94 protein-coding genes and 6 pseudogenes (1 of these 100 running past the window's edge) are annotated in these 115343 nt (G+C 47.0%); 58 read left to right on the forward strand and 42 right to left on the reverse strand.

The window, feature by feature from the left end; all coding sequences use genetic code 11:
* Positions 1-488: 488 nt before the first annotated feature.
* The 3 genes from tyrS to ACYVGR_RS05090 all read right to left on the reverse strand — a co-directional run bounded on the left by tyrS (position 489) and on the right by ACYVGR_RS05090 (position 3610).
* Positions 489-1775, reverse strand: a complete 1287-nt coding sequence (tyrS, locus tag ACYVGR_RS05080; protein WP_460954218.1) for a tyrosine--tRNA ligase — start codon at positions 1773-1775, stop codon at positions 489-491.
* 118 nt (positions 1776-1893) lie between these two features.
* The gene (locus tag ACYVGR_RS05085; protein ID WP_460954220.1) at positions 1894-3108 is read right to left on the reverse strand and encodes an S-adenosylmethionine:tRNA ribosyltransferase-isomerase; all 1215 of its coding nucleotides are present in this window, start codon (positions 3106-3108) and stop codon (positions 1894-1896) included.
* Positions 3101-3610: a hypothetical protein gene (locus tag ACYVGR_RS05090; protein ID WP_460954222.1), complete on the reverse strand. Its 510-nt coding sequence runs from the start codon at positions 3608-3610 to the stop codon at positions 3101-3103. Before ACYVGR_RS05090 ends, ACYVGR_RS05085 begins: the two co-directional genes overlap by 8 nt.
* A 174-nt stretch (positions 3611-3784) precedes the next feature.
* On the opposite strand from ACYVGR_RS05090, the gene ACYVGR_RS05095 reads away from it, so the two are divergent.
* From ACYVGR_RS05095 to ACYVGR_RS05135, 9 genes are all read left to right on the forward strand, one after another.
* The gene (locus ACYVGR_RS05095; RefSeq protein ID WP_460954224.1) at positions 3785-4336 is read left to right on the forward strand and encodes a cob(I)yrinic acid a,c-diamide adenosyltransferase; all 552 of its coding nucleotides are present in this window, start codon (positions 3785-3787) and stop codon (positions 4334-4336) included.
* A gap of 194 nt (positions 4337-4530) precedes the next feature.
* Positions 4531-5601 carry a branched-chain amino acid aminotransferase gene (locus ACYVGR_RS05100; protein WP_460954226.1) on the forward strand — a complete coding sequence of 357 codons (1071 nt, stop codon included), beginning with the start codon at positions 4531-4533 and terminating at the stop codon, positions 5599-5601.
* 200 nt (positions 5602-5801) lie between these two features.
* Positions 5802-6410, forward strand: coding sequence for a hypothetical protein (locus tag ACYVGR_RS05105; RefSeq protein ID WP_460954228.1), 609 nt, complete (start codon positions 5802-5804; stop codon positions 6408-6410).
* A 59-nt stretch (positions 6411-6469) separates the two neighbouring features.
* Positions 6470-7816 carry an erythromycin esterase family protein gene (locus tag ACYVGR_RS05110; RefSeq protein WP_460954230.1) on the forward strand — a complete coding sequence of 449 codons (1347 nt, stop codon included), beginning with the start codon at positions 6470-6472 and terminating at the stop codon, positions 7814-7816.
* A 69-nt stretch (positions 7817-7885) separates the two neighbouring features.
* Positions 7886-9034 (forward strand): hypothetical protein, encoded by a 1149-nt coding sequence (locus tag ACYVGR_RS05115; protein ID WP_460954232.1) that lies wholly within the window; start codon positions 7886-7888, stop codon positions 9032-9034.
* A 177-nt stretch (positions 9035-9211) separates the two neighbouring features.
* On the forward strand, positions 9212-9940 hold the full coding sequence (locus ACYVGR_RS05120; RefSeq protein WP_460954234.1) for an OmpA family protein: 729 nt from the start codon (positions 9212-9214) through the stop codon (positions 9938-9940).
* Between the two features lie 103 nt (positions 9941-10043).
* Complete coding sequence (locus tag ACYVGR_RS05125) at positions 10044-10802, forward strand: oxygenase MpaB family protein (protein WP_460954236.1); 759 nt, start codon at positions 10044-10046, stop codon at positions 10800-10802.
* Positions 10803-10889: 87 nt separating this feature from the next.
* Positions 10890-12272, forward strand: coding sequence for an L-serine ammonia-lyase (locus ACYVGR_RS05130; RefSeq protein ID WP_460954238.1), 1383 nt, complete (start codon positions 10890-10892; stop codon positions 12270-12272).
* Between the two features lie 188 nt (positions 12273-12460).
* Positions 12461-13528, forward strand: coding sequence for an AI-2E family transporter (locus ACYVGR_RS05135; protein ID WP_460954240.1), 1068 nt, complete (start codon positions 12461-12463; stop codon positions 13526-13528).
* A gap of 59 nt (positions 13529-13587) precedes the next feature.
* Here ACYVGR_RS05135 and ACYVGR_RS05140 read toward each other — a convergent pair whose 3' ends face one another.
* Together ACYVGR_RS05140 and ACYVGR_RS05145 are read right to left on the reverse strand one after the other, a co-directional pair.
* Positions 13588-16101: a PspC domain-containing protein gene (locus ACYVGR_RS05140; protein WP_460954242.1), complete on the reverse strand. Its 2514-nt coding sequence runs from the start codon at positions 16099-16101 to the stop codon at positions 13588-13590.
* A 36-nt stretch (positions 16102-16137) separates the two neighbouring features.
* The gene (locus tag ACYVGR_RS05145; RefSeq protein ID WP_182462377.1) at positions 16138-16545 is read right to left on the reverse strand and encodes a PadR family transcriptional regulator; all 408 of its coding nucleotides are present in this window, start codon (positions 16543-16545) and stop codon (positions 16138-16140) included.
* Between the two features lie 352 nt (positions 16546-16897).
* On the opposite strand from ACYVGR_RS05145, the gene ACYVGR_RS05150 reads away from it, so the two are divergent.
* The 4 genes and pseudogenes from ACYVGR_RS05150 (at position 16898) to ACYVGR_RS05165 (ending at position 21636) form a co-directional block, all read left to right on the forward strand.
* A complete protein-coding gene (locus ACYVGR_RS05150; RefSeq protein WP_460954530.1) occupies positions 16898-17056 on the forward strand; it encodes a transposase in 159 nt (52 codons plus the stop codon).
* A 100-nt stretch (positions 17057-17156) separates the two neighbouring features.
* Positions 17157-17453: pseudogene (locus ACYVGR_RS05155) on the forward strand (alkaline phosphatase family protein); the annotation flags it as partial.
* Positions 17454-17700: 247 nt separating this feature from the next.
* Positions 17701-18102 (forward strand): annotated as a pseudogene (locus ACYVGR_RS05160) (phospholipase domain-containing protein); the annotation flags it as partial.
* Positions 18103-18510: 408 nt separating this feature from the next.
* On the forward strand, positions 18511-21636 hold the full coding sequence (locus ACYVGR_RS05165) for a TonB-dependent receptor (protein WP_460954244.1): 3126 nt from the start codon (positions 18511-18513) through the stop codon (positions 21634-21636).
* A gap of 417 nt (positions 21637-22053) precedes the next feature.
* On the opposite strand, the gene ACYVGR_RS05170 is transcribed toward ACYVGR_RS05165, so the two are convergent.
* The 6 genes and pseudogenes from ACYVGR_RS05170 to ACYVGR_RS05195 all read right to left on the reverse strand — a co-directional run bounded on the left by ACYVGR_RS05170 (position 22054) and on the right by ACYVGR_RS05195 (position 25327).
* On the reverse strand, positions 22054-22506 hold the full coding sequence (locus tag ACYVGR_RS05170) for a DUF3299 domain-containing protein (protein WP_460954246.1): 453 nt from the start codon (positions 22504-22506) through the stop codon (positions 22054-22056).
* A 225-nt stretch (positions 22507-22731) separates the two neighbouring features.
* Positions 22732-23169, reverse strand: coding sequence for a hypothetical protein (locus ACYVGR_RS05175; RefSeq protein WP_460954248.1), 438 nt, complete (start codon positions 23167-23169; stop codon positions 22732-22734).
* A gap of 168 nt (positions 23170-23337) precedes the next feature.
* A pseudogene (locus ACYVGR_RS05180) lies at positions 23338-24326 on the reverse strand (CobW family GTP-binding protein); the annotation flags it as partial.
* A gap of 19 nt (positions 24327-24345) precedes the next feature.
* Positions 24346-24723 (reverse strand): MerC domain-containing protein, encoded by a 378-nt coding sequence (locus tag ACYVGR_RS05185; protein ID WP_460954532.1) that lies wholly within the window; start codon positions 24721-24723, stop codon positions 24346-24348.
* 73 nt (positions 24724-24796) lie between these two features.
* Positions 24797-25024 carry a hypothetical protein gene (locus ACYVGR_RS05190; RefSeq protein ID WP_460954249.1) on the reverse strand — a complete coding sequence of 76 codons (228 nt, stop codon included), beginning with the start codon at positions 25022-25024 and terminating at the stop codon, positions 24797-24799.
* A 108-nt stretch (positions 25025-25132) separates the two neighbouring features.
* Complete coding sequence (locus tag ACYVGR_RS05195) at positions 25133-25327, reverse strand: phosphotransferase (protein WP_460954251.1); 195 nt, start codon at positions 25325-25327, stop codon at positions 25133-25135.
* 365 nt (positions 25328-25692) lie between these two features.
* On the opposite strand from ACYVGR_RS05195, the gene ACYVGR_RS05200 reads away from it, so the two are divergent.
* The 10 genes and pseudogenes from ACYVGR_RS05200 to ACYVGR_RS05245 all read left to right on the forward strand — a co-directional run bounded on the left by ACYVGR_RS05200 (position 25693) and on the right by ACYVGR_RS05245 (position 36013).
* Positions 25693-27126, forward strand: a complete 1434-nt coding sequence (locus ACYVGR_RS05200; protein ID WP_460954253.1) for an FG-GAP repeat protein — start codon at positions 25693-25695, stop codon at positions 27124-27126.
* A gap of 439 nt (positions 27127-27565) precedes the next feature.
* Positions 27566-28027 (forward strand): MarR family winged helix-turn-helix transcriptional regulator, encoded by a 462-nt coding sequence (locus ACYVGR_RS05205; protein ID WP_460954255.1) that lies wholly within the window; start codon positions 27566-27568, stop codon positions 28025-28027.
* Between the two features lie 94 nt (positions 28028-28121).
* Positions 28122-28577: a MarR family winged helix-turn-helix transcriptional regulator gene (locus ACYVGR_RS05210; protein WP_460954257.1), complete on the forward strand. Its 456-nt coding sequence runs from the start codon at positions 28122-28124 to the stop codon at positions 28575-28577.
* 2 nt (positions 28578-28579) lie between these two features.
* Positions 28580-29914, forward strand: a complete 1335-nt coding sequence (locus ACYVGR_RS05215) for a TolC family protein (protein ID WP_460954259.1) — start codon at positions 28580-28582, stop codon at positions 29912-29914.
* An 82-nt stretch (positions 29915-29996) separates the two neighbouring features.
* Positions 29997-31145: an HlyD family secretion protein gene (locus ACYVGR_RS05220; protein WP_460954261.1), complete on the forward strand. Its 1149-nt coding sequence runs from the start codon at positions 29997-29999 to the stop codon at positions 31143-31145.
* Positions 31146-31152: 7 nt separating this feature from the next.
* Positions 31153-32769, forward strand: a complete 1617-nt coding sequence (locus ACYVGR_RS05225; RefSeq protein ID WP_460954263.1) for a hypothetical protein — start codon at positions 31153-31155, stop codon at positions 32767-32769.
* 25 nt (positions 32770-32794) lie between these two features.
* Positions 32795-33298 carry a MarR family winged helix-turn-helix transcriptional regulator gene (locus ACYVGR_RS05230; protein WP_460954265.1) on the forward strand — a complete coding sequence of 168 codons (504 nt, stop codon included), beginning with the start codon at positions 32795-32797 and terminating at the stop codon, positions 33296-33298.
* Positions 33299-33346: 48 nt separating this feature from the next.
* The gene (locus tag ACYVGR_RS05235) at positions 33347-33529 is read left to right on the forward strand and encodes a helix-turn-helix domain-containing protein (RefSeq protein ID WP_460954267.1); all 183 of its coding nucleotides are present in this window, start codon (positions 33347-33349) and stop codon (positions 33527-33529) included.
* A 282-nt stretch (positions 33530-33811) separates the two neighbouring features.
* Positions 33812-34597, forward strand: a pseudogene (locus tag ACYVGR_RS05240) (PAS domain-containing protein); the annotation flags it as partial.
* Between the two features lie 267 nt (positions 34598-34864).
* A pseudogene (locus ACYVGR_RS05245) lies at positions 34865-36013 on the forward strand (sensor histidine kinase).
* Positions 36014-36260: 247 nt separating this feature from the next.
* Here the strand turns inward: ACYVGR_RS05245 and ACYVGR_RS05250 are convergent.
* Positions 36261-36959 (reverse strand): carbon-nitrogen hydrolase family protein, encoded by a 699-nt coding sequence (locus ACYVGR_RS05250; RefSeq protein ID WP_460954269.1) that lies wholly within the window; start codon positions 36957-36959, stop codon positions 36261-36263.
* Between the two features lie 311 nt (positions 36960-37270).
* Positions 37271-38839 (reverse strand): alpha/beta hydrolase-fold protein, encoded by a 1569-nt coding sequence (locus ACYVGR_RS05255; protein ID WP_460954271.1) that lies wholly within the window; start codon positions 38837-38839, stop codon positions 37271-37273.
* Between the two features lie 369 nt (positions 38840-39208).
* Between ACYVGR_RS05255 and ACYVGR_RS05260 the strand changes: the two genes are divergently transcribed.
* From ACYVGR_RS05260 to ACYVGR_RS05305, 10 genes are all read left to right on the forward strand, one after another.
* Positions 39209-39856 (forward strand): RNA polymerase sigma-70 factor, encoded by a 648-nt coding sequence (locus ACYVGR_RS05260; RefSeq protein ID WP_460954273.1) that lies wholly within the window; start codon positions 39209-39211, stop codon positions 39854-39856.
* Between the two features lie 37 nt (positions 39857-39893).
* A complete protein-coding gene (locus ACYVGR_RS05265) occupies positions 39894-40907 on the forward strand; it encodes a FecR family protein (RefSeq protein ID WP_460954277.1) in 1014 nt (337 codons plus the stop codon).
* A gap of 27 nt (positions 40908-40934) precedes the next feature.
* On the forward strand, positions 40935-44420 hold the full coding sequence (locus ACYVGR_RS05270) for a SusC/RagA family TonB-linked outer membrane protein (protein WP_460954279.1): 3486 nt from the start codon (positions 40935-40937) through the stop codon (positions 44418-44420).
* A gap of 28 nt (positions 44421-44448) precedes the next feature.
* Positions 44449-45888, forward strand: a complete 1440-nt coding sequence (locus tag ACYVGR_RS05275) for a RagB/SusD family nutrient uptake outer membrane protein (protein ID WP_460954281.1) — start codon at positions 44449-44451, stop codon at positions 45886-45888.
* Positions 45889-46023: 135 nt separating this feature from the next.
* The gene (locus ACYVGR_RS05280) at positions 46024-48330 is read left to right on the forward strand and encodes a GH92 family glycosyl hydrolase (protein ID WP_460954283.1); all 2307 of its coding nucleotides are present in this window, start codon (positions 46024-46026) and stop codon (positions 48328-48330) included.
* A gap of 107 nt (positions 48331-48437) precedes the next feature.
* Positions 48438-50741, forward strand: coding sequence for a GH92 family glycosyl hydrolase (locus ACYVGR_RS05285; RefSeq protein ID WP_460954285.1), 2304 nt, complete (start codon positions 48438-48440; stop codon positions 50739-50741).
* 76 nt (positions 50742-50817) lie between these two features.
* Positions 50818-52587, forward strand: a complete 1770-nt coding sequence (locus ACYVGR_RS05290; RefSeq protein WP_460954287.1) for an L-lactate permease — start codon at positions 50818-50820, stop codon at positions 52585-52587.
* Positions 52588-52626: 39 nt separating this feature from the next.
* Positions 52627-54261 (forward strand): hypothetical protein, encoded by a 1635-nt coding sequence (locus tag ACYVGR_RS05295; protein ID WP_460954289.1) that lies wholly within the window; start codon positions 52627-52629, stop codon positions 54259-54261.
* A 125-nt stretch (positions 54262-54386) separates the two neighbouring features.
* A complete protein-coding gene (locus ACYVGR_RS05300; RefSeq protein ID WP_460954291.1) occupies positions 54387-55280 on the forward strand; it encodes an NAD(P)-dependent oxidoreductase in 894 nt (297 codons plus the stop codon).
* Positions 55281-55312: 32 nt separating this feature from the next.
* Positions 55313-56455 carry a glycerate kinase gene (locus ACYVGR_RS05305; RefSeq protein ID WP_460954293.1) on the forward strand — a complete coding sequence of 381 codons (1143 nt, stop codon included), beginning with the start codon at positions 55313-55315 and terminating at the stop codon, positions 56453-56455.
* Between the two features lie 150 nt (positions 56456-56605).
* On the opposite strand, the gene ACYVGR_RS05310 is transcribed toward ACYVGR_RS05305, so the two are convergent.
* Together ACYVGR_RS05310 and ACYVGR_RS05315 are read right to left on the reverse strand one after the other, a co-directional pair.
* Entirely contained in the window at positions 56606-59410 is a 2805-nt protein-coding gene (locus ACYVGR_RS05310; RefSeq protein ID WP_460954295.1) for a sensor histidine kinase, read from the reverse strand.
* A gap of 68 nt (positions 59411-59478) precedes the next feature.
* A complete protein-coding gene (locus tag ACYVGR_RS05315) occupies positions 59479-60600 on the reverse strand; it encodes a hybrid sensor histidine kinase/response regulator (RefSeq protein WP_460954297.1) in 1122 nt (373 codons plus the stop codon).
* 277 nt (positions 60601-60877) lie between these two features.
* Here ACYVGR_RS05315 and ACYVGR_RS05320 point away from each other — a divergent pair, with 277 nt between their 5' ends.
* Entirely contained in the window at positions 60878-61216 is a 339-nt protein-coding gene (locus ACYVGR_RS05320) for a hypothetical protein (protein ID WP_460954299.1), read from the forward strand.
* Positions 61217-61283: 67 nt separating this feature from the next.
* On the opposite strand, the gene ACYVGR_RS05325 is transcribed toward ACYVGR_RS05320, so the two are convergent.
* On the reverse strand, positions 61284-62048 hold the full coding sequence (locus ACYVGR_RS05325) for a response regulator transcription factor (RefSeq protein ID WP_460954301.1): 765 nt from the start codon (positions 62046-62048) through the stop codon (positions 61284-61286).
* Positions 62049-62284: 236 nt separating this feature from the next.
* Positions 62285-64753 carry a glycoside hydrolase family 9 protein gene (locus ACYVGR_RS05330; protein ID WP_460954303.1) on the reverse strand — a complete coding sequence of 823 codons (2469 nt, stop codon included), beginning with the start codon at positions 64751-64753 and terminating at the stop codon, positions 62285-62287.
* Positions 64754-65705: 952 nt separating this feature from the next.
* Between ACYVGR_RS05330 and ACYVGR_RS05335 the strand changes: the two genes are divergently transcribed.
* On the forward strand, positions 65706-67973 hold the full coding sequence (locus ACYVGR_RS05335) for a VWD domain-containing protein (protein WP_460954305.1): 2268 nt from the start codon (positions 65706-65708) through the stop codon (positions 67971-67973).
* Positions 67974-68392: 419 nt separating this feature from the next.
* Here the strand turns inward: ACYVGR_RS05335 and ACYVGR_RS05340 are convergent, their stop codons facing one another.
* The 3 genes from ACYVGR_RS05340 to ACYVGR_RS05350 all read right to left on the reverse strand — a co-directional run bounded on the left by ACYVGR_RS05340 (position 68393) and on the right by ACYVGR_RS05350 (position 71256).
* Positions 68393-69145: an SDR family NAD(P)-dependent oxidoreductase gene (locus tag ACYVGR_RS05340; RefSeq protein ID WP_460954307.1), complete on the reverse strand. Its 753-nt coding sequence runs from the start codon at positions 69143-69145 to the stop codon at positions 68393-68395.
* A 77-nt stretch (positions 69146-69222) separates the two neighbouring features.
* On the reverse strand, positions 69223-70173 hold the full coding sequence (locus ACYVGR_RS05345; protein WP_460954309.1) for a helix-turn-helix domain-containing protein: 951 nt from the start codon (positions 70171-70173) through the stop codon (positions 69223-69225).
* Positions 70174-70380: 207 nt separating this feature from the next.
* Entirely contained in the window at positions 70381-71256 is an 876-nt protein-coding gene (locus ACYVGR_RS05350) for a pirin family protein (RefSeq protein WP_460954311.1), read from the reverse strand.
* 162 nt (positions 71257-71418) lie between these two features.
* Between ACYVGR_RS05350 and ACYVGR_RS05355 the strand changes: the two genes are divergently transcribed.
* The 8 genes from ACYVGR_RS05355 to arsB all read left to right on the forward strand — a co-directional run bounded on the left by ACYVGR_RS05355 (position 71419) and on the right by arsB (position 78372).
* Positions 71419-71775 (forward strand): winged helix-turn-helix transcriptional regulator, encoded by a 357-nt coding sequence (locus ACYVGR_RS05355; RefSeq protein WP_460954313.1) that lies wholly within the window; start codon positions 71419-71421, stop codon positions 71773-71775.
* Between the two features lie 311 nt (positions 71776-72086).
* On the forward strand, positions 72087-72413 hold the full coding sequence (locus ACYVGR_RS05360) for a hypothetical protein (protein WP_460954315.1): 327 nt from the start codon (positions 72087-72089) through the stop codon (positions 72411-72413).
* Positions 72414-73172: 759 nt separating this feature from the next.
* The gene (locus tag ACYVGR_RS05365) at positions 73173-74495 is read left to right on the forward strand and encodes an ELWxxDGT repeat protein (protein WP_460954317.1); all 1323 of its coding nucleotides are present in this window, start codon (positions 73173-73175) and stop codon (positions 74493-74495) included.
* Positions 74496-75098: 603 nt separating this feature from the next.
* Positions 75099-75431 (forward strand): ArsR/SmtB family transcription factor, encoded by a 333-nt coding sequence (locus ACYVGR_RS05370; RefSeq protein WP_460954319.1) that lies wholly within the window; start codon positions 75099-75101, stop codon positions 75429-75431.
* A 64-nt stretch (positions 75432-75495) separates the two neighbouring features.
* A complete protein-coding gene (locus ACYVGR_RS05375; protein WP_460954321.1) occupies positions 75496-76398 on the forward strand; it encodes an arsenite methyltransferase in 903 nt (300 codons plus the stop codon).
* 20 nt (positions 76399-76418) lie between these two features.
* Positions 76419-76859 (forward strand): arsenate reductase ArsC, encoded by a 441-nt coding sequence (locus ACYVGR_RS05380; protein ID WP_460954323.1) that lies wholly within the window; start codon positions 76419-76421, stop codon positions 76857-76859.
* A 2-nt stretch (positions 76860-76861) separates the two neighbouring features.
* Positions 76862-77311 (forward strand): arsenic resistance N-acetyltransferase ArsN2, encoded by a 450-nt coding sequence (gene arsN2 / locus ACYVGR_RS05385; protein WP_460954325.1) that lies wholly within the window; start codon positions 76862-76864, stop codon positions 77309-77311.
* Positions 77308-78372 (forward strand): ACR3 family arsenite efflux transporter, encoded by a 1065-nt coding sequence (gene arsB / locus ACYVGR_RS05390; protein ID WP_460954327.1) that lies wholly within the window; start codon positions 77308-77310, stop codon positions 78370-78372. Before arsN2 ends, arsB begins: the two co-directional genes overlap by 4 nt.
* A 91-nt stretch (positions 78373-78463) precedes the next feature.
* Here arsB and ACYVGR_RS05395 read toward each other — a convergent pair whose 3' ends face one another.
* Together ACYVGR_RS05395 and ACYVGR_RS05400 are read right to left on the reverse strand one after the other, a co-directional pair.
* Positions 78464-78595: a hypothetical protein gene (locus ACYVGR_RS05395; protein WP_460954329.1), complete on the reverse strand. Its 132-nt coding sequence runs from the start codon at positions 78593-78595 to the stop codon at positions 78464-78466.
* 66 nt (positions 78596-78661) lie between these two features.
* Positions 78662-81199: a TonB-dependent receptor gene (locus tag ACYVGR_RS05400; protein ID WP_460954331.1), complete on the reverse strand. Its 2538-nt coding sequence runs from the start codon at positions 81197-81199 to the stop codon at positions 78662-78664.
* Positions 81200-82002: 803 nt separating this feature from the next.
* Between ACYVGR_RS05400 and ACYVGR_RS05405 the strand changes: the two genes are divergently transcribed.
* From ACYVGR_RS05405 to ACYVGR_RS05430, 6 genes are all read left to right on the forward strand, one after another.
* Positions 82003-82740 carry a phosphatase PAP2 family protein gene (locus ACYVGR_RS05405; RefSeq protein ID WP_460954333.1) on the forward strand — a complete coding sequence of 246 codons (738 nt, stop codon included), beginning with the start codon at positions 82003-82005 and terminating at the stop codon, positions 82738-82740.
* A 193-nt stretch (positions 82741-82933) separates the two neighbouring features.
* Positions 82934-83056, forward strand: coding sequence for a hypothetical protein (locus ACYVGR_RS05410; protein ID WP_460954335.1), 123 nt, complete (start codon positions 82934-82936; stop codon positions 83054-83056).
* 465 nt (positions 83057-83521) lie between these two features.
* Positions 83522-83821, forward strand: a complete 300-nt coding sequence (locus ACYVGR_RS05415; RefSeq protein ID WP_460954336.1) for an acyl carrier protein — start codon at positions 83522-83524, stop codon at positions 83819-83821.
* A gap of 49 nt (positions 83822-83870) precedes the next feature.
* The gene (locus tag ACYVGR_RS05420) at positions 83871-84248 is read left to right on the forward strand and encodes a hypothetical protein (protein ID WP_460954338.1); all 378 of its coding nucleotides are present in this window, start codon (positions 83871-83873) and stop codon (positions 84246-84248) included.
* Positions 84249-84349: 101 nt separating this feature from the next.
* On the forward strand, positions 84350-84616 hold the full coding sequence (locus ACYVGR_RS05425; RefSeq protein ID WP_460954340.1) for an EamA family transporter: 267 nt from the start codon (positions 84350-84352) through the stop codon (positions 84614-84616).
* Between the two features lie 10 nt (positions 84617-84626).
* Complete coding sequence (locus ACYVGR_RS05430; RefSeq protein WP_460954534.1) at positions 84627-84779, forward strand: EamA family transporter; 153 nt, start codon at positions 84627-84629, stop codon at positions 84777-84779.
* 36 nt (positions 84780-84815) lie between these two features.
* On the opposite strand, the gene ACYVGR_RS05435 is transcribed toward ACYVGR_RS05430, so the two are convergent.
* Positions 84816-85775 carry a hypothetical protein gene (locus ACYVGR_RS05435; protein WP_460954342.1) on the reverse strand — a complete coding sequence of 320 codons (960 nt, stop codon included), beginning with the start codon at positions 85773-85775 and terminating at the stop codon, positions 84816-84818.
* Between the two features lie 227 nt (positions 85776-86002).
* Here ACYVGR_RS05435 and ACYVGR_RS05440 point away from each other — a divergent pair, with 227 nt between their 5' ends.
* On the forward strand, positions 86003-88807 hold the full coding sequence (locus ACYVGR_RS05440; RefSeq protein WP_460954344.1) for a bifunctional aconitate hydratase 2/2-methylisocitrate dehydratase: 2805 nt from the start codon (positions 86003-86005) through the stop codon (positions 88805-88807).
* Between the two features lie 126 nt (positions 88808-88933).
* On the opposite strand, the gene ACYVGR_RS05445 is transcribed toward ACYVGR_RS05440, so the two are convergent.
* A complete protein-coding gene (locus tag ACYVGR_RS05445; RefSeq protein ID WP_460954346.1) occupies positions 88934-89839 on the reverse strand; it encodes a LysR family transcriptional regulator in 906 nt (301 codons plus the stop codon).
* Positions 89840-89941: 102 nt separating this feature from the next.
* Here ACYVGR_RS05445 and ACYVGR_RS05450 point away from each other — a divergent pair, with 102 nt between their 5' ends.
* Positions 89942-90367, forward strand: coding sequence for a hypothetical protein (locus ACYVGR_RS05450; protein WP_460954348.1), 426 nt, complete (start codon positions 89942-89944; stop codon positions 90365-90367).
* Positions 90368-90420: 53 nt separating this feature from the next.
* Positions 90421-91434, forward strand: coding sequence for an EamA family transporter (locus tag ACYVGR_RS05455; protein WP_460954350.1), 1014 nt, complete (start codon positions 90421-90423; stop codon positions 91432-91434).
* A gap of 86 nt (positions 91435-91520) precedes the next feature.
* Here ACYVGR_RS05455 and ACYVGR_RS05460 read toward each other — a convergent pair whose 3' ends face one another.
* From ACYVGR_RS05460 to ACYVGR_RS05485, 6 genes and pseudogenes are all read right to left on the reverse strand, one after another.
* Positions 91521-93233, reverse strand: coding sequence for a tetratricopeptide repeat protein (locus ACYVGR_RS05460; RefSeq protein WP_460954352.1), 1713 nt, complete (start codon positions 93231-93233; stop codon positions 91521-91523).
* Between the two features lie 61 nt (positions 93234-93294).
* A pseudogene (locus tag ACYVGR_RS05465) lies at positions 93295-93591 on the reverse strand (peroxiredoxin family protein); the annotation flags it as partial.
* 12 nt (positions 93592-93603) lie between these two features.
* On the reverse strand, positions 93604-94392 hold the full coding sequence (locus tag ACYVGR_RS05470; protein ID WP_460954354.1) for a TlpA family protein disulfide reductase: 789 nt from the start codon (positions 94390-94392) through the stop codon (positions 93604-93606).
* A 494-nt stretch (positions 94393-94886) separates the two neighbouring features.
* Positions 94887-96263: a DUF3748 domain-containing protein gene (locus ACYVGR_RS05475; protein ID WP_460954356.1), complete on the reverse strand. Its 1377-nt coding sequence runs from the start codon at positions 96261-96263 to the stop codon at positions 94887-94889.
* Between the two features lie 22 nt (positions 96264-96285).
* On the reverse strand, positions 96286-96933 hold the full coding sequence (locus tag ACYVGR_RS05480; protein ID WP_460954358.1) for a gluconate 2-dehydrogenase subunit 3 family protein: 648 nt from the start codon (positions 96931-96933) through the stop codon (positions 96286-96288).
* Positions 96930-98675 (reverse strand): GMC family oxidoreductase, encoded by a 1746-nt coding sequence (locus ACYVGR_RS05485; protein ID WP_460954360.1) that lies wholly within the window; start codon positions 98673-98675, stop codon positions 96930-96932. Before ACYVGR_RS05485 ends, ACYVGR_RS05480 begins: the two co-directional genes overlap by 4 nt.
* Before the next feature lie 222 nt (positions 98676-98897).
* On the opposite strand from ACYVGR_RS05485, the gene ACYVGR_RS05490 reads away from it, so the two are divergent.
* From ACYVGR_RS05490 to ACYVGR_RS05500, 3 genes are all read left to right on the forward strand, one after another.
* On the forward strand, positions 98898-99779 hold the full coding sequence (locus tag ACYVGR_RS05490; RefSeq protein ID WP_460954362.1) for an SDR family NAD(P)-dependent oxidoreductase: 882 nt from the start codon (positions 98898-98900) through the stop codon (positions 99777-99779).
* 90 nt (positions 99780-99869) lie between these two features.
* Entirely contained in the window at positions 99870-100790 is a 921-nt protein-coding gene (locus ACYVGR_RS05495; RefSeq protein ID WP_460954364.1) for a helix-turn-helix domain-containing protein, read from the forward strand.
* 301 nt (positions 100791-101091) lie between these two features.
* Entirely contained in the window at positions 101092-102069 is a 978-nt protein-coding gene (locus ACYVGR_RS05500; protein ID WP_460954366.1) for a T9SS type A sorting domain-containing protein, read from the forward strand.
* Positions 102070-102123: 54 nt separating this feature from the next.
* On the opposite strand, the gene ACYVGR_RS05505 is transcribed toward ACYVGR_RS05500, so the two are convergent.
* The 9 genes from ACYVGR_RS05505 to ACYVGR_RS05545 form a co-directional block, all read right to left on the reverse strand.
* Positions 102124-103707 carry a TolC family protein gene (locus tag ACYVGR_RS05505; RefSeq protein ID WP_460954368.1) on the reverse strand — a complete coding sequence of 528 codons (1584 nt, stop codon included), beginning with the start codon at positions 103705-103707 and terminating at the stop codon, positions 102124-102126.
* A complete protein-coding gene (locus tag ACYVGR_RS05510) occupies positions 103704-105056 on the reverse strand; it encodes an HlyD family secretion protein (RefSeq protein WP_460954370.1) in 1353 nt (450 codons plus the stop codon). The genes ACYVGR_RS05505 and ACYVGR_RS05510 overlap by 4 nt, the downstream gene beginning before the upstream one ends.
* On the reverse strand, positions 105049-106053 hold the full coding sequence (locus tag ACYVGR_RS05515) for an ABC transporter transmembrane domain-containing protein (protein WP_460954372.1): 1005 nt from the start codon (positions 106051-106053) through the stop codon (positions 105049-105051). Before ACYVGR_RS05515 ends, ACYVGR_RS05510 begins: the two co-directional genes overlap by 8 nt.
* A gap of 713 nt (positions 106054-106766) precedes the next feature.
* Positions 106767-107123: a dihydrofolate reductase family protein gene (locus ACYVGR_RS05520; RefSeq protein WP_460954374.1), complete on the reverse strand. Its 357-nt coding sequence runs from the start codon at positions 107121-107123 to the stop codon at positions 106767-106769.
* Between the two features lie 73 nt (positions 107124-107196).
* Positions 107197-107340 (reverse strand): hypothetical protein, encoded by a 144-nt coding sequence (locus ACYVGR_RS05525; RefSeq protein ID WP_460954376.1) that lies wholly within the window; start codon positions 107338-107340, stop codon positions 107197-107199.
* A 154-nt stretch (positions 107341-107494) separates the two neighbouring features.
* Positions 107495-108130 carry a DNA-3-methyladenine glycosylase family protein gene (locus ACYVGR_RS05530; RefSeq protein WP_460954378.1) on the reverse strand — a complete coding sequence of 212 codons (636 nt, stop codon included), beginning with the start codon at positions 108128-108130 and terminating at the stop codon, positions 107495-107497.
* A 62-nt stretch (positions 108131-108192) separates the two neighbouring features.
* Positions 108193-108705 carry a methylated-DNA--[protein]-cysteine S-methyltransferase gene (locus tag ACYVGR_RS05535; RefSeq protein ID WP_460954380.1) on the reverse strand — a complete coding sequence of 171 codons (513 nt, stop codon included), beginning with the start codon at positions 108703-108705 and terminating at the stop codon, positions 108193-108195.
* 36 nt (positions 108706-108741) lie between these two features.
* The gene (locus ACYVGR_RS05540) at positions 108742-110199 is read right to left on the reverse strand and encodes an MFS transporter (RefSeq protein ID WP_460954382.1); all 1458 of its coding nucleotides are present in this window, start codon (positions 110197-110199) and stop codon (positions 108742-108744) included.
* A 1-nt stretch (position 110200) separates the two neighbouring features.
* Positions 110201-110764, reverse strand: a complete 564-nt coding sequence (locus ACYVGR_RS05545) for a TetR/AcrR family transcriptional regulator (RefSeq protein ID WP_460954384.1) — start codon at positions 110762-110764, stop codon at positions 110201-110203.
* A gap of 387 nt (positions 110765-111151) precedes the next feature.
* On the opposite strand from ACYVGR_RS05545, the gene ACYVGR_RS05550 reads away from it, so the two are divergent.
* From ACYVGR_RS05550 to ACYVGR_RS05560, 3 genes are read left to right on the forward strand one after another with little or no spacing between them, the layout of a single operon-like run.
* Positions 111152-112198 (forward strand): SDR family oxidoreductase, encoded by a 1047-nt coding sequence (locus ACYVGR_RS05550; RefSeq protein ID WP_460954386.1) that lies wholly within the window; start codon positions 111152-111154, stop codon positions 112196-112198.
* Between the two features lie 22 nt (positions 112199-112220).
* Complete coding sequence (locus tag ACYVGR_RS05555) at positions 112221-113039, forward strand: helix-turn-helix domain-containing protein (RefSeq protein ID WP_460954388.1); 819 nt, start codon at positions 112221-112223, stop codon at positions 113037-113039.
* 8 nt (positions 113040-113047) lie between these two features.
* Positions 113048-113530: a GNAT family N-acetyltransferase gene (locus tag ACYVGR_RS05560; protein ID WP_460954390.1), complete on the forward strand. Its 483-nt coding sequence runs from the start codon at positions 113048-113050 to the stop codon at positions 113528-113530.
* 151 nt (positions 113531-113681) lie between these two features.
* Here ACYVGR_RS05560 and ACYVGR_RS05565 read toward each other — a convergent pair whose 3' ends face one another.
* From ACYVGR_RS05565 to ACYVGR_RS05575, 3 genes are all read right to left on the reverse strand, one after another.
* Entirely contained in the window at positions 113682-114293 is a 612-nt protein-coding gene (locus ACYVGR_RS05565) for an HAD family hydrolase (protein ID WP_460954392.1), read from the reverse strand.
* A 171-nt stretch (positions 114294-114464) separates the two neighbouring features.
* A complete protein-coding gene (locus ACYVGR_RS05570) occupies positions 114465-115274 on the reverse strand; it encodes a helix-turn-helix domain-containing protein (RefSeq protein WP_460954394.1) in 810 nt (269 codons plus the stop codon).
* Positions 115275-115313: 39 nt separating this feature from the next.
* Positions 115314-115343, reverse strand: the final stretch of a protein-coding gene (locus tag ACYVGR_RS05575; RefSeq protein WP_460954396.1) for an aldo/keto reductase. Its footprint extends 942 nt past the window's final position; the window shows 30 of its 972 coding nt (coding positions 943-972); its start codon lies beyond the right edge, outside the window; it ends in the stop codon at positions 115314-115316.

The raw sequence follows: 115343 nt of genomic DNA on the forward strand, positions 1-115343 counted from the left end.
GTCAAAGAACTGTGCGCCTGGCCCGTTGGCCGAAGCGTGGTTGAGAAGTGATTTAAAAACTCTTAAATCGTGTCTCGTTGTTTGGGAGTGCAAAGGTACGCCTTATTTCCCATTTGTCAAGTAAAATCGAAATTATTTTTTAACTTATTTTTTCGATCTTTTTCACTTAACTGATTGACTTCAAAAGACTTAACCCTCTTTTCATCAATCGTTCCCGTCATTTGGGAGTGCAAAGGTACGAGACTTATTTTTGTTTGTCAAGTAAATCTGAAAATAAATTTTTGCGATTGATTTTCAGCGAGTTGCACTTAATGAGTTGATTTCGAGTAGCTTGTGCTATTGTTCTCAACTCATTTCCCTGATTTGGGACTGCAAAGGTAGGGTGATTTTACCCCTTTGTCAAGCCCCTATCCCAAAATAAATGGGAGCCCCACCAAACATTATTTGGTAAGGCCCCCAGCCTCAATCACTTACACACTACAAAATTTCTATATTTTTTTCAGTAAGTGATTTTTCTTGCCTTTTGAAATCAATACATAGCGATCCTGTAGCCATTCTAAGTCCACAGAAGCACCGGGATCGGCTACTTTTGTTTTGTTAATACTAACCGCGTTTTGTGTTATTGCCCGTCGGGCTTCGCCTTTCGAGGCATACACTTCTCCCCTACTAGCTACAGATAATAAGTCTGTAATATCCTTACTATTGGCCAATTCTTCAGCCGACACTTCCGTTTGGGGTACGCCATCAAATATTACATCAAACTCATCTACCTGAATTGACCGTAGGGTTTCAAGCGTAGCTTTTCCGAATAAAACCTCAGATGCCTTTACGGCCAGGTCATAGCCCGCTTGCGAATGAATACGGATCGTGACATCCTTAGCGATTGCTTTTTGCAGAATCCGTAAATGAGGGGCCTCGTTATGCTGGCGCTCCAACTCCTCAATTTCTTCACGCGATAGGAGCGTGAATACTCGTATCAGGCGGGGGCAATCGGCATCAGCTGCGTTCAGCCAAAACTGATAGAACTGGTACGGTGAGGTCAGACTTGGGTCGAGCCAAACGTTACCGCTCTCCGATTTACCGAATTTGGTACCATCTGCTTTAGTTACCAGAGGTGTGGTCAGCGCGAAAGCCTGGTATTCTTCACGGCCTTCTTTACGTCTGATTAATTCAGTGCCAGTCGTGATGTTACCCCATTGATCGGAGCCGCCCATCTGTAATCGGACATTCTTATTCTTATAGAGCCAGTAAAAATCATAGCCCTGCAATAACTGGTAAGAGAATTCGGTGAAGGAAATCCCGGTCTCGAGCCGCTTCTTGACCGAATCTTTCGCCATCATATAATTGACGCTGATATGTTTGCCTGCTTCACGAAGGAAACCCAGAAACGAAATCTCCTTAAACCAATCGTAATTATTGACCATTTCGGCAGAATTGGCCCCACTATCAAAGTCGAGGAATTTGGTTAGCTGCTGCCGGACTCCCTCCTGATTACGTCGTAAGGTCTCTTCGGACAGAAACTCTCGCTCAGCGGCTTTACCCGACGGGTCACCAATCATACCGGTTGCTCCTCCAACCAGTGCAAACGGTTTGTGGCCAGCTCGCTGTAAATGCACTAGCAACATGACGGTTGCTAAGTTACCGATATGGAGCGACGCGGCTGTAGGATCGAATCCAATATAGCCCGCCGTCAGTTCTTTCTGGAGTTGTTCTTCAGTACCGGGGGTCATGTCGTTCAACATGCCTCGCCAGCGGAGTTCTTCAATAAAATTCATAAAGAGCGAAAGAGTGCAAGAGCGAAAGAGCGATTTGAGGGGGCGTTTCTTGTTCGCTCTTGCACTCTTTCGCTCTTTCGCTCTTTAAATTCTAAATATTCGATTGCAAAATTAATAATTACGGTAAAAGCAATGACGAATCGCCATAACTCAGGAAGCGATAATCGTTTTCGAGCGCTTCCTTATAGATACGCTTCCAATCATCGCCAATAAGCGCAGAGATCAAAAGAATCAGCGTCGAGCCGGGTTGGTGGAAATTGGTAACAATACCTTTACACAATTTGAATTGATAGCCTGGTGTAATGTAGATGCCCGTATACGCTACGATCGACTCTTTATTGTCTTCAATTAGGTATTGTAAGACTGCCTTTAACGAATCCTCTGCTTTGGGTTGTTCCTGAATGGGAACCTGATAGGCATAATGCTGATCAAGTTGGAACGGGTCGGCATCCTCACGTATTAATTTAACGCCCATCCAATACAAACTTTCCAAGGCACGCATAGAGGTTGTCCCAACAGCTACTATAGTATCAATATGTGCGAGCAGGTTGCGGAGATTCTGCTGCGTGTACACAACCTCCTCCGTATGCATATGATGCTGTCGAACATCTTCCGTTTTAATAGGTTGAAATGTTCCAGCCCCTACATGCAGCGTTAAATAGTCATGATCAATGCCTCGGCTGGCCAATGCGTCGAATACAGCCGGAGTGAAATGTAGACCAGCTGTGGGTGCAGCTACCGCTCCTTCCTGCTTCGAGTAAACCGTTTGGTATGTTTCCCGATCCGTCTCTGTAGCATCACGTTTGAGATAGGGCGGCAACGGAATTTCGCCCGCATATTGTATGAGCTGGGCGAACGTCAATTCGGCAGGTTGCCAACTTAATTCAACGGCCGATTGCTCATACGTATGCCACCGTACCGACAACTTGACCTCTCCGTTTGGCGTTGGCAACGTTGTTTCCAGCGTTTCGTCTGGTTTCCAACGTTTACGATTGCCAATCATTCCCTGCCAGACGGTCGAGCCTGTGGCTTCCATTGCCTGGCTAATAGGCTGAGAATTCGGGAAGGGATTAAGCAGAAACAGTTCGATAACTGCTCCTGTTGGCTTGGTAAAATGTAGCCTTGCCGGAATGACCTTTGTATTATTAAAGACCAGAAAGCTGGTTGCAGGCAATAAATCCGGCAAACTAGTGAATCGTTCGTGACGAACCTGGCCCTGCTGATACACAAGCAGCTTCGACGAATCGCGCTGAGGGAGCGGAAATCTGGCGATACGCTCATCGGGCAAATCGTACTGAAACTGACTCAATAACAATTCATTTGTTTCAGTCATCGTCACCGGGTTTCATGAACAAACGAATAGGCAACCAAGCCAATACTGCAATCAGGATAACAGTAGTTAGCGGTAAAAGCCAAGCATACTCAATGTATCGAATCGGACGGTCAGATCGATTGAGGAATGAAAGTACCAATAGGCCCAGGCCTAGTATCGTATTAATAGATGCGATAATCATGCTAAACCATTCCTTAAAGAGCACGTTGAGCTTGGGTCGGTGATTCGCCCAGACAGCCTGATTAGGCACCATAAGCTGGGGAGTTGGTACACGCAGAAAAAGTCGGGCTACGGCATTAACCAGTGTATTGTTAATCAGGAAAATGGCAATGGCGATGTAAAAAATTGTTTCGCGATTGATCGTTTGAATGGGGTGATTCTGATCGTCGAACCGAACATTAACGTAATCGGGATACGAGATATAACTGCTAAACAGCGCGAACAAGAATCCGGCAATGGACAGAACACGCCACACGCGGACAAAAAAAGTACCTGCTTTCATTTAAAAGAGTGAAAGAGCGAAAGAGTGAAAGAGCAAGCTTAGGTTCCAGCAAAACTCATCCTCTTTAATCAGCTCGTTAAAATTAGGGTGCAAAGGTACGGCTGGAACAGTTGAAATCCGTTAGTTTCGTCCCTTCACTCTTTCACACTTTCAGTCATTCGCTCTTTTATTACCATGAAGATTTACACAAAAACAGGCGATAATGGCCAAACTGCATTGATTGGTGGGCGTCGGATAAGCAAAGCCGATTTACGAATTGATGCCTATGGAACGGTTGATGAACTTAATTCATGGATCGGACTGGTACGCGACCAGCCAGTTAATGAGAGTCGGAAAGGGTTGTTAAAAGAAATTCAGGATCGGTTATTTACCGTCGGAGCCGAACTGGCCACTGATCCCGAAAAGGCTCCTACACGGGCAATTCCTGTCATTACTCCAGACGATGTACTTCAGCTCGAACAGGCAATGGACACTATGGATGCCGAGTTACCAGAATTGCGCGCTTTTGTTCTACCCGGCGGTAATCAGTCAGTATCGTTTTGTCACCTCGCTCGAACCGTTTGCCGCCGAGCCGAACGACTGACAATTGCCTTAACGGAAGAATCACCAGTCGATGCATTAGTCCTTCAATACCTGAATCGATTATCCGATTACCTATTTGTTCTTGGCCGAAAAATGGCACAGGAATTGAATGCGGAAGAGGTAGCCTGGAAGCCCAGAACGTAACCTGATTTTTGTCACGCTGACGAAGGAAGCATCTTAAATTCTCCTGACAATTTGATATGGAAATGGTAAGATGCTTCCTTCGTCAGCATGACAAAGAAAAAAAAGTTGTCAAGACAACTAAACTTACTCAATCTAATTTTTTAGCTTTGCCGCAGCCTGACCATCAGCAGGCTAACTCATTAACCACAGCTGTTATGACGACGGACGTATTGCAAATTGAATTGCGGAAAGCGGAACGCTCCCGCCTTCAGGAGGTAGATTTTAATCATCTGCCTTTCGGAAAACATTTCTCGGACCACATGTTTGTGGCCGATTTCGTAGATGGTGAATGGCAAAATCAAATGATTGTGCCATTCGACAATTTCACGCTAAGCCCCGCTCTGTCGTCGCTACATTATGGCCAGTCAATTTTTGAAGGCATGAAAGCGTTCAAGAACGAAGCTGGTGAAGTATTGATGTTCCGTCCGCAAGCCAACTTTGAGCGGATGAACGAGTCCGCAAAGCGGATGTGCATGGCTACCCTACCCGAAGAAGTATTCATGGGTGGTCTGGAAACGCTGCTTCGTATCGATGCAGATTGGGTGCCTGATACACCTGATAGCTCGTTGTATATCCGTCCGTATATGTTTGCAACCGATACATATCTTGGCGTAGCTCCCTCGAAAACGTACCGTTTCTGCATTTTCACCTGTCCGGTAGGCGCTTACTATTCAAACCCACCCAAACTGAAAGTGGAAACCGAATTTATTCGCTCGGCTCCCGGTGGTGTGGGGTACGCTAAATGTGCTGGTAACTACGGCGGTTCGCTGTACCCAACGTTAATGGCGCAACAACAAGGATACGATCAGTTGATCTGGACCGATGCTCGCGAACATAAATACATCGAGGAATCGGGTACAATGAACATCATCTTCGTTATTGATGGCAAAATTGTAACACCAGCCACCTCCGATTCAATTTTGAAAGGTGTTACCCGCGATTCGATTTTGAAAATTGCCCGAAGCTGGGGTATGGACGTCGAAGAGCGCCTGGTTTCTATCGAAGAAGTAATCAGTGGTATCGAAACCGGTCGATTAACTGAGGCTTTTGGTGCTGGCACGGCCGTAGGTTCATCGCCTTATTCGCTCATTGGCTACAATGGTAAAGACTATATGCTGCCTGAATTTGCTCCCGAAGATTCGGTTGCGGTTCGGGTGAGAAATTATCTGAGCGATTTACGCACAGGTAAGATTGCTGATAGCTTTGGCTGGATGCATCGCGTTTAATTTCACTATCCTTCAACTAAAAAAGCCCTGGCCGTTTGGTCGGGGCTTTTCTGTTTGATAGCTATTGCCCATCCAATTATATGTCGATTTAGAAACGCAGGAGCCTTAAAATAAAATTTAACACAGGTTTAATTGTCTTTTTTCAATTAAAGTAGTTATTGGAGCAACTTTCCTTCCCTACGTATTTATCTACATCTCTTATGAAAGCGGCCCCAGTACTTCTGTCTCTACTCATTAGTAGTTTCTTGTTCAATTCCTGCAAAAAGGACGAAGCTCAACCTGTGCAAATTGCGAATGTACTTACGGGTGGAGATTTTGAAACATCGCCTTACTCGACCTGGAGGACAGACGTTCTCAAAAATTCTACGACTCGTCCCACAAGTTATACTGTCGATTATTCGACCGAAGCCTCCTCCTCGCCCACTCACTCTATAAAAGTTAGTTGCAATCTGGCCCAGACTGATTCGACCTATCAACTTTTTCAGCAAGATCTGTTAACGTCTACTACGCCCATTCCTACGGGTGCCAAGCTAACCTTAAAGGTCAAAATTAAAACCGTTAACATACAGGGTAACGGAATTTCGATTGCTATAGGAGGCAACCTGGGCGTCAACGATAACTATGCCCCTGCTTTTTATACATCGACTGAGGGGAAAACATCGATTACCGGGACCAATGATTTTAAAGAATATTCCATAACCTTCGATTCGTTTCCTGCGAAAACCTATAGCTATTATGCGTTAATCTTTTTCCTGCCCAAAACTACGGGTACTGCTTATTACGATGATGTCTCGTTATCGGTAAATTAAGGAAACGGCAAACGTTGATAGTTATCAGGTTGGTTTCTCTTCATTATTCGGTTATGTTAATGCCCCATCAAGCTTTTCGCCTTTTGCTCTTTCTTGGGTTTAGTCTGGTTGTGGTAAGTTGCAAAAAGACTGACCCTGACCCACTTGCAGACTTATCTTCTGACAAAGTCAGCGTTGTTCAGGCATTCAACAAAGTCATCCTGCCACTACAGGATGCTGACCCTACGCGTGATTTTACCGAGTTGGCTCCCCTTGATACCATCCTGGCAAAAGCGCAGGTGGTGGGTCTGGGCGAAGGCACGCACGGTACGCGAGAATTTTTCCGCATGAAAGATCGATTGTTTCGCTATCTGGTTCAAAAACATGGCCATCAGACCATCGCTTTTGAAGCTAATTTCGGACGCGCAGTTATTGTAAATCGGTTTATTCATGGCCAAAGTACGGGTCTGTCGGCCGCAACCTCAGCGGCTAAAAGCATGTATTTCTGGACGTGGTCGACCGACGAAGTACGCGAATTACTCCAATGGATGAAAGACTACAATGCTGGTAAATCGGCCGACAAACAACTATCCTTTTACGGTTTTGATTGCCAGTATGCTGATGATGAATTTCCATTAATCACCGAGTTTCTAACTAAAGTTGACCCAGCTTCTGTACCACGCGTTGATTCGTTAGTCACTCAATTGGCACTCCTTGGTCAATCATCAGCAACAGATCAACTCCGGCAGCAGTATGCAAACCAGTTGACTGCGTTATCTAATCTTTTTATCTCAAATGAAAGTCAATGGGTTGCTTTAGGGGGGCGGCAGGAGTACGAAATTGCCAGGCAAGCGGCTCGCGTTCTTTTCCAGCAACAGGATTTAGGTGATGCAAGCTCCTGCAATTATAGTGTCAAACGAGATCGGTACATGGCTGAAAATGTTCAATGGATGTTAACGAGGGCGAACATTGGCAAATTAACCTTATGGGCCCACAACTATCATATTGCCAATATTCCTTATGCGTTCTGTAACTTTCCATCAATGGGCGCTATCCTGAAAGAGCAATTGGCCAATAAGTACCTGATGGTCGGTCAATTGCTCACGAACGGTTCGTTTACCGTAGTTGATGCCTCTCAGAGCAGTCGTAATTTAAAGGCTCTATCAGTTCGTACCGAAGGGGTAACTAACTCATTTAACTATTTACTTGGAAAAGGGCAATACGCCAACTTTGCTCTGAATCTTCACGATGCCAAATTAAGCTCAACCTTAACAGATTGGCTGAGCACCAAGTACCCGCTCTTCGAAGTCGGTGCCCTGTTTGATGAAAGTAAACCCGAGCAGTACTATAGCATAACGGCATTGACAGGGCGCTACGATCTGTTGATTCATTTTCGGGACACTACCCCTAGCCAGCTACTTCCCTAAAAAACACCTTTACCGAAACGCCTTACCGCTAGTTTACGCATCTATTCATTTTTTCCACCATCAACTATTATGATTCGGCTCGTTCTATTGCTTTGCACTTTATCTGTTTTAAAGACTTATGGCCAAATCGTCGTTTATAAAGACGACAAAGGGCAGATCTTAACAAAATCGGATAGCTATGCCTCAGGCCGACAAACGGCCACAACAGCGACCTACACACAGGTAACGTTTCTGGAAAGCCCTTTCTACACCTTTCCCGTTTGGCAAGAGGGCAAAGTTCAACTAGATAAATCAGGAAAAGAGCTGGACTGCGAACTGGCTTATAATCTGGTTACTAGTGAAGTCCTGTGCAAGTTTGCCGGTGATTCTGCTGTGAAAGTGATTACGCCCGAATTGTTTACCATCAACACTACCAAGTTTGTACGTTTGCAAAACAGCATAGCTGGTCTGGACTATCGAACGTATTTTTCAATTGTCCATAACGGACCAACTAAGCTTTGGACGAGTTTGAGCAGTCAACTAGAGCCGCGCAACAGTGCCGAAGAAGTAAAAACCCGGTATTATAAAGATCTGAATATTCAGGGCATCTATCGCGTCAAAACAAAGTACTACATCCAAAAAGGAGACCGTGAACCTAAGCTCATCAACTTATCCAAAAAATTGCTGTTAGAGGCTTTTGCCGATCAAGCCCAGGCCCTGGAATCGAGAATTCCTAACCGGCAACTGACCACGAACGATGTCATCGATATCATCAATATCTATGATTCGCTGGTCGTTGCCAATCAAAAAAACCTTGCTCATTTAAGTAAAGAAGAATTATTCAAGCGCAATCTCGAATCCCAGATCACGTATCCTGGCTGGGTTGGGAAACAAGGAATTTACGGGCGTGTTTATGCGGGATTCGATGTCGATGCACAGGGAGGCATTCAAAATGTAGTCATTCTTAGCCCGGAAAATATTGGGTTTGGCTTCACGGCTGAAGTGAAAAAGGCACTGGAAAATCTAACAAATGTAAGTCCCGACTTTAAAGGCAGATACGCAGTACCTATTGCATTCATCTATACAAACAAAAAGGAAAAATCAGGCCCACACATACCCATAAATCGCTTACCCGAAGACCGTGTAGGAGATCGTCAGATGCTGGACGAAATTGCTGTACCCTATGTGGTGACAACGCCCGTAATTGCCAGCAGAGAGGTTTGGGGCTATTATAAATAGACAGTAAGTAGTACACAGCACGGGGTAGTTACAGCAGGTAGAATCAAAAGTGATCTGGCTACCAGAAGAATAACTACGGCCTCAAGTAGAGATTTATTGCCGTGGCGCACCGGTTTTGGTATGAGTTTTGCCGCTAGCATTTACTGTAGCAATTTTCAGTCTTGAACCAGTACGCTAATGACTCTAGTCCGTTACTTGTGGCTATGTTGCTTTCCTCTTTTTTGTTTAGGTCAGCAACCAGGCGTTATTAAAACGCAGAAAACGGTATTTACTATTTCGGCGGTAGATGATAAAACATCGGCAGAAGTAGCCGCACAGTTTACCATTGAGGCAAAGCAGTCCAAGAAAAAATTTGTTGGCAAAAGCCAGCTTGATGGCAAATCCTTTGCCTTTATACTAACGCGTACCGACACGCTGAATGTAATAACCAGTGCTCCTGGCTATTATGAAGCCGAAGAATTGATGGTGGTTACGTGCGATACCTGCACCGATTACGGTTACGTTGTGCGGCTTGAGAAAGAAGAACCAAAGCCCGATAGCATTTTTCGAAACCTGCAGGTTAATCAAGCTTTCAGGCTCGATAATCTGTATTTCGATCAAAGCAGCTATTTACTTCGTCCAGAATCATTTCCTCAGTTGGACAAACTCGTAAAAACATTAGCCACCACGCCAAATCTGGAAATCGAAATAGCCGGACATACCGATAATGTTGGCGATCGACGGCTAAATAAGGCCCTCTCAGAGAACCGGGCTAAAGTAATTGCCAGCTATATCTCTCGGAAAGGAATTGACGAGAAACGGATTCACTACAATGGCTATGGCGATACGAAACCGGTTGCGCCCAACGATTCAGAAGAAAATAAAAAAAAGAACCGACGCGTTGAATTTGTTGTCTTAGCGATGTAAGATTGGTCAGACAATCGTCAAGTTTTGTCAGAAGTAGTCAGAGAAGTCAAAAAAGCCTGGCCCTGATAATGTTTTGACTATATCTGACCATTTTTGACCATCAATGACAACCTATTTCGTAAAACCCGGATCCATTGTACGCCAGATTTGGGGCGATGCCGATGTGATTCTGCTTGTTTTCGCTGGATCGGCTGCCGAATTTGCGCTCAACAAAGCCGTTGACTGGCTTTTTTATACAGGCAAGCTACCTGCCGACCCCATCGGTCGTTTGTTCTCAACAGTTCGTTACGCTCAGGAAATTGTATTCTTTCCTGAAGATAAGGCCCGACAATCGATTAGCCGGATGGGTGCTATTCATACCGGCATTGAGCATAAACGAGGCTACCAAATTCCCGACTGGGCCTATCGGGATGTGCTTTACATGCTCATTGATTATTCCGAGCGAGCCTATGAAACCTTAAAACGACCCCTCTCCAACCCTGAACGCGAGGAACTGTTCAGTGTATTTCAACAGGTTGGGGTCGGCATGGGCGTACCCAGTTTACCCACCACTTATGCCGATTGGAAAATTGATCGGGAGGCTCACCTCAATCGGGATTTGGTTCATAGTGAGTTTACCGATAAATTGTTCCGGCGATATCAGGAAGAACTGGGTAACTGGCGGTACAAGTTGCTTCTCCAGGTACAGGGTATACTCGTGCCCGAGCAAGTACGGCAGTTGCTGAATCTTTCAAATAAATCGCTGCTGAATTATTCGCTGGGTTTGTATAGTCTGCTGAATGCCCTTGGTCTCCGATCGGTTGTGCAGCGGATACTATTACCAACCCAATACCTGGACCAGATTCGAAGTTTGGACCAGTAATTTTTTAGTTTCAAGTTTCAGGTTCAATGTTACAGCAAATACATCATAAACTTGGAACCTTAAGCCTGGAACTCAACTCTCATCAACATGCCTACTAACCCTATTACAACCTCCATTTTCGATCTGTTTAAGGTCGGACCGGGACCATCGAGTTCGCACACAATCGGCCCGATGAAGGCAGCTTTCGATTTTCGGCAACGACTAGCCCAGCTCCCCCCTGTAACTCAGCAGCAGGCTACTGCCATTCATGTGCATCTGTATGGTTCGCTGAGCGCGACGGGCAAAGGACACGGCACCGACCGGGCTATTGTTGCTGGCTTATTGGGCTGGCAACCCGAAACTACTGACCCCGATGCGCTACTTAAACTGCTACGTGATAACTCTGTAACCTATCCAATTTCTGTTGGCGATCAGCTTATTGAGCTTGGCCCCCAACAGATTCATTTTGAGCGCATTCGGTACGACTCACCCTACCATAATACGATGGTACTGAGGCTCGCCAACGGAGAACAGACTCTCTATTCGGAAGAATACTATTCTATTGGAGGTGGCTTTATTATTCGTAAAGGAGAACCCGAAATAGACCCCAGTAGTCTGTCGGTACCCTATCCATATGCAACGATGGCGGAGCTGAAAAACCAGCTCAAAATCAATAAGATTTCGCTGGACGAGTTGCTGATGGCCAATGAAATGGCGCTAACCCATCGTACCAAAGCGGAAGTAAACCAGCGGCTCGATCAGATTCTGGACTTTATGCACAAAGCCGTTCGGCGCGGGCTTCGACATAAAGGCATTCTACCTGGTTCTATTAAACTGACCCGAAAAGCACCGATTCTGTTCCATCAGGCCAAAGGCATGAGCCAATCGTCGGATAGTTTTTTGATCTTCCTGAATGCGTATTGCCTCGCGGCTTCGGAAGAAAATGCGGCTGGTGGCATTGTTGTAACAGCCCCAACTTCGGGCGCTTCAGGTGTCATACCGGGTCTTACGTATTTGGCCAAACACCACTTTCATTACGATCGACCAACGTTGCGGGCTGGTATGCTGGCGGCTGCGGCTATTGGCTTCTTAGTAAAACACAATGCCAGTATCTCAGGTGCCGAAATGGGCTGCATGGGCGAAATTGGGACAGCCTCGGCTATGGGAGCGGCTTTTTTGACCCGTTGCGCGCAACCGATTGGCGATATTGCCCCCATCGAAGCTGCCGCCGAAATTGGCATTGAACACCACCTCGGCATGACCTGCGACCCCATTGGTGGTTACGTCCAGATCCCATGTATCGAACGCAACGCGATGGGTGCCGTAAAAGCGTATAATGCCTTTCTACTAGCAACTTCCGGGGCTGCTTCGTTCCAGAAAATCTCACTCGATGCGGTCGTCAAAGTAATGAAAGCCACTGGTCGCGACATGTCGACAAAATATAAGGAAACCTCCGAAGCCGGACTGGCGCTGAGTGCTACTGAATGTTAAAAATTTAAGGAGAAGGGGGAAGAAAGGGACAAGAGGGAGGAAGGGAAAGTCAGGGATAGGCGTTCTTCATTTTTTATCCTTTCTCCCCCCTCGTCCCTTTCCTCCCCCTTCTCCTTTTTTAAACAATTCAGGCTGTTTAATGCGTTTTTAATAAAATGCGTACATTCAACGCAGCACTTAGTTGACTTATGTCCAATATTTACACACCCCAGCAGCAACGAGTTTTACTAATTACGAGCCTGATTGTCATTGCAGGCTTTATCATTTATGGCCTCAGCGGCTACATATCGGCTTTTCTGGGGGCAGGTATTCTCTACGTTGTCTTTCAACCCTGGTTTATTGCGCTAGCCATCAAACGAAATTGGAACCGATCGCTGGTGACGTCTATCTTGATCGTCTTCTCAGTGGTTGTGATTATTATGCCGTTTCTAACGCTGAGTTTGCTACTCATCGACCGAATTCAATATTATTCGCAGCATACCCAGGATATTTTAAACTTAGTCAAGAAAGCAGAGGAATTGACAGGTTATAAGATTACCAATCAACAAAACATTCAGTCTCTTCTCCGTCAGGGTGGCACCTATGCCAGTCGATTACTGCCATCGTTGGCCGGTAGTACACTCGACTTTATTGTCATACTGGGTCTTATGCTGTTCACCATGTATTTCATGTTTGTGCAACAGGAAGCCTTTCAGAAAGGGCTTCAGAAATACCTGCCGTTCAAACGAGATACGCAAAAGGAGCTTGGGGAATCACTCAAAAACAATGTAAATGCCAATGTGTTGGGTCAGGCATTGGTTAGTTTGGTACAGGGTGTGCTAACCGGATTAACTCTGTGGATTTTTGGTGTACCCGATTCATTATTCTGGGGGACCGTGGCCTTTTTCATGGCATTTATCCCCGTCCTTGGAACTCCAATTATTTGGGCTCCAGCCGGATTAATTCAGATCTCGCAGGGTAACACGGCGCAGGGGGTGGGTATTCTGGTTGTCGGAGCGGTGGTGATCATCAATATCGATAACTTACTCCGCATTATGCTAGCCAGACGTATGGGCGATATTCACCCACTCATTACGCTGGCGGGTATTGTGTTAGGCGTACCTATTTTTGGGATTCTGGGCCTGGTTGTCGGTCCATTACTCCTCTCCTACTTCATCGTTCTCATTCAGGTTTTTGAACGCGAAAACAAAAAGCAGGAAAAAGAAGTAGCAGTGGCCGAGGAGAAAGTGGAATCTGCTGCGGAAAAGAAAAAATGATGAATGATGAATGATGAATGATTGTGTTGTAAAATCATTCATCATTCATCATTCCTTTTTTACTGGTGCGTTACCTTACTGGCGCCTGAGGTTTCGGAATCAATCGTACCAACATGGCCAAGGTTAGCATGACTGGCTCCGCTGGCATCAACATGGGCTCTATCGACATCCATGCTGTTAGCTTCGATTTTACTCGCGCCACTCAGGTCAGCCTCTAATTGGTTCGCATGACCACGCAAGACTACGTTCGAGGCACCCGATAGTTCGAGATTAAGCTTCTCAACAGAGCCATCAAAGACGGTCCGACAGGCACCGCTCATGTCGATATTCAGTGTCTTGAAGTTTCCAAATTCGACCAAGCTAGCCTTTGAAGCACCTGATAGTTTTAACTCGTCGATGGATGGAACAGTGATTGTCAGGCCAATGCGTTTACGATTGCTCCAGTCGAACAAACCATTCCGTTCAATGGAAACTTCTAATCGATTACCACTCACTTTCACGTTTATATCATCCAAATCCTTTTCGCGTCCATCAGCAACAACTTTATAGGTTGTTCCTTTACGGAAACGCACCACAAATGCCCCGCCAATATCTACTTTCGAGAACTCGCTGACATTAAATTGCCGGGTATGGTCGCCAATGTGATCGAAATCATCACCTAATTCGCTGGCAACTGCATTCTGGACATCGTCGGTAAGATCAGTTACGTCATTATCCTCGCTATCGTCTTCCTGATCTTTTTCTCGTGGATAGTTGATACAAACTAGGCCATCATTTTTAGTAAATTTCCATATACTCGACTCCATTCGGTCAAACTCTTTCTCTCCAAATTCATTGCGAATAAAGCGAGCGAAATCGCGGGTCATTCGGAATGGTTTTTCATAGGGAACTAACAGATCCATGTCCAAATCCTGCCCCCGGAAACGAGCATTCGGAGCCAATTCGATCGTTTCGTTGAAACGTATCGTTGAGTCTTTAATCGAATAGGCATACTTAATTTGGCGCGCATTTGACTGAGCATCCGCCCGCGTACGACCCTGCGACCGGAAATACTGGACCAGATTCAAGGTTGTTCCCTCGTATCCTTTCACATCAATAGATGGGCGCCAGTTGTCGTCGTTTTCTACCTGATTCATGGCAAAGGTTGGAATGGCTGCGGGCACACTCAGTACCTTCGTTTCCTCAACTGTTCCCCGACGTTGGAAGCTGGATAATACAGGTGTAGCGGTACCCGCAAATACCACCAGGCTAGCGAGCCAAACCCCAGCCAGCGTAAGGGCAGTACGGCTACTCAACACACTCTTCATCGTGATAAGCATAATCCCCAGAATCGCTAAACCAAACGCAGGAAGTAGACCAACTAAAACCCCGGAAAACACCATCGGAACCGAAATATCATGTCGGAACATTTCAATTGGTAAATCGCTGCTTGTAAAAGAGTTACCCGTACTGATACCAATAGCAGCTCCTAGAAATGCCAGGCAAACAATCATTCCAGCGAAAGCCAGAATCAGCATCATAACACCAGCAAATACGCGAATCAGCGAAACAACGCCATTTAACAAGGGCCCAAGAGCGCTACCCAATCCGCCAATGATCGTTGCAATGGCCCGGAAAGGGAACAACAGTAAACGGGTCAGTGTGCTTTCATTATGAACCGTTTCGTTGATATTCAGATTTTGCTTGATGCTGTGCTCAATGTTGGAAAGCGTAATGGGCTGCCCCTGCATTTCCATCTTTTCGGTAAGTGTATTTGCCTGAGGAGCAATCATCCAAAGTACGATGTACAAAAGAAATCCAACGCCAAAGAACACAATACCCAATACAAACAGCAGCCGGATAATACCTGTATCGACTCCGAAATAGGCCGCAATCCCTGACGCAACGCCCCCAAGTACTTTATCTTCAGGATTTCGGAAGAACTTTTTAACCGTTTTATCATCCTCAATCGTCGTGACGCCTGGTAGGGCAATCCACATCGCGATGTACACAATAAAAACGAAGCTCGACACGCCCGCACCAAACTCATGTCCCAACGGGGGCAATGCTAAAAACAGGGTCAGGAAGATTAAGCGCACCCACACTACATCAATATTAAAATAGTGTGCTAAGCCCGCACATACACCACCAAGGGTTTTTCGCCGTACATCACGCACGAGTCGACGTGGTTCGAACGACGATTGTGAAGCCTGAGATGAGGCACTAGAGGCAGGGTTTGGATTTGACGTAGATGTGCTCCGGGCACCCTGCCCCGTACTCTGTGCGGAATTTCGGCCACCGCTGGTTACCAGCACTTCTTCTTCCTCAACGGCTTCAAAGTCGGCAACGGTACCCATTGCGGCAACCAGCTCATTGACATCTTCTAAAGAAACAGCCTGTTTATCAGCCGCTTTCAATTTAGCCAGAAGTTTTTCAGCGATCCGGTTCTCAATATCGGTTACAATTTCCTGACTGTCTTCGTAGGTCGAAAAGTATTGTTGTACGGTAGTCAGGTAATTTTTCAGTTTGTCGTAGCCATCCTCTTCTATGTGAAAGATGACGCCACTTATATTAATACTTATTGTCTTTTTCATGACGGTCCGACGATTCGGTTTATAGAAGAGAATAGGTTAAGCGTTGGCTGGTGGGCTAGTTGGATCGGGCGAAGGCGAAACAGACACTGCCCCGTTGGTAAGTTTTTTATGTTGCTCAACTTTCCCGACAATCGCATTAACGGACTCGGCAAGTTCCTGCCAGGTTTCGTTCAGGGCATCTAACGAATTGCGACCAAGGTCGGTCAGAATGTAGTATTTGCGTGGTGGCCCGGATGTGGACTCGACCCATTTATAATCGAGCAGACCGGCATTTTTCAAACGGGTTAGCAGTGGGTACAAGGTACCCTCCACAACCATGATTCGGGCGGAGGTCAGCTCGTCGAGCATATCGGAGGCATAGATTTCGCCCCGCGATATGATGTGCAGAATGCAGAATTCCAGGATGCCCTTCCGCATTTGCACTTGAGCGTTTTCAATATTCATTCGTATCTACTGGTTTCGTGAATTTCATGAATCAAAGGTACAGAAAGGTACTATGCGATGCAAGGTACTTTGCCACTTTCCCCTTATACCTATGATAAAAGGTCTAAAAGATGGTTGAATGGCATATTGTGATGTGAGCCACGATAGTAAATGCGACACTTTCATGAGTTCACTACATAAACAGTTAAAGATTACTGTCTAGAAGTTAGATCAACGTTTAACTATTAATATAGAAAAAGAAGTTGACTTGTAGACAGTTGCCTAGGTAAAGCTGGTCTTAAAAAAAAGATATTTTTACAGTATCACAGGACGACCATCCATTGATCCGGTAGTGTTCGTTAAACTGCTGTTGGTGAGTCATTTTGAAAAAATTACCTCAGATCGTAAGCTACTGGAACTGGCCAACCTGCATTTGGGCATCCGCGCCTTTTTAGACTATGACATCGAGCAGACTTTACCCTGGCACAGCACCCTCTCCCGCTCGCCAGCGCATCCCGGTTTCTGTTTTTGAAACGTGCTTCACCCATATTGTGGGTTTGGGCATCCACAAGGGACTCGTCAGTGGCCACACTCAGGTGAATGATTCAGCGTATATCAAAGCGAATGCATCGATGAGTCGGTTGAAGCCTAAGCCCTCAATCTGGTCATCTGAGCCTATCGGTGCGTTGCTTCCAGTTATTCAGAAGGCACTGGCCATAGCTCCCGAACCCGGTAGCACCTATCTCAATGCCGATCATATTGTGTTTCTGATGCAGGAAAACCGTTCATTCGATCATCAGTCGGGCATGTTGCAGGGGGTACGCGGATTCAACGATCCACGGGCCATTCAGCTACCAGATAAAAATACTGTTTGGTTGCAAACCAACGAGAAGGGCGATACCTATGGGCCGTTTCACCTAAATGTGAAAATACTGGTAAAGTCTCGAAAGGGTCGGTGTTCCGTCCTTATCACGGCGAACCGATTACACAACCCAAGTTCTTGGAGCGTGAGGCCTTTCTGGAAGTGCCCAGACAGTCGCCCCTTTTCCCGAAGCGCCAGTTGGCCTGCGCCTTGCCCTACGTACTATACGTTGATCGACCTATCGGTACTGACAAACAGCAATTGGGACTGGCATTTGAAGCGGGGACCAGTTTTTTGGTAATCAGGCAACCGGGGCACCGTTCCGCGTTTACGCCGTTCGACCATATCAGCAGGAAACCATGCGGGCATGGGATTATTCAGTTGCTCTCGGCGACCGCCTGCAGGACGAATGGGCGATTGGGGATTTTGAGACGAATCAGTATCATCTGCGCGTGTATGGCCCGAACGGTTTTTACCGGGAGTTCAGGGGGAACGCAGCCAATTCGGCAGTGCAGGTTGAATGCCGTGACGAAACACAACGGCTAAACCTCAACAAGTTGACGGGTAACTTACTCCTATCGCTACACAACCACGACAGAAAGCCACACACGCTGACTCTGCTCGACAATAGTTACAAAGCCAAACCACAGACCGTAAAAACTCCGGCGGCTGGCCAAACTAGCGTAGTGGTGGACTTAAGCAAACAGCATGGCTGATACGACCTGAGTGTTCGCGTTGATGGGCACGATGGTTTTGACGATCACTTTGCCGGGCACGTCGATACGGGCGCCCCATCCCAAACCGACCCTCTAATGGGTGGCGTAGCTTAGTAAGTATAAGTACTCAGGATATCTAACAAAAAAAACGGACCACGTGCGGTCCATTTTTTTGTTAGATATAGACTATCTTCACGATGCTGGAATACTTACTTAAATTCAATCCAAAATTTTATCAAAAATTAACAATCAGCAAGTTATCTTATTATGAAACAAAGAAATTTACAACTTTTTTATTCAAGATATGATAATGAATACGTAAAACCTGAGCCATAGTTTCTGGGGATATTTGCGGCCATGAAAACGTGTAAAAATATGGTCAAATTTCTCCAACTTACTTGTGCTTTTATGCTACTGATTAGCTATGTATCAAAAGCGCAAACCAACCTGGCTGGTATTTATGGACAGGTAACCGATGCAAACGGGAAACCGCTAGAAATGGCTACCGTTCAGGTCAAAAATGAATCGACTGGCTTCAAGGCCAATACGGTGTCTAACGAGAAAGGGGAGTTCCGGTTAAAGGAATTACCGCTAGGTTCCCCTTATTCCATTACGGTGCAGTTTGTAGGAATGGCTACGCAGTCTCAAACTGGGTTTGCGCTTAACCAGGGCGACCTGCTGCGAGTGACGTTCAAACTGGTTGACCACTCAAAGGAACTGGAAGCCATTACAGTTTCGGCTAATTCATTGACAAACAAGATCGAAAACATTGGCACCTCAACGGCCATTACGGCAAAAGACATTAATCGGCTGCCGGTAAATGGACGGAACTTTTCTACTCTGGCCGACCTCTCGCCATTAAGCACAGGGAACAGCCTGGGTGGGCAGTTAGGATCGGCCACTAATTTTACCATCGATGGTATGGCCGCCCGAAGTACCATAGCTGGTGGGCAACCCACCGGTGCGTATTCGATCACGATGGAAGCCGTTCGGGAATTTCAGGTGGTCACTAACCAGTACGACGTTACCTATGGCAATGCCGGTGGGGGTACCATCAGTACCGTAACCAAGTCGGGAACAAACAAGCTGAGCGGCAGCGCATTCACATTCCTGAGAACGAATTGGCTCTCCAGTCCTTACGGACTAAACCAACAAAAGCGGGACCTCCCCTTTAGCACAACCCAATATGGCTTTTCGCTGGGCGGGCCAATTATTAAAGACAAACTCCACTTTTTTGTCGCCTGGGACCGGCAGGCCAGTACGCAACCGTTGCTGATCGCCCCGATTCAATCGACAGCCGATGCGCTGCGCTACAACATTACCCAAGCCACCGAAGATAAGTTTCTGAGTATTGCCCGCAGCAAGTATGGTGTTGGCAACGAACCTCAGTTTGGCCAGTTTACCCGGTTCAAGAGTACACACGCGCTATTCGGGCGTATTGATTGGCAGCTCAATGCCAAAAACCTGCTGACGATCCGGGATAACTACATCTATGACCTGGATAACCAGTCGGATGGTGATAATACGACCATCAATATGTATGAGGTGTATAGTACCCGTAAGAGTCAGAACAACAGTTTGCTGGCCTCGTTACGGACCACCATCAGCCCGAAGGTAACCAACGAATTAAAGCTTCAACACTATTGGGAGTACAATTTAATGTATGCCAATCCGCAATTGCCTGCCGCCAACATTCCGCGGGCAACGGTGGCGAACGTAGCATCCGTCAATCCAACCGATTCGACCAAGACGCTGTACACGAGTATTCAATTGGGTGGCCAACGCTATGGCGGAGATTATTTCAATAATAACCTGGTGCAACTGGTCGATAATTTGTATGTGAATACCAACCAGTTCAACTTCACGTTTGGTGCCGGATTGACGTTTAGCAATCAGAATTCCATTTATGGCAGTGAAACCAACGGACGTTTCTGGTATACGGGGCTGGCCGCGTTTGAGAGTCTGGCTCCCTATCGGTTCACACGGGACGTTTATCTGAGCAGTACGCCTAATGTGAAATTTAACCTTCTGGTTCCCACCGTTTATGCCCAGGCACAGACCACCCTGGCACCGGGTTTAAACGTTACAGGAGGTATCCGAATCGATTATACCGACTATTTGACCAAGCCTACGTTTAACCAAACCGTGTTTAACACACTCGGGTTGAGAACGGATAATAAATTGGCGACCCTACAGGTACAACCGCGTATCCAAGCAACCTGGGATATTCATCAGAATGGTCAGGATATCATTCGCCTGGGGGCCGGTATACTAGGTTCGGCACTGAACCCCTACTCCATGATCAACAACATGGTGTTCGATGGCAGCCGTATTGCCAGTATCGATGTAACCGGCAACCTGGTTCCTACGCCGAACTTCCCAGCTTATCGGACCAACCCAGCTTCGGCACCGGGAATGGATTTGATCAACAATCCGAATGTACCGAAGCTATATACGATCAATATGAATGGCAAAGACGCGAAAGTGCCTACAGTTTACAAAATAAACGGTTCGTACAGCCACTTCTTTAGTCCTAATTTTAGAATGAGCATTGCTGGGTATTTGTCGTTTGGTCGCAACAACTATACCTACATCGATAAGAATATGGTCGATCAGCCCTATTTCAACTTATCGCAGGAGGCTAACAGGCCGGTGTATGTTCCGGCGTCGACCATTACCGTATCCAACGGGTCGCAGAACTGGACGCTAGGTCGCAAAACAACCGACGTAGGTCGTGTGCTGGAGCTGGAAAGTTTGGGTAAAATAAATCAAGCGGCCGTGGTTGTTGATGGAAACTACCGCTACTTTAAGGATGGCGAGATTGCTTTTTCATACACCTGGAACGACACCAAAGACAATACCTCCTACAACGGGAACGTAGCCAATACCGCAACGCTGGTTCAATACACGGCTGGCGATCCGCGCACATTGAACCAGATGAATTACTCCGACAATCAGTTCCGAACCAAGATTGTTGTGTATGGCAATACTCCTACGTTCCACGGCTTTAACCTGGGCTTCCGCTTTTCGGGGTTGAGTGGTACCCGCTATTCGATGATTGTGAACGGCAACATCAACGGGGACTTTGTGGAAACCAACGATCTGGCTTTTGTCTATGACCCTAACAAAGCCGAAACTCCTCAGTATTTAAAAGATGGTATTAACGCGATTCTGAATAACCCAAACGTGGAAAATAGTGCCAAAGACTACATCCGAAATAGCTTTGGCAAAATTGCCGAACGAAACGGGGGCGTGAATCCATTTTACGGAACGGTTGATTTGCGACTGACCTACAAAGTCAAAACATTCAACAAACAATACCTCGAACTGTCGGGCGATCTGTTCAACACGGCCAACCTGCTCAACAAAGCATGGGGCGTTAACCATGCGCTGGGGGCCACTGCTTTGCTATCCAGAGCTGGCTTCGACCCGGCTACCAACAATTATAAATATGCAGTGAATACCAATGCGGGCGTATCAGGCTTAAGTGGTAACCCTTACCAATTCCAACTGGGTGCCCGGTATGGATTTTAGCCTCATGGTGTAGCATTGCAGGGTACTTCGCAAACATGCGTTATCCTGAATTTCAAGAGATTGCCTTTAAAATAAAAACCTTCCGGGCTTAGTGGAACAAACTACGAACCGGAAGGTTTTTTATGACTTACACAAGGCTATTCGAATTTTACTCAATGCCCTATGAATAGGCTGGCAAACGATCGTTTCGCATTGCGAACATTGACCTGAGAATATCTATCTGCGGACGTTACTTCTGAAAAAGAACGAACTGTTGCCCTCTGAATGGATAAACTTCTGAATGATACCGGCTTCAGTCAGCGTCAGCAAACAATGATACAAGCCGACCCTGTGCAATTGATTGTCAAACGCCCGTTCGGATTGGTGTAGGTCGAACGTTCCGGGACCGAAGAAACTCTTCGATGGTGAGCATATCGTCTAATGCGATTCAGACAGCAGTTCGGCCCCGTCCAGGACGTAGTTCAACTCATAGATATTATCGGCATTCAGCCGGAGCGTGCCCGAAAAAGTTTGTCGTTCATCGGTTCTGAACTTGCGAGGTAATCGTTTGAATTTCAGGGCAACGATTGACTCGGGTCCAGCAGCTCCGCAGAAAAAGCAGGCAGCCATCGGAAACCGTGACACCACGTATATCCCGCTTTCCAGATCAATAGGAATAACATATCCGGTAACTGAAATAACTTTCCCGCTGAGGGCCTTCACCGACGGGCCGAACTTGGGATATAGCAACACAACGCCTTCCTGGGGATACCACTTTTTCTTGAACTGCACATCTCGCAGTTGTTCCCAGCTAATAGCCTGCGGTCCCGAGACTATAATTAGACTACTCAGTAACAACCAACCTATTAGGCCACCTAAGATTTGTCTCATCGCTAAAGAGTGATTTATACCGGTTACTCAACGAGCAAAATGGAGATTATGCAACGGAGATTCTTACGAGTTGTTTCTACGGCTCAACAGTATATTTGCAGCGATTTTTTCGAATTCACAGGCCGAATAATCGCCCGCACCGGTTGTGAAGGTTGGCTAGCCGAACGTAAAATTCTTATCGATGGTGATTGCATCATGAATTGAGATTATCTGGTTATCAATAACTTACTTCATCATGACCGTTAGCCGGGTGTCGATCTGGCGGATGTTGTTGAGGGTTTCGCGTTGTAAATCCCGCATCTGGTCGGCAGGCAGGTCTTTTAGCGTCGCATCGTGGTGGTGGTGATGCTCTCCTTTGTCATGATAGTGGTGCTCGTGTGGCATACCCGGCACTTCGACCAGGTTTTCTTCCCATTCTTCAAAAGCCGTTTTCAGGCTATCGAGCGTAGCAGCCCGAGCCGAGGCATTGGGGAGTTTCTGGGCTATAATTACTGCTTTCAGCGAATCAATCCGCTCAATTTTAGGCTCTATTAGTTCCTGAATCTCGGTAGCCTGCTGGTGGTAGCCTTCGGCTTCGTCCAGAAGTGGATTCTTCTTATCCGACGACGAACAGGCTGACAGACAGATGGTCAGCCCAAAAAGAGGAGTAAGGAGTAACTTCATCTTATTTGCCTGGACTGGGATTTACAGCAAACTAGTACTTTTGCAACCATGATGCAAAAGTAAAAAAACGGGAGGCTAGTACCGGCGCAACTTAAAAGTACCCAATCGCACGGGCGACCCCGCATCATAAGGGCACCCCTGAAGACTAGATCTCCCGTAGCACTGCATTTACTCCCAAACTGGAAACGGATCTATGAAAGCACTCCGGTTTCTATGTGCTTGAGTTCAAGATCCGTACACAGGCATTCCTGTAACTCGGCCGTACTCTGCGCTTGGTTTACATCCTGCCCAACAATAACCAGCTCGTTCTGCCGGTCGCCAAAGCGTTTGTGCCAGCGGGCTTCAATCGATTGCTGATTTTCCAGAAAAGCACCGTATTGAACCCACCTGGCGAAAGGTATTAATGCCCACCATACCCCGGCAAACTCAGTCCGAAGACTACCGCCAGCCTGGCTAAAATTCAGCGCATCGTTCGGACGCGAGGCCAGGCACAACAGCCCTTTGCTACGGATGATACCCGCCGGAAAGTTTTCGCTCAGGTACTGCCAGAATCGGGCTGAATGAAAGGGCCGATGGTCTCTAAAAACAAATGAAGCAATACCGTACTCTTCGGTTTCAGGCGTGTGACCTTTGCCCGATTTATGATTCTGTGACTCCTGAATCCAGCCTGCCGACTGCGAAACCTCCTCAGAATCGAACAGATGAGTATTTAAAATCTGGGCCGGATCAATCTTCGAGAACTGACTTTCGATCAGTTTAGCCTTTGGGTTAAGCTTGTGCAGAATAGCCTTTAATTCACTTACCTGTTCACGGCTGGGCAGATTCGTTTTGTTGAGAATAATGATGTTGGCAAACTCAATCAGGTCAGTCATGAAGTTAACGATGGTGCGAGTGTCTGAGACATCATTGTTGAGTTGTCGTTGATAAACTGTATTGGTGGAGCCGAAATGGCGGCTAAAGTTAAACGTATTCACCACCGTGACTAAGGTATCAAGTCGGGAAAAGCGGAAGAGATCAATACCTTGTTGCTCATCAGCAAACGAAAACGTTTGGGCCACGGGCAATGGCTCGGAAATACCACAGGATTCGATCAGCAGATAATCAAAGCGGTTTTCGCGGGCCAGTTTCTCTACCTCCAGCATCAGGTCCTCCCGAAGTTTTCACCATAATAGCGCATTAATGAGCGTGATGGGTGCGGCACTGTTGAATGTTGGCCACGTGCGTAATGACCAGCCCCAACGAGGCTGCGTAGGCAACGTACTCAAATCCTACGTTGACATTTTCCAGCAGTAGACCCATAGCGAACAGGCTCAGAAGTGCCCAGAGCGCCACCCGAATAGGGGCGGAAGCCTGTCGTGACGCCGACCAGACGGCCCCGATGTTGACCAGAATAAACACGTAGTCAAGGCTCAAAAAACCAACCCGTAATGTATCGTGGGTTAGCAGAGTAGAGGTCATGACCAGTATAGGCGTTATCAGACAGTGAATAATACAAAGAACGGAACCGGTAATGCCGAGATAGTCGGCGCGGGATTGGCGTATGGCTTGCTTCATGGCAACGATAGAAATAACTGCTTCAAAGGTAGTATTAATTTTCATAAACGCAACATTGTTGCATTTGTGAAAATTAGCGAAAAGAACTTTCCAACGCCCCACTATACTGTTGCAAGTCCAAGAACCCCGATGTGTTTACCTCCGCTATCTTGGTCTCGACTTGTCGGGCAGCTTGCTGCAACCAGAGATAACTTTCTGGATCGGCAACAAAGGCGTATGTTAACCGGTCCAATAGCTTGAAAAGAGTGGTATCCAGATCAAATATCCAGCGTTCTCCAGGTAATGCGATGGTGGATGACACTTGGTGAAAGCACGCCATTTCCTGGCCGAACGTGCGTAGCTGGCTGTTGCTCAGTATTCTTGAGGGCTGGCCAGGGGTGTAACTAAAGAGTACTGCATAGCGTGATCCTTACACGGCGTCCAGTTGCTGGATAGGCTCCTCCATCCGATCCACAATGGGATAAGACACCGAGATGCCCGTTTGCTTAAGGGCCAGCAGCAAGGCTACTTCCGCCTGGACATGGGACAGGCTTCGGTGAGTGGTGCGGTAGATACGAAGAATAAATCGCCCCTGAGCAGAGTCGACTAAATAGGTATCTCCCACCCCTCGCACCAGAAAGGTGCATTGAATAGAGTGCAGTGGATAGCGTTCAGCGAGTAAAGTCGCCAGGGCATGCGGGGAAAATCGATTTCATGGCTGCAAGATAAACCTTGATTAGCTAGGCTTGCTAGAACTAGCCATTCATCAAGCGGCTACTTATCGCTTCGACAAAAGAGCCTTATTTGAGAATATCAGAAAGCCGCTTGCTTGATGACAGGCTGCTGCTACGTTGGTCGAATCAGCCCTTCGGCCACCTTCCGTCGGTATGGCCCGCCCCATTTACCTTTTACAAAAATTAACCGCCTATTAATAGAGCCCAAAAGGGTCAATCCTTATCTTGGGGAAGGACGAACTAAAACCAACCTTCGATGATGCGTACCCTCTACCGTTTACTGACTTTGCTGCTCCTGCTCCCAGCTACGGTCTGGGCCCAGATTGGCATTAGTGGGCCGCCCAATGCCTCCGCAATATTAGATCTCAGCAGCCCCAATAACAATAAGGTGTTTCTGCCCCCGCGCCTGACCACCGCCCAAAGGCTGGCAATAGCTAGTCCACCCCTTGGTGGGCTCGTCTATGACCTGGATAAAAACACGCTCTTTCTCTATGATGGACAGAACTGGTTTCCCCTGCTGCCCACTAGCCTCAGCTTACTACCCACTACCAGCCGGACGGCCAGCGATGGGGTGGCTCCTGACCGCTTTGGCGTTAGCGTGGCCATCTCGGGGGATTATGCCCTGGTGGGGGCGTTTCAAAAAACCATTGGTAGTAATACGAATCAGGGAGCGGCCTATGTGTTTATGCGGTCGGGTAGTAGCTGGACCCAGCAACAGCGGCTGGTAGCCAGCGATGGGGCGGCTAATGACAACTTCGGCATTAGCGTAGCCATCTCGGGGGATTATGCCATTGTGGGGGCGTCTAACAAAACCATTGGCAGTAACTCGTCTCAGGGAGCGGCCTATGTGTTTATGCGATCGGGTAGTAGCTGGACCCAGCAGTCCCGGCTGGTGGCCAGCGATGGGGAGCTTGGTGACCGCTTCGGCGTTAGCGTAGCCATCTCGGGGGATTATGCCCTGGTGGGAGCGTATACCAAAACCCTTGGCAGTAATTCGAATCAGGGAGCGGCCTATGTATTTATGCGGTCGGGTAGTAGCTGGACCCAGCAGTCCCGGCTGGTGGCCAGCGATGGGGTGAATCCTGACCACTTTGGCTATAGCGTAGCCATCTCAGGGGACTATGCCATCGTGGGGGCGTATACTAAAGCCATTGGCAGTAATACGAATCAGGGGGCAGCCTATGTGTTTGTGCGGTCAGGTATTAACTGGACCCAGCAACAGCGGCTGGTGGCCAGCGATGGGGTGCCTTTTGACAACTTTGGCGTTAGCGTGGCCATCTCGGGGGATTATGCCATCGTGGGGGCGTCTAACAAAACCCTTGGTAGTAATACGAATCAGGGAGCGGCCTATGTGTTTATGCGGTCGGGTAGTAGCTGGACCCAGCAACAGCGGCTGGTAGCCAGCGATGGGGCAGCTTCTGACTACTTTGGCACTAGCGTAGCCATCTCGGGGGATTATGCTCTGGTAGGGGCGCCTAACAAAACCATTGGCAGTAACTCGTCTCAGGGAGCGGCCTATGTGTTTATGCGGTCGGGCAGTAGTTGGCCCCAGCAGCAACGGGTTACCGACAACAGCCCAGCTAGTACCGCTAATGGCGTTTCAGTTGGGCTGTCCAACGGGACGTATATTATTGGCGGCTCTGGGTATCAAAACTTTCAGGGCAAGGTTAGTTTTGGAACGGTTAACTGATGGTTGGGAAGCCGATGTTCAGCGAAGGCGAACGTTGATGAAGAAATAGGCGCTGGTTTGCCTACCTCCGAACGGTTGTAGGCTTTATCATTTCGTACTCTTCTGCTTACCGTACGAAAATCAAGACGCGTTTAGGCTTCCAAACCTCTTTGAAACTGACTATTTGGGCGTTTTGCCATGGATTTATTTTCGTACATCCTAGACTAGTACGAAAGGTAGGCTATTCCGCATTAAACCCCCGAATTAGTGATAAACAAATCACTCCTCGTCTCACTTTAGAGCGTTTAAAGAGGCATGGATTCATGTGATCCGTACGGAAGCGTGTTGACAGCAATAAGCGGTTAAACCGATTATTTTTTGAAAATTACGCACCACAATAGTAAAACCTTTAACTATTTGCCGTACCTTTGTGTTGTTAAGTCAACAGCTTTCCTTACTTATGCATCAGGACACCCAAACGGCTAGTATAGAATCCACCGAGCTTCAGCGGGCCCTTTTCTTGTCGGTGAATAAGGTGTATCTGGCCTTTCGGCAATTTGTTCAGCAAAAACTCAAACAGCATGAATATGACTTAACCTTTGAGATGCTGCAGGTTTTAGGACAGCTCTGGGAACAGGATGGTGTAAACCAGCAGGAATTGGCCAACGCTATTTTAAAAGACAAGGCTAGTTTGGTTTATCTGATTGATAACCTCACCCGCCGGGAATTAGTTAGCCGACAAGAAGATCCCACTGACCGACGAAATAAACTCATTTTTCTGACAGTTAAGGGGCATCAATTGCGAACAGAAATCAGGCCCTGGGTGGAAGAGATGTACAGTAATTCAGATAAGGGGATTACCACTGAAGAAATGGAGTCGACGATCAGCTATCTGCAAAAAATCATTGTGAATCTGAGTTGATTTTTTTAGCCATTTAGTTAAATATTTAACTATAGTGTAATTAACTGTAAAGTTAATTACTATAAAAGGTTTTATCATTAAATCGCAAACCGTCATGGCTGTTGTTTCTACTAAGCTGGGTAATGAGCGGACGAGGCTGCTACAAAATCTGTTCTCGACCTATGCCTGTCTATACGCTCAGCTCCAGCATCGATTAGATAAGACAGGGCTGACCATTCCCCAATACAATGCCTTAATCCAGCTATTTAGGGCCTATCCCGAACCCTTGACCGCTGGTCAGTTGAAAGAGCGAATGCTCTTCCCTAACACCGACCTGACGCGTTTAGGCGACCGGCTACTTCAAAAAAGATTGATCAGCCGGGAAGTCAATCCGCAGAATCGGCGACAGATCTACCTGCGCTTAACCCCACAAGCGTTTAACGACCTTCAACTAATTGTGGCCCAATGGCCTAATTACGAATCCATTCTTGATGGACTATCACCGGCCGAAATCGCCATTGGGAATCAGCTATTTCAAAAAATTAAAGACTGTATTTCATCCCAACAATAACTATGACGTATTACTCCTTATCGGTAGGACTCCTGCTTTGTGTAGCCCTACCCAAGGCAATGGCCCAGGAAGCACAACTCATCCGACTGGATAAAGCCATCGACCTGGCGATGGCAAACAACTCCACCCTCCAGCTCTCCCGGGATCGAATTACGCTTGCCGATGCCCGTTTTCAACAGGCCAGGGATCGGGCACTTCCCCATCTGGGGGCGTCGCTGCAAGGGTCACGTTTATCGATCGTAGCTCCTTTCAATCTGTACATGGGCGAGTCGGCAAAACCGGCATTTAGCCTGCCCACCACAACGTTTTACTCTACCATTGGCGTATTGTCGGCCAGTAAGGAAATCTTTACCGGACTGGCCGAAAAATCAGCGCATAAATCAGCCGAACTCCTCAAGGAAGCCAGTCATTTCGATGTCGAAAAAGATCAGAAAGAAATCGCCTATACCGTCGTAGCGGCCTATTACAATCTCTACAAAATCATGAAATCGGCTCAGATTCTGGACTACAATATGAATCTGTTGAACCGGAAGGAAGTGGAAGTACAGAACCTGAAGAAAGAAGGCGTTGTCACTTCCAATGAGGTGTTAAAAATTCAGCTTCAGAAGAGCAATCTGGAACTTTCGCGCGTGGACGTCGAAAACGCCCGCCAAACCGCGCTGTATCATTTTTCGATCCTGCTAGGTATACCCGACGGTCAATCGATTGCCATCGATACCACCGAACTCTCGATTGCCTCGCCTACGCTGGCTCCAGCTACCGAATACCTGCAACAGGCGCAGGGAGCAAGGGCGGAACTGAAAGCGGGCGAATTACGCATTAAGGTAGCCGAATCGAATCTGGTTGGGACCAAAAGCGGCTTTTATCCGCATGTGAGTGCGTCGGCTATGTACATTTACCTCAATCCGAACAAGAACGTCATTCCAGAAAGTCAGACGTTTCTACAGGCCGCTAGTCTGGGGTTATCCATCAGCTATAATATCGGTTCGATTTATGGGATGAAGGGTCGGCTTCAGGAAGCCAAAACGGCCATTACGCAGGCCGTGCATCAAAATACACTTCAACAGGATCAGATCCGTTCCGAGGTTTTCAGTCAGTACAAGGCTTGTCAGTCGGCTACGGAGAAAATAAGCGTGACCCAGACGGCTTTAGCCCAGGCTACTCGTAGTTTCCAGTTGACCGACTCCAAGTTCCGCAATGGGCTGCTGTTATCAAGTGATCTGCTGGAATCGCAATCCTTGCTCTTACAGGCGCAACTGAACGTGCTCAATGCACAGGTCGATGCCCAGCTTGCTTTTTATCGGCTGCAAAAAGCCGTTGGTCAAGACGTAAAATAGCCTGACAATCAACCTGCACGCTCTATCGACTTTTTCTGTCAACACAAGATTTTAGTTCAATCACGGATTCAATACAACCTTTATGGAAGCTAAATCAACCCCTCAAGTCGCCCCGGAAACGACTGAGCCAACCGGCCAGCCATCGACCCAAACCTCGCCATCCCCGCATCCTAAACACCCCCATAAACACGAGAAAAAAGCCAGCCGCTTTAGCGGTAAAGCCCTGATAAACACCTTGTCGCTGGTGGCAATTGGGGGCGGGCTGGTCTGGGGTTATCAACTCTTTCAGCACTATACGGATAGCCAGGTGACCAACGATGCCCAGGTGGAAGCCTTCATTACACCCATTAATACCCGGATTGGTGGCTACATCAAAAGCATTCGCTTCACCGAACATCAGCCTGTTCACAAAGGGGATACGCTGGTCGTCATTGACGGTCGGGAACTGTCCATTCAACTGGCGCAGGCCGAAGCGGCCTATCTGGAAGCACAGGCGGGTCAGGGGGTTACCTCATCAAGTATCAATACCGTGCGCAATAATACCGCTGTTGCGGATGCGAATCTGGAAGAAATGACCGTACGCCTGGCGAATGCGGAGCAGAATTACAAACGTTACCAGAACCTGCTGAAAGACGAATCGGTCAGTCAACAGCAGTTTGACGGGGTAAAGACTGAGTACGACGCCATGAAAGCCAAGTACCAGGCGATGCTCACCCAGCGGCAAAGTACCCAACTGGCGACGTTTGAAGTGGCCAAGCGGCTTAGTGTGAATCAGGCGGGCATTAAACGTGCCAAAGCTGCCCTGGATATGGCCCGATTAAATCTGAGTTACACGGTCATTACGGCCCCTTATGATGGAGTTGTGGGCCGCAGGACCATTCAGGAAGGCCAACTCGTCAGCCCCGGCCAGGCGCTGGTTTCCATCGTTCGGGGGGATCAAAAATGGGTGGTAGCCAACTACAAAGAAACCCAGGCAACCCGGCTACGGATGGGCCAGCCCGTCACCATTACGGTCGATGCCCTGCCCGGTAAAACGTTCCAGGGTAGGGTTGCCGCTATTTCCGAAGCGACGGGCTCGAAGTATTCCCTGGTGCCAACGGATAATTCGGCGGGGAATTTCGTCAAGATCCAACAGCGGATTCCGGTGCGGATCGAGTTTGCTCCGTCGAACCGCGCTCAGGATCTGGATTTGCTGCGGGTGGGTATGAACGTGGAAGTTGCGGCAAACTAACTCCCTTATGCGAAAAGGCTATTTCCAGGCATGGGTTCCGGAGCCGGTCCAGACCCTACTGCTGTTTATTCTGGTCATTCCTGTTTTGTTAAACAGCGGGACCTACACCGGTATTGCCGCCGATATGGTGGGTGGGCTGGGAACCATGAGCGAATATATTACCATGGCCAATTATATGGTGACCATCGGTATGATCAGTATGTACCCGTTCCTACTGCCGATTAAAGGGGTTCTGAAAACCAAGCACATCCTGCTCATTACCATTGGCGTTAGTGCCCTATTGAATTATATCTGCGCAACGACGGCCCATCCGGAAGTTATCGTAATCTGTTGCTTTTTGCTGGGATTGGTCAAAATGGTTAGTATGATCGAGTTGATCATCCCGCTAATGGGTATTCTCAGCCCCACTGGCGATCGGGCTCGTTTTTATGCCTTTTTTTATCCGATTTCCATCAGCGTGGGACAGGTATCGGGCTGGCTGACGGCTTACCTGACGTATGAATACAATTGGCAGTATGTCTATTATTTCATGCTCCTCTTGCAGCTAGGGTCTTTGGTAATTGTTCTGCTGTTGATGCATGACGAGCCTACCTTCCCGGTTTCGCCCCTACCTCGCCTGGATATGGTCAGCTGGCTGTTGATCAGCCTCACACTCGCGCTCATTACCTACGTAGGCGTATTTGGCAAGGTCGAATCTTGGTTCGATTCGCTATCGATCCAATTAGCGTCACTGGCTGCCGTTATAAGCGGGCTTCTGTTTATTCTTCGTCAGCTCAACAGCAATCGACCTTATTTGGATTTGAGTATCCTGACCTACAAAAGTGTCTGGTCGGCGAGTCTGCTGATCCTGCTACTGGGCGTTTTCTTTGGCAGTAGTAGTCTGCAAACGACACTGACCGGTTTGCAGCGATTTAGTGCGCTGGTCAATATGCAGATTCAACTCTGGATGATTCCAGGTATTGCGCTGGGGGCCGTTAGCTGCTTTTTCTGGTTTAGCTACCATAAGACCTATAAACGCATTGTTTTCATCGGTTTTGCCGCCTTTGTACTGCACCACCTGATGCTGTATTTCCTGGTGGATAGCCAGGTAACTGAACAGGCTTTGTGGATACCCACCCTGCTGAAAGGGTACGGTATGACCGTGCTCTTCATCGCCCTGGGCTTATATATGCTGACTAGCGTGAATCACATGGGCATGGCAGGATTGCTCTCCAGTGGCATGATTACGTATGTGTTTCGCTCCTTACTTGGCCCCCTGGTGTTTAGCACCCTGTACGTCAATCTGCTGTACGCTGGGCAGGTAGAACACCTGCTGGATATGGCTCAGCAGATGGATGGTCTGCAACCGGGTGTCCAGGCTCGCTTTCAGGGAGCTTATGCCGGGGCCATCGCTCAGGGAGGGAGTAGTCAGATAGCCCAGTCCGTAGCCGCCCAGTCATTACTGAGTACGGTGCAGGTGCAGACCACGTTGGTCACCCTGAAACAGATTTATGGCTGGATCACCCTGGCTGGTTTAGCCGTTCTGGTGTTCGTGGCCTTGTTCCATTTTCAGCCTTTCAACCGGCGAAAGCTCGTCAACTGGCGTCGACGCGCCCGTGGACTGGAGATTATACCGATCTCATGACAAAGGAGTAACCGAAACGATTTCGATGGAATCCACCACACCCCAGTTTAATAACCTGATTTTGTTGTTAAACCTGTTAGGACACCTGGTTGACGCTGTTTATGATCAGTTGACACAGCTGGCTAAAAAACAGGGCTATGGCTCCATAACGCGTAGCCAATTGATAACCTTGTATCAATTTAGGAATGGCATGAACTGCATGGATATGGTTCGGCTACAAGGCATCAGTAAACAAGCGGTCAGCCTCCATCTGAACCAACTATGTGCCAAGGGATATCTGCAGAGCCAGAGCAGTATGGATGATCATCGAAGCACCCACTATTTTCTTACCCAGCGAGGGATAGGGCTTCGTCAGGCAATCAATACCTGGTGGCTGGCGAGTCAGGCGTCGATTGAAAGCCAGCTGGGCTCATCTATTTTGCAGCAAGTAACGCAGGAGTTGCCTATGCTGATCACAATCATTGAGAAATCAGAAACGAAGCGTCATAAAGCACCCAATAAGGAAAGCCAATACCTGGAAGGGCAATAAAAAGTAACTGACCACCAGGGTAAAATTGGGGGACTTGCTACACGCTTCATGGAGGTTGATGGATCGATGGTGAGCGCACGCTACATAAATACCCCTCCCGAACACTTTGTACAGGAAATCGCTTACCAGCTCGGCTATATAACCCCCAGTCACTTCATTAAACTATTTAAACTGGTGAGCGCCATGACGCCTGCCCAGTACCGGCAAAAGATAACCCAAAGCGGTCTATAAGCCTTACATTAGCGAGCAATCACCCTAAGGAATTATTTGGTTAGTATCTCAAGGATCGTATATTACATACAACGGCTATGAGTTTTTGTCCCATTCTTAAATAACGCTCCCACCTGAGACGAAGAGATATTTGCGTATCTATAATTCGGACGTTTTTTGAAGTAGTATTCCATCCGACTCACCCCTCAATGACCAAAAGATAACTTGTTCTGCTACATAGAAAATTAAGCCTAACTTTGGCTTCCGTCAAGTGTGGCTATCTGAGGCCCTTTTTCGATGACCATGAGTAAACAGCAGCTAGCTCAGCCTACAGATTCTGCCCTTGGCCTCCAGCTGGTAGAAAACACCCAAGGCCTTGACCCCTCAAACCAAAAATACCACCGACTCTTCGAGACGATAAACACCGGCTTTGCCCTTTGCCAAGCCATTCGGGATCAAACCGGAAAAATGATCGATTGCCGATTCCTGGAGCTGAACTCGGCATTTGAGGAACTTACCGGCGTCCATCCTCAAGTGGCCGTTGGCAAAACGGCTCGGGACATATTCCCCGCTCTTGAGCTAGCCTGGTTCGACCCCTACCAGCAGCTCATCGATAGCCGACAAACGATTCGCGTTGAGCGGTTCATGCCTGGATTGGAGCGCTGGTTTGAGATAACGGCCTTTTTTTATGGCAATGACCAGTTTATGGTCCATTACGACGACATCACCCCTCGCCGACAGGCCCAACAATCCCAGCAACAAAGCCAGGCCCGTCTACAAATGGCCCTGGATGTAGCCCAACTGGGTACCTGGAGTTGGAACCTGTTAACCAATGAGGGCTATCTGGATGCCCGGGGAGCGGAGCTAGTCGGTTTGGCCCCAGGCCATCTAGACAACGTAGCCCAGGCCCAGATGGCCAGCATTCATCCCGACGATCTGGCCCGCACAGAAGCCGACGTGATGGCAGGTATCATCCGGGGGGAACCCTTTGGCCTCAGCTATCGGGTCATCCATCCCGACCAGAGCGTCCACCATATTCGCTCCCGTTTCCATGTGGTAACCGACCCGACGGGACGCCCCGTGGAACTGATGGGTACTAATCTGGACATCACGGCTGAATTTGAGCTGACGACAGCGCTCCGCCAAAGTCAGGAGAAACAGGCATTTTTACTGGCCCTGAGCGATGCGCTGCAGGCCTTAGCGGATCCGATCCAGATCGAAACAACGGCTATCCGGCTGCTGGAGCAATACCTAGGCGATACCCAAGTTCAGTTTAGCCAAATGATCGGACAAGAGGGGATTAGTCACCCGGTCTATGGCAGCCATCAACCAGGTAGGATGGATTCTTTTCGCTCAATGACCTTGGGCGGCAAATCACCTGTTTCCGACCGATCGCGTCAGCTGCAGGTAGTGGCCGATGTTGCCATGGACCCTGTCCATACACCGGCCGAACGAGTAGAATTGCAAGCCGCTCAGGTTGGAGCCTATATCACCGTTCCTCTGGTAAAGCAACAGCAGTGGGTCGCCATGCTAACGGTACTTAGTGTCCAGGCCCGCTCCTGGACAGTGTCGGAGGTTGAACTGGTCCAGGAAACGGCGGAACGTACCTGGGCGGCCTTGGAACGGACCAGGGCCGAGACTGCCCTGAGCCAAAGTGAGGAGCAGCTTCGGCAGTTGTCGGCGAATTTGGAAAGTCAGGTGCAACAGCGCACGGGGGAGTTAGCGGCTGCTAACCATGAATTGGCGATCAATAACCAGGCCTTAGCCGAAGCCAATGGCTTGCTGGTTCGCTCGAATGCCAACCTACAAACCTTTGCCTACATCGCCAGCCACGATTTGCAAGAACCCCTGCGCAAGATTCAGCAGTTTGGTGATCTCTTGAAAACGCGTTATACAGACCCCACCGGCGAGGCACTGGCGTATCTGGAGCGGATGCAGCAGGCGGCCTCTCGGATGTCGACGTAGATTCGGGACCTGCTGGATTACTCCCGTATTTCCACCCGGCGGGACCAGAGTGCTCCTGTCCCTCTGCAGAGCATTGTCGCCACCGTGCTCAATACGTTAGACTGGACGATTCAGCAAACAGGGGCTCAGATTCAGGTGGGTTCGCTGCCTACGTTACCAGGCGATGCCTCCCAGCTAGGGCAGTTGTTCCAGAACCTGCTCTCGAATGCCCTTAAATTTGGTAAGCCTGGCGTTGCTCCCCGGATTCAGATCTGGTCGAGTCGGGTGTTGTTCGGTGATTTACCAAAGGGGTTTACACCTCCTCGAGCGGTCAGCGGCTATTATCGGATTGATGTAGTGGACAACGGAATTGGCTTTGAGGAGAAATATCTGGATCGCATCTTCCAGGTCTTTCAGCGTTTGCACGGTAAAAACGAGTTTGCCGGCACGGGCATCGGGCTGGCGATATGTGAGAAGGTGGCTACCAATCATGGGGGAGCTATTACGGCTCAGAGTCAGGTCGGGCAGGGAGCTACGTTTAGCGTTTATTTGCCGAGCTAAGAGTAACGAAAGGGCGTCTTTTAGTAATTCGGTCGGTCTTTTTAAGATGCACCCTTTTAAAGCCACTTCTCAAATAACGCTCCCGCCTGAGCCCAAGATGGTCATGCGTTTAAGGTTATTATGGGCACTGGGCAGCTTGTTTTAATAATTGTCAAGCGGTAGCGCACCCGAATGCCGCCGGACCGGCATTCTGACCACGGCGCACTGGCAACCTCGGCACTATCTGGAGCATACCGCTACTCCAGTTTCATACAGTTACAACCAATAGTTTATCCTCCTCATCGGCAAGTTGTTCAATCAGTTCACCATCCCGATTCCAAGCAGCAGAACAGCCAGCACTTAAGAAGTTGTCCTGGTAGCCCACACTGTTTGCCATCAAAACCATCATGCCAAAATCAGAAGCTATCTGGGCTAGCCGTTTATTGGCTCGCTCTATGCCGTTAGCACTTTTAGCAACACTTGCCATATAGATATCAGCACTGTTTTGCTTGGCGGTTGACGCATGTTCAGCCACAAAAACTTCATAGCAGATGGCAAGGGCAATTGTTTTCTCTTTCCAAGTTAATAGGACTGGCTTTGTGCCTGGTATGAAAAAAGGTTCTTCATCCGCATGAAGGTATTGTTTGGCGTAAATCTGCCTGGGCTGATGAGGAATGAATAGAAGCAAACTGATTAAGATACCCCCATGGCCATTAGTGGGTAGGCCAACGCCTATAACTAGTCTATGAGTGTCACTTAATTCCTGAAATGGCTGTAACCGATAATCCGTCAATTCCATAACTAGCTCGGCCGCTAACTCCGGTTCATAGCCTGTCAACGACAATTCGGGGAAGAGGATGACATTGGCCCCTACTTCGATTGCTTGTTTGACTAGCTGGATATGCCGGCTGATGTTCGCAGGGATATCCCCTCGGATCGGCTTAGTTTGTGCCACACAAAGCTTCATGTACTAGTAAATGGGATATAGCGATCGAGATAGACAAATATCGTCATGGCTAAACTGTGTGTACAACTTTCGTCGAAAGTTTATCCATGATTGCAGGACACAAAGGGCCTGCCACTTACTTACTAACAAGTGAGTAATCCAAACTTACTTAACCGAGTAACTTATTTTTATCATATTCTTAAGTAACGCTCCCACCTGAGACGACAGAGCGGTCATGTATCTGCTTTTAAATTGGGCGTTTCAAAAGATGGTGAACTAGCAAGTATTTATGAACTGTTGCCCGGTGAAGCCCCGATTTCCACACTATTCGTTTAATTAATTACCCCATATTGACGTGATAAGGGTATACCTATGGAATGCTTGGTTGCAAAGCTCCCCGGTGTGACGTATTCGAAATCCAGCTTGTGGTTACCTCCCTTTTGAAAATATTCCTGCCGGATATGGTAAAAGCCTTTCTTTAATGGTACGATATAGGATGAGCCCAGTGCCTCATCTCCGTGTTGCCCGTCATAATCGATGAGCAAGCGGTTTTCCAGGTAAAACTTGAAGCCATCGTCTGCATCAATCGCGAAAAGGTAATACCCATCTTCAGTTACCTTGAGTTGCCCCCAAATGACCAGCCCAAAATTGATCGGTCGGGGCAAATTGTTAAGGCTGAAGGCAGTATCGATTCTACCTGTTTTTACGGGCTTGAGGACGGTAAAATCCGGCAATTTGCTCCATACGCCCTCGTAATAGGCATAATTGAAGCCGCCCGGTTCCATCCTGCGATCCAGCTTTCCAGGTGGTACATAATCACTACTCACAAAATTTCCTGAAAAAGATGCATCACTACTAGGTCGTAGTGTCATTCGCCGGATGATAACTTTGGCCGGACTGGTTAAGAGATTGTCTTTTTTGAATTGGGCAGAGGATCGTGTTGGCTCAGTTCCATCGGTGGTATAGCGTAGATGGGTCGTATCGGCAAGTTCCCAAAGGCTGATCGGCTTGTTCTTTAAAAGCATGCCGTTCATCGGATGAAAGACGATACCGCTGCTACGATAGTCCGGGTAACTAAATTTGAGCCCGTCATAGGCACTTTTAAGGCGTACGGTACCGTGCGATTCATCCGCGTAGGCAGTTAATTTCCAGGTCAGTGTGGTGGGAGCGTACTTTTTGAGTATACTATCCATTTGCGGGATGCGCATATCACTCATGCCCGATCCTTCTCTGCCCGTTACGTACAAAATTCGGTCGGACACCTTCAAGGCCGTCAATTTGGGGGGAACCATTTTGAGCATCACATTATTGTCCCACCAATAGCTGGGATCAGCTGCGATATACGCATTGAAAAGCTGCGGCTCACTCAGCAAAGCGTAGGTGACAAACACCCCACCAAAGGAGTGGCCAAACAAGGTGTTTTCGCCATCGGATGGATACGTTTTGTTAATGTAAGGTATTAACTCCTTCTCGAGAAACTTTAGAAATTGATCCGCTCCACCCGATGTCCGATTACTTTCGTTGTGAGTAGGTAGGAAATCCCGATTCCGATCCGTATTGAATAGACTAACAATGATATTGTGGGGAATTCGACCTTCTGCCCCAAGAAGCTGCTCGACATCGGAGACGAGTTTAGTGTTCCAGTCCCCATCGAGCACGTAGATCACGTCATATTTTTTCTCTGAAGCCGCATCGTATCCGCTTGGCAGAACCACCTGAAAATATCGTTTTTCCTTTAGAATTTCCGAGGTAATTGAATCCCGTTTTCCAGGCACTTGCTGGGCAATTAACTGGCAGTTTCCCAAGCAAACTAGCCAAAAGAGGATAACGGCCTTTTTCAACATCAACATCATGTTCACGGTCTTTTTGAGAAGATGCAACGAGAGAACGGTTGGTTGCATATCTGGGGTGGTCCTGTTTAGCCGGACACTTTACTTTTGAGAGTTTAATTGAGAAACTGTTTGATAATATTGGTTTTCAAAGTCAATCGGTGAACAATAGCCTAGCGATGAGTGCAGCTTACGGACAACGTTATAATACTCTTCAATATAATTAACCATCAATTTGCCTTCAGAGGTCAACTTTACCTCAAAGTTATCCAACGTAATTTGGCAGAACTCAAACTATTGAATAGAGCAGTCTTCTGTCAAATATGCCTACTGTGCAATTTCAAAATATAACTCCGTGAAGTTTTTTTTAAATATTTTTTACTCCTGACTAAGGGTAAATTCGTAAAACTATGTCACCCTAGTAAATACTCCCTTTAGCCAATGCGCTCAATAGAAAATCAATCTATTTCAGAGACTTCTTTCAACAAAGGGAGTTTTCTCATAAACGATGATAGACAATCAGTAGTTGTAGACAACGAACATCTAGTCAGATTAGCCTTTGCAGAGTCGACAAACAAAGGTTTTGAAGCCCTCTTTCGTAGCTATTATCAGGCTCTTTATAGCCATGCAATTCGCTTTGTCTATACAAAGGAGAAGGCTGAGGATATTGTCTGCGAGGTCTTTCATGATTTCTGGAAGAGCAACCGTTTTAATTCCATAGAAGGGACCTACCGTTCTTATTTATATGCGGCCGTTCGTAACCGAGCCTATACCTATATCCGGTACGAACTCAAAGAGGAACGGAGTATGACTTCTTCTGAATTTTCAGAGCATATGCCCGGCTCTGAAAGCCCGCAGCAACTTATTGAGTATGATGAGCTATTTCAACGAATCGAGCAGAGTATTCATAACCTGCCTCCTCAATGTCAGCGCGTTTTTCTACTGAGTCGGTTTGAAGGAAAGAAGAACCAAGAAATCGCTACAGAGCTTGGTCTGGCTCTGAAGACGGTAGAGGCTCATATGGCCCGTGCATTAAGCGATCTAAGAAAGGCTGTTCTCGTGATAAGTCTTCTTTTTCTGGTTAGTTAACTAAGGGTAAAACACACCTTCACTGTCAACCTTATAAATGATTGCTTATCGTATGGAAGATATTATTATAAAAAATCTATTATTTGACTATTTCTCCGGTCATTCTACACCACTTCAAAAGAAAGTAATTGAGGCCTGGTTACAGAATAAGGCTAATCAGGAACACTATTATCAATGGCTGCATGAATGGGAGTTAGCCCATTTACAGGCCCCCACTTCCTGGCAGGATGCCTTCGCCCGAACGAAAGAACTGGTGAATCAGGAAACGCCCGAAAGTCAACCGTTTTTATCGATATCTACGAATAACAGTTGGTGGTCGAGTTATACGTATAAACTGGTAGCATCTATTGTGCTAATTACGCTACTCGGGGCCACCATTTTTGTCCTGAAAGACAGTATTGTTTATAAGACGATTCAGGTTGGGTACGGACAAACACAGCAGGTTAAGTTAACTGATGGATCGCTGGTTACGCTGAATGCGAATTCCTCGATTCGGTTTCCGCGTTTTGGTTTCGGCGATGGAACACGCACTGTTGAACTAACCGGCGAAGCTGACTTTCAGGTACAGCATTCTCCTCTGCACCAGCGCTTTGTGGTTGTTACACCTAAAGGCTTACAGGTGACCGTATTAGGCACCCAATTTACGGTTTTTGCCCGCCAGCGACGATCGCAGATTACCCTTCGTACGGGCAAAGTTGCCTTGCAAATGAGCCAGACCCCCAAAGCGCCGTCTATAATTATGAAACCCGGTGATCTGGTGACTATGGATAACGCAGGCAAATTAACCCGGGCCCATACGGCTAATCCGGAAGTCCAGTCGGCCTGGAAACACCAGCGGTTTACGTTAGAAAGAACCTCCTTAAACGAGATTGCCTCTATACTACAGGAAAATTACGGATTTCAGGTCGAGATAAAAGATCCTGAACTGGCCCATCGGACGGCCACGGGCTCTTTTCGCGCTAACAACGCCGATGAGGTTCTTGAAATGATCACAGAACTATTCGATATAAACTTGACACGCCAGGATAATAAAATCGTTTTCAAAGATTAATTCCTATACTCTAAATCCCGTTAAACCATGAGATACTTTTTACGGGTAACTCGTAAAGTGTTATTGAACAGTATATTGCTGTTTGTGTGCTATCAGGCACCCGCCCAATTATTAGCCAGCACAAGAATTGCGGCAGTGAGTACGCAAACTGTACCCACTACAACGACTCTTTCCCTGCGCGACGTCCTGATTCAATTTAAAGCCCGTTATCATGTCGATATTTTATTCGAAGATCGGCTGGTCAATCAATCCGTGAATTCGTCTATCATTGAAACAACGGCAACGCTGGAAGAGAATTTGACGAAGGTCCTTCACCCGCACGACCTTCGCTTTAAAAAAGTACGAGAAGGTGTCTACGTAATCGTGAAAAGCCGAAAGAATCAAAACGCGATTAATCAGACTTCCCCAGGTGGTTCCGAAAGTATCGAACCCCTACCAACAACTCCGCTAAACCGGACTTCTTTACAAGCCTACAATTCGTCTGAAATGCATGTGCCTGCACCAGCCGATATACCAGTTCAGGGAAAAGTAATCGATGAAAAGGGCGAGGGGTTGCCCGGTGTAAGCATTGTGATAAAAGGCACACAGAAAGGAACAACCACCGATGCAGAGGGAATGTATAAACTGGATGTTCCTAACCCAGCAGCTATCCTGATCTTTAGCTTTGTGGGGTATCTGCCTCAGGAAGTGACTGTTGGCAATCGAACCGTTGTGGACGTTACACTTAAAACAGATAATAAAACACTCGATGAGATTGTTGTTGTCGGATACGGAACTGTCAAGAAAAAGGATTTGACGGGGTCGGTGGGTGTTATAAGCAGCAAAGAAGTAAAAGATTTAGGCGTAACCCGCATCGAACAGGGATTAGCTGGCCGGGTAGCGGGTGTTCAGGTAAAAGCCGTTTCGGGTGAACCCGGTGCTGCCCCACAAATTCGGGTTCGTGGTATCGGTAGTATTTCGGCAGGCGCTGGCCCGTTGTATGTTGTCGATGGCTTCCCAACCGATAACATCCAGACCTTGAACCCAAATGATATTGAAACGCTGGACATTTTGAAAGATGCCTCCGCAACGGCTATCTATGGTTCGCGTGGCTCGAATGGGGTGGTTATTATAAATACCAAACGCGGCAAATCGGGTAAAGCCAACATTACCCTAGACACCTATTACGGCTGGCAGAAAGTATCCAAAGTGCCTATTATGAAGAATTCGCTCCAACAGGCTCAGTTCTACTATGATGGCATGCGGAATAAAAATCTGGATGCAGGTAAAGACGTGACCGGACCACCAACAGCCTGGTTCACACCGGTTCCCGCTATTATCATGGATGTTATTGAAGGCCGGAATACGACCGATGAAAACTCACTGGATAAAGTATTGATTACCGCACCCCAGCGTCAGATTCAATTAGCAGCCACGGGAGGCTCCGAAAACATACGCTATGCCGTAAGTGGCGAGTATTTCAATCAGGATGGGATTATCATCAACAGTGGTTTTAAGCGGTATTCGCTACGAACTAACATTGACGCCCAACTATCAAAACGGTTGTCACTCAAACTGAATTTTAATCCATCGTATACAGATCAGCGTTCGCTTCCATCAACGGGTGTTAGTGGCGGCACGGCCAGTACGCTCGGTATCGTTGCGTCTACGTTGCAGATTCACAATTTCCGGCCGCTGTTAGATGCTAATGGCAACTACTTCAACTACGCGGGTTTGGCTGACATGGCTGACATTTATAACCCATTGGCCGTAGCAAAGGAAACCATTACTTCTCAGAAGGGCCTTCGTTTGCTGGGGAACATCAACCTCGACTATCAAATCATGGATGGTTTGAAATTCAATGTGTTGATAGGAGGAAGCCTTATAAGTGGAAAGGGCATGTATTTCAGACCGCAACGCGTTTATTTTGCCAATGAACTGGCACTAGGTACTGACAACGCATCGCTGATTACCAACTGGCTCACCGAGTACACGCTGAATTACACCAAAAGCTTTAATAAACATTCTATTTCAGCCTTGGCGGGTTACACAGTTCAGAAAGAACGGGGCGAATCCAACCTATTGAGCAGCAATAAGTTTCCTAATAATTTAGTACCTACTTTAAGTGCAGTTGGTGGCCTGATCACGAACGGTACGTCAAGCATTTATGAATGGTCGCTGTTGTCATATCTGGCACGGGTTAATTACAATTATAATAGTAAATACTACGTAACTACCTCCATTCGTACCGATGGATCGTCTCGCTTTGGAACCGAAAATAAATATGGCATATTTCCCTCTGTAGCCCTGGCCTGGCGTATTTCGGACGAAAATTTCCTGAAAAATATACGTGTCCTCAACGAACTGAAACTTCGGACCAGCTACGGGGAAACCGGTAATAATAACATTGGCAATTATGACCAGTACGGAACAATTACCTATGAAAATTACGGTTTGGGTAATTCGGTTGCAACAGCAATTGCACCCGGACGCATCGGTAATCCGTCCTTAACCTGGGAGAAACAAACGTCCATAAACTTTGGGGTCGATGCCAGCTTCTTTAATAACAGAATCAGCGCGTCTATCGACCATTTCCAATCCAAGAATACGGATCTGTTGCTGAACGTAAATATTCCCAATAATACCGGTTTCAGTACGGCTTTACAGAATATTGGTGAAGTACGAAATACGGGTTGGGAATTTGTGTTAAGCACCGTAAATGTTGACCGGCAAATTAAATGGTCTACGGATTTCAACCTGTCGACCTATCGGAACAAAGTGATGAGATTGGGGCCGCAGGGAGACCCTATTTATTCAGGTAACAACGTCACCCAGATTGGCCAGCCTATCGGGATGTTTTACGGCTGGTTGACCGATGGCATTTTCAAAACTCAGGCAGAGCTGGACAAGGGTCCATTTTATAACCCAACCGGCAGTGACCGCTCACACGTGGGCGATATTCGATTCGTGGATATCAACGGCGATGGTGTTATTACGAATGCGGATAAAACGATTATGGGTTCGCCTTATCCTGATTTTTATTATGGTATGACGAACCGTGTCAGCTATAAAAATATCAGCCTGAGCTTTACACTTCAGGGATCGCAGGGAAGCCAGATTTACAATACATCGCGAGGAGGAGGCAATAGCGGCCGCGCCCGTGTAAGAGGCTATGCGTTCAGCAATAACTACTGGAAATCGGAGCAGGAGCCCGGCGACGGAAAAACACCCCGACCAAACGATACGCCTACGGGTGGAGTTCGATTACCTAGCCAGCTATTCCTGGATACAGGAACCTACCTAAGAGTCAACAACATATCCTTAGCGTACGTGTTGCCTGGAACTATTGTGCGGAAACTTGGTCTTAACTCGCTTCGGGTTTATGTAAATGCATCGAACCCATTTATTATCACGAAAAACACAGCATTTAACCCGGATGTCAGTACGACTGACAATCCGTTGACGCCCGGTGTAGAGGCTAATGATTATCCATTGCCCAAGAGCTTACTCATTGGTTTAAATGTGGGATTTTAAACGAAGGCATTCCGTAAAAACTACGAACATGAAAAAAATAGCCTGCCTTGTTCTCTTCTTATCCATGCTTACCATGTCATGCCAGAAGAGCTTTATTGAATTAAATCCGATATCTACCGTAAGTGTTGATGCTGTTTATAAAACGGATAAAGATTTCCAGGATGCGGTAGTTGGTGTATATAGCATGCTGCGCAACCAGTACCAGGATTTCTGGATATTCGGCGATTTGCGGGCCGATGATTCGTGGCACGCACTTGGGAATGACGCCTTTTTGATTTCGGTGGATAAATTCAATATGAATAGTGATGCCACGTTAATGATCTCCTCCTGGCGGAATTATTACAGCGCCATTAACCGTGCGAATCTTATTCTGTCGAAAATAGAAGCCGCCGATGCTGCCGTTATTACAAATAAAGATCGTCATGTAGGTGAAGCCAAGTTTTTGCGGGCTTTGGCGTATTTCGACCTGGTGCGTATCTATGGTGATGTTCCCTTAAATCTCAAGCCGACAACCATTGAGGAAGGCTACACCAAAATGCGGGAAAAGGTGGATAAGATTTATGATGAGGTCATTATCAAGGATTTACTGGAAGCCGAAACAAAACTACCCACAAAATATACTGGAGTAGATGTAGGTCGGGCCACGAAAGGAGCCGCTAAAGCGATTTTAGGACGGGTATATATGACCCGGAAGGATTTTGTAAAAGCAGAAGCCAAATTTCAGGAAGTGACAACCCTGGGCTACTCACTGCTTCCCAATTACAAAGATCTGTTCGATTACTCCAAAGACGAACACCATAGCGAATACATCTTTGACATTGAGTATCAGGATGGTAATCTCGGAGCAGGCAGTGGCTTCTCCAATAAGTTTTTGCCAAAATCCGCCAACTCTCTAGCGGAAACTTTCTACGGTATTAAAGGGGGAGCTGGTGAGCAAAATACGCCAACCCTCGCTTTGTTCGACTCGTTTGACCCAACCGATTTAAGACGGGATGTTACGGTGGCTAAGGGCTATACGGATAACAACGGTGTTTTTCAGAGCTTTTTACAGATTGCGACATTTACCAAAAAGTACCTGGCTATCACCAATTCACTGAACGATAGTAAAGCAAACTGGAAGGTGATTCGCTATGCCGATGTCTTATTGATGTACGCCGAAGCTCTGAACGAAAATGGCAAAACAGATGTCGCGCTGACCTATTTAAATCAAGTGCGCACCCGAGCCAAGATGCCTACGTTCAGTGGCCTGACAAAAGATCAGCTGCGTACCAAAATCTACGACGAACGGATATACGAGTTATCAATGGAGGGCGTGCGCTGGTTTGATCTGGCCCGTACAGATCGGCTGGCGAGCGTAATGGGGCCACTTGGCTTTAAGGCGTTTAATGCGCTTTTCCCGATTCCGCTGGTTGAAATACAAATAATCAATAACCCATCCGTATTGGCGCAAAATCCAGGGTATAATTGACGGAAATTTGCCCTTGCCTGAGAACATACCCTCCTACCCTAAAAGAAACTCATTTCCATGTTAAGCAAAAACTCCTTTAGGGATTGGGGATATTCGTAGACAAACTGATTCGCTTGAGCATTTCTGTCATCAATTATGAAAATCAATAGCTTACTTATTTTCTCGATTCTCCTATCGCTAACTGGAATACAAATTGGTTTTGGTCAGCAAAAAAAGAATCCTTCTCTCGCAAAGTCGGTAACTGGGCTGAACTACATTGACCCGACGATTGGGAATGTGGCTCCGTTCTACAACACCAATCGTCCTATTGTTCAGGTACCTAATCAAATGGTTCGGATGTTTCCGAAACGCCAGGATCATCTGGATATGCAGATCACTGATTTCCCAATGTCGTCCCTGAATATCATTACGCCACAGGTTATTTTCGCCATCAAGCCTTATGCTGGCGTTTTGGCGGATACGGGTTGGTACAGACGATTGACCTACGATCATGATCTGGAAGTGACACAACCCTGGTACTATTCCGTGAAACTGACCGATGATGACATATTAACGGAATACACCGCTGGCGAAAAAACGGGCATCTACCGATTTACTTTTCCGGCGAGGGCTAAGAAGAACCTGCTCCTTTCACACTATTACGCGAAAGGAAAGTATGACCTAACGGATGGTAATACTCTGACAGGTGTAGAGTTTGTGGACGATGCCAATCACCAGCAGAAAGGCGTTGCCTATTTGTATGGAAAGGTGTCGGGCAAACCAGAAAGTGGCAAGAAGCAGGGCGAAAAAGATTGGGGTCGATACACAGTTTTGGGTCCTCCTCAAAAGCATAAAAAAGTAGATGGTGAACGGGCGTATTTCAGTTACGGGGAATCTGATGCACCTGTGCAGGAATTTCGCTACGCCATTTCGTTTATCAGCCCTGAACAGGCTAAGAAAAACTTCGAAAAAGAACTAACCAACATTACGTTCGATCAGCTTAAGGAGAAAGGTAAAGCTGCCTGGGCAAAAACCATTGGACAAGTGAATGTAGAAGGCGGTACCGACGCTCAGAAACGCAGTTTTTACACGGCCCTCTATCGCTGCTACGCTCGGATGGTGGACATATCGGAAGAAGGTAAGTATTTCAGTGGGTATGATAAGAAAGTTCACCAGGATACCCGCTCGTTTTATACCGACGATTATACCTGGGGTAACTACCTGGCGCTGCACCCGTTGCGGTCAATTCTTGATCCTAAACGAGAAGCAGACATTCTCCAATCGTATGTGCGGATGTACAAAGAAAGTGGCTGGATACCGGAATATCCTAAATTCTTTGGTGACCGGGCGGGCATGTTCGGATTTAAATCGATGGTGGTCTTTCTGGATGCATACCGTAAAGGAATCCGTGATTTCGATACGAAAACCGCCCTGGAAGGCATGGTAAAAAGCGCCGATAAACGAACCATGCTTCCGCACCGGAATGACCCGAAAGGCGCGCTGGACGATTTTTATTACGCAAAAGGATATTATCCAGCACTCCATCCCGGCGAAGTTGAAACCGACTCTGTTGCCAAACTTCATGGCAATGGTCAACGTCGATCGGCTGTTGCTATTACATTAGGGAACAGCTACGATAGTTGGGCGTTGAGTGAATTCGGTAAAGAACTGGGGAACCAGGAAGTGTATAAAAAGTATGCCCCCCGAGCCCAGAACTATAAGAACGTCTGGCACGCTAAAACCGGATTTTTTCTACCTAAAGATGCCCAGGGAAACTTCATTGAGATTGACCCAAAATTCGATGGTGGGCATGCCGGTAACGATTATTACAATGAGAATAACGGCTGGAGCTACCGCTGGAATGTTCAGCAGGATATTAAAGGGTTTACAGAACTGATGGGCGGGCCTGAGAAACTGGAAGAGAATCTGGATCAGCTTTTCCGGGAAGGCCTTGACCGCAGCAAGCCGGTTTTCTGGGAAAAATTTCCCGACCAAACGGGCATGATCGGCCAGTTTGCAATGGGCAATCAGGTGACCTTCTTCATCCCCTACCTCTTCAACTACACTAACTCGCCCTGGAAAACCCAGAAATACACCCGACTCCTGCTTGACACCTGGTTTCAGGATACTATTTTCGGCGTTCCAGGCGATGAAGATGGCGGTTCGATGTCCTCGTTTGTGGTCTTCTCGGCCATGGGGTTTTATCCCACCACACCCGGCCTGCCCCGCTACAGCATCACCAGCCCCCTATTTACCAAGGTGAGCATCGCCCTGCCTAATGGGAAGACATTCACCTTGCTGGCGCCCAAGTCATCGCGCCGGAATAAGTACATTCAATCGGCTACGTTGAACGGCAAGCCGTTGACTTCCCTTTCGTTTACGCACGATGAGTTGATGAATGGCGGCACGCTGGTGCTGGACATGGGCGAGAAAACCGACAAAAAATGGGAGATAACGTACTAAGCGTACCCACAGGACTCAGCCTGTGCTTGTAATGGAATAGAACATGGGCTAAAGCCAAACGCAGTCCGGCCCGTGGGTATATAAACACCTTTAATCCTCAGTGGAGTATGTCCTTTTTACACCCTAATCTCCTTAAAGCAGTTTTCACAGGTATAGTTATCAGTACTAGTTTGAGCCAATTTAGTCTGGCACAAACGGGAAAAGCAAGCCCGTCAGGTATAAACTATATTGACCCGACAATTGGGAACGTAGCGCCCTTGCTGAATACCAATCGGCCTATTGTCCACCTGCCCAATCAGATGGTACGCGTATTTCCCCATCGGCAGGATCATCTGGATATGCAAATTACCGATTTCCCGATGCTGTGTCAGAATATTATTACGCCCCAGATGATTTTTGGCATAAAACCATCTACCGGAAATGTAGCGGACACGGCCTGGTTTAGCCGATTAACCTACGATCATGATCTGGAAGTGACGCAACCCTGGTACTATTCCGTGAAACTGACCGATGATGACATATTGACGGAATACACCGCTGGCGAAAAAACGGGTATCTACCGATTTACCTTCCCAGCGGGTGTCAAGAAAAACCTATTACTATCTCATTACTACGCAAACGGAAAATACGAGTTACAGGATAGCAATAAACTGATTGGTACTGAGTTCGTTGTCGATGCAATTCATGAACAGAAAGGAACGGCCTATCTGTACGGCGTTTTTACGGGAAAGCCGCAAACGGGTAAACAAGATGGCGAAAAAGACTGGGGCAAATACACCGTTAGTGGAGTGCCTGAGAAACCCAAGAAAATGGCTGGCGAACGAGCCTTTGCCAGCTATGGCGAACGTGATGAATCTGTCGTTGAATTCCGCTACGCCGTTTCATTTGTTAGTCCCGAACAGGCTCAGAAAAACTTCGAAAAAGAACTGACTAACGTTACGTTCGATCAATTAAAAAACAAAGGCAAAGCGGCTTGGGAAAAAGTTATCGGGCAGATAAACGTGGAAGGCGGTACCGACGCCCAGAAACGCAGTTTCTACACGGCCCTCTACCGCTGCTACGTTCGTATGATTGACTTCTCCGAGAATGGAAGCTATTTCAGTGGCGCAGATAAGAAGGTGCATGAAACCACGCGACCGTTTTACAACGACGATTACAGCTGGGGAAACTACTTGGCTCTCCACCCCTTACGGGCAATCCTCGATCCCAAACGGGAAGCCGATATGCTGCAATCCTATGTGACTATGTACCAGCAGAACGGCTGGATGCCCGAGTACCCAAGGCCCTTCGGCGACCGTCCCGGCATGTTTGGCTTCAAATCATCGGTGATGTTTTTGGATGCATACCGAAAAGGCATCCGGAATTTCGATGTTAAAACAGCTTTTGAAGGCATACTAAAAAACGCTGAACAGGCAACCATGCTTCCCTTCAGAAATGGACCCAAGGGAGACCTGGAAGAATTTTATTTCGTGAAGGGCTATTATCCGGCACTCCACCCCGGTGAGGCAGAAACGGATGCTTTTGCCTCACAGAAGCCAGGTCAGAAGCGGTCGGCGGTGGCTATAACCCTGGGTGATTCGTATGATAGCTGGGCGTTGAGTGAACTGGCGAAGGAACTGGGGAACCAGGAAGTGTATAAGAAGTATGCCCCCCGAGCCCAGAACTACAAAAATGTATGGCAGGAAAAAATAGGATTCTTTATGCCCAAAGATGCCAAAGGAAACTGGATCGAGATCGACCCTAAATTTGACGGCGGGCACAATGGATTTGATTATTACAATGAAAATAATGGCTGGAGTTATTTGTGGAATGTTCAGCAGGATATTAAAGGGTTGAGAGAGTTGTTGGGCGGAGCCGATAAAATGGAACAGAAACTCGACCAGCTTTTCCGGGAAGGCCTTGACCGTAGCAAGCCGGTTTTCTGGGAAAAATGGCCAAACCAAACGGGCATGATCGGCCAGTTTGCAATGGGCAATCAGGTGACCTTCTTCATCCCCTACCTCTTCAACTACACTAACTCGCCCTGGAAAACCCAGAAATACACTCGACTCCTGCTTGACACCTGGTTTCAGGATACTATTTTCGGCGTTCCAGGCGATGAAGATGGCGGTTCGATGTCCTCGTTTGTGGTCTTCTCGGCCATGGGGTTTTATCCCACCACACCCGGCCTGCCCCGCTACAGCATCACCAGCCCCCTATTTACCAAAGTGAGCATCGCCCTGCCTAATGGGAAGACATTCACCTTGCTGGCGCCCAAGTCATCGCGTCGGAATAAGTACATTCAATCGGCTACGTTGAACGGCAAGCCGTTGACTTCTCTTTCGTTTACGCACGATGAGTTGATGAATGGCGGCACGCTGGTGCTGGACATGGGCGAGAAAACCGACAAAAAATGGGAAATGCAGAATTGATTGATAACGTATAGGCCATATAGTGCGTACACTACCGATCATAATTTTCAATACACACGTTAATGCAGTCAACTCTATGAAATGGATACAGGTTATTGATCCACTTAACAATATAGCTTTGTCCGTACTAGTCGCGGCCGTGCCTATTATCTTCATTTTCTGGGCACTGATTATCAAAAAAATGAAGGGCTACCAGGCAAGTCTGATCGCTATTGTTATTGCCACCGTTATTGCCATTCTGGTGTATGGAATGCCCATAAAACTAGCGGTACTATCAATTGGGCATGGCGCTTTATACGGCCTTTTTCCAATCTGCTGGCTGGTGGTTATGTCGGTGTTTCTTTTCAACTTAACTGTAAAAAGCGGCCAGTTCGAAATTATCAAGCATTTTATGGCGTCCATCACCTCCGACCGGCGATTGCAGGCGCTGTTGATTGCCTTTTCGTTTGGCTCCTTTCTGGAAGGAACAGCTGGTTTTGGCGCACCAGTTGCCATTACAGCCGCTATGTTGGTGGGTTTGGGGTTCAATCCACTTTATGCATCGGGGATTTGCCTGATTGCCAATACCGCTCCCGTTGCGTTTGGCTCCATCGGCATTCCGATTACAGTAGCCTCGCAAGTATCTGGCATTCCTGAGTTGCCCATCTCACAAATGGTTGGCCGGACATTACCAATTCTATCAATCATGCTGCCTTTTTATCTGGTTATGATCATCGCGGGTTTAAAAAAAGCCAGGGAAATATGGCCTGCGGTATTGGTATCCGGTGTTTCATTTGCCTTTCTTCAATGGTTTTCATCCAATTATTTAGGCCCTTCTCTACCCGATGTAATTGCAGGTCTGGGCTCAATTATCTGCCTGATGGTTTTCCTGCGTTTCTGGAAACCTAAAGCCGTATGGCGCTTTGCCAACGAACCTGCCCCTACGTTTGATGCCAACATTACCTACACCAGCGGACAAATGCTTCGAGCCTGGTCGCCGTTTATTGTACTGACCATTATGGTGATTGCCTGGGGGATGCAACCCATTAAGGATGTACTTAACTCAATTGGTATGTTCCAGTTCGAGTTTCCGGGACTTCACAATGCCATTCAGGGACAAGATGGGGCAGTTCTCTCTAAACTATTTAAAGTCAATTATTTATCAGCCGCAGGTACAGCCATACTCATTGCTGATCTTGTCGCCATTCCGCTCATTGGCCTGACCTACCGGGAGGGTGCCAAGGTTTTTGGAGCCACATTGAACCAACTAAAATTCCCAATTCTGACAATTGCTGCCGTATTAGGATTTGCCTACATTTTGAACGATTCGGGTATTACACTAACGCTTGCCGCAGTACTGGCCAATACGGGATTCATGTTTCCATTTTTCGCGCCAGTGCTCGGTTGGTTGGGGGTGTTCATTACGGGTTCTGATACGTCGGCAAATGCCCTGTTTAGTAAGCTCCAGTATGCTACCGCAACGTCCATTGGTGTCGATCCGGTGGTGACGGTAGCGGCCAACATATCGGGTGGTGTTGTGGGCAAAATGATTTCACCACAATCTATCGCCGTAGCCGCGGCAGCTGGTAATCTGGTGGGGCAAGAATCTGAATTATTCCGCTTTACGGTGAAGCATAGTTTCTTCATGCTACTCTTGATCTGCCTAATTGTACTGGCGCAGGCCTATGTACTGAAGTGGACAATTCCTGTGTACGAAATGCTCGGCACGACGAAAACGACTACTAGTCTGGATGCATCACGAGGGTATGCATACCTCCTGGGATTAGCTATTTTGCTAGTCACTCTGGCATCGACCATTGTCATGCTGGTGAAAAAGAAACCCCAGACGCCGAATCTGGTGAGCTGATTTTATACGTCTATTCCATCCTCAACTAATCTAAGCGTGATGAAACGATTCATTTTCCGTAAAGAAAATATGCTAGCCTTCTTAGGGTTGCTATGCATCACAAATTTGAATGCACAGGTCGTCCAACGGTCCAACGTGCCTGCACCCAATTTCGAAGTTACCGGGAGTATTTACCCTTGGGAGGTGCACGATGAAGGTATGGATCTTATTCTCGACAACATGACAAGTATAGCCGGGGTAAATTCTGTCTACCTGATTGCGGTAATGCATCAAGAGCACCGGCCCTTCAACAATGATAAATTACCCGGAACATTTACATTTAACCATAACCCGGTTCGTCGTGAATGGGATGCCGAAGATTCCAGGGCGTATTTCCGGCCTACTATGAGCACGTATGGAAAAATAAAACCTGCGTTCTCGAAGTATAGCTGGCTGAATGAAACCGATTGGCTGAAACTGGTTCTTGATAAAGCGCATGCACGCGGCCTTCGGGCAGGGGTTGAGGTATCTCATACCTATATTCCGGTGGAGTATCTCAATCAGCATGAAGAGTTTAAACAGCGGGATATTAACAATAATCCCGTTGAGAGACCCTGCACAAACCATCCAGATGTGCGGGAATATCTAGTCGCTCTTTACGGCGATTTAGCCAAAAACTACGATGTCGATTATGTGCAGACCTGCATGTTGCTCTTCAGCCGGTCTGATGATCCAGTTAAAGGTGGTACTTGTTTCTGCGAGTCCTGCAAGCGGAAAGCTAAGGCTATGGGATTCGACATGGAAGCCGCAATTCCAGTTTTGAAAGATAATCCGTACGCACAACCTCAGTTGGATAACTGGCGCAATTTCCGGAAAGCGTCTACAACAGAAATCTATAAGTTAGTGACCGACAAGCTGCATGAGGTAAATCCAAAAATTGATTTCAGGCTGAATGATCTGAATGACAGAACATCTGGACTAGCCCTTGAAGAGTTGACAAACAACATTAATTCCATTCATTTATCCACGCACACAGAGCAAAATGGCTATCAGAAGTCAGATCGAAAGTCTAGGATAGCCACGACCAAGTATTTCATGGGCAACAATATTCCGATTATTCCCGGCGTTCCAACCCGCTTACTTACGACTCCTGAAATCGTAAAATCCAGCATCAAAATTTCGGTTGATGGGGGTGCCAAAGGAATCGGCATTAAACACTATGATGGCTCACCGTATTCGTTACTACGGGCTGTCCGAAATGGCCTAAACGAAGCGGGCGTTGCTGGATTCTTACCTATAACGGGTATGGAAGTTGAAACTATGACGTTGAGCGGCTATACGGCAGATAAATTCCTAATAGAGCCATGCGTACAGACAACGACTAAAGGAACCGCAAGGTTGGCCTTTACGAACCCATCCGGTATTTATGACATCGTGGTGTCGTACGCGGACGAAAAAGGAGGACAGGGAACTTTGGCTTTATCGGTTGCTGGTAAACAAAAGGCATCGTGGAAGTTGGCAGATGATGTCGATTGCTGGAAACGGAAAACCATTCCCAATGTAAAAATCAATACGGGAGATGAAATTGAGATAGCGGGTGTTGCAAATGGCACTGAAACGGCCCGAGTTGACTTTATTGAATTTATCGCACAACCCGTAGCTGGTAAGCTAAAAGCTGCTGCAAAAACGCACTGAGTGTATGACCGGAAGATCTTCATGATCGGTATAGCTTGGGGATGATATTCGATAATCAAAATTGATCCTAACAACCATAAAATATGGCCGGCCCGCCGGTAGGGTTTTATTTGAAAATTAGCTATATGACTAAAGATAAGACAATTGGATGGATTGGGACTGGACTCATGGGGAGTCCGATGGTCAAGCACTTGTTAAATGCAGGCTACAAAGTCAATGTCCAGAATCGCACAAAAAGCAAAGCGGCTGAATTGATCGAACTGGGTTGTACATGGTTCGACACGCCTGCCGAGGTGGCTGCTAATTCCGACGTAATTGTTACTATTATTGGCTCTCCAGTCGATGTGGAGGAATGTTATTTTGGTCAGGAAGGGATAATCAATGGGATGAAGTCTGGTGCCATTTTGATCGATATGACAACCACTAAACCAAGTCTTGCCATAAAGATTGCGGAGGTAGCAGGTACGCATGGTGCCCAATTTATAGATGCCCCTGTTTCGGGTGGCGAAGTAGGTGCTATCAATGGCACCTTATCAATTATGATCGGGGGCGATAAAGCGGTGTCGGATTCTGTGCTTCCTCTGTTTGAGACATTTGGTAAAAATATAGTATTTCAGGGACCAGCTGGCTCGGGACAACATTCAAAAATGTGTAATCAGATTACGATTGCCGGAACTCTCATTGGCGTATGCGAGGGTCTTTTGTATGGTTTTAAAGCCGGTCTGGATCTGAACTCCTTACTGCAATCCATAAGTAAAGGAGCAGCAGGCTGCTGGAGCCTGGATGTACTAGCCCCCAAAATCGCAAAAGGTGATTATTCGCCGGGTTTTACCGTCAATAATTTTGTAAAGGATTTGGGCATCGCCCTGGAAGAAGCTGAAGCCATGCGGTTGTCTTTACCAGGACTTGCCTTAGTCAAACAACTTTATTTATCCGTTCAGGCAATGGGTAAAGGCACATTGGGTAATCAGGCCTTATATCTTGTGCTTGAGAAACTATCAAATCTGGATAAAAACTGACCCGATCTTGAACTTTCCTTTAGCCTTATTGAATGAAACCAACCCGTGTCCTTATTGCTCCAAATGCGTTTAAGCATAGTCTGAATGCCATAGATATTGCCCGTGCGATTCAGAAAGGATTACAGCAAAGCCATCTTAATTGCGCTTGTGAATGCTTTCCGGTGGGTGATGGGGGCGATGGTACGGGCGAGTTGATGATCAAAAAATACGACGGATTTGTTGTTTCAGCAAACGTAAATGACCCGTTTGACCGGCAGATAAGCTCGTCGTTTGGGCTGGTTAATAACGGAGAGACAGCCATCATCGAAATGGCGAGTGCATCGGGGCTTCAATTAGTAAAACCGGATGAATTAGATCCGCTACGAGCCACAACATTCGGCACCGGCGAACTGATTAAACTTGCACTAGATAAAGGCGTAAAAGAAATTATCCTGGCCATTGGCGGATCGGCTACCGTAGACGGTGGAACGGGAATTTTGCGAGCGCTTGGTATCCGCTTTTTAACAGCTGAAGGTACCGTTTTGACCACTCCCGAAAGTCTGACGGAGTTAGTGACCATTGATGTTTCAGGACTTGATCAGCGGATTCTGGCTTGTGAGGTAAATATTCTTTGCGATGTAGATAATGTGTTAATTGGTGAGCAGGGGTCGGCAGCCGTTTTTGGACCTCAAAAAGGAGCTACATCCAGAGGAGTAAAAAAACTGGATGCAAGTATGAGCAAACTCGCCGAAGTAGCCTTTAAGCAAACGGGTATTGACATGGTACGGGTGAAGCACGGTGGTGCAGCCGGCGGTGTGGCTGCGGGTCTCTACACGTTTTGCAATGCAAAATTGGTGAACGGCATTGATTTTTTTCTTCAGTTCACTGGTTTCGATAAAGCGCTGAATAAGGCCGATATCGTTATCACCGGCGAAGGCAGTATCGACGAGCAAACCTTACTTGGCAAAGGACCATTTGGCGTAGCGTTTCAGGCAAAGCACCAAAATCTACCTGTAATTGGTTTGGCGGGCAAGATTCCATTGGGCCAGAAACAGGAATTGAATCAGTATTTCGATGTCTTACTAGCTATTGGCAATGGCCCAACAGACCTCGGCACCGCCATGCAGGTTACTGAGCAAAACCTGATACGAACCGCGTGGCAAATTGGTAATTTGTTAGCGATAAAATCTCTTTAAAACCATACATATTACTATTGATTGATTTGTGTAGATTAGTTCAGTCTGTTTCTATAGATTTTTTCGATTCTATTGTACTGATAATCAAAAACGATAGAATCAACCGCGCGGGCGGCCCCGAGAATCTATAGAATCTAAATTGGAACAACACTAGCCTTTCAATAAGGTGAATGTTACAATTGTTCCCTCATGTTCAACGCTATCGATTCGTATTGTACCTCCGTGTAGCTCCACAAACTCGCGAACAATCACTAAACCTAAACCCGAACCATGAATATTCACCACATTCTTCGCGCGAAAGAACGTCTGGAATAAGTGAGCTTGCTCCTCGGCCGGAATACCAATTCCTTGATCAATAACCGATATGACCACTTGTGCCCCAAAGCGGATTAGTAACTTCGGATTACTTTGGGAGAACTTAAAGGCGTTTGACAGTAAATTAACCAGTACGTGGCTGATTAACTTCTGATCCACAGAAACCCGTTCGGGTTCCCCTTCAATCAATACATCTACGACCCGATTATCCTTACGATCCGCGAAATGTGTTTCGATCACTCGATTCGTTAAGGCAACCAGATCAATCGGTTCAGGATGAAAGGGAATTCGTCCAACGTCAATCTTGCCAATCGTCAGGATATCAGCTAATAACTCGCTAAAGTTGGCAATCTCCCGTTCGATGATTTCCAGATGTCGGCTAACGGCTGGGGACGGACCTTGGATCGATCGCTCTAAGTGCATACGGATCAGATCGACGCTCGATTGAATAGTTGCCAGGGGCGTCCGGAATTCGTGGGAAGCGGTTGCGACAAACTGGGATTTGAGCTTGTTTAACTCCTGCTCGCGGATCAGCGATTGCTGAAGAACCAACTCCTTTTCTTTCATATCCGTAATGTCGCTGGCAATGCCGATGCACCGCAGGGGAACACCTCCACTGTCTTTCATCACAAAACTGCGAACATTGAGCCAACGAATCAGGCCATCCCCTCCCCGAACCCGGTACTGAACGGGAATTTCCTCCCCCTGACGATACCGTTCGAATGCCGCTTCTACCATCGGACGGTCTTCGGGGATAACCGAACTTAGGAACGAGTAAGGATCGTCGTAGAGACTTTGGGAGGTAATACCAAAAACGCGTTCATAGGCCGGATTGATATATAACAATTGAAACGGATCCGCCGACTGAATCCAGAAAACTTCATCCACGTTTTCGGCAATCTCCCGAAACCGCTGTTCGCTTTCTCTCAGGTCATCTTCGGCCTTTTTTCGATCAGTAATATCCCGGGCCGAAGAATAAATCAGTTTCTGATACCGTTTGGCGCGCCATTGGATCAGGCGATAACTCCCGTCTTTGTGCTGATACCGGTTTACAAAGCCGTCAATGACGGGCATCTGATAGGTTTGTAACGATTCGTCGCGGTCGTCGGGGTGAATAAATTCGAGAAAGTAATGCCCCTCAATTTCTTCCGTCCGATACCCTAACGTGTCGGTCCAGGCCTGATTTATTTTTAAAAAATGACCGTCCAGGCTGGTAATGCAATGGAGGTCGAGTGCCCGTTCAAAGAAGATCTTTAGCTCACGACTCGTTTTTTCTGCCTTTTCTTCGGCGGCTTTCAAGGCCGAAATATCCGTTGCCGTCCCGACGTATCCTGTGACCTTTCCGCCCTCATCCTTTAAGGTGCTGGCCGTCATAAAAGCCGGGATACGTTGACCTCTTTTACCCAGGATTAAGCATTCGGTGTAAAAAAAACCATCCGTTTCCAAGGCCGTTTTAAGTAGTTCTGATGTGGGGAGATCGGAAGAAGGCTGGTACGAAACGAGGGGTACAGGATTTTCCGGTGTGCCTGGTTCAAACTGAACGACGCGACCGATCAATTCTTCGGGTTTATAGCCTAACAACTGTTCGATCGCCCGGTTCGCCGTTCGAATGATCCCGTTGATATCCGTTGAAATGATCGCCTGACCGGCGTGTTCCAGAATGGCATTTTGCCAGGCCGAAAGTTGCCCGATCTTAAGCGTACGCTCCGCAACATGCTGCTCTAAATTTTCGGTCTGGGCCTGTAGCCGCTGCTCCGTTCGTTTCAGTTGTGAGATATCCTGTACGTATAACAGGACTCGTTCCCCGATTGGAACCATGGATAGGTTACACCAAATCTGCCCGTGTTCAACGGGTACCTGCCATTGTAAGTGGAGCGGTTGGCCGGTTTGTTGAACCGTTTTTAATCGGTCGAACAGGCCAGCTGTAACGGCCGTCGAAAACAGGGTATTGAGCGTACTGCCGGTCATCTGTTCGACGCTCCGTCTAGCAATAATGGCATTGGCATCATTGGTGAAAACATACTTAAAATCAGTCAGTTCACCGTTCGAATAGACTGGATCGAAAAGGGCCAACCCTGCTGGACAGCTACTTACGACGGCTTGTAATATCGCATTATTATCGTTCAGCAACTGATTGGCCTGGCTTAGCAAGGTCTGGCTCCGACGCAGTTTCAGGAGCGATACAACCTGCTGGGCCAACGATTTAAGGGTTGTGGCCTGTTGATCGGAGAGGTGCCGTGGCTTATGATCGATGACACATAAGGTGCCCAGTGCCTGTCCAGCCTCATCAACCAGCGGGACACCCGCGTAGAAAATAACAGGCGGGTCGCTTAACGTAAATGGGTTTTGGGCGAAGCGTTCATCCACACGGGTATCCATCACCTCCATAAGCTGGGTTGGCGTTTGAATGGCGTGCGTACAGAATGAATATTGCCGGGGCGTCTCCTTGAGAGTAATACCTTGGGCTGCTTTAAACCACTGACGCTCATTATCCAAAAAGGTAATCAGTGAAATGGGCGTTTGACAGATATGGGTAGCTATTTGGGTTATAGCGTCATATTCCGCTTCCGGTAAGCTATCGAGAATATTATAGCTCATGAGCGCCTGTAAGCGCTGCTGCTCGGTTTCTGATGAAGTCATAAAATAGTAGGTTACAGAATGGTCAATTGCTTAAGCTTTAGGAGCCATGCTGTTTTCATCGTTGGGGCTTATGCAGATTTGTTCAGTGAACGAACACGATCCATAAGTGGAAGTTGGAGCGTCACTTTCGTAAGGCCCTCTGGCTCACTCTCAATCTGTAAGTGGCCCTGGTTCATCTCGATTAGGGTTTTGGCGATGAACAAACCCAGCCCCGAACCCTGCTGCTCGTAATACTTGCGGTCAAACTGAGTGTATGGAGCAATCCGGAGAACATCGCTGGACTTAAACGCACGCCCCCAATTGGTAATGGTTAGCTGGTAGCCCTCATCACTAATCTGCCCCGACACACAAACGTCACGACCTCTGTCCGAAAACTTAATCGCATTGTCTATCAACTCCTCCAGTATCTTGGACAGGCTGTGGGGCGGTAAGCGTAGATGGGCCATTTCAGTAGCAATACGGATGGTTGCAGGCTGTTCATGCTCTTTCTCAATCGTTTGTTTAACCTGTTCAACAAGCGCATCGAACACATAGGAGTTGCCCTGGCTTAATGCGTCGTAGTCAGTTGAGCCATGCGGGCGGATCAGTAAATTAGTGAGACGTTCATTGTCGAGGGTTCTTTTAAGCCGTAAGCAACACGTCATCATCTGGTCCAGCATAGACTCCATCTCGGCGGAGTCGAGCGTAGGGTAATCTTCCCTTAACAGGCCGATACAGCCCATAATCCCGGCTAGGGGTGTGTTATGCTCATGAATCGTGACCCGACCCAGGTTGGTTAGATAGTCGGTCAACTGGCCCTGTAATTGGTTGTTACGAATCTGCTCTCGCTTCAACCGGGTTTCGATGGATTTTAGTAAGTCTTTACTCGTAAACGGTTTGACGAGGTAGTCATCAGCGCCTAAGACCATACCCTGGCGAAGGTCACCGGGTTCGGCTCTGGCCGTGAGAAAAATGAAGGGTACGTGACTCAGCGAACGGTGAGCGCGAACGGACTCCAGTACCTGATAACCGTTCATTCCAGGCATCATGACATCGCAAAGTATCAAATCGGGTTGTGATTGAATGGCTCGGTTTATGCCTTCATGGCCATCGGCGGCTGTATCGACACTAAAGCCTTCTAGCGTAAGCAGTTCGGCTACGTTCTCACGAATAGATAACTCATCTTCGATGACTAATACCTGTGTTTTCATTTTTGGTCAAAAGAGGGTACGATGGATTGGGTAGCTTGGTATTGCCCAGATCGAGGTGTAATGCTGAGCGTTTACTTGAAAAACACGTAGGGTCTTCTTAAACCGGCGAAGCCTCGCTTTCTCAATAAAAATAATAGTACCCGCTATGCGTAGGGAGCTTGCCGTGAGTATTCTAAAAAAATCGAATTAGAATAGAAAAAACGCTGCCTTAGCTTTGTTTCGGCCCTTTGAGGTTGCTCATTTTCTTCATCATTCAACAGAACACACCCACTACTACATGAATAAGACGGTGACTAATCCATTTATAAATTATGTCAATAGGACGGTGAGTCGAACCGATTGGCAACGGGAAGTAGAAGAGTTGTATAGCAACTATTATTTGATTTCTCTATTACTAACTTACCCGTCGACTGCATCGGCTCATGAGGTTCGTAAGTTGCGACGGTTACAGTCAGCTTTGATCAAAACTCTTGAACAGTTTGTAGCCGAATTAGATCAGCAAACTCAATCGCCGTCGGCCACCGTCTGTTTGCTGAAAAGTCATGTAGCGATTATGCAAAAGCTTAACGGTCAAATCGATAATCTGTTAAAGGAACAAGCGGCTGGGGTGAGCTGAGGAGCGTAACTAAGTTGTCCGTCTCAACGTTGGCATTGGCTCATTCGATGCGTATCCGGTACCAACGTTATTTGTTGGGTAAAGCCGTTTTCGGGCGGTGTTGTTGTCTAAAACGCAGGGGGGACACACCATTGGCTTCCTTGAAACTGACTGAGAAATAAGATAGACTCCCAAAGCCACATCGGTCGGCAATCTGCTGAAGACTACAGTCGGTTTCTAACAGAAACGCTGTCGCCTTACGAAGGCGGTGGTCTTTTAGCAGTTCACTAAAGTTCCGTCGGAGGTATTTCTTTAGATTCCGTTGCATCGCCGACAGACTCATATTCATTTCCAACGATAATTTATCGGCGGTCAAGGATGGATTACCAGCCTGCTGCTCGAGTAGCTCGCTAAAGCGCTTAACGAACTGAATTTCGGTTTCCTGGTGAGCGGTCGCCTGCGCTAATTGGTGCAATACGAACTCGGTTTGTCCACGGGTGATATTGTTAACTTTTAGGAGTAGTTCTTTATGCAGGAAGGGCTTGAACAAATAATCAACAGCGCCTTCTTCTAACCCCAGAAGTTTGTCCTGTTCGGTTACTCGGGCAGTTATAAAAATAACCGGAATTGACCGGTAAAGAGCATGTCGGTTTGTTGCCCGGATAAAGGCAAGGCCGTCCATGTTCGGCATCATGACATCGCACAAGATTAGATTGGGCAGAAAAGAGGGTAGTAATTCAAACGCCCTGATTCCATCCGGTGCAGTTTTAACTTCATGATTACTTAATTCGAGCTGCTCACTGATATTTTCCCTTAACTGCAAGTCATCCTCCACTACTAATATCTTTGCCATTATGGGTGGTCATATACATCATATCAAATATAAATAGTTTTTTTATAAATAAGTGTTAATTCATTAATAGAAAGAGTCAACTTTATATTACCGATTTAACAATCTCATAAATGAATAACTTACACTAATACTACCTTCAATTAAAATCGTCCGAATAATATCAGGACAAGAAAAAGTTCAGATAGCCCCTCTTAGCTTGACTTTAGCCTATCCCCAACGGCCTTTGCTTGCTTCTTTTAGTATTCGGCTAGTAACGATAACCACTTGCCGGCTGAAGTAACCCACACCTCTTTGTAGGTGGCATTATTAATGGCCGGCCACCAGGGAACATCGTCGTTATGCATGGATCGTATGCCGACCGGTATTTCCCCAGTTATTTCACCCGAAGAAAAACTATCCAGTTGCGGATACCTGTTTCCTTCCCCGTAAATGAGCGATTGACCAAATGGGTTTTTTCCGACCGTCCAGTACAATTGTTCACGCCCGATCTGAAGTAACTTCTCATCGTTTAAAAAATGCCCACACATTGCAGCCGCCTTGCCGGTAGATAGATGGACCGCCGTGTTGCCATTGAAAATGCTGAACCAAACGGGGAATCGCTTCAGGTAATGCTCGTCATCCAATTTTACCCCTTTTGTCAGTTGTTCCGTATATAACTCTTTGGCATTGGCTGGCGGAAATAAGTGCAGCGAATAGAAGGACGCTGAATCAGACGCTTCATCTTTATGGTACACACCACTCGGTATCATGCCGTAAGGAGCGGTATAAATCAGTATGTCTTTGAGATAATTACCATACAACTGCACCGCCTGGTACCACTTCGAATAATCGGGATGATTGCGCTGCGTTTGGCACAATAAGATAAGTGCCTGCATGTACACCTGATCTCGGGACTGATGCACGAAATGCACAATGGATTTTCGGGTCGTATCTCGGTAAAAAAAACCTTTAATTCCCTTCACATCACCCAGCGGAGTGGTCCGTTGACACTTGAGTGTGTACCGGATAAAATCGGCAGCCGTTTGTGCGTATTGCTTTTCGCCCGTCAGTTGATAAAGCATACTGGCTGCCCAGGAAATAGTGGCCATATACTGGCTCTGCGACGTATTATAGTTATGTTCATACATCTGGGTGAAGCCCCCATACCCCTTTTCCCGATACGTCTTCATCGCCAACGAAAAATCCTCTCGGGCTATTTTTCTCAGGTATTCGCTAAAGGCAGGGTCCCCATCCAGCGTCATAGCCGCATAAGCCTCGTAAGCGGCATAGAGAAACGTATCAAACGAGTTATTCTGTACCCGCACGGATTGAATATCATCCAGCGTGCCTATTACACCATCCTGCCAAATAAGCAATCCCATGCTGCTGGCCCGATAGCCGTCGTCGTACCGGTTTTTCAACACGAAATTAAGTCCCCATTCGGCCTCTTCCCGCAAGCGAGCTGCCAGTAACGGATCTTTTGTTCGCTGGTTTTTGAATGATTCCAACAAGGCAAACGTAACATCGGCCGTTTGCAAGGTTTGCTGAGAAAGGTCTCCCGCGTCATGCCATCCACCACTGTAGGAAATCTTTTTCCCCTTATGTTCAGAAAACAGGTCAAGATGACACTGTCCGTGTATTTGCGGTACCGCATACCCACACCGCTGACAGAAGATATAATTTAATACCCGCCACTGGGAAGCCGTCCAAATGCGGGGGCTAATCTCGAAAGAAGCGGTTTTTATTGGACCGAAAACGATATGGTAAGTACCGGCTTTTGTGAACGTACTAAAGTCAAGCACCTCGTAGTCACCCGTAGACGTATGTATTTGTTTTGCGTTCGCTTCATAAGCCACTCGGTGAGTCGCTTCATGGATCAGTTGAAAACGAGTATTGGGTTTACCGCTTGTCCGATTGGCAATAGCCGTTTTTTGGCCTTCGGTCATGTAACCCGATGTGGAATACACAATACTATTTGGGGCGGGCAGCCACCCGTGGCTAATTTCCTGGGTTTTTACTTGTTTTAAAACGGGCTGATCGATGTAATAGACAATAGAATCACCGCTGGTCAAGTTCTTACCTTTTAGTGAGACATAAAAGGCAATTTCATCTACCTCATCGCGCCGGAGGTCCGACAGATCCAGATAACAGCGGTTCCACTGGTGGTTGGTCAAATTGATAAGATGATCGGCGGAAGCCATCAGCGTCCCGTTTTTGGCGGATCGGTTCTTATTCCGAAAATCAATATTGATGTTTACGACCTGCGCTCCTTCGGCCTCGGGGTAAATAAAAAATTCAAGTCGGTTATAGGCTTCCCAATTCGCCCCATTCACGTCCAGCTGCATACGGCAGTTGCCATAGGTAGCATAGTCTGGGTCATTGACCGAACCCACTGCTCGTTTTCCAGTAGCTGTAGGCAAACTCAACCGCAACGTAGGCTGCCCCGATTTTGTGCGATCCTTACTCATCGCCAGCTTACCATAGCCGGTATGTTTCCAGTTGTTGAAAACAGCCGCTGCACTCAGAGGCTGCGCTTTTAGGACTGGATTTGCCAGAGAAATGGCTTCGTATGATCGGGAATGATCAAGTGGTAAGGGCCGATGAATGACACCACTTCGAATAATTTCGTTGAATAGTCTACGATCAATTCCACTTACTGGTGTCTGGGCGTGAAGGATCGAAGTTGTAAAGACCACTAGAAACGTAAAGAGTACTCGTAAAGTCATTCGTGCTCGTCAATAGAAGATGTCAATCAAAAGTAATTATTTAACCCATGCGAGCCCTCCGTCAATGCTCCCCTTGAGACGATAAAATCTTCGTACAGCTGCTTCAAAAAATGGGCATTTAAAGGAACAGTGAACTAGTGCTCGTCCAATTTAGATTCTAGAGATTCTCGCCCCCCCCGCGCGGTTGATTCTACTTGATGGTTTAGGTATTGATTATCAGTAGGAATATCGTCAATAGAATCCGATAGAATCAACAAAATCTACTTTGGTAAAGCACTAGCACACTGTCGTACAGACCAATAGGTTATTTATTGAACCGAACAGAGTGCCACATTGACAACCACCATAACCGTTACCTAACCCGCTTGACCACAGCGTGTTACATGGAGCTTATTTGTGCCATTATTACGATCTTTCTGACCTACCACGTATTCAACGAACTCGTTTTCTCGACGCCTGTCTAATATTGAGCACCAGTCTGGCTACTCCCTTCTGGTGGGTCGACCAGACCCTTTGACCCTACCGCGTTGAGGTCACTTAATGTAAGTTTAATACCGTTCCCTCAATTCATGATTTGTAGTCTATGGCCTATGATTGACATTTGAAAGCACCCATTAAATGGTCAAGAGTCACAATGGATAAGCTATTATCCTTACCGAACCCGCAATTAGATATACCCATGACGTTAGCTGAATAAGTTGCCAGATTAGCCGGATCAGCACCGCATTATTTGTCAAGAATCATGCGGTTTAAACAATCGCAGAGGCTATATCCCGCTGTTGCACACCTTATCCTTTAGTTACAAATCAATCTCAGCACCGATACACTGGACATCAAAAATCCGTCCATATCAATTTTACTTACTAATAGGATCTCGCTCCGTGCATACAATACATTGACCATGGCGATCTGATTATCAGCAACTTGATCAATAATAGTTCCTGCCTCGCTTATGAAATACTTTATCTGTTTCCTGTTACTCGTCCTCATTTCCTGTAAGCACAATCAAGATACCCCAGTAGCGACCAACACTAACGCGCCAACGGCATTTGACCAGATCAGACAGGTAGCCCTTCGCTCAGCCGACAGCCCGCTAGGACAGGTCTTCCATAGCCCCGATATTAACAAAGATGTACTGGTATTCGGCACCAAAAACAGTTACGGCTATCTCAAGCAGGTTCAGTTCGTGCTCGTTACGGATGCCAGTACAAAAGAGTGGATCTTATACGAATTTAATTCCAGCTACTTACCTATCTGGGCGCGACTGTCGAAGGGCTATACGATCGGCTTTACCAATTACAACATGACCAGCAGAACGGTGACCATAACGGGTTACCAGACCGACACTCGGACTAAGCTGGGGACTATGGATGGGGTCAAACTAGACCAGAACGTATTTGACTGGGCCAGTGGTGCCCAGACGATACTGGATCAGGACCTGCGAACGGCGCGGGTAGTCAGTCAGTGCAGCCAGAGCCAGTACAAGGCAGCAGCAGCCGGGTATTTTGCGGTCAATGCAGCTGGCTGCGCGTTGGGAATCACCGAATTCAGTACCGGCATTGGCATTCCCGCTGCCATTCTGAGTATTTACAATACCTATCAGAGTTGTAAAAGCGCACTGGGCGTATTGGGCAATATTGCCTCCGGCCAGCCAGCTGTCGGTTGCCCATCGGCTCAGGATATTGCCAATAATGGAGCGTCCTGCCTGGAAGGTGAGCTGAACGCATTTTCGGGCAACCCCTACAATTTTGTGCAAAGCTGCGCGTCGGGCATTCTGGCCAACGCAGCCGCAGCGGCAGCCTGTAATTGCGATCCGAACGACGATCCCCTACCCGCCCGCAGCACCGGAGACCCGCACCTGCGGACACTCGACGAACTCTATTATGATTTTCAGGCCTACGGCGAATTTACCGCCCTGAAAGCGACGGCGGGGGATCTGGAAATTCAGGTTCGGCAGGAAGATTACAACAATACAGGTGTGGCCACGGTCAACACAGGTGTGGCCGTTCGGATGGGCAGTGATGTGGTGTGCGTGCTGGTGAACCCCAACCGGCTGTACGTCAATAAAGTACTAAAAACGGACGCCTTCACTAGTTTACAGCTCAGCAATGGTACCACGCTCACTAAAGATGGCAACGACCTGACGCTGACCAACGCCCAGAACGAAAAGGTAGCGATTCAATGGCGGGGAGGTTTTTATTTGCTCGACTATCTGGTAGCTCTTAAAGCGAGCCGGGCCGGGCAGGTAAGCGGCCTACTGGGAAACTTCGATGGCACGCCGGGTAATGACCTTATGCTTAGTACTGGTGCGGCTGTCAACCGATTTACCGACAATATAACGGGTCCGTACGCCGATAGTTGGCGGATTCAGCAAGCCCAGTCACTGTTTGTCTACGAGTCCGGGAAAACGACGGATTCCTATACCAATCGTAACTTCCCGCGCACCAGCGTGACTCTGACGGATGAGCGCAAACAATGGGCCCAGGGTATTTGCCAGAATGCTGGCATCTCTGATCCCGATTATTTACAGGACTGCATTTATGACGTAGCCATAACGGGTGAACCAACAATTGCAGAATCGGCCGCCTGGGGCCAGAAAGCAGACGGTGTTCCAACCGCCCTGCCCCTGGCGGCCAACAGCGATTTTAACCAGTTCCTGAATGTACGACTGGAACTTTCGAGTACACAGACTGATCTGGATCAACTAAATCTGCTCGACTTCGATGCCGGTAAAGTGTATAAACTGCGTGATGGTGCCGCCCACGCAGCTACTATCGACGCCGTTGGAAGCCAGTACTGCGGTAGCAATCTAACCACTCCTGCCACGATCAGAACCTGCGATCAGTCGTGTGGCACGGCCCCGATCTGGAACGTGATCAGCAGTCAAAACTGGCCAACCCTTCAGCGGGGAACGTTACTTTATGTGGGCGCTAACAATAATCCGGGCCTTCTGTTAAGCCAATGGAACAGCATTCAGCAGTCCAGTGATATAAAAGCGCTGGTCCGCTCTAATTTCGACAAAGACAATACATTCTCGTCGGTGGTGCTGGAGAGTAGTGGTACTGACCAGAATACGTGTTTGCCGACCTATCTTCAGAATCGTTTTCTGTATACGTTCATAACGGGTCAGGGCAAGCTTGGCTTGTTTCGGATTACGGGCAATGGCACCACGGCCGAAGGACGCCGGTGGTATACGCTGGACATTAGAATTCAGAAATAGGGCATTCGCATCGTTGATAGGACCCCTACCGGGCTCTATGCCTGTGACTACGGATACCGAAAATTTTTAGTGGGTTGCCATAATCACTTAGACAGCAAACCTAAAATACACGTTTGCCTGGAAAATGGAGCATTTTCTGAGAATGTACCCTAAAAGATACATTCTGATTTTTTAATCTCTATCTAACTCAACCATAGATCATACAGAAAAGCTTGAACTGGATAGTCTTTTGGGAAAACCACAATACCGCCAGAAAAAGGAGAGCCTCAAAAAATTGCTGATCCAGTGCCAGGAGCAGACTGGCGATACTGTGGCTTATATTAGGAAAACCATTCTTCTCATGAAATACGAGCGGGTGATGGATAAAAACCGTCGGCGTATATCCAAGAGAAGTGATGGAAAATTAGCAGAATGTTGCTTTAAAGGCCTACACCACCAGTCACTTCTATGCGCTGACCGTTAACCCATTTCGCATCTTCACTACATAGAAAGGATACTACACCCCCAATATCATCAGGAAGCCCAACCCGTCCCAAAGCTGTAATGCCCGTTACAAAATTTCGTATTTCCGGTGAATCCGGCATGGTACTGCCACCAAAAATAGCACCAGGGGCCACTACATTGGCGCGGATGCCCCGTGGCCCCAACTCCAGGGCAAGGTATCGGGTATAGACATCAATTGCCCCTTTCATGATCGCATAGGCCGATACACCCGAAAAGGTCTGGCGAGAAACTGCGGATGAGATATTGACGATGCGGCCACCTTCCCGCAGATGCTCTAGTGCTTTCTGGGTAAAAAAGTAGACCCCTTTCAGATGGACGTTCATCATTTCGTCGAATTGTGCTTCGGTCGTTTCGGTGACTGGAGCACTCAAGCTGGTGCCAGCATTGTTGATGAGAAAATCGAAGCGGTTTGTTACCCATCGATCTTGCAATAGCACGTGTAGCTGCTCGAAAAAAGCAGGAAAGCCACTGGTTTGTGAGATGTCGAGCGGCAGTGCAACGGCTTTACGGCCAAACGATTGAATGGTAGCAACGGTAGATTCCGCTTCCGATTTGTTGCTGCGGTAGGTAAATACTATGTCGACGCCTTTTTGCGCCAGGCTCATTGCAATGTCCTTACCGATTCCACGGCTTCCGCCGGTGATGAGTGCTATTTTCTGAGTTGTCATTTGACTTTTGTATAAACTAAAACGAATACAAAAGTCCGGCAAAGGAACACATCCAGGTTTGTTGCCGCCAATCAATTTTATGTATAATTCAAACTTTGTGACTGACGGCGGAAGGCACCGGGCGACAAAGACGTTTCACTTTTGAAGAATTTGGCGAAATGCGCGAAATCAGAAAAACCCAGGCTGTCGGCGATCTCGGCGATGGTCCAGTCGGTATGGAGGAGCAATGCCCTGGCTTCCTGCACAAGGCGGCCCGAGATGAGTTCGGTGGTTGTCAGTCCCGTAGACTCCCGGAGTACTTTATTCAAATGATTCACGTGTACCGCAAGTTGGTCAGCGAACTGTTTTGCCGTGCGAAGTGCGATTTTCTGCTGCGGATTTTCAAGCGGAAATTGCCTTTCCAATAACTCGATAAACAAGGAGGTCGTCCGGGCAAATGCGCTGTGATTGGGATGCAACATCGTAGTTGATTGCAGCTTTTGCCCGATATGAACAAGCTCGATTGTATAAGCACGCAACAGGTCGTATTTATAGACATAATTAGACGTAATTTCGGCCTCCATATTGTCAAAAATGGCTTGCACACGTGCAGCCTGGGTTTCTGACAAGGCGTAAACCGGGTGTTCCGGGGATTTAAAAATGGGAAGCTCATCGAGCATCACCCCGCTTTTAGTCGGGTGGAGGAAGTCGGCGGTGAACACGCAAAACTGTCCGGTTTGCCGACCAATGGGCCACCAGGTAAATGGACTTTTGGGGGTCGTGAAGATCAGCGACGGCTGATTGATTTCTATGGTGCGGTCGGGATACTCGACCCGTGATTTTCCAGTCAGAAAATTAATTTTATAAAAGGCACGGCAGGCGTAGGGTATTGCCGGTTTTTCACGACTTGTCTGGGTAAGTTGGGTCAGGTTAAACACGTTAAAATGGCCTACTTCGTGCTGGATACCTTCTGGTAACAAGGCGCTCAGTTCTGTTGAGGTGCCGCTGGACAAGCTGTTACAAAGTTCTTCAAAGGAGGTTACGCTCATCTTGTTCGTTTGTGAAAATCAAATTTACAAACGAACAGCAAAAGGCAGTTATCAGTTTAGACTATGGACATATTAATGAGATTTCCTTCTGGAGACGCAGGAGCGTTTCGTAATAATTTAAATAATAGGGGTTGTAAATCAGAAACGATCATTCCTGATTTACAACCCCTGTCAACGAGGACTTCAAGTCAATAGATACCTAGCTGATTAGTATAGAATCCGTTGCTCTTTCGGTACAGTGGCAATATGGTTCAGCTTACCCTGTCTGAAATCTTGATAAAGCCGACGAATATCCTCCTGTGTATCGCCAATGAAGGGCCCATGAGATACAATTTCATCCCCCTGCCGTTCGCCGGCATAAAGAATGACCCGCCCGCCCGTTTCACCTGCCGTTAAGCTAAGTTCGCTCAGGTCCTTAACATCCGCGAATCGGTCAAGCCAGCCAACTTGACCCTGGATCAATCGTTTCTGTTGGTCGCCAACTTCCACACTCCCTTCAATCGAATACAAAAAGGCGGTGTAAGGAGCCGGAATATATTGTACAGTAGAGGCATGGGGCGCCAGCCGAATATCAGCCAGAATCAGGGGCGTATAATTCTGAACGGGCGAGGTTACACCCGCCAAAGAGCCACTATAAACCCTGATGTCTACCGACCCATCGGTGACATTGGGCACATGGTTTAAGGGAATATCCTGCACCCGTGGTGTAGCCCAGCGATCTTTCTTAGGCAAAGTCAACCATAGTTGCAAGAGTCGCATAGTCGCTTTACGCTCGATGGTTTCGGTATGAATCACACCACTCCCGGCCGTCATTAATTGTAAATCGCCCCCACGCATTCGATAAGCATCGTCGCCCATTTCTCCTTCCAGCAATAGAGAAACCGTTTCAAAACCGGCGTGGGGGTGTGGCCCACCAGCAGGGAGTTCGTCGCGCTTTTCAAGCCGATCATCCATCAAGACAATAAACGGATCGCTCTCTGAAAAGTCAACCTGAATGACAGGACTGGCAATATGGCCCGCTCCTAAAAATCCCCGCTGGCCCTGGGGTGTATATATGTTGGCAAGATTTCGTTGAATGCTCATACCACTATCTATTTTTTGAAAGGGTATTAATTGTGTTCCCTTTTCTTCTGCAAATTTACTACATTTGCTATACTTTAGTAAGTAGTATACTTGAGTATAGTACTATACTCAAGTATAGCGAAAATCCCAATAAGCAACCAGCTGCTTACAAACCGATAATCTATGGAGCCAACAAACTTATTACCTGAAGAATGTGGCCGTACTTTGCGTCCTATTCGGGATGCTCTAGATGTATTAAATGGGAAGTGGAAGTTGCCTATTATCGTGGCCCTTACCTTCGGAGAGAAGCGGTTTGGGGAAATCGCCAAAGAGGTTCATGGGATTACAGATCGAATGCTCTCCAAAGAATTACGGGATCTGGAGTTGAATGGATTGGTCAAGCGTCATCTATACGATACTTATCCCACTAAGGTGACTTATTCCTTAACAGCCCATAGCCAAACGCTTCATGAAGTGATTGAATCCTTACGCAGATGGGGGGAACTACACCGCAAAAAGATGATCTCGGGTGATAAATGACAGGAAATAGTTTACGCTTGATACCTTGAGAATACCAAACCCGGACTTACGCCAGGGGGCAACTCGACCCTTGACCCGAGGGGATAGGTAATCCGGATTTGATGGGATGGGCCAGGAGCGCCAAACTTGATGACATCGCTCAGTAGTACGCCGGCTAGAATGGAGGCCAGCGAAACGGGTTCGTAAGGCTAGTTCAGAATCTTATTCATGTTTTCATATAGCCTTTCAATAGATACTCTCCTTATATTATTGGTTTTGAAAGCCCCCTGGCAGGATTTTGGCGATGTTTGGCTAATCAGAAATATGCTGCCATGGGCTACTCTCATAACATATATTTACTGAAAGAATACATAAAGACGTTCATCGCAACAGATTTTGTCTTTCCCGGTATTTTGCCCCGACAATGGGGCCATGAGTTCACTAGTTCAGAATTGAAGGGTATCTACTTTGGGCTTAATTTTGTTCTTCTAAAGGCCCACCCGCTTCAGGATATCGATATGATTGATGCGTTTAATTATGTCGAAGAGTCAAATTTGGCGACCTTACACTGGTTTCTTTGTGATTATTGGGAAACGATTGTAGTACTACTCAAATTCTATCCAGACTTGGGAGAGGAGTATTTAACTAACCTGAATTAACCACGAAAAACGCTGAACGCTGATACGTACGTCAGCGGTCTGAGCCTGGGCGATAAATCCTGTTTTGCAGTAGTAGCCGACAAATTGGGGTAAATAGGTGCTTCATGCGTAAATATGGATTTAACTTAGTAGATAAAACTACTCGTTCAGGCAACACATTTTTCCATGCCTAGCGAAAAGTGTTTGAATGGCGCTTTTAGCGAGAAGGCGCCATAGTTATGTGTACCCTCATAAGCAATCATACATTTATCCGATTGATTCACAGGGATTATATAAATACTATTGCGTTGCCTATTCAGGCCAACTAGCGCCTAATCACATCTTGCTTTTAATTCATTTCCTATCAGATGCCTACTAGACTAAGATTAGTATCTATGAGCACACGATGCGCTACAGTACGGTCATCTCAACCAACGGGTTTGCTTTTCACAGTTTGGATTCTCGGGCAGGAATTAGTCTGGGCTATTCGCTTTGATCGTATGACTAACTATATAAAAGCTCTCTGTTCAGTCTTAGTGCCAATATGCCTGGGACTTTACTTTATTGATCCACGACAGTTGAAGGTCGATAAAGGCTGGTTATTTTTCCTTTATGCCTTGCCCGGTCTCGTTTATTTCTGGAAGAAACAGCTTTTTTATCCCTCCTTCAGCGCGGTACTTTTAGGGCTAATCCTCTATTATCTGCTTAGATGAGCCTACGAGTTCTTCCTTGCGTTTTCACCTCGTCAACCAATTTTTTCGTTTAACATTCCACTTGGTCATGCGGTTATTTTTTTTCCTGATTCTGTCCCTTTGTTTAGCTAACCGACTACCGGCTCAAACCCTGATAAAAGACATTCAACCGGGTGCGCCTAGCTCCAAACCAGATCAGCTTATTAATATCAATGGAACGCTTTTCTTTGTTGCCGACGACGGGGAACATGGTGCCGAACTATGGAAATCAAACGGTACGGCTGCTGGAACAACGCTAGTTAAAGACCTCATACCCGGCCCTGCCGGATCAGATATTAACGAGATGACAGCGGTTAATGGCAAGTTATTTTTTACCGCGCTTAGCCCCAGCTCGAAAACCCGGCAACTATGGGTATCGAGTGGATTTGCGGCCAACACCGTTATTCCCTATGATGGTCATAAAGAAGCCGAGGTACGAGATGCCAGTCAGTTAACTGGGTTTGCGGTTGAAGTATACTATGTTAAACGAGGCTCGTTAGGCGGAACAGATCAGTGGCTCCTACAACGGTCCGATGGCTCCCCAGCGGGCACAAAAGCATTTTTGCAATTTGGATTCGATCCCGTCAAGGAAGGGAAACAACCTCCAACCTATTTCACTTATCTAACGGGTGCTACCTATTTCGCTTATAAAGGAGACCTTTGGCGCACCAATGGGCAGAGTAACAAAACCAGTTCCCTGGTCGTAAAGGCGGGCATTTACCCCCAGTTTTTAGTCAATTACGGTACTTCCCTGTTATTTGTTGGTGGCCCTTCGCAGGCTGAGTTGTGGATTAGTCAGGGAACTGAGGCCAGCACCAAGAAGCTATTGACTCCGGCTGGAGGTACTAAATTGTACAGCTTAACCCGAGCAGGCAAATATGTCTTTTTTTCATCAGGTCCCTTGAGCAAAGAGGTATGGATAACGGATGGTACAAGTCAGGGGACGAAAAAACTAGCGACAATTTCGGGGCCAATTGGAAAGCTAGTCAATCTGTCTTCGCCCAATCCGTTCCAGATAGGAGATTATAAAACATATTTTACTACCGCCATTACCAAAGAACTTTATTTCACCGATGGCAAGAGCGTCACTAAAGTAACAGGCCCTTTCACTGGACCCGTTACTAGTCTGGTCAAATTTAAGGAGTCCCTCTACTTTACGACAGCTAGTGGCTTATTTCGGACCAGCAACACCCAAGCGGTACCCATATTTACCTCCAGCGGCTCGAGTAGCCATTTAACGGATGTCAATGGACGCTTATTTTTCAGCCATAATGAGCCCGCAAGTGGGATAGAGCTTTATGGACTAGGCCCGTTTCTAAAGCCGAATCCGTTTCTCAAAGGCATTGGTAAAGCTAGTCAGATACATAACTAGTGCTTTGGCAAACTAGATTCTAGGGGATTCTATAGATTCTCGGGGCCGCCCGCGCGGTTGGCCCTATTGTACTGATAATCAAAGACGATAGAATCCAAAGAATCTCTAGAATCTAAATTGAAAGAATACTAGTTCAGTCGCCCGTTTTGCGGAAATAACGAACAGGAGACAGAAGTATAGGTGGCTTCGCTCATGGCTTATGTTATTTTTTGCTACTCGCTTCGGTCAACGAGCCAATCTGACATAGCTCTCTCCAAACGCAAGGACAGCTAAGGAGCCAGACTAGCAGTTAGTATGTTAAAGAACAGTTGACTTTCAGCGATGCGTTAGCGGGTGTAAGACGCTATTTTGGCAGGAACTGAATTTTTGTACATCCAATTCAGAACTGATACATGTAAAATGAGCCAACAGCAATACCAGTTATGGCAGAACGCCTTAGATTGGGCAGCATAAGGTTAAAATCAAGATTAGAGGCTTTCTAAAAAGCAAAAAAGACGAAGAAGTGCCCACGTCGTTGATCTATAAACGAGACGTTTAATAAAGGATTCGAAAATTATCCATCGCAATATTACAATCAATAAAAAAACCTGCTACATTTGTGCCATGGGACTCACCAAAACAGAAATATTCACCGAAGAGCAAAATCGCATGGCAGATTTGGCGAAGGCCTTTGCCCATCCTGCACGCGTAGCGATTCTTCAATTATTAGTATCCAGGAAAGCGTGCGTTTGTGGAGACCTGGTAGACGAGCTGAATTTGGCCCAGGCGACTGTATCACAGCATTTGAAGGAATTAAAACGTATTGGCATTATTCAGGGAGAAATCAACCCGCCCCGTGTGTGCTACTGCATCAATCCTCCCGTATGGGAAGAAGCCCAACGCGCGTTCGGAGCCATCTTCAACACGTTCGTACCTATGGCTGTAACCTGCTGCTAGTTATTAGCAGGTATTTTTTTGAGCAAATCAATCGCAATATTACATTATACCAATAAACAATTTTATGGAAACCGCTGAGCAAATCAAAGCAGTTGTGCGTCAGAAATATGGCGCGATTGCCGAACAATCGTACGACGGCCTGGTCGATACCAATGGCTGTTGTGGGCCCACCTCTTGCTGTGGCCCATCCAGCCCGGGGCCTGAGATGGTTGCCAATGTACCTATTGATATGACCGTGGGGTACGACGAGTTGAAAGGCTATGTAGCCGAAGCTGATTTAGGATTGGGTTGTGGTTTACCTACTCAGTTTGCACAGATCAAACCCGGCGATGTAGTAGTGGATCTGGGATCGGGTGCGGGGAATGATTGCTTTGTGGCTCGCGCCGAAACCGGAGAAACGGGCCGCGTGATCGGCCTGGACATGACTCCGGCCATGATTGACCGTGCCCGCAAGAATGCAAAGGCGTTGGGTTTCACGAATGTTGAATTTGTATATGGTGACATCGAGGACATGCCATTGCCGGACAATCTAGCGAATGTGGTGGTAAGCAATTGTGTTATGAATCTGGTGCCCGACAAGCAGAAAGCCGTTGCCGAAACCTTCCGCATTTTAAAACCGGGTGGCCATTTCAGTATCTCCGATATCGTACTAAAAGGTGAGCTTCCCGCAGGCTTGCAACAGGATGCAGAACTCTATGTGGGTTGCGTTTCTGGTGCCATCCAGAAGAGCGAGTATTTGAAACTCGTGCAGGAGAGCGGCTTTACCAACATCATTGTGCAGAAAGAGCGGGAAATCGTTTTGCCGGATGATGTGCTGAGAAACTATCTGTCAGCCGAAGAGATTGCCGATTATCGCCAGCAAGACAAAGGCAATCAAGCCCGGGGTATCTATAGCGTTACCGTTTTTGCTCAAAAGCCCGAAGGAGAAACCAAAGCGACATGCTGCGCTCCCGGTTGCTGTAACTAGATCTCAAACACAAACCAGCCATGAAAAAAATACTAGTGCTTTGCACCGGCAATTCTGCCCGTTCGCAGATGGCCCAGGGTTACTTACAATACTTCGCCAATAGGTCGGGCCACGGAGATCAGGTGCAGGTTTATAGCGCTGGAGTTGCTCCCCACGGCGTGAATCCCCTGGCCATCCAGGTAATGAATGAGGACGGCATTGACATTTCCCATCACACGTCGAACCATGCCGACGAATATCTGGATATCTCCTTCGATTACGTCATTACCGTATGCGACCATGCTCGTGAACAGTGTCCAATTTTCCCATCGAGCGCGGAAAAGATTCACCACAGCTTTCCCGATCCGGGGCACACTCCAGGTGAAGATGCATTGACCTCCTTCCGGCGGGTGCGTGATTTAATTAAACCGTACAGTCAGGAATTTATCGCCAGTCGATTGGGTAAATCCAACGCACAATAGCTATGGCCATACACATTACAGCTGCCCAATCAGCCGATAAAGGGGCTATCGTTGCCTTGCTAGCGCAAGCGCAGTTGCTAACCGAAGATTTACCAACTGACCTTCCTGATTTTGTCATCGCCAAAGAAGAAAGCAATTTAGTTGGCGTGGCTGGTCTGGAACGCTTCGGCCCGGTAGGTCTACTACGCTCGGTGGTGGTCGACCCACAGTATCAGGGGAAGCAGATTGCCGCCCAATTGGTCGGTCGATTGCTGGAAACTGCCCAAGCATCCAACCTGGAAGAAGTATATCTTATCACCACGACTGCTGACCGCTATTTTGAGCGGTACGGCTTTCAACCCATCAACCGTCAGGAAGTGCCTGCCGTTATTCAAAAGACGCAGCAATTCAGCAACTTATGTCCATCATCGGCCATTGTTATGAAGCGCGCGCTAAGTCAAAACCCCGCATGAGTGCCCCTCGTTTATCGTTTCTCGACCGCTTTTTGACCTTATGGATTTTCCTGGCCATGCTAATCGGAGTGGGTTTTGGCTACCTTTTTCCGCAGTCGCAGCATTTCATCAATCAGTTTAATTCTGGTTCTACTAATGTGCCGCTTGCCATTGGTCTGGTGCTGATGATGTATCCACCTTTGGCAAAGGTGCGCTATGACGAGTTGCCCAATGTGTTTGCCAATACCAAAATACTTGGGCTTTCACTCGTGCAAAACTGGATCGTCGGCCCGCTACTCATGTTTGGTTTAGCCGTGATTTTTCTGCCCGACAAACCCGAATACATGACCGGCCTCATCATGATCGGCATTGCCCGCTGCATTGCGATGGTTATTGTCTGGAATGATTTGGCGGGCGGTGATCGGCTCTACGCTGCCGGTTTAGTAGCCTTTAACAGCATTTTTCAAGTACTGTTCTACTCGATCTATGCCTGGCTGTTTATCACCGTATTACCGCCCTTGTTTGGACTACGTGGCTATGAGTTAACTGTTACTATTGGAGAAGTGGCCAAAAGCGTATTCATTTATTTAGGCATTCCCTTTTTGGCAGGTGTGTTTTCGCGAATCATCCTGACTCGATTATTCAGTCAAAAATGGTTTGAGCAGACGTTTTTACCCGCCATTAGTCCCCTTACGCTCATTGCCTTACTGTTTACGATTGTGGTCATGTTCAGCCTGAAAGGCCAACTCATCGTGTCTATTCCGCTCGATGTACTGCGCATCGCCATTCCACTGACAGTGTATTTTGTCATCATGTTCTTTTCTGCCTTCTACCTCTCGAAACGGGCTGGTGCTGATTACGCCAAATCTACATCGCTCGCCTTTACCGCAGCAGGTAATAATTTCGAGCTAGGCATTGCAGTTGCTATTGCCGTTTTCGGCATTAATTCGGGGGCCGCTTTTGCTGCTGTAGTGGGGCCGCTAATCGAAGTGCCAGTGCTGATTCTGATGGTCAATTTTGCCCTGAAACAACAAAGCAAATTTGCCTCCTACCACAAAAAAACGGCCCAAAACCGCGTCTGAGTAAATACTGGTCCGTGCTGTAACTTTGTCTTGAATAATCTGTCGGAGTCAATTTGAATACTTATGATTGCCGTAAAATATATTGTAGTCTTTATCCTGGCTGCCCTTTGTGAGATAGGAGGTGGATACCTCGTTTGACAATGACGGTGCATGGAAATCCAGTCTGCTGATAGGCCCAGGCGAATAACGGATTGAGCATGAACGCTGCATCAGCAGCGTTCATTGAAGCGATGAACATCCTATGAATCTTTAGCAGAATAGGCTTAGCCATGAACCTCAGTTTAAGCAATCAATTTTCGTCGCTGAGGGATTTATTTTTCTTCACCTTAGCGCCGTTCAGACTACCAAATTTATAGCTGAATGTGGCCCGGACACTGGAATTATAAATGTACTGCCGAAAATCCTGATTAAACTGGGCCGAGTTCAGCACCGATGTAAAGCCCATGCCACGGGTAAGAAAGTTCTCCGCTACGATGCCAATGCTGCCCCGTTTATTAGTAAAACTTTTCCGGGCTCCCAGCGAGTACTGAGCAAAGCCAATTCGGTAACCTTGCAGAGCAATATCTTTGCCCCGGTAACCGATGTTGGCCTGCAATACCCACCCTTTATCGAATTGTATTTGCGTATCCATGCGCCCGCCCCAACGAAAACCCTGATTACTGATCATGGTCGACAGACCATTAATATCCAAGGCCAGTCCCTGAATAAATCGGTACATAATATCCAGGTTGGCATTCACGCTCCATCGGGGCGTAATGTTGATCGTCGCAAACAAATTCGTACCATAATTGTATTCTTTGCCCAGGTTGGTCACCCGTGTTACAACGGCGCCCACTAACGTATCCGATCGCTGACTAATCGATTGAATATCATCGGTATTCAGTCGCGTATAGAGCGAGAAATTCAGGTACGTTTTCTTTACCTGCGTACTATACCCGATCTCAATCCGGTCGACGGTTTCAGGCTTTAAATAGGGGTTGCCAACGCGAATATTAAGTGGATTGGCCGTATTGAAATTAGGGTTTAGATCGTCGATAAACGGTCGGCGGATACGGCGGGTATACCCAAATTTAAGACTGCTGCTCTCCCCCACTTTTTTGCCGATATTGATGCTAGGCAATAAGCGCCCATAATTGGGAATCGAAATATCGGTTGGTACGCCCGTACTCCCTCCAGTCTGAGACCCTCCAGTCTGGGCTTGAATACTGGTGTATTCATAACGAAAACCGGGCTTAATAACGACTCCACCGGGTAAAGTAAACGTAGTAGACAGGTAGGCCGCTGCAATGTTCTGGTCGTAATTAAGTAAACCCGACGGGCGGCTGGGATCAACAGCATAATCGGATGTGGGGCCTGCCAGCAGGTAGTTATAGTCACTGGTTACGCGACGAAGCGTATTTTTAGCGCCGAACTCTATTTGGAGTAGTTTACTGATCGGAGTTTGGTAATCGGCCTGAAGAATAAATTCCTGGTTGGTGGCATCGTTCAGGTTTTGTTGCCGGGTCTTGATCAGCCCCAGCGTATCCAGATTAGTAGCCTCGAAGTTGTTGGTCAAATTACTTCGGCTATACTGTGTTGAAAAGCTTAACTCTTTCGATGAGCCCTCGTAGGTATGCAGATAGTCGATGTTGACGTCAATTGAATTGGATAGATTCTGCGTGTTCACATCCCGTTTAGAGGGAGTAGCTATCTGTTCGCTGGAGAGTGTGTTGGTTAGTTGATGTTGATCCATGCTTAAATTCCGGATTCCTAACCGAACTCCCCCCGTTAGGGATTGATTTTTCGCCAGATCATAATCCAACCCTAACGCATATTGAGCAAAGGTGCCTTTATCGAAGGCATCGATTCGTTGATGAGTCTGAACGGGAGTTGCCCCGGATGCCAGAAACGTCGTTTGATCCAGATCTGATGCCGACGGGTTATAAATGACTCGACCATTACCGTTGAGATTCAGGCCTAATTTTCCTTTTCGGAAGCTACCATTTAAGCCCAGCGTTGAATTGCGGTTACCCGTCCCACCATCAACATCTAGGTGTAACCCCTGAAGCGTGTTCTTTTTGGTGATAATGTTAATGATTCCCCCGCTTCCCTCGGCGTCGTATTTCGCCGATGGTGAAGTAATAACCTCCACTGTTTTGATCAAGTCGGCTGGAATTTGCCGGAGCGCATCAGCCAGATTCCCAGCCAGAATGGACGATGGTTTATTGTTGATCAGCACCCGCACGCTGGTACTACCTTGCAGTGAGACATTCCCCGTTGGATCGACCGATAACATCGGCACTTTTTTCAAAATGTCAGTAGCATCGCCCCCTTTAGCCGCCACATCATTGTCGGCATTATAAATCAGCCGATCCACTTTATCTTCCACTAACGCCTTCTTTCCTGCTACGGTTACTTCACTCAGTGTACGCGTGCTGGCGCTAAGCCGAATGACACCAATATCTTTTGTTTGGCCCTTGCTTAAAACAATATTATCAACAGTCTTGGCCGTATACCCCAAAAATGAAATCAGTAGTTTGTAGGAGCCGGGGGCTAATTTGGTGAGGGAGAATTTCCCTTTTTCATCGGCCACTGCACCATCAATTAATTTACCCGAATTGATTTCATATAAAGCCACGTTAGCAAATTCAACCGCTTTGGTCAGGGTTGAATCAATGGCATAGCCCGTAATTTTGGCATTCCCTTTTGCAGTAGCGTCCCCAACTGCAGCAGGAACTAATTTGCCCGATTGAGCCGGAACCGGTTGTGCAGGAGATCCGGTTGGTGTTTGGGCCAACGCGATGCCCGTAGTCAATAAAAAAAGTAGACCCGTAGTTTTGAGCGACATAATGAGGAAATAATCAAATAAAGTTTTTCATTCGTAACTGAATTGCATAGTCAGGTATGGTCAGGAATCATCAGTCGTAGTCAAGAACAGATGGTCTGTAGGAGTTCGCCCCTTTTCATTAGTTGACAATTTCTGACTACGACTGGCGATTCCTGACCATACCTGACTACGTAATAAACTGACCTTTTTCATTAAAAATCAGGCCTTTACTACCCACCTCTGCTTCGTAGGTTTTCTTACCGTTCGTTCGTCAAAGTAACCGAAGCATCGTGTGCCGACGTGAATATAACCAGGCCACCTTATCAATAAGGGGTACATTGTTTCTACTAGTTATGTTTACGTATCAAACGTACGACTTGATTCTAAAGTAATTTTGAAGTTGCAGTAGCTATTCCTCAAAAATTAACCTGAAACATATGCCGACGCATTGACGACGCGTAATCGTATTTCACCCTCATCCCGTACTGCCCCGCAATTTCCTTCACTAAAGCTAACTCCAAGTTCGATTCAAGTCAGCCTCGTTTAGTCCCTCCGATTGTTGCAGGAGATCCAATCAGCGACGGCTCGTCTTCAATCAGCAAAATTTTCATGGTTCGGCCTTTGGCTTTTTTTTACAAAGTACTGACCCAAAACTGAATACATTTTGAAGTTGATCGCTACGCCCAAATCGGTACAACCCCTCCAATTATCTACAGATTCTCTATAGGTTTCTACAGTTTCTTTACATCACTTATTCCCGAAATACCCCACCCTTTCGGCTCCTGATACGTAATGACTAGAGAGTACTCCCTATGAATAACCGAATGATCAACCCTAATAGACGGTCAGATTCTCCATTTCCCAGTTGGCTTCTGAGCTGCTGGTTTATTTTACTTCCCATAATTGCAGCCGTTGGACAACCGCTAAACACTGTTTTCCAGCGGGCATCCTGGGACAGTATTCCTAATCAGCCAACCACTTTCCGATGGGTGGCGCCGACCGTGCTGATTCCCGTTGGGTTAGCCCTATTACCCGACTACCCCAATAGTAATTTCGACCGCTTTTATATCCGAAGTCAGATTCAGGATAAAATCCATTTTCGTACCCACGCCGACGATTTCCTGCAATATGGGCCAGCCACTGCTTGGGCGGGGTTGAGTCTGGCTGGTGTGAAAGGGCGATCACAACCCCTCGACCGGGCACTTATTGGTGTGCTTGCTTACGGCATTAGTACGGGCATCGTGCTGGGGCTGAAACATACCACAAATGAGCTGCGGCCCGATGGCTCCAATTATCTCTCCTTTCCGTCAGGCCATACCGCCAATGCCTTTACCGGAGCGAGTTTGCTGGATCGGGAATTTAGTGGCGTCAGCCCCTGGATTCCAATTGGTGGGTACGCTGTGGCTACTTCGACCGGAATCTTACGAATGACCAACGATAAACACTGGATATCGGACGTATTAATTGGCGCGGGCATTGGGCTACTTTCCACCGAAGTAGCGTATCGGGCCTATCCGTGGCTGAAGCGCAAATTGGGTCGACACAAACCGACTGTCCATTAACTGATTTTCTCACGGGCAACGTAGCCTGGACTTTACGCTATGACTGAGCATCACCGGAGCTAATTCTTGCATAATGGTATTGGGCTTTAGCGTCTTCCCTCGTTTATCGCCAAGAATCCTATTATCTCGAACAAGAATTCAACTGTAAAACGAAGATCAATGCCGCAACGCGTCTTATTAATCATTGGTGGCCATGCTCGCCGACGTGTCGTTAACTACCTGGAAAGTACGCCCACAACCGGATAAACAGTTACTGACGATTATCAATGTCACGTTAATCCAGGAGGCAGCCTACCTACCTGGCTTGTTAATTTAACAGCCGCCAATGGCCCCTACGACTCCTTTAAATTGTTGGGAAAACGGTACAGGAAGCACACTATCAAGGGCGTAGGTATAGCTTTTTAAACGAATAAGAGCCTCTCGACTTCACCAGACCTGTCAGGCATTTCTTACTGTTATTCGTTTTAGCTCTTTATCGATTAATCCAATGCTAATCACTTACCTAACTGATAAAGCACCTACAAGATCGCATATATGGGTGAATTCACAGAGATAGTCAATCGGTTTTGCAACAGGTTAATGATTATCGCCGTATTAGCTGATAAAGACGCTTTACCCCAAAACATGGTTCGACCCTTTTATGTGTAAGATGATTGTTTAAGATACATTAATGCCAGATTAGCTTGATCTGACGTTTTTAACACTTGACTTCCCGAACTTACTAATGGTGCAACCTTGAATCTAGAAATTCACTCATTTATACACTCACAACCAATCGCTTATGACCACCTTCACACACATTTGCCGGTATATTAACCAACGGTTCACTCTACCAATTTCGAGTATCAAATCGTATCACCACCTGCAAACCGATTTAGGACTAAACGACATAGAGGTAACTGAAGTAGTCGTTTTCCTGGAATTACTATATGGGTTAACCCTGCCCGATGAGCATCTTACACCCGCCCTCTCGGTGAAACAACTTTGTACCCTCATAGAACAACATAAGGATTATCCACAGGCCGATTCCGCATTTTTGATTTATCGAAATCCCCGGCACATATTCGCCAAAGTTGGTTAAATCCGGGAGTTCAACACCGTGAAATCCTGTTCTATTTTCCGTCAAAAGAATGGTATTCAGCCTGCCTGTCCTTCAGCACTATTTGCTTACTAAACACGGCATTCTTCCAGAACGCGTCGAATGGAGCACTCGGTTACGGCAGGATTTGCGACTAACAGATGCCGATGTCCAACGCTTGTTAAACAACATAGTAAGTTTAAGAAATGTGTCAATTTCAGTGAATACTACACGTAACCTGACCGACGTATTTGACCTGATGGTTTTTGTGTTGCTGCGCTCCATGGAAGAGTTGACCTGTCTATCCGATTTCAACCTGGACAATCAAAGCCCAATAGCTTCAGATTTCCCTCAGTTTTCTGTACTAGCTTGTCGGATGAAAGCGCATTCCATTTACCATTTTGGCAATAACCTGGAGAACGACTTATGAAACGGTAGGCAACAGCCTAGGGCATGGGTCTGACGCTTTCGTTTCTGGTGATGATAGGAAGCAATTTTTATCAGGCCTACTGGTAATATTCAGTTAAAACAATGTGGTGGATTTATGCATTACTCTCGGCCTTGTTTGCCGCACTGACAGCCATTCTGGCGAAAGTGGGTATCAAAGGCGTCAATACCGATCTGGCTACAGCCATTCGAACGGTGGTCATTCTGTTTGTTGCCTGGGGACTTGTGTTCTGGAGGGGAGGTATCGATATCTTACCCACACTCAGCCGACAGAACTGGCTGTTTCTGATTTTGTCTGGTATAGCTACTGGGCTGTCCTGGATATTTTATCGCTCCGGCGACCCGGTTTAAAGCGCTGCAACTGGGCAAGGTTTCGCAGGTGGCGCCAGTCGATAAACTGAGTGTGGCTATTGCCATTATTCTGTCGGTTGTGTTTCTGGGCGAAGTACTTACCTGGAAAGCCGCTCTTGGAGCGATATTAATTATCGGTGGAACGCTGGTGCTGATTCTGTAAAGTGGCCGGAAGCTGGAACTACTTGCTGACCAATTCTTATTTCCGTTTGTACCAGTAAATTGCCTGTAAGCTAGCATCAGGATTTTCGCTAGTTGTGTAATAACCCGATCCATCGATTGCCCAGCCAACGGCCTCTCCCTGTGGTTCACTGGCTAATGGGATCAATCGGGGCGCCCGTTTGAGCGCATCGGCAACGGACTCTCCCACTCGGCGGGGGTAGTAAAACAGCTGATCGTAGGTACGAATCAAAATTTCCCGATTATCTGGTGAAATTCCCGCCGAAGTCACCTTGTCGAAAGGCATCACCAGTAGGCGGGTCATCATAATAGTCTGTGTTAACGACTGCGGGAATTTGGCCTGATACAATTCTGACTCATCGCCTTTCGAGAGAATGTATAAGTCTTTCGTAGTTGGGTCAATCAGAATGGCTTCGGCATTTTGTGGACCGTCGGGGAGCGCCAATCGAATAACATCAGCCTTAGTTATTGTACCCGTATAAGGTAATGTCTGGCCGGAAATGGCAGGCTCCGGAAATCGATAAATGATCTTTTCGGGATAGCGCCGTTTGTTATCCCCGATTTCAGCCAGATATACGTAGGTTTCACCTGCTACAGGCCCCGGCCCAACGGCTATATCCTCCCAGTCGCGGTTGGTAGCTCCGTTAATGGTAAATCGAGCCGCTACGCTTCCGTCCGGCCGCACTAACTGAATCTGATTAGGATTCCCAGAATCCTCTTCCGTCCACAGAAAACCCGGATTCCGGCGGCTGGGTGCCAGCCCCGACGCTTCAACCAGACCGGGATCCGTCAGCTTACCTAGTTGTTTTGGCTGGTCAAACAGCGTCGTGTCACTTACGATATCATTGGTTGAATAGTTTACCCAAGGCAATGAGTCTGACGGAGCAGTCGTACTGGTTTCAGTTGATGATCTACCTGTTTGATGACAGGAGTTCAGCAAGGCCAAGAACAGCACGGAGGAGAGGAGGAGATAGTTCATAAAACGGGCTAAAAATACTCCCCGATCCTTTAATTACCACCATAATCGCTAATTCTGTCGCGCCAAACGGAGTGTTATATCTAGTAGCGTTATTGCCACAACTTTATTTATCAAACAGTTTTTCTTTACCGATAAACGCAATAAAGCCACCACCCTTTTTTAGATAAATTGCTTAGGTTTGTAAATTTGGGAAATTTATCAAACCTTCTTGAAATAAAGGTTAATTCATGAGCACATATAACGAGTATCAAAAGCAGATTATAGAAAGAGAAGCTCAGGGGCTTCATCCATTGCCGATTGACGGGGCTGAGTTGATGTACGAAGTCATTGAACAAATCAAAGATGGAGGCCATGAGCACCGAGAAGACTCCCTCAACTTCTTTATTTATAATGTGTTACCGGGAACCACAAATGCGGCTCGTGTAAAGGCGAAGTTTTTGAAGGAAATTATTCTTGGTGAATCTATCGTAAACGAAATCCCACCTGCCTTTGCTTTTGATCAATTATCTCACATGAAGGGAGGCCCTTCTATTGAGGTTTTACTGGATTTAGCCCTGGGCGAGGATGAGACGATCGCTAAAAGCGCTGCAGAAGTGCTCAAAACACAGGTTTTTCTTTACGAAGCAGACACCGATCGTTTAGCGAATGCCTATAAAAATGGCAACCCAATCGCCAAAGATATTCTTGAAAGTTATGCACGGGCAGAGTTCTATACCAAGTTGCCAGACATCCCTGAAGAGATTGAATTAGTCACGTTCATTGCTGGTATCGGCGACATTTCTACCGACTTGCTGTCTCCGGGAAGTGATGCGCACTCCCGCTCAGACCGAGAGCTTCATGGCCAGTGTATGTTTGAGCACAATAAAGCCCAGCAGGCAGCCCTGAAGGCGCTGAAAGAACAATATCCTGACAAGCGGGTTATGCTGGTCGCCGAAAAAGGCACTATGGGTGTAGGTTCTTCGCGGATGTCGGGCGTGAACAACGTGGCGTTGTGGATTGGCAAATCGGCTAGTCCGTTCGTACCGTTCGTTAACATTGCTCCGGTAGTAGCCGGAACCAACGGTATCTCGCCGATCTTTTTGACTACCGTTGGTGTAACGGGTGGTATTGGCTTAGACCTTAAAAACTGGGTAAAAAAATTAGACGAGAATGGTAAGCTGGTGGTCGATGCTGACGGTCAGCCTGTTTTAGAGCAAACCTATTCTGTAGACACCGGGACTTTCCTTACCGTTAATACAAAGACCAAAAAGCTGTATAAAGATGGGCAGGAGGTAATGGATGTTAGTTCAGCATTCACTCCTCAGAAGATCGAATTCATGAAAGCCGGTGGGTCTTACTCCATCGAATTCGGTAAAAAGTTGCAGACGTTTGCCGCTAAAACCCTTGGTATTACGGCTCCTCTCGTATTTGCCCCATCCAAAGAAATCTCTAATCCAGGGCAAGGTCTTACCGCAGTAGAGAAAATTTTCAACAGAAATGCGGTTGGGACTTCCGGCGCTACGTTGCATGCAGGCTCTTATGTTCGGGCAAAGGTAAATATCGTTGGTTCTCAGGATACTACCGGTTTAATGACTGCTCAGGAGTTGGAGTCAATGGCGGCAACCGTGATTTCTCCAATCGTAGATGCCGGTTACCAATCGGGCTGTCACACAGCATCAGTTTGGGATAGTAAATCGCAACAGAACATTCCTAAGCTGATGAAGTTTATGAATGACTTCGGTCTCATCACGGCTCGGGACCCGAAAGGTGTCTATCATTCGATGACCGATGTCATTCACAAAGTTCTGAATGACATCACGGTTGATGATTGGGCGATCATTATTGGTGGCGACTCGCATACCCGGATGTCGAAAGGCGTCGCTTTCGGTGCTGACTCCGGTACAGTTGCGCTTGCGTTGGCCACGGGTGAAGCGTCTATGCCTATTCCTGAATCGGTTAAAGTGACGTTCAAAGGCAAAATGCAGGATCACCTGGATTTCCGGGATGTGGTGCATGCTACCCAAATCCAGATGTTAAAGGAATTCAAAGGGGAGAATGTATTCCAGGGGCGAGTGATCGAAGTACATATCGGGACCTTGCTTTCCGATCAGGCCTTCACATTCACCGATTGGACGGCAGAAATGAAAGCCAAAGCAGCAATTTGTATTTCCCAGCCTGATACCCTCATCAAATCGTTAGAGATCGCGAAAGACCGCATCAAGATCATGATCGCAAAGGGCATGGATAATGAGAAGCAGGTACTGCAAGGTCTGATCGATAAAGCCAATCAACGAATCGAGGAAATCAGATCAGGAGACAAGCCGCCATTAACACCTGATGAGAACGCTAAGTATTATGCGGAATTCGTGGTCGATTTGGATGCTATTGATGAGCCAATGATTGCCGATCCCGACGTAAATAACGTGGATGCCTCAAAACGGTACACGCACGATACCATTCGCGATCTTACATATTACGAGGGTGAGAAGCATGTTGACCTTGGTTTTGTTGGCTCATGCATGGTCCATAAAGGCGATATTAAGATCGTTTCCAAGATGCTGAAAAACCTGGAGGAACAATCTGGAAAAGTTGAATTCCAGGCTCCTTTAGTCGTGGCGGCCCCAACTTATAATATCATCGCTGAACTCAAGGAAGAAGGTGATTGGGATGTGTTGGAAAAGTATTCTGGTTTTGAATTCGATGATGCTGCTCCTAAAACTGCCGCTCGTACTAAATACGAAAACATTCTGTATCTGGAGCGTCCCGGTTGTAATCTGTGTATGGGTAACCAGGAAAAAGCAGAACAGGGCGATACCGTAATGGCTACCTCTACTCGTCTGTTCCAGGGACGGGTGGTGAAAGATTCAGACCGCAAGAAAGGAGAGTCATTATTGGCCTCTACCCCAGTAGTTGTTCTTTCGGCCATCCTGGGTAGAACTCCTACCATTGAGGAATACAAAGCGGCTGTTAAAGGGATTAAGCTAACTCAGTTTTCACCGCCTATCCAAAAAATGACGACGAGCCCTTCGCCAGCTCATCAGATTAATTTTTGATTTCTCCAGTAGTTAGTATAAAACCGAGTCGGGTGTTGAGGGCATTTGGAATTCCAAATGCCCTCAACACCCGACTCGGTTTTATAAAGGATCAATTAAACGAAGCCAATGAGCGTACCATATTACTTAAAATGTACAGGCATAACCATCCATTTCTTTCATATAACAGGCGAGTTGCTTAACAAAAGCGTCCGTGAATCGCGGCTGTTGTTTGTTCTTTAACGTGGCGGCATACCAGGTCCGAAGAATGCGTTTCTCGGTAAGGCGCACGGTAGCTAATTGCCCAGATTGTACGTAAGGCCGCACTACCCAGGTTGGCATAACAGCTACACCCAAGCCTGCTTTTACCATCTCCAGAATCGCTTCGGTTAGAGTGATTTTATACACTTTGGCGGGACGACAATTTTTGAATATCATCATGAAATTGTCGCTCTCTTCGTCAGGAATATTATACATGATATAACTCTGATTGGCAAACTCGCTCAACTCAACCCAACTACGATCAGCCCAGGGATGATCGGGAGCCACAATCGCCACAAACTCATCCTGAAATAGTGAAGTATACAAAAACTTGGGATTGTCATCCCCTTCAGTGATTGCCACATCAATTTTGTTCATTAGCAAATGCTTAACAGCATCCTGCGTAGCAGCCTCCATCTCGACTTTAATATCTACTTTGGGGTATACTAACTGGAACTCCCGCAAAAAACCAGCTAGCCAGTGGTACGATGTGTAACATTGAGTACAAAGTCGGATCTCGCCAGCCTCCTCATCAATCAACGTTCGAACTTTAGCCCGTGTATCGGCTACTTCCTGAAGGATCTTCTCAGCCGCCTGTAAAACAATTGCCCCCGCCTGCGTCAGGCGCATCTGTTTTTTGTCGCGAATAAAGAGCTGTGTATTAAAGTAACCCTCCACTTCTTTTAGCTGATGGCTCAGGGCCGACTGTGTTAAAAATAACTGATCGGCGGCTCTAGTCAGGTTTCCCGTATTGGCTACCTCTTTCACCATTTGAAGGTGTCGGATTTCCATAATGAATTTTATTCATGGTTTCAACAAAAATAATTCGCTTTACTAATAATCCAAAAGGAATCAACTTTGCCCAAGACAATTAAACATAAATGAACACGCAAGATGAAACCACTAAAACATTCGCTCAGGATTATAGCCAACTTAGGGCTGATACTGTTACTAAGCCTAACTGGCCAGGCACAGTCTACCGATCAGGAACTCGCTGGATGGTCAGAAGAAAAACCGTTTGAATTGGGCACTTACATGGGTGCCAATCGAACCGTTAATGTGATATTGCTGGTTAAACAAATCAATGGTATTACACTTAAGATTAAGAACACGGATGAGTTGACCCTTCATGAGCTATTTATGAAAAAATCACCGAAAGCTTACCATTGGAAACTGAATTTTGAGGGAAGTAAATCAGGCACTTATAAACTGGAAATCAGCGATGGGCAAACAACCATTGTTCGGCGGATTGAGGTAGTTGATGTACCATCCATCGAGGCCCAGCGCTACATTACCTTTAGTTCGCCGTTTGTTCCGTAGTGCCTGAACGTTGATCCTACTGGTCGAAATTATACCTATTACTTGAAGAAATCATGAATCAGAACAATCTAAAAATCGCTAGTCCATTCTTGGTCGCTGTTGCCTTTGCGATCGTTTATGTTGTCTGGGGTTCTACCTATTTCTTTATCCAGATGGCCATTCAGTCCATTCCTCCCTTATTGCTGGGCGCCATTCGGTTTCTGTTTGCGGGAGCTTTATTGCTTGGCTGGTCGATCGTTCAGGGGGAACGTATTTTTATAAAAAGCAGCTTGGTTACCTCCGCCGTCGTGGGTTTCTTACTGCTGGTAGTCGGTAATGGTGTCGTTATCTGGGCGGAGCAAACGCTTCCCAGCGCCTTGGTTGCCATCTTAGTATCTTCGGCACCGATCTGGTTTGTACTACTTGATAAGCCCAATTGGAACACTACATTCCGTAGTAAATCAACCCTGGCAGGGCTGGCAGTTGGCTTTATTGGTGTGCTCCTTTTATTTGGGGAACAGCTACGTGGGATGCTGGCCGAAAACGCGGATCGAGCAAAAATTAGTGGAATGTTATTGCTGCTTATCGGAGCCATTAGCTGGTCGTCAGGGTCGCTTTATTCAAAACACAACCCTTCCGAAGGCTCGTCAACCGTAAATGTAGCCTGGCAAATGGTCATCGCCGGACTGGTGTTTTTGCCCGCTAGCCTGTTGACTCACGAATTTGAGCAGGTCAGTTGGTCGCAAATCTCAACGCAGTCCTGGCTGGCGCTAGTTTATCTTGTTTTGTTCGGGTCGATCATTGCCTACAGCGCCTACGTATGGCTATTGCAAGTACGCCCGGCCACCCAAGTCAGTACGTATGCTTATGTGAATCCTGTGATCGCGGTTATTCTGGGAATTGTGTTTGCTCATGAAAGCATCTCTCTCCTTCAGATCCTTGGGCTGGTCGTTATTTTAGGGAGTGTTTTACTGATTAATCTGTCCAAATACCGTACTGGAAATTCAAATGCCCCACTGGATAATCAACGATTAGCGGATAAGCCCTCTAAACACGCATCGATTATTTCGTCAGCACTTGAAAAATAGGGCATTACGATTGCTAACACTGATAATCTGGGCAGTTTGCCAGTAGTATGCCTAAAAGCAGTGGTCTGTACCAAACGGCTGCTCACTTAATAGACTGAAGCTGCGGGAATATGCTCCGCTTTTGAAAAGGCGGAGCGATAACGAGCCTCAATCCGCGCCAGTTCCGGGCGCTTTCCCTGCAAACTAAGTGCTTTGTGAAGACCAACCAACGACCAGCCATTGCCCGGATGATGAATCAAGTCCTCACGGTACACGGCTTCGGCTTCTTTCACTTTATGCATTTTCAGTAAATAAGCTCCTAAAAACTGCCGGGCAGGTAAGGGCCAGTCACTGGGTTCGGTATAAATCAGGCGATCTTCCAAACTAATCGCTTGCTGAAGACTGGCCACCGCTTGTTCATGCTTTTTGTCGGCAAAAAGAATAGACGCTTTCAGAATATGATGCGCGATTTGAGCTATGGGCAGTGGAGCGTTAAACGGAATGCGTCGCTTCTCAAGTATCGGATCGGTTAAGCGTTCACCAAGCTGCTGCAATTGCATTTGAGCTTCGTCGGGATGACCAGTGCTTACAAGCGCCATTCCCCTGGCAAAATGATCCAGCAATGCAGCATACGCCCACTTGTCATTAGGTTGCTCCATTGCTAAAATTTCCATCCATTTACCCATCCTGACCAACGTAAGTGAAGGCAGCATGTACAAAAATTGGTCATACGCATTCTCGACTACCGGAGATACCGACCTGCGGCAACGGAGGGCATCTCGTAAACCGGTTTCGTACATACCTCCACTTAAGGCGCAATACGTTTGCACGGCAAAGTAATGAGGAGAATGTTTGACTAATCCCAGTTGAGCTGCCAGTGAATCATACTTTAGCAGGTTTTCATCGGCCAGATCGTTAACGAGCACGCCCTGAGCAAAAAGCCCATTCCGCTGATACTCATGGCTCGCCATGTGGACCATATGGGCCACACCCGGAAGATTGGTCTTCAGTTTATCGGCATTCGCCAGGGCAACCTCAGGATGTCGGGATGCTTCGGTCAGATGAATATGGTAGTGGAGGGCAGCTGGATGATCTGGATATTTTTTAAGGACAGCTTCCGATAGATCGACAACTTCCTGTGTCCAGGCTTTAGGCGATCCGTCGCTCGTCCAGAAATCCCAGGCATGGATCAACATAATAGCGTCCACATAGAGCATTTTAACGTCTGGATCATCAAATTCGGTAATGAGAGAGCGCATAGCGGAGGCATAGGCCTGATTGAGTTGTTTGCGTTCCGAATCAGCCGGATCAGATGAATACCGTGTATTCATCGCCTGAATCAGCTTTTTTTCCTGCGGACTGGCATTCGAAGCCAGTTCATTCATACGAGCCAGAATAGATGGCATATCTGCCGAAACCTTGTAGGTATGGGCCGCATTGTAATAAGGACCGCCGGTTAATGCCTGCCCCCACCAGGCCATCGGGCAAGTGGGGTCCAATCTGGCCGCTTCTTTGAAGGAAGCCATAGCCTCCTTCATATGATAGCTGTAATACAACGTCAACCCCTGATCAAAATAATACTGAGTACTATCCTGGCTGGTCGAAATCTTGTGGGAATAATTTCCCCATCCCGGCAAAGGCATGATAAACTTCCCGTTTTCCATTAGACTGATCTCCCCATTCACCCCGGCACCGCAGAGGACTATTTCGTTACTCCGTTCTCGTACAGCAGATTCCGGCGCGGGTCTGGGTGCTGGCGTAAAAACGAAGGAGGCCGCTAAAAGAAGGGGTACGATTAGAGTCAGCCAAACGGTTTTCATATCAGTTTTTTTAAGGATTAGCTAAGAAAATTGGCTATCAGCCTATTATTCATTTACCCAACTATTGGCCCATGAGCGCAATTAATTTAGCCTCCAGATTTTTCCCCCGAAGATTTTTGGCGATAATCTTACCGTCTTTATCTAGCAGAAAACTATTGGGGATAGCCGTAACCGTGTACAAGGCAGCTGTCGATCCTGAGTAACCATCCAGCTCCGACACGTTCTCCCAAGTGTAGCCATCTTTTTTGATGGCATTCTCCCACCTGGCTTTATCGGTGTCGATCGATACGCTTAAAATAGCAAAGCCTTTCTCTTTGTACTTCGAATAAAGCCGCACCAGCGTCGGACTTTCCTGTCGGCATGGCCCACACTAGGAAGCCCAAAAGTCAACCAGCGTGTATTTACCCCGATAATTTTTCAACTCAACGGTATGGCTGGCGGTATCCTTTGTGATAAAGTCCGGCGCGATAGCCCCTAATGCAATGCGTTTGGTTGTCGTCACTTTGCTGACCAGTTGGCGCGTCAGTTCAGCATTGGGGTATTTTTTCTGCAAGCTGGCCACCATCTGGTCCATCAACTTAATGTCATTATCCGAATGCCAGCGCATGCTGTGATGAACCGCAGCCAGCGAGTTGATAAAAAAGGGTTGTTCGACCCACGTGGCTAGTTCGGCTTTATAATTTTCAGAGGCTTTCTCGTGCTCAACGTTCCAATACTCAATGCGGGCCTTGTCACCGCTTTTTACAGCCACAGCGGATGAATCATAGGTGCGCTTCAGGTATTTGTTAAACACAAGCTTGCGATTCCGCTCATAGTCGATCAGGTATTGGGTATCCTGCGAACCAGAACACACGATTTCATCTTTTTTGAACTGCAAGTTGATGACATCGCCTGGCTTTGCCAAGACTTGCACCAGGCCAGAATCTGCAACGCTTACCGTATAAATAAGCGGTTCTTTGATCGGTATCGTAAATTGAAAGGCCCCCTTCGTATCGGTAACTACTTCCTGAACTTTCCGGTCCTTGCGTGTTTCATAATTCATGAGGGTTAACTGCACCGGCTTTCCCGAAAATTTTACCGGTAGAACACCCTTCACCATAGCCGACTGTGAGAAGGCTACATTGATCCAGAAGCTGCCTACTAAAAGGAGAAATCTCATAAAGTTGTTGATTGAGGTTGGTTGCCTGATTTTGAACTAAACTTACCACTGGCAAGCGTAGTAAAACTAGGCATTTCTGGTTCATTATACTGATCTTAAAGCGCATTTGACGACTATCTAGCCGTAGGGAGTTAATCCAGGCCAGTCAAAACCAAGCAGATTAACGACAATTTGGCGGCCTTTCTTCCAGAACTGAAGCGGCAGCAGGTGTATGCATCATACCCGTTCGCAAATCAGGTGCTTCAAAAAAATAATACTTATATCCTATAGTTTAAATAGATAAATCATTTAAAAACAGAGCCAGAGTTTTCGCTCTGGCTTGATTCAACAAACGTCTACTTAAAATCTTTATTTACCAATCAAAGCCGCGCTTTTTTCTTAAAAAGAACCCAAACATGATGGCGAAATAGTAGTTGGTATCAGTATTATTACAAATCAACATCCTCATAATCAACCACTTCATAGTCAAATATCAGTTAATGGGATTGCCAGACTTAAAATCCCGTTAACTGAAACAACTGTACATAACGCCCGGTCTCGATTGACACATAACGATTATAGGCGATTCTGTCTCCTTTGTTGGACCACACGACTCCATTGACGGGCCGCTGCTCATCGGTCGAGCGGGGTGTAAGACGGCGGAACTCCCCAGTTGCTACATCGCTCACAAAAATGCTGTTATCAGCCGCATAAGCAATCTTTTTCCCATCTGGACTGAAATTAAACGTTGTTTGAATGGAAAACGGCTGGTGCGTCAGTTGCCGGATCGGGCCACCATTGGGCGAAACCCCAAAGATCTGGATCAGCCCTGCATCATCTTTCGCTAAGAAACCAATGAGCGAGCCGTCAGGCAAGGTTCGTAACCAGTGCCGAGGGCCTTCAATTCCGTGTTTGGTAAAGGTAATCCGGCGCTGCGTAACGCCAGCGGGTGGATTAGGGCGGGTCGTTGCGGTACCTTGCAGTGGTTGACCGGGGTTAGCTTGAGTCAGGTCTTCTGGCAAATCAACCACAAACACCTCCGTAACGAGTTGATTTTCCTGATTCCGAACATTCCCCTGAAACGCGATGGCCCGTTTTTGCCAGCTACCATCAGCCTTACGGTACCCGTCAGTGCCGATCCAGGTTTCGTCAAAGGCTCTCTCTATCTCGTCGCTACCCAATTTAGGCTGCTCAGTCACCCTAGCAATAACGGTAGCAAACCACTCGCCATCAAAACAGTCCGCATTATTCGAGTCATGCACTTTTACGGAATGGGCTGGGGTTAAAACGCCCACTGTCCGAAGGTCTTTTACGGCTGGATTCGTTTGGGAAAGCAGCTCCATAACTTCATCGTTATAGGTAAAACTGATTCGCTGCCCATCGGCACTCCACTGATGGGCGTGCGTTCCACCGCGTAAAGCACCCGGCACAAAAGGAGCATTAAGACATCGGCCATCCAAAAAATGGGGTTTTTGCGGCTGATCAACAACAACTAACACACCAGTCCGCCGACTCATAGAATACGGATGGCGGGCATCGGCATTCCTGAGCCCATGCAGGAACACAACCTTCGACTCTTTAGGCGAAAAAGCAACAGCGCCCGCTCCTGGTCCGGATTGGGTCTGGTTGGTGGTTTGATAAAGCTGGCGGATTTCTTTCGTGTTCACATCAACCAGTTCAACAGAACTGTTTTGGCCTAAACCTGTATCGACGTTGCGCGTATCATAGACAATCCAGCGATCGTCTGGTGAAAAAGCCTGATTATTATTGATCGTATGGCCTTTGGCCTCGAAAGTCAGTTGTGTTTCAATCGGCATTGTTGGTTGTTCTCCAGTCAGCAAAAGCCATAAAAAAGCCAGCCAACCAGGTATCAAGTGTTGAAGAGGAGACATACAATTCCTGGATTTTAATGCATCAGCTCATATCCGCATAGTGCACATCTGCGTCAAAACTTAGCCCGAACTGATCCAGTACCTCTTTCGGAGGGCCAGCCCACTGATGCGGAGTATTCCCCATATAGCCCAGGGCGGCAATGCCGGCTTTGCTTGTAAAGTAACCAGCCGCCGTCAGGTTGCGCAGACGCGTAAAAAACGCTACGCCGGGCATATTTTCAGGTTTTGCTTTAGCCGGATAGGCAATGTCGTCCACCACGGCAATGCGCTGAGGCACTGTACATTCCGTAAAGGGCTTCCCAAAGCGGTTACGGCATTCGTGATCCACCCAACTCAATCCTCCACGAATAGGAGTTTGCATATCGGGCTGGTCTTTCAGCATAAACTCAATAAATAGCGGCACACCCACTTGCGAAGCACTCGGTGAGCGGGCATCGGCTGGCAAAATAATGTCGCACAGCAACGTAACGGTCGCCAACTCATGGGTCGTCAGGAATCTTGCCGCTTGCAAGGCGCCGTCATGACGTTGCTCCTCAGGCGACTTACCGTGCTTAAATTCCGTTACCGCTGGTTTAGGTAATGGGGCTGCGGAGTCAGCTTCTGGAGTAACCGTGGACGGTATGCTTAGGGTAGTAAGCGGAATTGCTTTTAGAAGGTCCCGGCGGTTCATAGGGCTTTCTTTTTGAGTTGATCGATGATATAATCGGAGGTACGCATGGATGTGGCCAGAATAGTCCAGGTCAGGTTTTTATCGCCCTGCGACGGGAACGCAGCCGCATCGACGACAAACAGATTTTTTACTTCATGCGCCTGTTGAAATGGGTTGAGCGCGGAGGTTTTGGGGTCTTTTCCCATCCGAACCGTCCCGGCTTCATGAATGATTTTCCCTGGCGCTTCCAGTCCATAGTTTCGGTCAGCACCGGGAGCCGGACTAACCCGCTGCCCACCCATCGCGTGGATAATTTCGTCGAAGGTTTCCTGCATGTGTTTGGCCTGTTTTATCTCGTAATCCGACCACTTGTAATGAAACCGCAACGTAGGAATGCCATATTGGTCAACGCGATTTGGGTCAATTTCGCAATAGTTACTTTCCAGCGGCACAGGCTCTCCCCGACCGGCCATCGAAACAAATGCGCCATAATAGCGGAGGTAATCATCTTTTAACCCAGCTCCGTACCCACCTGCTTCTTTCTTTTTACCACTAGCATCGGCAATACGACCATTATAGGCTTCAATCCCACTCATGAAATTATAATCGGGCATGCGCATACCGCCCCCATATTCGATGTGGTATCCGCGCGGGAAATCCAGTTTTTTGTTATCGAGCCACCAGGGCGTATAAATATGGCAACTCTGCGCACCATCTTCATTATACCGTTTACGATTCATCAGAGCGGGCACGAAGCCAGACATGGATGCTCCGGTTGAATCGTTCAGGTACTTACCAACTACCCCTGAACCATTGGCCAGGCCCTGTTGAAATTGGGATGACTTCGAATTCAACAGGAGTCGGGCCGACTGGCAGGTACTGGCGGCCAGTATGACAATCTTACCTTTTACGGTCTTTTCCTGTAAACTGGTCTTGTCGACATAGGAGACGCCTGTACACAGGCCACTCTGAGGATCAGTCAGCACTTCGCGGGCCATCGCATTATTAATGAGCGTAAGCTTACCGGTTTTCAAAGCAGGAATCACCAGCGCCGACGATGACGAAAAATCGGCATAAGCCGAACAGGCTCGCCCACATTGAGCACAATAAAAGCAGGTCCCTCGTTCTTCATTGATGGGCTTGGTCAGTACCGCTAATCGGGAAGGAAATACAGGGACGCCGACGCTACGAGCTGCTTTGGTAATCAGCATTTCGTGCAGACGAGGTTTAGGAGGTGGCAGAAAAAAGCCGTCGGGTTCATTTGGCAAGCCAACATTGGTTCCAAAGACACCAATGAGTTTATCAACCCGATCGTAGTAGGGTTTCATCTCATCGTAGCCAATGGGCCAATCGGCGCCAATTCCGGAAAGACTATAGCGACGGAAATCGTCCGGTCCAAATCGTAACGAAATGCGCCCCCAGTGATTGGTTCGCCCTCCGAGCATTTGTGAGCGAAACCAATGGAATTCAGTACCCGGTTGAGCAGAATAGGGCTCTCCATCGATCTGCCATCCGCCCCAGGCCGCATCGAAATCGCCGAACGGCCGAACTGTATTGGCCCCTCGTCGTGGTGATTCATAAGGCCATTTAAGCTGGGTTATATATTTCGGATCAGCGGGGTCAAAATAGCCGCCAGCTTCCAGGAGACAGACATTGGCACCAGCTTTGGTGAGCTGGTAGGCAGCCATGCCTCCGCCAGCGCCAGAGCCAATAATGATTGCATCATAAGAGGCTAGTTCTTTGCCGTTCAGGTTACAAGACATAGATCGTAGTGATTTGGCGATAGGGGGCCAGATTAGTGGGCGTCTAAAAAGGCTTAGTATTTAGGAATAATTCAGCATCGTACTGTATAATACTGATGCAGGACGCATTCGTACCATTGGCCGTCCCCTGTTTCTCAATTTGACTACACATCCCCTCAATTTGACTACGAATCGGCAGTTGTAGCCTCAGACCTTTGATCCACAAATTTCAACAGATAGAATATGATACCTCAGAATGAAAATGCGGGACCTCAAACGGTATCCGCTCCCGTAAAGTCAAGTAAAGTATGGTTTATAACGGGCGCTTCGCGTGGGTTTGGACGCGTTTGGACCGAAGCGGCTCTTAAGCGTGGAGATAAGGTGGCAGCCACCGCCCGGAAGTTGGAAAGTATTGCCGATTTAAAGGAAACCTATGGCGAGAACGTGCTAACCCTGGAGCTTGACGTAACTCGACCCGAACAAGCAAAAACAGCCGTAGAACAAGCTCACGCTCACTTTGGCCGACTCGATATTGTGTTAAATAATGCCGGTTACTCGCTGGTTGGCACCATTGAGGAAGCCAGCGCAGATGATATTCGTTTGCTCTACGAAACCAATGTTATTGGTCCAGTTTCTGTTATTCAGGCCGCTTTGCCCTTATTAAGACAGCAGGGAGGTGGTCACATCGTTGGCACATCCAGTAATCTCGGTCAGGTAACCTTGCCGGTGATTGGTTATTACTGCTCATCGAAATGGGCATTCGAAGCCATCCACGAAAGCCTGGCTACAGAGGTTAAACCCTTTGGTATCAATGTAACGATTATCGAACCGGGTGCTTATGCCACTGAGTTTGGCAGTCAGGAATCCCTGAAGTTCGCACAGGGTCTCGATATCTACACAGATTTTAAAAACCAGTTCTTCGGGACTTTGAGAGACATGGAGCGTGGCGATCCAAAGGCAACACCAGAGGCCATTTTTCAGATTGTTGATGCCGAACAACCGCCACTGCGATTCTTCCTCGGTAGCCATTGTTTGCCCTGGGTACGCACGACCTATGCTGAGCGATTGGCCACATGGGAGGCCTGGGAAGATGTCTCCAATGCAGCGCAAGGTTCATTCAACTAAGGAACCCACAAACCGGAAAATTGCTTTACCAAGCAATCCTGATAACCAATAGTGAACAGACTATTGGTTATCATTTTTATCTACTGAGCGATGAAAAAAGAAGAAAATGGTCTAAAGAAAATGGAATCGCTGGCCGAAGCACATCGAGCCTTTGGTTTACAGAAGCCTCAGCATCCGCTAATCAGTTTGATTAATGGTGTCTACACCCAGGTCGACGGGACCGGACTTCCCCATTATCATGTGCTGGGATTTTATAAAATAGCGTACAAACCAAAACTGAACGGCAAATTAAAGTACGGTCAGAGTTATTATGATTTTGATGAAGGTGGTTTGTTATTTGCTTCGCCTGGTCAGATCATTGGGGGAAACGACGTCGATGTCAGCGCGTGTTCCGAGTATACGTTGCTGATTCATCCGGATTTCTTTTTAGGGTACCCTCTCGCCAAAACAATAAAGCAGTATGGCTTCTTCTCGTATTCAACCAACGAAACGCTGCACCTTTCAGAAGATGAAAAAGTAACGATTTTTGAGATCTTTAAAATGATCGAAAAAGAACTGTTCAGCCGAATCGACGATTTCAGCCAGGATGTTGTCATTGCCCAAATTGAGTTGTTCCTGAACTATGCGAATCGGTTTTACAAACGTCAGTTCATCACCCGCAAAGCCGTAAATCACGGTCTTCTCCAAAAGCTGGAAGAAGTACTGGATCAGTATTTTGCGAATGAAACGTCGTTACGTCAGGGATTACCCACTGTTGGTTATCTGGCCGAATGCGTAAACTTATCGCCCAGTTATTTAAGTGATATGCTGCGGTCACTAATCGGGCAAAACGCTCAGCAGTACATTCATGATAAACTTATTGAGAAAGCAAAAGAGAGTCTTTCTACGACCAATTTAACGGTACAGGAAATCGCTTACGCGTTAGGGTTTGAGCATTCCCAGTCTTTTAGCAAGCTCTTCAAAACAAAAACTGACCTCTCGCCTTTGGAATTCAGACGATCTTTCAATTAAATGAGCAGCAGTGATTATTCTGTTTTTAAATCATTGAAGTATAGTTACTTAACTATACATGCACCCTACTTGCGCTGTGTATCAAGCAAGAACTAGCACACTTACCATTAGGTTCTTGTTAAACCCTCATTTCCATTTGATAAGTATAAGAATAAGTATACATTCAATTTTGTACCTATATTTACCTATAAAACCACTCTTCAAATTTACTTTATTTAATAAAAAGTAAACACAAAATTCCTCTTTAAAGAAAAAATATAAAACTGAACACATAACGTTTTCTTTTTCAATTAAAGAGTCAATGAAAAAGCTATTCTTTCTTTTTCTATTATCAACTATAGGAAAATCAATTGCTCAGCAAGATCCATGTGCTACGACAACCAGTTATAGTCTGACCTACCAATCCACTAACGGCTCTGGAAGTTGTACATTTCTTTTCACACCCACAGTTACGATTAACCAGATGGGTTCTTCCGTTAAATTGGTCCAGTATACATTTACAATAGAGTCAACCACTGTACAAGTCTGCTACTCAGGTAATCCTTTAGCAATCGTGAATTGTAACGGATCTTTTTCTGCACTTCCAGAAGGAGCTAACCAAGTCTTTCCAACTGCGACAGTTGTTTTACCTTGTACAGGTAACGGAACTATAGTGCTTAGAGGTAGCACATCTACACAAGGGGCAAGTACCTGTACAACTCAAACGATTAAATCAGGGCCTTTACCTGTTAAATTAGTATCCTTTAATGGCTCCTCCACACCTGCGGGTGTCGTATTGAACTGGGCTACTGAATGGGAGTCGTTAAATGAAGGGTATGAGATTCAGAAGAGCGCTACTGCCCAATCATTTGAGAATATAGGCTTTGTTCAAGGGCAAGGAAGCACACATAAAGTGTCGGGGTACGAATTTATCGATGCCAATGTAGAGCCCGGCACTATCTACTATTACCGGCTAAAGCAAAAAGATGTTGGTGGTATTATAGAATATTCTCCGATTATTTCAGTCTTGTACAGAACTGATCAGGAGATGCCTATCAAGGTTTATCCAAATGGGAATACAGGAGGCCGTTTTATGCTTTCGATGAGCGATGCTCAATCGGCAACCATTCGGTTATTTACTGAAGCAGGAATCGAAGTTCCGATCAATGTGAGTAAAACGACCGATCCTAACCAGGTATCAGTGGCTGCGAAAGCTACCCTTTCGAGTGGGGTGTACTTCCTAAAAGTGAATGGAATTTCTGATCCTCAGCAACAAGTGATCAGAGTAATCGTTCAATAAGGTTTGATTGAGTACGTATCCAGCCCAAAGTGTGATTTGGGCTGGATACGTACGCTAATATCTGGTACTCAGGTTAAACCCAGCCGTATACCACAAGCTGGCCAATGCCTGCTGGTACTTGGACCGTAACTCTTCCTGCTTGATCTGGTAGTCAATCAATTTCGTCTCCCGGCTGTTGACCAGAAACAGAGAACTCTCTCCTAGTTGAAATTTATCGACTTCTGCCTGGACTAGTCGCTGTTGATTCGCCGTTGTTTGCTGCTGTGTAATTAGCCGTTGTTCCAGCGTAACCAGCTCATTCCAGGCGCGTTGTACATCGATGGCAATGTCGCGGCTAACTTGTTGACGCTCCAGCTGTATCTGTTGATTTTTCAGTTGTACCTGCCGCAGTTTGCCCCGTTCGGCCCGCAGGAAAAGGGGAAAGGCAAAGTCAACGCCAATTTTGTGATTATCCGCTTGAAATCCGTACGGACTCGATCCCGCATAGTCGGCTTCTGACAATGGCCCCCGACTGAGCAAACTCGCCCCCACATTCATTTTGGGTAAAAGCAACGATCGTCGATAGCGTTCTTCAATCGTTAGCTGTTGTTGTTTGGTCGACAGTTTAATCAGGTCTGGATGCTGCTGGATGGCCCGGCTCAGTAATTCCTGATACTGCGCCTGATTGGCCAGTCCCGATAAAGCGGCTTGGGGAATAACGCCATCCGGCAAATCAACAGGACGAGAATCGGAACCCTCCTGACTGCTCCACAAAAAAGCGGTTAGATTGAGTCGGGCATTTTGCCAGTCTACAGCCGCTTTCTGCACCTGAAGCTCACGCTCCTGAACCGTAATCAGGGCTTCGGTGGTATCAATAGGGGCCGCATCACCGATCAGTGCCCGTTGCCGAACGGCCAGGAACCTCGTCTGCGCCAACTGATAACCACGTTCCGTCCAGCGAAACTGTTGATAGGCCAGATACCAGTCCCAATACCGTTTAGCGGCATCGAACAGCGTTTTATTGATCAACGAAATCCGTTCGGCATCAGCCATCGTTACGGCCAGACGAGCCTGCCTTAAGGTGTTACGACGCGCATCGATAAGTAAACCCTGGGTTATAGGTACACTCACCCCGAACGCCAGGAGCCCGCTCGATGGTACATTATTCTCTGGATTCAGGTATTTGCCTGTATTCCGGTCATAGGTCATTTTTACATCAAGGCCACCGGGTAGTATCGGCACCGCCAACCCTGACTGCCACTTATCGTAATAGAGTGTGTTGCCAAAGTTTTTTCGATTGTAATCCGAAAATAACTTGGGGTCAAATGCCCCCCTCGCTAACTGTACCTGCGCCTGTGCTTCCTGATTCAACAGAGTGGCCTGTCGGACAATTGGGTGATGTTGAAAAACTGCCTGATAGAATTCATCGGCCGTAAATACAACTCCTGTATCAACAGGGGTTAGTTCGCTCGTACTCGTCAGGGTTGTTCCGAGCGATGTTTCGGCGACGTTGATCGCGGTTCGAGACAAAACATCGGTGGTTACCGGACTCATTGTCCGACGGGAAACAGCTGGCCGTTGAGCTGGTGCCTGACCGAAAGCCAAGCCTGATCCCAGACCTAGCATCCCGAACCAGAGCAGATAAATGAATGGCTTCATATCGTTTCGGGTTTGTCGGGTTCTTGCTTCAAACTAGGCGGAAACCCATTTAACTGGCGCCACAATTCGTACCAAATGGGCACATCGTCGAGCATAACCCAGCCAACAACGCCCGAGCCAATACGTAGTTGCTTCGGCCAGGGTTGATCGCCCGCCAATCTGTCGGGAGTAACCAGAATCCGGTATTTTCCATTGGTGCTGTTAACCGCATCGATCACGGCCACTTTTCCGCCAAACGTACCCACGGCGACGGCTGGCCAACCCGAAAACTGAATCGCAGGCCAGCCGTCGAACTGTAAGCGGACCATCCGTCCGCGCTGAATGAGTGGAATATCCATTGGCCGGACATACAGCTCAATGGCAATGCTTGGGTTGGCAGGCTGCAAGGTAGCAATCGACTCGCCCTCTTTGATCGTTTCGCCAATCCCCGTTTTGAGGGATCGAACGATATACCCGTTTTGAGGGGCTCGAATAACATACATGCCCCGGCGGACAGCTACGTTGCTGATCTTATTCTGCATAACGGCGATGTCATTGTTCGCACTGGCCCGGCTCGACAACGCTGAACTCCGGTCCGACATTGTTTTAGCTACATCCTGTTCATATTTAGCCTGGATCAATTGCAGGTCAAGCCGCGCATTGGCTAGTTTCTGGCGTGACACATCCAGTTTATTCTCCTGCATGATCACTTTAGCATACTCTTGCTGAATGGTTAGTCGGCGGGTTTCTAGTTCGGTCAATGAGAATAGGCCATCCTTATAGCCCTTTTCATAGCGCTCGAGTCGGGCAACGGCAATCTGATAATTCCGGCGAATGGCCACTAGATCAGCACTGTCAATCCGAATCTGCAACTGACTCTGCTGGATTCGGTTCCGGGCCGAAGCCAGATCCACTTTAACGCCCGCGCTTAATGCGCTGATTTGCTCATCCAAGGCATTAATCTTGGCATCTGTTGCCTGTTGACTGCCTTTTTTAGCGGCTAACTGTTCGCCCAGTCGCTGGGGAAGTTGCGGGTCAAAATAATCGTCTTTGATCTCCGAAATAACCAGCAGGGTATCCCCCTTTTTAACATACTGTCCTTCCTGAAGCGACCACCGCTCAATTCGACCAGCAATTGCGTTCTGTAATGATTGGGGGCGATCCTGGGGCGTAAGCGCAGTTACGCTACCCGTGCCATTGATGGTTTGCCGCCAGGGCAAGAATAATACAATAGCAATCAGGAAGAGAAAGAAAAGCATCCAGCGGCCTAGTCGGCGACTACTGCGGGGATAAGGAAGTTCCTGTAATGTTTTGAGCGGATAGTCGGCGAACTTCTGCTCATCAATAGTTTGGTTCGATAAATTAAGCATGAGCGGGCGTATCAGTTTCTAGCGGTAAATCAGTGATGGCGCCTATTTTTTCGACACCAGCCAGCATATCAAAAACGGTATCGATACTAGACGTGAGCTTATCAACCGCTCCCGTAATTAATACGATCACCAGCTCTGACGCCACAAATTGACCCAACGACATCTGGCGACTAACGACCAGCGATGTGCCCAGGATAAGTAATCCGCCCGTTACAAGGGTTCGAAACGCTACTGAACTATAAAAAAAACGCTTTAATACCCTGAAATGGCCGTTTCGGTGGGTTATGTAATCAGCCAGTCGGGTGTCAATCTGGTTGATTGGATCAGTTGTATCCTGCCCTGGTCGTTGTTCGGTCAGGTGTAATGAATAGGTCTCCAGCCAGTCGACCACCTTATACTTATCACTTGATTCTTTGATACTCGTCCGGGTCCCTTCAGGGCCAAACAGGCGGATGACCAAATAAATAACCATCAGCGTGACCAGGCCAAATGCCAGAAAAACAGGATGATAAAAAGAAAGTAGAATAGTACCGAACAGAATCTGGATAGCTGCCGCCGGTACATCTATCAATACTTTGGTCATCCCCTTCTGAAGCGTCACCACATCAAAAAACCGATTCAGAAGTTCCGGTGGATAGTACTGGTTCAAGGCATCTGGTTTGATACGGGGTAGACGATAGGTCACCTCAAAGGCGGCTTTCACAAAAAGGCGCTGCTGGATTATTTCCACCAAAGTGTACTGAACGATGGTGAGTATACCGCCCACCAAAACCCCAATAATGACCAAGCCAATCAATACATAAATTGAACTAAAGAGCATGCCACTGGCTACCAGATTAAATACAGCCTGAATCCCCAATGGCAGCGTGAGACCAATCAGCCCTGTGATAATGGCAAATAAGAGTATATAAACAATATCTTTTCGCTCAGTCCCCAAAAGTCGCGTTAGTCGCTGTAAAGGTGTAGGTGGTGGCTGAGCATGTGTTATAACCGACATACTTACTAAAAAAAGGTTAGCATTAAAAAGTCATTAAAAAACCTCTTAATTAACTCTCTGAAAAGTTTTAGGTTCACTTAACGAAATTTAACGCATATTCATTAGTAATCATTTATTTAATTATTGACTAATTAAATAAATTCTATGTGTGATATTTAGTATATTAATGCTGTCTAAAATTTTATAAAAAATAGCAAAAAGATAATTATAGGACTAGATTAGAATTCAGTTAGAATGATGTTCATACATCAAATTGCCAAAAAAGCGACCGCGGAACGGTTACCCAATACACACCAGTCACTGTCTGAAGGCAAACAATTCTAGGTAGCCGCCAGACCCTATACGACTTTTAACTAAACGAAAGGGTGTTTCAGCTAAATCTGTTTTGGAAGAAGTGCAGAGCTTTGCACAAACAAAAAACAGAGCCCTGAAAGCAATCAGAATTCATGAATTTGGGGGACCAGAGGTAATGCTCGAACCCTCTTCTAACGACAGAAAATTATACAACAATAGCAAAGACAATCTTCATTACAGGCGCTTCAAAGAGATTTGGTAAAATCTGGGCAGAAGCTTTTTTGAAACGGGGTGATACCGTATGCGTGTCATTAGCATACCTTTTTCCGTCGATTTTGAAAATGGGGATAGTGATGATCGGCTGTAGTAGCGGAAAACGTTAAGCCCCTGCTTGATCTTGGCGTTGCCGGGATTAATACTTAGGCAGCCAGCGGCCCAACGTACCGATACGTGTTTAAAAGTACGCCCGTCGACGTGGTCATTGTGCTGATAAAAGCCAGTTCGCGTGGGTTAGCCGTGTCCGAAAAGAAGCGTTTGCCCCGACCCAGCAAGACCGGATATACGATCAGTATAACCTCGTCGGCTAATCCCTGCTCAAGCAACACGGCTATCAGGGTCGAACTTCCGCAGACAATCAGATCGGGGCCATCTGTGGACTTCAGGTTACGAATACCCGCTATAATATCCACGCCCAAGTCCTCAACCGGACCCCATTCGAGACTATCTGGCCTGTGCGTGGCAACGTATTTCGTAGCAGCATTCAGCCCATTTGCCATCGGATTATTCCCCGCCTTCGGCCAGTACTCAGACCAATTATCGTAGGTCCGACGCCCAAGGAGCAGATCAAAGTTACTGCCGTATGCTTTGATCTGCTCCTAGTCCAGCCGACGTCCGATAGGGTGTCGTCCAGGCGCCATGTACGAAATTCTCATCATTTTCGTGCTGGATTACACCGTCCAGCGAGATATGCTCCACGATTCGGATTGTTCTCATTTTGCTTGTTCTTCGTTTACTGTGTATACAAAGTTAAACCGTATGAAGCATAGCCATGAGGGGCAATCATGACAAAATGAGGTCGTTTTGCGACCAGTTGCAACTGCCCAAAATGAGGCCAATTCTCTACAAACGCGTGACTAAGCCAAGGGCGTTATTTTCTTCTGGGATTCGACAGGTAATAATGCCAAAGCATCATGCAGGCTACTGTTCGGAACGGCTCCCAGCCTTCACTGATTTCGAGAACTTCTTCTCTGGTACTGGAGGAAGCAAGCTGTTTTAGTCGTTTTAACGCATTGACAGCAGCCAGATCACCAATCGGAAAAATATCGGCTCGCTGAAGCGTGAACATCAAATACACGTCGACAGTCCAGTTGCCAATGCCCTTCAACCGGACGAGACGTTCGCGCACCTCATCGTTGGGTAGTTCGGTCAACTCTTCAAGATCGATCTCGCCGTTTTTCAACGCCTGCGCCAGCCCTCTTAAATAGCCCATTTTTTGTCGACTAACGAAACAGGCGCGCATCTCTTCGTCATTAAGGCACAGAATGGCATCTGGCGTAATCTCTGTTGTTTTCTCTTTCAGTTTATTGAGGGTAGCCAGAGCAGACGCGAGCGAAACCTGTTGCTCCAGGATGATATGCACAAGCGTCTCAAACGTATTTTCCCGTGTCCACATCGGCGGATAGCCGTGAGCATCCAAAATTGCTTTCAGATCAGCGTCCTGACTAGCCAGGTGCTCACATAACTCGTGATAGTTTTCGAGATTGAACGTTGCGGGTATTGCCATAAAGGCTGTAGTTAGGCTTTTTATGAGTTGATTTTTTAGCAGAACTTTCGCAGAAAGCCGTGCTAAAAAAGCGTCGGTGCCCTCTGGCTATTTTCCAGGTCAAGCAGGATGGATTTATTGTTCAGGCCACCGGCAAAACCAACCAGCTTTCCAGATGCGCCCACCACTCGATGACAAGGAACAATAATCGATACGGGGTTCTTGTTTAAAGCACCGCCAACCGCCCGAACCGCTTTTATGTCGCCCAGCAGGCGGGCAAGCTCGCCATACGTTTTGGTTACGCCATAAGGAATGCCGAGGAGTGCTTCCCAAACTTTAACCTGGAAATCAGTGCCTTTTAAATCAAGCGGAATGTCGAAGGTTGTTCTCTTCTTCTCGAAATACTCCGCCAGCTGTTGCTCCGTTTTTAACAGTATCGGAGCCTCATCGTCTTTCTCGGGCGTTGGTAATTTTGTTCGTTTATAGGCCTCGCCTTCCCACAATATGGCAGCAAGACCACTATCGGTAGCAACAAGTCGGATAAAACCGACAGGCGACGATACATCTTTATAGACCAGGTGTTTATACGCTTTCATTGTTTAGCTCAAGACGTTTTTCATCGGCAGTCTTCGTTACTCTGCCGGAATAAACTGGTCTTCAATTTTTACAACTTCTGACGATCCATTAGCGTTCTGTGCCTGGTTCTGATTAGCTGTTTTTCCATCGGGGAGCATGTACAACATGACGCCTACTCCTGCTACGCAAACCAGTAAACCTAGTACGCCAGCATGATAGGCCGCTTGCCAACTGTCTTTGGCGTAATAAAAGAATACCCCTCCTATGATACTTACTCCCAGTGCCGAAGCCGTTTGCTGAAAGGTTGAATACACGCCTGCTGCTGCACCAGCATATTGACCAGGTACATTCTTGAGGGCGATGTTTAACAGAGATGGCAGTACCAGCCCGTTACCCAGCCCCCAGATTCCCATTAATCCGATAATCAACCAGGTACTTATTCCCGGTACCCAAAGTTCTATTTGCAGGTAAAACGCCACGGCCAACAGAACAACACCGACTTGCAGAACACGTTTCCCAAACCTGACAATCATTTTGGAGGCCACTACCGAAGAGGCAATGAACAGGATGCCCGGAACAATAAAATACAACCCAGAATGTAAAGCGGAAACCCCGAGACCGTTTTGAAGATAGACCGCGCTCAACAGCAGATAGGCCGTATGTAACATGAAATGAAACAGTACTGCAACTAGCCCGATGTTGAAATCTTTGATCTTAAACAGCCGTACATCGATCAGGGGATTCTCGTTTTTGGCAAGTTTCCTTTTTTGATTGGCAATGAAATAGGCAAAAATACCGAACGATAAGGTCAGCAAGCCCAAGCTCCATAAAGGCCAGCCTGCTTCACGACCTTGAATCAGGGGGTAAATGAGACAAAACAGACCTATTGTCAGAATCAATATGCCCGTATAGTCGAATTTTGAGCCGTGCGGGTTCTTTGTCTCAGTCACATACTTTTTGGTAGCCCAAAGCGTCAGGATGCCGATTGGCAGATTGATAAAGAAGATCAGTCGCCAACCTTCAATGGCCCAATGCGTGTCGGACAGATAACCGCCTAACACTTGTCCGATTACAGCAGCGCTACCGAGTGTAATTCCATACAGGCCAAATGCTTTTGCCCGCTCTTTTACATCTGTGAAAAGTACCTGTATTAAGGCTATTGTCTGGGGGATCATAAACGATGCGCTCAGGCCCTGAAAGAATCTGGTTACATTGAGCTGCAAGGCGGAGGTCGATAAGCCGCATAAACAGGATGCCACCGTAAACGCGAACATGCCCCAGAAGAAGACCTTCTTACGGCCGAAATGGTCCCCTGCTCTTCCTCCGGTTATCAGAAAAGCAGCATACCCAAGCAGATAGCCTGCTATAACAAGCTGAATTTCGGCATCAGTAGCATGAACTCCTTTTTTAATGGTCGGTATGGCTATGTTAATGATGAATACATCAATTACGGAAAGTAACGGCGCCGACAATACAATGATCAGCTCTAACCATTTGTTTTTTACCTCTTTCATTTTAGATAAGTTTTTGGATGATTTTTTTTGCCGATTGTAGTTCGGTAGGCTGTTTGAATACAGAAGCCGCAACTATAGCCCCCTCTAAAAGCAGAAAAATGGTCTCTGTCAATTCCTGATCCGTCAGCAATTGTTTATGGCCAGATTGGGCAACAAGAGTCCTGATAAAATCCAGACTGTGCTGTTTGGTTAGTTGAATTTCGGTCAGTACGCGTGGATCGCTCGAACCGGCTTCATCGTTTGCCTTTATAAATGGACATCCACCAAATGCCCGGACTTCCTGGCGTTCAATGTGATGATCAAAAATGGCCAACAGCTTCTCTTTCGGATCGGCCACGTTAGTTACGGCAGCCTCAAGCCGGTTAAACCAGCGTTCATGGGTACGCTGGATATAAGCGACCAACAGATCCGTCTTTGTTTCAAAATGCTTGTACAAAGACGCCTTTGCGATATCAGCCTCCTCGATCACCTGGTTAATACCGGTATTACTATAGCCTTGCGCATAGAAAAGCCGCTCGGCGGTATCGAGTATTTTATCAGCGACAACCTGTCCTCTTTGTTTCATGAAACAAAGCTACGCCACAAATAGACAAAGTTGTCTATTTATTGAAAATTATTTTTTCGGACAATTGGTCTCGCTTTTCTGAAAGCCACAAGCGGGTTGATGGTGAGCATTGACCATTGACACGACTCCCAAGTCTTATCAATTCCCAATTTAGGCGCTGCTGCTGTTAGCGAAACAGCCAACAGGATAATCGATCTTTATGCGTACACGCGATTTGGGTTTTGCTACAGATCCAATGCTCGTGATCTGACCATTAGTTTTCAAAGTATTCGGGCCGCCACGCCGATCCACTTTAGTTGGACTTCTCACGACAATAACTTTGGACTTTCCAGGATAACATACCAGCCGCTTTACAGGCCAATTTTGCAGCGATAAAACGCACAAAAGATGGAAACGTCAACCATAGTTCTTGTCACCGGCGGTACTGGTTTTTTAGGAACCTATAGTATTCTTCAGCTTCTGCAAAAAGGCTATACTGTACGAACAACACTTCGCTCGTTAACCAAGAAAAATGAAATCATTGACGCCTTAAAAATAGGCGGCATTACGTCCTTTGATAAACTTTCGTTTATTGAAACCTCGCTGACGGAAGACAAAAACTGGGCCGAAGCTGTGAAAGGATGCACTTATGTATTGAGTGTAGCATCACCCGTTTTTATGACCTTACCCAACGACGAAAATGAAGCTATTCGTCCGGCGTTGGAAGGCATTATCCGCGTGTTGACAGCAGCACGCGATGCGGGGGTAAAACGGGTCGTCATGACCTCTAACTTTGGGGCCGTCGGATTTAGCAATAAAAATTCCAATAGCGTAACGACGGAGGAAAACTGGACCGATCCAAATGAAAAGGATTTATCGATCTACGAAAAATCAAAACTCCTGGCCGAACGGGCAGCCTGGGATTTCATTAAGCGCGAAGGTGGCCCGTTAGAGTTTGCCACTATCAACCCAGTAGCTATTTTAGGTCCTTCTTTAGGTAAGCACGTTTCTGAAAGCTTTGGGCTTTTGGTGCATCTATTAGACGGCTCCATGAAAGCAGTTCCCCAGATTCCGTTGAATATCGTTGATGTTCGCGACGTAGCCGCATTGCATATTCTGGCGATGGAAACGCCTGATGCAAATGGGCAACGCTTCATTGCATCAGCCAATGGTCAGATTTCTTTCCCCGAAATTGCTAGGCTCTTAAAAGCAAAACGCCCCGCTGTGACGCAAAATATTTCGACCCGAGTCATACCCAACTGGGTACTTCGGCTAGCCGCTTTGTTTAACCAGCAGGCAAAACACGGTGCGTCCTTATTGAAGATCAACCGAAATGTTAGCAATGAAAAAGCGAAGAACGTCTTAGGCTGGACACCGATTGCCACTAACGAGGAAGCTATTCTTGCTTCTGTAGACAGTCTGATCAAGTACGGGATCGTAAAGACGGAACGTTAGCTGATCAATTAATCCCATAATTATGGAATCTGACGTTTTCTTAGAACAGTTTATTCCCGATCATGTCTTTGTCTATATCCTGAAGGGTGGTTTTCACTGCTACGATGGCAGCAAAAGCCACGTGTTGCGGCATGATGATTATGCCCTGTTCCGTAAAAATCATTTGATCAAATACGTTCGGGAAAAAGGAAGTACTGACGCTGAGTTTATGCGATTATGCGTATTCGAAGGAACCGAGTTCATACGTTTGTGCCTGGAGGAACCGTTTCTGAAGGCATTTCAGGAAAAGCACCAAACAGCGTTCGTCAAGTTTAAACCGCAGGATTCCTTTGTTAAGCTCAAAAAAAATAAGCTGATTCCAGATTTCATTCGTTCGTTAAATCGCATCTACCATCAGGGCGAAATTGACGAAGCCTTTACAGATGTCAAACAAGAGGAATTGCTGATCATTTTACTGCAACAGCAGCCTGAACTCACTGGCATTTTGTTTGATTTTGGCAAACCGGAGAAAATAAATATTGAAGAATTTATGCTCCGTAATTACAGGTTCAATATAGGCGTCGAGCAATTCGCCTATTTGACAGGGCGAAGTTTATCGGCCTTCAAACGGGATTTCAACGCTATTTTTAACGAGACACCCAGTCGTTGGTTGGTTCAAAAACGGTTGCAGGAAGCCTATTTTCTGCTCAACGAAAAGCACAAAAAGCCCTCTGATATCTATCTGGAGTTGGGCTTTGAGACCTTCTCACACTTTTCGTTTGCCTTCAAAAAGCAATTCGGATTAACACCCACCGATTTGATCGAGCAGAAGCCAAAGACCCCAGTTAAAAATTTTGACTAGTTTCGGGCATGACTATTCGAAATGCTACCCTGGCCGATCTGGAGGCAATCCATTCCCTTGAACGCGTCTGTTTTCCCGACAATGAGGCCGCTTCCTTAGCCTCATTCAAACGAAGGCTTACCGTTTTCCCGAATCACTTTTGGCTACTGGAAGATGATGGCACACTCATTGGCTTCATCAATGGTATGGTCACGGATTCTGACACCATACAAGATGACATGTTTGGGCAGGCCGAATTGCACAACGAACAAGGCCGTTGGCAGTCTGTTTTTGGCTTAGCCGTTTCTCCCGATTATCGAAAACAAGGTTATGCCGAAATCTTAGTCAATCATCTGATCGACAGGGCGAAACAGCAACATCGAAAAGGAATCACCCTGACGTGTAAAGCGAGGCTGATTCCTTATTACGAAAAGTTGGGATTTTATAGTGTCGGCTTATCTAAATCGGCGCACGGAGGAGAAGTTTGGTATGACATGAAATTAGATATTTGAACGCACGCTAAAACTAGTGCTTTGACAAAATAGATTCTAGGTGTTTCTATAGATTCTTTCGATTGCTATTATACTGATAATCAGAAGCTATAGAATCAACCGCGCGGGCGGCCCCGAGAATCTCTAGAATCTAAATTGGAAGAGTACTAGCTTAACCAGCTAAGACGCCCCAATTCACTAATTGATCGCGTAAAAGAGAGGCCGATTGAAAATGAATTGCCTGAAAGCCCAACGCGCGGGCAGCTTCTACATTTAGCAAATTATCATCAATAAACACGCACGTTTGGGCTTCTAAGCCATAACGTTCAAGCAAGAGCGTAAAAATGGCGAAGTCGGGTTTAATCAGCTTTTCTTCGCCCGACACCAGAATACCGTCAAACAAGCTAAAAAAGTCGAACTTCTGGAGAGCAATCGGAAACGATTCAGCAGACCAGTTTGTGAGTCCATACAGTGGGTAATCTGCTTGTTTTAATTCCTTCAGGATAGCCACCGAGCCAGCAATTGAATCGCCCAGCATTTCCTCCCAACGGCTATAATAGTGAGCAATGAGTTCCTTATGCTCAGGGAATTTCTCCTGTCGTTCTTTGGTCGCATCAGCAAACAAGCGCCCCTTATCTTGCTGGAGATTCCAGTCGTTCGTGCAAACCGTGTCCAGAAACCAATCGATTTGGGCTTCATCGGGAATCAATTTCCGATACAGATAACGCGGGTTCCAATCGACCAAAACTCCTCCAAAATCAAATACAATTGTCTTTATTGCCATCTTCAGTTCAGTTTAAGCAGTGAGTGTAGCTTTTCAACGGGCAAAATACGGTAAGTGCCAGGCGAGATTTATTCACTGAATTAGCCAAGACTGGTAGTAGATTACCCCATACCCACAAATAGACTATACTCATTCGTCAATATGGCATTGATGGAACGAGATTATTAGCAACTAAACCAACTCGGAAGGGGCTTTGCCAAACCTTTTTTTGAACGAATGCGAGAAATGAGAGAGGCTTTCAAAGCCTAAATCGAGGTAGATGACCGAGGGCTTCTGATGCTTTTTTTCGATAAGATGACGTGCCTCTAACAGTCGCCTTTCCTGTAGCCAATGCCTGGGCGAAGTCCCGAATGTTTTTTGGAAATCACGCTTAAAGCCCGCAAGACTTCGGCCAGTAAGCTGGGCAAATTTTTCGACCGGAATATTGAACTGAAAATTGCTGAGCATGAATTTTTCCAGATCAATCTTATAGGGTTCCGAAAAGTCGAACAAAAATGTGCGAAGTTCGGGCATGACATGCAATAGCAACTTCACTCCTTCCCGCACTTTCAGCATCCCCATCTCAGCCGGTATATTTTCGGCCGGATTGCGGACATAGGGAATCACCGATTGAAAATAGCCCCGCAAAAAATCGTTTCCGGGAATAAGCAGATTGGGTGGTCCAACGTATTTCTGCTGGGATTCCACCTGCTCTTCCAGTGCAATTTTCCGAAGCAGATCTTCCTGTAAGGAAATAACAATCGTTTCATAATTCTCCCCCGGCAGCGGAGTTTTGGTGATCTGCCCCAATTGGTTTTTGCCAATCAGCAGCATATCACCGCTCCGCATCGAAATTGTCTGCTCAAACGTTTCCAACGTAAACAGTCCCGCTACCTGTAACACCAGGGTGTTGTGCTTCAGAAAGCCCACTTTATCTTTCCGCTGGGTCGAGAGGTACGAGTAAAAAATGACTCCCGGAATAATTTCTGTTGGATTCGTCATGGGGTAAAGGTAAGCACAGACGGGCTTTTCTGAATCCGACTAGCGAACCAGATACGTACCTCCGGCTAT

Source organism: Spirosoma litoris (assembly GCF_054776755.1).

Coding starts and splice junctions, on each gene's coding strand:
- tyrS (WP_460954218.1), bottom strand. CDS start 1,775: ATGAATTTTATTGAAGAACTCCGCTGGCGAGGCATGTTGAACGACATG.
- ACYVGR_RS05085 (WP_460954220.1), bottom strand. CDS start 3,108: ATGACTGAAACAAATGAATTGTTATTGAGTCAGTTTCAGTACGATTTG.
- ACYVGR_RS05090 (WP_460954222.1), bottom strand. CDS start 3,610: ATGAAAGCAGGTACTTTTTTTGTCCGCGTGTGGCGTGTTCTGTCCATT.
- ACYVGR_RS05095 (WP_460954224.1), top strand. CDS start 3,785: ATGAAGATTTACACAAAAACAGGCGATAATGGCCAAACTGCATTGATT.
- ACYVGR_RS05100 (WP_460954226.1), top strand. CDS start 4,531: ATGACGACGGACGTATTGCAAATTGAATTGCGGAAAGCGGAACGCTCC.
- ACYVGR_RS05105 (WP_460954228.1), top strand. CDS start 5,802: ATGAAAGCGGCCCCAGTACTTCTGTCTCTACTCATTAGTAGTTTCTTG.
- ACYVGR_RS05110 (WP_460954230.1), top strand. CDS start 6,470: ATGCCCCATCAAGCTTTTCGCCTTTTGCTCTTTCTTGGGTTTAGTCTG.
- ACYVGR_RS05115 (WP_460954232.1), top strand. CDS start 7,886: ATGATTCGGCTCGTTCTATTGCTTTGCACTTTATCTGTTTTAAAGACT.
- ACYVGR_RS05120 (WP_460954234.1), top strand. CDS start 9,212: ATGACTCTAGTCCGTTACTTGTGGCTATGTTGCTTTCCTCTTTTTTGT.
- ACYVGR_RS05125 (WP_460954236.1), top strand. CDS start 10,044: ATGACAACCTATTTCGTAAAACCCGGATCCATTGTACGCCAGATTTGG.
- ACYVGR_RS05130 (WP_460954238.1), top strand. CDS start 10,890: ATGCCTACTAACCCTATTACAACCTCCATTTTCGATCTGTTTAAGGTC.
- ACYVGR_RS05135 (WP_460954240.1), top strand. CDS start 12,461: ATGTCCAATATTTACACACCCCAGCAGCAACGAGTTTTACTAATTACG.
- ACYVGR_RS05140 (WP_460954242.1), bottom strand. CDS start 16,101: ATGAAAAAGACAATAAGTATTAATATAAGTGGCGTCATCTTTCACATA.
- ACYVGR_RS05145 (WP_182462377.1), bottom strand. CDS start 16,545: ATGAATATTGAAAACGCTCAAGTGCAAATGCGGAAGGGCATCCTGGAA.
- ACYVGR_RS05165 (WP_460954244.1), top strand. CDS start 18,511: ATGCTACTGATTAGCTATGTATCAAAAGCGCAAACCAACCTGGCTGGT.
- ACYVGR_RS05170 (WP_460954246.1), bottom strand. CDS start 22,506: ATGAGACAAATCTTAGGTGGCCTAATAGGTTGGTTGTTACTGAGTAGT.
- ACYVGR_RS05175 (WP_460954248.1), bottom strand. CDS start 23,169: ATGAAGTTACTCCTTACTCCTCTTTTTGGGCTGACCATCTGTCTGTCA.
- ACYVGR_RS05185 (WP_460954532.1), bottom strand. CDS start 24,723: ATGAAGCAAGCCATACGCCAATCCCGCGCCGACTATCTCGGCATTACC.
- ACYVGR_RS05200 (WP_460954253.1), top strand. CDS start 25,693: ATGATGCGTACCCTCTACCGTTTACTGACTTTGCTGCTCCTGCTCCCA.
- ACYVGR_RS05205 (WP_460954255.1), top strand. CDS start 27,566: ATGCATCAGGACACCCAAACGGCTAGTATAGAATCCACCGAGCTTCAG.
- ACYVGR_RS05210 (WP_460954257.1), top strand. CDS start 28,122: ATGGCTGTTGTTTCTACTAAGCTGGGTAATGAGCGGACGAGGCTGCTA.
- ACYVGR_RS05215 (WP_460954259.1), top strand. CDS start 28,580: ATGACGTATTACTCCTTATCGGTAGGACTCCTGCTTTGTGTAGCCCTA.
- ACYVGR_RS05220 (WP_460954261.1), top strand. CDS start 29,997: ATGGAAGCTAAATCAACCCCTCAAGTCGCCCCGGAAACGACTGAGCCA.
- ACYVGR_RS05225 (WP_460954263.1), top strand. CDS start 31,153: ATGCGAAAAGGCTATTTCCAGGCATGGGTTCCGGAGCCGGTCCAGACC.
- ACYVGR_RS05230 (WP_460954265.1), top strand. CDS start 32,795: ATGGAATCCACCACACCCCAGTTTAATAACCTGATTTTGTTGTTAAAC.
- ACYVGR_RS05235 (WP_460954267.1), top strand. CDS start 33,347: ATGGAGGTTGATGGATCGATGGTGAGCGCACGCTACATAAATACCCCT.
- ACYVGR_RS05250 (WP_460954269.1), bottom strand. CDS start 36,959: ATGAAGCTTTGTGTGGCACAAACTAAGCCGATCCGAGGGGATATCCCT.
- ACYVGR_RS05255 (WP_460954271.1), bottom strand. CDS start 38,839: ATGCAACCAACCGTTCTCTCGTTGCATCTTCTCAAAAAGACCGTGAAC.
- ACYVGR_RS05260 (WP_460954273.1), top strand. CDS start 39,209: ATGCGCTCAATAGAAAATCAATCTATTTCAGAGACTTCTTTCAACAAA.
- ACYVGR_RS05265 (WP_460954277.1), top strand. CDS start 39,894: ATGATTGCTTATCGTATGGAAGATATTATTATAAAAAATCTATTATTT.
- ACYVGR_RS05270 (WP_460954279.1), top strand. CDS start 40,935: ATGAGATACTTTTTACGGGTAACTCGTAAAGTGTTATTGAACAGTATA.
- ACYVGR_RS05275 (WP_460954281.1), top strand. CDS start 44,449: ATGAAAAAAATAGCCTGCCTTGTTCTCTTCTTATCCATGCTTACCATG.
- ACYVGR_RS05280 (WP_460954283.1), top strand. CDS start 46,024: ATGAAAATCAATAGCTTACTTATTTTCTCGATTCTCCTATCGCTAACT.
- ACYVGR_RS05285 (WP_460954285.1), top strand. CDS start 48,438: ATGTCCTTTTTACACCCTAATCTCCTTAAAGCAGTTTTCACAGGTATA.
- ACYVGR_RS05290 (WP_460954287.1), top strand. CDS start 50,818: ATGAAATGGATACAGGTTATTGATCCACTTAACAATATAGCTTTGTCC.
- ACYVGR_RS05295 (WP_460954289.1), top strand. CDS start 52,627: ATGAAACGATTCATTTTCCGTAAAGAAAATATGCTAGCCTTCTTAGGG.
- ACYVGR_RS05300 (WP_460954291.1), top strand. CDS start 54,387: ATGACTAAAGATAAGACAATTGGATGGATTGGGACTGGACTCATGGGG.
- ACYVGR_RS05305 (WP_460954293.1), top strand. CDS start 55,313: ATGAAACCAACCCGTGTCCTTATTGCTCCAAATGCGTTTAAGCATAGT.
- ACYVGR_RS05310 (WP_460954295.1), bottom strand. CDS start 59,410: ATGACTTCATCAGAAACCGAGCAGCAGCGCTTACAGGCGCTCATGAGC.
- ACYVGR_RS05315 (WP_460954297.1), bottom strand. CDS start 60,600: ATGAAAACACAGGTATTAGTCATCGAAGATGAGTTATCTATTCGTGAG.
- ACYVGR_RS05320 (WP_460954299.1), top strand. CDS start 60,878: ATGAATAAGACGGTGACTAATCCATTTATAAATTATGTCAATAGGACG.
- ACYVGR_RS05325 (WP_460954301.1), bottom strand. CDS start 62,048: ATGGCAAAGATATTAGTAGTGGAGGATGACTTGCAGTTAAGGGAAAAT.
- ACYVGR_RS05330 (WP_460954303.1), bottom strand. CDS start 64,753: ATGACTTTACGAGTACTCTTTACGTTTCTAGTGGTCTTTACAACTTCG.
- ACYVGR_RS05335 (WP_460954305.1), top strand. CDS start 65,706: ATGAAATACTTTATCTGTTTCCTGTTACTCGTCCTCATTTCCTGTAAG.
- ACYVGR_RS05340 (WP_460954307.1), bottom strand. CDS start 69,145: ATGACAACTCAGAAAATAGCACTCATCACCGGCGGAAGCCGTGGAATC.
- ACYVGR_RS05345 (WP_460954309.1), bottom strand. CDS start 70,173: ATGAGCGTAACCTCCTTTGAAGAACTTTGTAACAGCTTGTCCAGCGGC.
- ACYVGR_RS05350 (WP_460954311.1), bottom strand. CDS start 71,256: ATGAGCATTCAACGAAATCTTGCCAACATATATACACCCCAGGGCCAG.
- ACYVGR_RS05355 (WP_460954313.1), top strand. CDS start 71,419: ATGGAGCCAACAAACTTATTACCTGAAGAATGTGGCCGTACTTTGCGT.
- ACYVGR_RS05360 (WP_460954315.1), top strand. CDS start 72,087: ATGGGCTACTCTCATAACATATATTTACTGAAAGAATACATAAAGACG.
- ACYVGR_RS05365 (WP_460954317.1), top strand. CDS start 73,173: ATGCGGTTATTTTTTTTCCTGATTCTGTCCCTTTGTTTAGCTAACCGA.
- ACYVGR_RS05370 (WP_460954319.1), top strand. CDS start 75,099: ATGGGACTCACCAAAACAGAAATATTCACCGAAGAGCAAAATCGCATG.
- ACYVGR_RS05375 (WP_460954321.1), top strand. CDS start 75,496: ATGGAAACCGCTGAGCAAATCAAAGCAGTTGTGCGTCAGAAATATGGC.
- ACYVGR_RS05380 (WP_460954323.1), top strand. CDS start 76,419: ATGAAAAAAATACTAGTGCTTTGCACCGGCAATTCTGCCCGTTCGCAG.
- arsN2 (WP_460954325.1), top strand. CDS start 76,862: ATGGCCATACACATTACAGCTGCCCAATCAGCCGATAAAGGGGCTATC.
- arsB (WP_460954327.1), top strand. CDS start 77,308: ATGAGTGCCCCTCGTTTATCGTTTCTCGACCGCTTTTTGACCTTATGG.
- ACYVGR_RS05395 (WP_460954329.1), bottom strand. CDS start 78,595: ATGAACGCTGCTGATGCAGCGTTCATGCTCAATCCGTTATTCGCCTGG.
- ACYVGR_RS05400 (WP_460954331.1), bottom strand. CDS start 81,199: ATGTCGCTCAAAACTACGGGTCTACTTTTTTTATTGACTACGGGCATC.
- ACYVGR_RS05405 (WP_460954333.1), top strand. CDS start 82,003: ATGATCAACCCTAATAGACGGTCAGATTCTCCATTTCCCAGTTGGCTT.
- ACYVGR_RS05410 (WP_460954335.1), top strand. CDS start 82,934: ATGCTCGCCGACGTGTCGTTAACTACCTGGAAAGTACGCCCACAACCG.
- ACYVGR_RS05415 (WP_460954336.1), top strand. CDS start 83,522: ATGACCACCTTCACACACATTTGCCGGTATATTAACCAACGGTTCACT.
- ACYVGR_RS05420 (WP_460954338.1), top strand. CDS start 83,871: ATGGTATTCAGCCTGCCTGTCCTTCAGCACTATTTGCTTACTAAACAC.
- ACYVGR_RS05425 (WP_460954340.1), top strand. CDS start 84,350: ATGTGGTGGATTTATGCATTACTCTCGGCCTTGTTTGCCGCACTGACA.
- ACYVGR_RS05435 (WP_460954342.1), bottom strand. CDS start 85,775: ATGAACTATCTCCTCCTCTCCTCCGTGCTGTTCTTGGCCTTGCTGAAC.
- ACYVGR_RS05440 (WP_460954344.1), top strand. CDS start 86,003: ATGAGCACATATAACGAGTATCAAAAGCAGATTATAGAAAGAGAAGCT.
- ACYVGR_RS05445 (WP_460954346.1), bottom strand. CDS start 89,839: ATGGAAATCCGACACCTTCAAATGGTGAAAGAGGTAGCCAATACGGGA.
- ACYVGR_RS05450 (WP_460954348.1), top strand. CDS start 89,942: ATGAAACCACTAAAACATTCGCTCAGGATTATAGCCAACTTAGGGCTG.
- ACYVGR_RS05455 (WP_460954350.1), top strand. CDS start 90,421: ATGAATCAGAACAATCTAAAAATCGCTAGTCCATTCTTGGTCGCTGTT.
- ACYVGR_RS05460 (WP_460954352.1), bottom strand. CDS start 93,233: ATGAAAACCGTTTGGCTGACTCTAATCGTACCCCTTCTTTTAGCGGCC.
- ACYVGR_RS05470 (WP_460954354.1), bottom strand. CDS start 94,392: ATGAGATTTCTCCTTTTAGTAGGCAGCTTCTGGATCAATGTAGCCTTC.
- ACYVGR_RS05475 (WP_460954356.1), bottom strand. CDS start 96,263: ATGTCTCCTCTTCAACACTTGATACCTGGTTGGCTGGCTTTTTTATGG.
- ACYVGR_RS05480 (WP_460954358.1), bottom strand. CDS start 96,933: ATGAACCGCCGGGACCTTCTAAAAGCAATTCCGCTTACTACCCTAAGC.
- ACYVGR_RS05485 (WP_460954360.1), bottom strand. CDS start 98,675: ATGTCTTGTAACCTGAACGGCAAAGAACTAGCCTCTTATGATGCAATC.
- ACYVGR_RS05490 (WP_460954362.1), top strand. CDS start 98,898: ATGATACCTCAGAATGAAAATGCGGGACCTCAAACGGTATCCGCTCCC.
- ACYVGR_RS05495 (WP_460954364.1), top strand. CDS start 99,870: ATGAAAAAAGAAGAAAATGGTCTAAAGAAAATGGAATCGCTGGCCGAA.
- ACYVGR_RS05500 (WP_460954366.1), top strand. CDS start 101,092: ATGAAAAAGCTATTCTTTCTTTTTCTATTATCAACTATAGGAAAATCA.
- ACYVGR_RS05505 (WP_460954368.1), bottom strand. CDS start 103,707: ATGAAGCCATTCATTTATCTGCTCTGGTTCGGGATGCTAGGTCTGGGA.
- ACYVGR_RS05510 (WP_460954370.1), bottom strand. CDS start 105,056: ATGCTTAATTTATCGAACCAAACTATTGATGAGCAGAAGTTCGCCGAC.
- ACYVGR_RS05515 (WP_460954372.1), bottom strand. CDS start 106,053: ATGTCGGTTATAACACATGCTCAGCCACCACCTACACCTTTACAGCGA.
- ACYVGR_RS05520 (WP_460954374.1), bottom strand. CDS start 107,123: ATGGCAAATGGGCTGAATGCTGCTACGAAATACGTTGCCACGCACAGG.
- ACYVGR_RS05525 (WP_460954376.1), bottom strand. CDS start 107,340: ATGAGAACAATCCGAATCGTGGAGCATATCTCGCTGGACGGTGTAATC.
- ACYVGR_RS05530 (WP_460954378.1), bottom strand. CDS start 108,130: ATGGCAATACCCGCAACGTTCAATCTCGAAAACTATCACGAGTTATGT.
- ACYVGR_RS05535 (WP_460954380.1), bottom strand. CDS start 108,705: ATGAAAGCGTATAAACACCTGGTCTATAAAGATGTATCGTCGCCTGTC.
- ACYVGR_RS05540 (WP_460954382.1), bottom strand. CDS start 110,199: ATGAAAGAGGTAAAAAACAAATGGTTAGAGCTGATCATTGTATTGTCG.
- ACYVGR_RS05545 (WP_460954384.1), bottom strand. CDS start 110,764: ATGAAACAAAGAGGACAGGTTGTCGCTGATAAAATACTCGATACCGCC.
- ACYVGR_RS05550 (WP_460954386.1), top strand. CDS start 111,152: ATGGAAACGTCAACCATAGTTCTTGTCACCGGCGGTACTGGTTTTTTA.
- ACYVGR_RS05555 (WP_460954388.1), top strand. CDS start 112,221: ATGGAATCTGACGTTTTCTTAGAACAGTTTATTCCCGATCATGTCTTT.
- ACYVGR_RS05560 (WP_460954390.1), top strand. CDS start 113,048: ATGACTATTCGAAATGCTACCCTGGCCGATCTGGAGGCAATCCATTCC.
- ACYVGR_RS05565 (WP_460954392.1), bottom strand. CDS start 114,293: ATGGCAATAAAGACAATTGTATTTGATTTTGGAGGAGTTTTGGTCGAT.
- ACYVGR_RS05570 (WP_460954394.1), bottom strand. CDS start 115,274: ATGACGAATCCAACAGAAATTATTCCGGGAGTCATTTTTTACTCGTAC.